The organism is Natronocalculus amylovorans, assembly GCF_023638035.1.
Lineage (GTDB): Archaea > Halobacteriota > Halobacteria > Halobacteriales > Haloferacaceae > Natronocalculus > Natronocalculus amylovorans.
This window is the reverse complement of the sequence record NZ_JAKRVX010000002.1, coordinates 167,023-278,849: the sequence shown is the minus strand read 5'-3', so window position 1 is coordinate 278,849 and position 111,827 is coordinate 167,023. Positions and strand designations below refer to the sequence as shown.

Genomic DNA, 111,827 nt, shown 5'->3' with positions numbered 1-111,827 from the left:
ACTCCCCAGAAAGCGCACTCATTATTGAGTGTACGGCTTCAAGATATCTACTGTTTTCGGGTTCGATACTGTATGTGAAAAGCTACCATCCAGTGAGACTGTCGTCGAATCCGTCGGCTCCGTAGGGTTTTGCTGCTCTCCGTGGACAGGTGTGTATGCGTGATGCACTCCGATCGATACATATGCGAGCAACGAGCTCGTTCACGCTTGTGGTGCTCGCAGCGCTTGTGGTTGGACTTGCAATCGCACCGTTCGCGACTGGTGGACTCTCTGGCAGCTCATCGGGAACCGTTGCGGTGATTCCAATCGAGGGAACGATCGACGGTGAGCGAACCGCTACTGTGACGCAGTCACTCGAAACAGCCCGCAATGACGACTCGATTGTCGCTGTCGTGCTTGTCGCAAATAGTGGTGGCGGCGGTGCCGCAGCGAGCGAGGAGCTCTACATGCAGGTTCAACGAACCGCAGACGAGATGCCGGTCGTTGCATCAGTTGATGCCGTTGCCGCCTCTGGGGCATACTATGCAATAGCACCGAGCGAAGAAATATATGTCAAACCAGCCTCCCAAGTTGGGAGTGTTGGTGTACTTGCAACGCTTCCACCACCGTTGGAACCAAACGAGGACATTTCGACAACCGGTCCAGCAAAGCTTTCCGGTGGAGAACAGCGCGCACTTGAACACGAACTTGAGACGCTTCGCGGTTCATTTGTGAATGCGACATTTGAGAGCAGAGGCGATCGCCTTGACATCTCTGAGGCTGAACTCTCATACGCTCGCACGTACGCAGGACATGATGCGATCGACCGTGGCTTGGCCGACACGATTGGCGATCGGCAGTCTGCAGTCGAACACGCAGCAACTAGCGCCGGAGTCGATCAGTACGATACGACGGTTATCCGTGGGAATGGGGCGGTTACCTTTGTCTCACAAGCCGCCTATGTGAGTGCAGATACGCCGCAGAAAGAGTCCATCTCGTTTACAACATTCATCGGTAACGAATCAAGCGGTCCGGTTGTACTCCTCATGCAACCAGAGCTTGTTACAACGAGTTCGATCGTCCACAACGAGACTGAGACAACTGAGACACCAATCGTGCCGGACGGTGATGATGATGCGTAACGAGCCCTCCATTCTTGGCTATGCGCTCATCTTTTGTTTCGTCGTGGCGGCTGTGTTAGGAGCAAGTATGCTCTTTGCAGGCGTGTTTGCACCCACACAGTCTCCCGCAGAGCCGTACGACGCAACCGCATTTGATGAGTCGGTTCGATCAGTCCCACTCGACGCAAGCGGTGACATCGATCCCGACGTCGACGCTGAAAACTCCGGGACCGTTCTCATTGACACTGCACATGGTAACCAGTTTGATCGTGAAGATATTCTTCCGCTTATTGAAGCACTCGAACAGCAGAACTACACAGTACGGTTTCATTCCGGTGGTGAGCTTGAAACGGCACTCGCAGCGGCAGACGCATATGTCGTTATTGGCCCACAACAGACCCACAGCGTAGACGAAGTTGCCACAGTCGAGTCGTTTGCTGATAGCGGCGGTCGCGTGATGTTGTTTGGTGAGCCCGATCGCGTACTGCTTGTTTCGGATGGATTCGGCGTTTCCTCGATACGAGAACGAACAACACTCTCCGGTCTAGGGGGTGCATTTGGGATGACGTTTGACCCACAGTTCGTCTATGATATGGAGAGAAACGATGGCGGATATAAACAGGTCATTGCAACACCGACCGACACAACCGATATTAGTAGTGAAGACGGTATTGTACTTTCGATCCCTGGCGAAGTCCGATCGGAGAGCGGAACGGTACTCCTTGAATCAAGCGAGACTGCAAGCCGTGCAGGAGCAGCCGAAAATCGGGTGCACAGTCTTGCGGTCGTTGATGGAAACGTACTCGCTGTTGGCGATAGCAGCTTCCTCGGTGTTACCCGGTACAATATCGGTGACACAAATGAGTTCATTGCGCTGCTTGTCGAGTTTGCCGTGAGCGGTGATCGAGAAACAACAGAGGCTGATGAGACAGGCGATACGGGAGATTCGGACGCTGGCGACGGTACAGAGGGTGAAGATGGGGCGGATAGTGAAGAGCCGGTTCCACCGGAAGAGCCTGATGATCCTGAAGATCCGGACGACCCAGAAGATCCCGATGACCCGGACGACCCAGAAGATCCCGATGATCCAGATGACCCGGACGCACCACCTGAAGAAGAGTAGCACACCTTTTTTGAACCTCTGAGAATGAACGCGGGGTTTTTGCGACACTAACCCGTAGCCGAGCGTATGTCAGACAACTCTGCGACGTTCGGCGAGTGGCCGCTAAAACGATTGATGACTGAAGTCTGTGGATCGGGACCAAAATCTGCAGAAGATCTCACTCGGGAACAGGCACAAGAAGCAATCCGCCGGATTTTCGCTGGCGAACCAGACGAGACAACACTCGGTGCATTCTGGCTTGCAAATCGTTGGAAACACAATAATCCCGAAGAGCTCGCGGCATACACTGACGTAATGTGTGAACACGTTGAGTATGCTGAGCCAAGCGTTGATCCTGTTGACTGTGGTGCAAACTATGATGGCAAGCTCCGATCGGCACTCCTCGGCGTTGGTGCCGGTGTTGTCGCTGCTGCTGCTGGTACCCCAGTTGTCACGCACTCTGGCGATCGCGTCCCAACACAGAAGGGATGTGCATACAAACACGTTCTTGACGAGCTTGGTGTTGCAACAGAGCTGACACCGCGTGACTCCGCTGCAATGGTTGATGAAACTGGCTTTGGGTTCTACTACCAGCCAGCATTCAATCCTGTCGTTGACGACCTCAACGAACGGCGAGATAAGATGGGCGTCCGGACGTTCTTCAACACCATTGAGACGATCGCCAACCCGGCAAACGCAAACGTTCACCTTGGCTCGTTCTACCACCTTGCGTTCGCGAAAAAGATGGTTGACACGTTCGATGCAAGCGAACATCACGACCTCGATCGCGTGATCATGTTCCAAGGAATGGAAGGCTACGACGATATCCGTCCGGGATACACCAAAGTTGCCGAGTGGACCAACGGGGAGTTCACCGACTACGAGATCGAAACCGCAAACTACGGTATGGACTTCGAAACCGAAGACTTGGGTGTCGATAAAGACGACGTGGAAGGACACTCTGCAAAGATCACGACGGAAGTGCTCGCTGGCGATCGAGATGACCAGTTTGCAGATGCAATCGCACTGAACGCTGCGTTCCGTATCTACGCACGCGAGGATGCTGCTGATCTCGAGCAAGGGCTCGAAATGGCCCGTGCTGCGATCGATGATGGCAGCGCTGAAGCCGTACTTGAAGAACTCCAGGCATTCTGACCGCGTAGCGACTCTTATTTTTAGGACTGCCTAAAAAACGACACATATAAGTGTTTTAGGACTCCCTAAACTAATAGGGCGTGGATGTCACGGATCTACCATGCTATCTTAAACCTCGAATAGCTTGTTTTTGAGCCTTCTAACGGGGTTCTAGAAAGATCAAACCGATAGTTATTTATTTTTAGGTTGGCCTAAAACAAAATAGATGATGAGAAACAGCGGACCACATCGACCGACACGTCGACGATCATTTCTTGCGACAACCGGGCTTGCTGTTGCTGGCATTGCTAGCCTCTCGGGCTGTCTTGGAGGTGACGGGAACGGTGCTGATGAAAATGGTAACGGTTCTGTAAGCGGAAGCACCGACTCCGCTCCAAGCACCGTTGCTGAGGCCGAGCCGCTTGGTGAGCCTGTCGATTCTACGGCAGTATCGTGGGATGATCTTGGTGATCTTGAGGGTGAGATTGTCGTCTACTGTGGCCGCACCCGCGACCAGATCGACCCTGTGTTTCGGGCGCTCGACGATCGCTACGACAGCCTCACCGTCACGGTCGACTACGACGACAACGACGTCCATGTCAACCAACTCCTCCAAGAAGGTGACGCCACACCAGCAGACCTGATGTACTCACAGGATCCGGGTGCACTTGGTGAGCTCGAACGTGGTGAGGTTGCCCAACAGCTTCCAGAAGATATTATTAACGCAGTCCAAGAGAGCTGGCGTGAGCCAAACGGCTACTGGACCGGTGTTACGGGGCGTGTCAGAGCAGTTCAGTACAACACTGAGCGGTGGGATGGAACTGTAGACGATCTCCCAACTGATATCATGGAATATGCATACGACGAACGATTCCAAAATATTATTTCTACCCGTCCAAACTCCGGAACGTTCCGGGCATTTATTCAGGCTATGGTCGAACTTGAAGGGGAGTCTGAAACTCGCGATTGGGTGAGTGCAATGGTTAATGATCAAAACGCACAGCTGTTCTCCGGCGGTACAAGCCAAGCGGAAGCGGTTAACAACGGTGCAGATGACGACCCAATTGTTGGTCTCGGAAATCAATACTACGCAGCACGGATTCTCAACGAGAATCCTGATGCGCCGATTAGCGCATCTTTCACCGAGAATGATGCTGGCTGTCTATTCAACGTTGCAGGGGTTGCTGCTACAAACGCGACCGATAATCCACAGCTCGTTGCAGAGTTCATCCGTCACTTAATCGCTGCAGAGGGCCAAGAGTTCATGATGGACGCAAACGGAGAATACCCCGTCGTGGACGGAATTGAGTACGTTGGAGACCTCCCCGCACTTGAAGATATTAACCCACCGGAGTTCGATTTAAGCAGCTTTGATATGGATATCGCTGCCGCAAACGATCTCCTCCGCGAAGAAGGAATGACAGTCTAAAATCGGATACCCAACACGTCGAACCTACGTCTGCCCATACCAAGCGATCGCAGCACTTCTTCGCATTCTTGGACGACGCATCCAAGAGGTTCAAAAGCCCTGAACACATACCAAAGACACATCTGCCGCTGTCTGCGCATCCATACAGGCAAAGAGTATGAAAGCAGTTACAACCTATCTCACTAATTCGTCGACCTTAACCCGAATCCGATTGCATCTGACTGGTCTCAGCCAGCCGATGTATTTGGTTGCACTGGCGAGTGCACTCGTTGCATTTCTTGTCGTCACCCCGATGATCTGGGTCGTTCGGGAAGCAACATCTGTTGAACTCTCACACGCACTCAGCCTTGTTGCGTCAGCCGAAACCGCGTGGATTACGATTAATAGCCTCACCCTGATGGTCTTTGTCACGCTACTTTCTATCCTTCTTGGTGTCCCCCTTGCGATGCTTACAACGCGGACTGATCTTCCGCATCCTCGACTGTGGACGATCGTTGCAGCGTTACCGCTTGTGATTCCAAGCTACATCGGAGCAATCGCGTTTGTAGCGGTCTTCGGTCCTGGTGGCGAACTGGATACACTCTTTGGGATTACCCTCCCACGCATTGTCGGCCTTCCCGGTGCAATTCTCATTATTACACTGTACACCTATCCGTACGTTTTCTTGACAACTCGTGCTGCACTCTTGTCGATCGACAGTTCGTTGATCGACGCGGCTCGAACACTCAACGCAGGTCGGATTGAAGCGTTTAGGCGGGTAACGCTGCCACAGATTCGTCCAGGGATCGCAGCCGGTGCACTGTTGGCTGCACTCTATGCAGTCTCTGATTTTGGAACGCCAGCATTCATGCAGGTTCGGGTATTCACGAGCACAATCTACTGGGAGTTTAGCGGATTTGCAGTCGAGTATGCTGCACTGCTTGCACTGCAGTTGGTCGCGATCGTTGCGGTCATTCTTGTTATTGAGGCCGGAATCGGCCGCGATGAGGATGCAAGCGGCGGCACAGATACCGTCAATACAGTCCGGCTTGGCCGGTGGAAGTGGCCTGCGATGGGGTTCATTTCGACACTTGGCTTTGTCACCCTTGCACTCCCAGTTGCGATCTTTGCAAGTTGGCTCGTCCGCAGTCAGGGTGACACTGTTCCGTCACTTGAATTCCAGCCGATGTTTGCACTCAACTCTGTTCGATTAGCGGTATTGGCCGCAATCGTTGCCTGTCTGTTTGCACTTCCGGTCGCATACTACTCTGGACGGACGAACTCGCTTATTTCGCGGATTCTCGAACGAACCACGTACATCGGATTTGCGGTTCCAGGCATTGTCATCGGTCTTGCGCTGGTCTTTTTGGGAACGCGAACGCTTCCGTCACTCTATCGACAAGGTGTCTGGTTGCTCGTCTTTGCGTACGTGATCCGATTCCTCCCGCAAGCAGTTGGGACCGTTCGATCGTCAGTCCTACAGGTTGATGACAGTGTGATCGAAGCATCCCGAACGCTCAACGCCGGACCGATCGAAACATTCCGCCGAGTGACAATGCCAATGATCGTTCCGGGTATGGTTGCTGGTGCAGTATTGGTCTTTCTCACAACAATGAAGGAACTCCCAATGACGCTTATGCTCCAGCCGGTTGGGATGGATACGCTTGTCAGTATCATTTGGGATGCCCAAGCAACGCTTCATTACCGGTATGCTGCAATCCCTGCGCTGCTGTTGATTCTTATTTCGGGGCTTACAATGATTGTAATGCTTCGTCAAGAAGGGTATACTGTGAGCTAATCGTTGTTTACGCAATCCGTTCGGCAACACCAATTAGTGTCGATCCACCCGTCACTGTTGCCTCTCTTGCGATCGAATACAAAATCCCATCTCGATCGGCGGTCACTGTCTGTAGCGCTTCATATGTTGTTGGATCATATACTGTGCCAAAGCTGTCGCCCTCGGAAACGTCCTGCCCAAGTGTGATATCTGTTCGTGGGACAAACAACCCTGCATCGGTCGCACGGACTCGACCAAGATGATTTCGGGCTCGAGTACCATCCCACTCAGGAACTGGCTGTTCACGCAGATCGTATGCTGCTAGTACGTTGAACATCCCGGTTACACCGGCATCGATCGCCGGCTCAACAAGCTGTTTGCTATGTGCAAGCTCCGGCGTGATTGACGGAATGCCCTCCCGTGTTGCGGCAACTCTGAACTTCCCGCCAAAGTTTCGCTCGGACCACTCGGTTGAGGCGCTATCACCAGCGGCCTCCGCAAGCAGGAGATCGGTCCCGAACGCTTCGGCTAACCGTTTAGATTCGTCATTGCCATCCATATATACCGTATGCGTAAGCATTGTTGGACTCCCAGTGTGCAGGTCAACGATCGCATCCGCGCTGCTTGCATAGCTCCAGAGGGTGGCTGCCATTCGTTCATGGAGTGAGCCATCTGCATCACCCGGCCAGCACCGATTCATATTATCGTTGACTGAATCCAGAATCTCAGGCGTCGTATACGAGACTCGATCGAACGTGAGCGGATCTGCAACTGGGACCGCAATGAGCGTCCCGTGTAGCTTGGTTTCGTTTGCAATGAGTTGCTCGTGAAGTCGACGAAGCACTTCAGTCCCGTTTACTTCGCGGCCATGCTGTGCGGCTTGGACATACAACGTTGGGCCATCGCTGTCTGGATCGCCATATGTGTGAACTGTTGTTTCGATCTTGACTCCTGATGGGAGGCGGGCAAGCGTGACCCGTTCTGCGGTATGCATATCTGAACCTCACCGGCAACCTGTATAGTTCGTTTGACTCCAATGAGGCGTAAACTGATACTGATTGCACGAAAACAGTACATCACCACCCATGGTTGCTCACGATTCACCAGATACGTTTGCACTCACACAAGCCGCACCGAGTGAACTCTCATACGGTCGTGAACTCCTCGACACCTGTGGTCTCCCAACAGCAGATGTCACTGCAGAGATGTTGTACATCGCAACCGTTGATGGAGTTCGCATTGGTGTTGGTGGGCTTGAACAGTCTGGATCAGTCGGGCTGCTTCGATCGATTGCGATCGACCCTGCGTATCAAGGCAATGGCTATGGAGTCGCTCTCTGTAGTGAAATCGAACAGGTTGCGATGGATGCAGGAATCACCCAGCTGTTTTTATTGACGACAACGGCAGCCCACTTTTTTCAACAGTCCGGATATACTCAGATTGACCGAGAAATGGCTCCACCGGTAATTCAGCAGACAACGCAGTTCAGCGAACTGTGTCCACAACAAGCAACGTGTTTGCGGAAACAACTATCTGCAGCTTCCGAGTGAGCACGTTATCGCTGCGGTTGTTTCGATCGGATATGCGGCCAAGATGGAAGATGTGAGCCACCAATCTCAATTACATGCAGCCGATGGAGTATCAAATAGACCGCTAACGCACCAAAGAATGTTGCAGGAGTAAACAGCAGGTGCCAGAGTATGACGACCACACTGTGTGTACTTACAGCCAGGATCGCATCCCCTACTTGTTCAAATACAAATAATACTGGCGGGTGAACGACATAGATTCCAACTGCGTATGCTCCCCACGATGGGAGCGGGGTGGATTCACCCAGTGACGGACGAGAGAGCAGGAATATGAACAGTGCAAGCGTCGAGACCGCGGTGAACAGTGTATACGTTGGTGAGTAGACGCCCGCACTGAACGTTTGACCCGGAAGCCAGTATCCCAATATAAACCGTTCAACTACATGCAGCAGTCCAAAGACGATCGTCACCGCCAGATACAGTGTGCTTCGATCTCGCGTAGGCTGCCACTCGCTTGTATACACATAGTAGCCCATTGTTGTGTAGAAGAATCCAAAGAAGAGCCCATCTCGGAACTGAAACGAGAGGTCAATAACCATCGTATAGCTTGCTGCAAGCAACCCAACAAGGTGGAGTCCGACCGACACAGGAAGCAGATACCGCTCTGTTTCCGTGACAACAAACACCGAAATCGCGGCAAGCGAAACAAAGAGCGCTGGGAGGAACCACAAAATCTCGGATACCGAGGTACCATAGTAGAGTAGTTCGATCGGTGAAACCGTACGCATAAGGTGCGCAGCTACCGCACGCGGAACCGACTCTCCTGCAGCATATGCTGACGTGACTGTTCCAGATACGAACACTGGAAGTGCAAGGACAATTCCTAAGAGGTACAACGAACCGATCGAACTGAACCGCCGCCGAAGATACGGCCAAACCGGACCATCGGCTGTCTTCATCGCAAAAAAGTATCCTGCCGTAATAAAGAAGAATGGGACCGCAAATCGGCCAACGGTTTCAAGCAGAAAGTTGAGCACGTTTCCATACCCTCCAACTCCTGCGAATGGGTTTGTGTGAATAACGACCACAAACAGCATTGCAATAATACGCATCGAGTCGATACTATAGACTCGGGTAGCCATTATCGAAATACAGTAGCAAAAATATATTACTGTTCTCAAATTGTATTCGGATCTGTACTTCTTATTTGATCATGATTCATCAGAAACATCCACTATACTACAAAACCCAGTATAATACGATATATTTGAATACGCTCTAACGTCGTATATTCACCACAACACGATCACCAACCGTTTCAAAAAGAGAATCCGTCTGCAATTACGTGTGCTTGCGATCGGATTCGATCGGCATCAACACGGATATGCTCACTATCCTCATACAACACCTCGCCGTCAACCATCGTAAACACAACATCATCGCCGTGCGCTGAAAACACAAGATGTGAGAGGACGTCATGTAGCGGGGTTGCGCGAGTGATGTCCGTTCGGAGACCGATAATGTCTGCTTTCCATCCCTCCCGGAGTGCACCAACCTGATCGAAGCCCGCTGCTTGGGCTCCATTTGTCGTTGCCATCTGTAAGATCGCTCCTGCTGGTGTCGTTGTTGGATCGAGCGTTTCGACCTTCTGTAACAGGCTTGCTTGCCGCATCTCGGTAAATGGATCGAGCGTATTGTTACACGGCGGGCCGTCGTTTCCGAGTGCAACGTTGATTCCTCGATCGAGATAATCGACGATCGGTGCAATGCCTGAGGCCAACTTCATATTCGAGGACGGACAGTACGTGACCGTCGTGTTCGTCTCTGCGAGGATCTCTCGCTCGCGATCGGTCGTGTGCACACAATGTGCTAATGTTACATCCGGGCCAGTGAGCCCAACCTCATCTAACCATTCGATATTCCGCATTCCGGTGTCAGCCTCAACAGCCGCGATTTCGTCCTTGTTTTCGCTTGCGTGCGTATGAATCGTCACGTTCTCATATGTATCTGCCAACGCTCGCGACCCACGGAGACACGCCTCCGTACAGCTAACCGCAAACCGAGGGGTGAGCGCATAGCCAATTCGACCATTTGCGGCCCCATTGTACTGTTTGATCAGCCGCTCGGAATCAGCCAACGCCTCCTCAGTTGGCTCCATGAGGCCCTCGGGTGAGTCCTTATCCATCATCACCTTTCCAAGTCGTCCACGAATGCCTGCGTCGATCGCTGCTTCAAACGCTGCGTCGGCGTGGTTTACGGAGAGGTGATCGATTGCCGTCGTTGTCCCTGATTCAACCAGTTCGAGATAGCCGAGCTCTGCGGCAACACGCATCTCATCCGCGTCCAGTGAGGCTTCCATCGGAAGGACGTACTCAAAAAGCCACTCGAGAAGTGCGTCATCATCTGCGATCCCTCGACCAAGCGACTGGACAGAGTGAATGTGACCGCCAACCAACCCCGGTGCAATCAGATCGAACGATCGTTCTTCATGGTCTGGATAGCGATCTGAAACCGTCTCATACGGGCCAACCGCTTCGATGTGGTCATCACTAACAACGACTGCACCGTGTTCATACACCGTTTCGGGGTCTGCGAGGACCGTACCTGCGAGAAGCATCCATCACCGTCAGATGCGGTCGGGGGCTAAGAGTGTACGGGTTCGATCGGCGCCGGTGACAGTTACAACCCAAGTGCCGCCACGATATCGTACCCGATCTCAAACCGTGAGATGAGTTTGTATCCAACATACACACCCACAATTCCCATGACCCCCGAAAATTCCGGTGGCGCTGGGATGGGAACATTGAAAAATGCAAACAGGCCCCCAGCGATTGCACCCGTGATAAGTGCGAGTATAGTCAGCGTAATATCCATACTATCGATATTTCAGAAGGACTGAAAACCACCACGATCGGCGTCGATCCCAGCAGGGTTTTCAGGGATGGACCCAATATCTGTGTATGAGCAATCCAACCGCAGTTATTCACACGAATCACGGCGACATTACCGTCGAACTCTTTGAAGAACGTGCCCCACGAACGGTTGATAATTTTGTCGGCCTCGCAACCGGTGCAAAAGACTGGGAAGACCCAGAAACCGGCGAAACGGTAAGCGGCGAACCGCTGTATGAGGATATTATTTTCCACCGCATCATTGATGACTTCATGATTCAAGGTGGTGACCCAACCGGAACCGGTCGTGGTGGGCCAGGCTACCAGTTCGATGACGAGTTCCACGACGACCTTCGCCATGACTCTGCAGGGGTTCTCTCGATGGCGAACGCAGGCCCGAACACCAACGGCTCACAGTTCTTTATCACGCTTGCTGCAACACCGCATCTTGATGGCCGCCACTCGGTGTTCGGGAAGGTAACTGATGGAATGGACGTTGTCGAAGCGATCGGCTCTGTCCCGACTGGACGAAACGACAAACCACGCGAGGACGTTGTTATCGAGTCGATCGACGTTAGCTGGGAATAAGTCAACACTCCATCAAATTCTCTTATTTTCACATTCGATAGCCGAAAGACCACTGAATGTAGTCCAATATAAGGGTTTTTACGAACGTTTATCAATTGCTATGTGGTATGGTGACATGTACCGATGTTTGAACGTTTTTCGAGCGGCTACTACCTGGGGGAAATGTACGTTGAGCCATATGACGGTGACTGTGCTGTCATCCAACGCAATGATCATGAATACGTCAACAAACAGCTCTATACATCCGGTGACGGCGTAGAGCGGATCGACGCACCACTCGTAATGAAACTGGAGGGCACGCATTTCCCGGTTCACGGTGACGACTCCGTCCCGACTGGAACGCTTGTCATCCCTGATTCGCTATCGATCGACACCCTCCCAACACGGCGTGAGGTGCTCCTTGCAGAGGGCGACCGTGCAATGGAACTACTCCGGTATTCGGGATGGCAATCGGCTCCGGGGACCTAATCCAATCGTTGATACCATACGTTTCAAGATGCTTCGGGTGTCCCATTTGGTATGCTTGATGAGCTGTTGGGTCGCGCGGAGCTCAAACGACAGATCGAGGAACTACAAGAGGAGAAACACCACCTCGAACGGCGTGTCGAGGCTGAAGAAGAGCGCCGATCGGATGCCGCAAGCGCACGCCAAGCGGCCGAAGAGCGGGTAAACCGACTAGAAGACCGGCTCACCTCCCTGCAAGACACCGTCGATCGACTGCAAGCACAATCGACGGAGACGAGCCAAACTGTCCGAAGCGAAACTGACCTTTCTGGGGAGGCACTTGAAAGATTTTGTGATCAGCTTCGATCGGTCCAAAGCGGGCCAGAAGGCGCACTTACTGTAACCGTCACCGATGAACGAGCGCTTCCTGAGTCTGTGACGGAGGCATTTGATGGGGTCACAGAACTCGTCCGTCGAGCAGCGCCTGGTATTGCGTATGCCGATGATTTTGGACTGATTCGGGCAGTTGTTCGGCCACCAATCCACCCTGAACAGATCGATCGGTGGGATTCGGAGTTTGTCGTTGATCGACGGTGGTTCGAACCAACTGGTTCGTTTGCATTTGGTGTCGTCAGATCGGATCTGTTTGCGCTTGGTGAGTATGATGAACGCACTCGCCAGACGTTTACTGGCTTTGAGAGCGATGTCAAATCCGACCATTCAAAAGGTGGGTACTCACAGGGTCGATTCGAGCGGATTCGTGATGAGCAGATTGCAGACCACCTCGATCGAGTTGAAGAAACGCTCCGTGATCGGAATGCTGAGAAGCTTATCCTTGTTGGTGAACAGACCGTTCTTGACGATCTGGATGTCGGTGCGGATGTTGTTCAGACAACTGACGCTCGCGGAAAGCCGAAAGATGCCCTTGAACAGGCATTCCACGACTTTTGGACTGCCCGAGTGTACGTGTTATAGGCAGCTATGTCCTAGTGTTGCTGTCAAGAGTTGCTGCTTGCCGATTCGTATCGTTTGCTAGATCGAATTTAGTTCTCATACATGATAATTAAAGGACATAAATGATCACGTTATAATATCGTCAATTCGCAAACAAACTACATGGCAACCGTTGACCGGGCGAACGGAGCAGAAACCTACAAAGAACTACTCGAATTTCAAAAGCCTGATAACCAGAAAACAAAAGAAGAACTCCTGCGCGAGCGCGATGAGTGGAAGCATGCATTTAATCAACTGATCGAAACATTTCCGGAACCAATCTTTGCCGTAGACAACGAACGGAAACTCCGGTACTTCAACAGCGAAGCCGAAAACGCCTATGGGCGCTCGAAAGACGAAGCGATCGGGACGGAAGGGTACAAATTCTTTGGAACAGAGGGTGAATCCGAGATTCTTGCCGAAACTGTTGCCCGAACCGAGCAAACAGTTTGGGAAAAGGAGTTCCGGAAGGTTCCAACACCGGAGGGACACCTGTGGAACCGATCGATGGCAGTCCCGATCGAAACGCTTGACGGGGCCGTTATTGGTGCCGTAGAACTAACTCCAATTGTTACCGACATCGTTGAAGCTCGAAACAAGATGGCAAAAGCACAGGAACAGGTTACAGAGAATGTCATGGAGAATGTTGATACGCTTCGAGCGAACGCTGAGTCGGTGGCAGACTCCTCTTCGGCAGGGGCAACGATTGCGGTTGAACAACATGATAAAGCAACAGCGGTAAAAAACGAAGTTTCGGATCTGAGTGCAAGTATTGAGGAAGTTGCAGCAACGGCACATCAAGTGACCGAAAGTAGCGACCACGCCCAAGAACTTGCGGTTGACGGACAAACAGAAGCTGCAGAGGCGATCGATCGGATGACGTCCGTGACAAATGCGTCGTCACAGATGGCTGAAGATGTTGATGAACTCCGCGCACAACTTGATGAGATCGATGATATTGTTGAGGTCATCCATGATATTGCAGACCAGACGAATATGCTTGCACTGAACGCATCGATCGAGGCTGCACGAGCCGATGAGGCTGGTGCAGGGTTCGCTGTTGTTGCAGATGAGGTGAAATCTCTCGCAGAAGAGTCTCAAAAAAATGCGACAGAGATTGAGAAATCTGTCCAACAGATCATCGCTACAGCAACCGAAACGATCGAGAGCATCGATGAGACAAATAACCAACTCGTCGATGCAACAGGGCGAACCGAGCAGGTAATGGAGAATCTTTCGGCTATCACTGATGCGGTCAAGCAAACTGCACAGGGAACGAAAGAAGTCTCACACGTGACCGATGACCAAGCAGCGAATGCCGAAGAAATTGCAACGCTAATTGATGAGCTAGCAGTACATGCAAACTCGCTCGCGGATGAAGTAAAAACCATCAAGCAGGCAAACCAAGGGCAGGTTGAGTTGGTTACTGACATCGAACAGAGCGTTGCCGAGTTGGCTGCCCTGATCGCAGATTTGGATCTCTAACCGACTTTGCAGTACGATCTGTTTCAGTCGAGTTGTTCAGTTGTTTGTTCGCGCCCACTCCCAACCAAGAGCACCGAAATTCGCTCATTGAGCTCCGTGAGCCGATCGGTAAGTCGCCAACGCCCAAACCGAGAGCGATCCGTGAGCACCGATCGATCGAGCACAAACAGATCAATCGCTTCTGATTCAAGATACTGTGGAACTACGTCCTCTGGCTCCCCCCGAAGCACTGCTGCATCAATGCGAACATCATGTAGTGATCGGAGCGCATTTGCTTCCTCAATAAGTTGTGATTCTGCGTCGTCGATCGCTGTGATTGTTCCGGGTCCAAAGTATCGATTCCCATCTGCAGGATCAATAACCGCAATAAGAGACAGTGTTGCACCTGTACTTGCAGCGATCGCTGCTGCTTGTTTCGTTACCGGGCCAACCGTATGATCATCATCAACCAGTACGAGAATCCGGTCCGGAGTGCCATCAGTCGCAGTCATGTTAACGGGCCACGGTTACTGGTACTGATGCGCGCCGAACGACGGTCTCTGCCACGCTTCCTAACAACAACCGTTTTGCACCATCTCTGCCGCGGCTTCCCATCACGATTGCGTCAATCTCGGCTTCCGGATCGTCAGCATAGTCGACGATTGCTCTTGCGGCACTTCCGTTTTCAATAGCTGTTTCAACGGTTCGGTCTGGTTCAATCTGTTCGCGTACCGTCTCAAATAATTTGTTGGCGTCTTCGCGTTGAGCCGCTACAGTCTCTTCAGTGTGCATGATTATTGCATCTGGGTGTGGAGCGCCATCACTTGGTGACAGTACGTGTAATAACACAAACTCTGCGTCCGGATAGAGGGTTTCGGCGTAAGAGAGTGCGGACGTTGACTGCTCAGAGCCATCGATCGGAACGAGAATACGCTGTGACATAGCTCATACTTCCATGTCCTCAGTGTAAAAACAGGGGGGAGCCCAGGGGAGATGTATACCGGCGTTCCATGCAACCTCCCACCGATTTATAGGGTCGCAAGTCATTCCACCGAGTATGACTACGACCGCTGGTTCGACTCGTCGTATTGCGATTCTCGCACATGAAAAATTCCCAGACCGTGCAAAAACTGCACTTGGCGTCATCCGCTACGGCGGTGACGAGATTGTGGCGGTTCTTGACCGTGACAACGCGGGCTCATCTGTGACGGATCATGTTTCTGACGTGCGGGATGCTCCGATCGTTGATTCCTTTGCAGCGATCGACAACGATGTTGATGCACTGCTTATCGGAATTGCACCGATCGGCGGCGGATTCGATGAAAGCTGGCGAGACGACGTTGAAACTGCAATCAGAGCCGGCTGTGACATTATTGCTGGACTTCACTACTTCCTCAATGAAGACGAGGAACTCGTTTCGCTTGCTGAAGAACACGGGGTTGAGCTTGTTGACGTCCGAAAGCCAAAAGATGACCTCACCGTCAGCCAAGGGATTGCGGATCAGGTTGACGCACACGTTGCGCTCACCGTCGGTACCGACTGCTCTGTCGGGAAGATGACCGTTGCACTGGAAGTGGTTGAGGCCGCAAAAGAAGCCGGTATTGATGCTGCACTTATTCCAACCGGACAGACGGGAATTATGATTGAGGGGTGGGGAAACCCGATCGATCGTGTGGTCTCTGATTTCACCGCTGGCGCTGTTGAAGAGATGATCCTTGACGTTGGTGATGAGTACGATCTCCTTGTCGTCGAAGGGCAGGGGACAATCATTCATCCGGCATACTCTGCTGTCACCTGTGGTATTCTGCATGGATCGATGGCTGAGTCGCTCATCCTCTGTCACGTCGCCGGCCGAGAAGCAATCCATGGATATGAGGATGTTTCGATCCCATCAATCGACACCTACGTTGAGCTCTATGAATCGCTCGCAGCACCGGTGTTTGACACCGAAATTGTCGCAGGTGCACTCAACACGCGAAAGCTAGATGATGATGGAGCACAGCAAGCGGTTGACACGTACGCAGACGAGCTTGGACTTCCTGCAACCGACCCAGTTCGATTTGACGCGGCAACCATTGTGGAGGGACTCGACCTATGAGTCTCTCTACGTCGTTTGAGCGAATCTCGCTCCCGCTTGAAAATCCGTTTACGATCGCTCGCGGCACCCAAACCCATGCAGAGAACGTTGTCGTCAACATCACTGACGAGGGGGGAATGACCGGAGTTGGGGCAGCCGCCCCCGCTGGACACTACGGTGAAACAGTTGAGACGGTTGAAGCCGTTCTCCCTCGGCTGCTTTCGGTTGTCGAGCGGATTGACGACCCACACGCACTCGAAGCCATTGAGCGTGAACTCAAACATGCAGTGAACGACAACCCCGCGGCACGCTGTGCGATTTCGATCGCCCTGCACGACCTTGCTGCGAAGCGACTTGGGGTCCCACTCTACAAACTGTGGGGACTGGATGCAAGCCAAACCCCAAAAACCTCCTTTACGATCGGGCTTGATGAAACTGATGTTGTCCGAGAGAAGACCGCAGACGCTGTGAAGGCGGGCTACGACGTATTAAAGATCAAACTTGGAACCGATAGAGACGAAGAGCTCATCTCCGCAGTTCGCGATGAAGCTCCTGATGCAACGATCCGAGTTGATGCAAACGAGGCATGGACCCCCCGTGAAACGGTGCAGATGAGCCATGTCCTCGCAGAGTATGGTGTTGAGTTTATTGAACAGCCAGTTCCAGCAGAGAATCCATCTGGTCTCAAATTTGCATATGAACGATCGGTGTTGCCGATCGCTGCTGATGAATCCTGCATCACGCTTGAAGATATTCCACAGATTGCAGACAAAGCCGATATTGCAAATCTAAAACTCATGAAGTGCGGGGGGTTATACGAGGCACAGCGAATGATTCACACCGCTCACGCACATGGGATGGAAGTCATGCTCGGCTGTATGGTTGAATCAAACGCTGCGATCGCTGCTGGCTGTCATCTTGCACCGCTTTTGGACTACGCCGACCTCGACGGGGCGTTGTTGCTTGCAGATGATCCATATGACGGGGTGCCACTACCAAATGGTGAGATTGATCTAACAGGCATCGATCGGCCAGGAATCGGCGCAGTGCAGCCGTAGCTGAGACTAGCTGTTTCACGTTTCGTTTGTGCGAGTTCTAAGAATAAACGGCCCCATTGCAAGCGTTCGCTTTGCGACGGTCGTGATCCGGAACATATGCGAAAGCAAGAGGACGAATGGGAGAATTACGATCGCAACGGCAATTGCAATAACGAGAACCAACGCGTCAACACCTAATAGCGTCCCAGTCACACGTTCCGGATTGAGAAACAACCCAATCCAGATCCCTGTGACAAGTGATGGGAGTGCAACGTACATGATTGATCGCGAGAGGTTGATTAACTCCCACTGAAAATACAACGTTTTAAAATGTTCTCTTGCCGGTGCAAACAGCGTTAACACCGAAAGCAGATCTTCAAACAGTTCCGCCTCTGTATCGTCAAGCGCGGGTTCATGTGTTGCGTGGAGCTCTCGGCCACGATGAAGATACGAAGAGTACGCAAAATTCAGCGCTGCAGAGATCATATCGAACGTCCCAAATTCCGTTCCTGAAAGCGATGTTGCGATCGAGTCCGTATCCGAAACTAACGTGTGAAGGTATGATTCGAGTTCGTCTGTTTCGCCTGTGCTGTTGGCAAGTGACTCTGCAAGCGCTGTTGCTTTTGTGTTGATCTCTATAACAATCACCTGCATGAACGAGCTTGGCTCTGCGGGGCTCACTGCTTGTGGGAGATATGACTCAACAGTTTGTTGGAACGAAATCGAGGCATCCATCCGCTCTTTTTGATCACCCACGGCACCGAGCTCCTGTGAGAGTACGAGTTGTCCAATACTGACAATCAGCGTCACCGCCGTGATTGTTGTCGTGACAAATCCGACAAACAACTCACCAATGAGCGGATCTTCTGTGACTACCTCACGAAACATCTCCGGAACGGCAACACCTGCAGCAACGACACCAAGAGCAACACTCCCCGTCAGAACGGTTGTCAACTGCCAGCGATCGGCTTCCATAAGCACCCACAGCCGAATCCGACTGCTCGTGCCCCGCTCCTGCATTGTGGATCCGCTTGTGGCATCCATGCCACAGCTACACTGTCAGAAGATAAACAGCTACGGAGCCATCAGATAGAACAACTCTCGTCGGTGTTGATAGATGGACTGTTATTTGTCTTCTTGGAGCTCTTCGAGCTCTGCTTCGATCTCCGCATCATCGACCGCAACATCAAGATCCTCAAGCTCCTCGTCAAGTTCATCGCTGTCTGAACCACCATCTGCATCAACAGCCGTACTCTCGGTTTCGGCCGCTGGCTCCGTCTCTTCAACAGGCGCTGATTTCCCCATCTCCGCTTTCAACGTATCAAGCTCTGCATCTACTTCGCCGCCCTGACGGAGCTCATCAAGCTCTCGATCGAGATCGTCTTTATCGGACATTGCATTCTCTAACGCGCCGGTTTCTTGGAGCTCATCCATGGCTGCCGACCGCGCCTCCATCTCGTCGGTTCGCTCTTCAGCGCGCTCAATCGCACGACTGACGTCTTCCATCTCGTCGCCAACACCAGTCATTGCTTCCGACACACGAGTTGATGCTTCTGCAGCCTCGTATCGGGCTTTCATCGTCTCTTTCTTTGTGCGGAACTCTTCGATTTGGTTCTGCAGCTCGTTTTTCTTTTCAACCAGATTATCTTGGGTAGTTTGGAGATTTGCAATCTGTCCTTCGAGCTCTTCGATCTGCTGCATCTTCGATTTCTTCTTTTCGAGTGCCCTGCGTGCGAGATCATCGCGGTCCTGCTGGACCGCTTCACGCGCCTGCTCGTTGTGTTTTTCAACGTTCTCTTCGAGCCGGCGTTTTTGGATTTCGAGCCGTTTTTTTTGTGTTGTTAGATCTGCAATTCCCTGTTTGACATCCTGTAGTTCATCTCGCATCTGTTCATACGAGTAATCAAGCGTCTCTGTCGGGTCCTCTGCCCGATTAAGAATCGCGTTGATTTTTGACCGAATAACGTAGGAGGTGCGCGAAAGGATTCCCATACATCATAATGGAACACGCTGGGCTTAAAACCTGATACACTCTCTCCGTAGATATGGGAAAACGTATCACGCTCCCTGGCGTTCGGGACACGCCTGCATCACTTGATCGGGCTGTAAACACCGCACACACTGTTGTCATTGCGTGTCCACCACATCCACAACACCGTGGTCATCGTGGTGATACTCGTCTTGTTACGATCAGCGACCAGCTAACCGATCGGGGGGTTGACTGTCTCCGGTTCGACTACGGCCCATGGGACGACGGGTACGGTGAGTGTACTGACGCTGACAACGCAGTTTCGTGGGCAACCGATCGCTACGATCGGGTTGCGCTTGCTGGGTTCAGTTTCGGTGGGGCTGTTGGGCTCATTACCGCTGCGGGTCGAGGTGATGTTACGGCGGTGAGTGCGCTTGCTCCAACGGCCCAACTCAACCCCGATGCAGATGCCGTGGCTGCACTCTCACATCTTGTATGTCCCGCACAGATTGTGTATGCAACGAGAGATACAACGGCAGATTGGGAGCCACTCGTCGATCGGGCTCGGGAACTACAGACAACAGATATGGATATTTCACTAACCGAATTTGCAGCGGATCACTTTTTCATTGGCCGAGAGACACAAGTTGCAGAACCGATCGCATCGTTTCTTGCAGCTAAACTCAAACACTAGTCGTCCGCTTGGACCTTGCTAAACGGCCCCGGCGGCAACCGAAGTTCCTCGAGATCAGGAAGCGCTTTGATATTGAAAACGACTTTCATATCCGTCTCTGTTGGCTGTCCAAGACAGGAGAGCCGAATACCGCGATCGATCATCTCATCCGGGAGGATATGATCGACTGGCTGGAGGATGTCTCCTTCAATCACTGCGACAGCACAGTTTGCACAGGCACCGCCACGACAGGCATACGGCCAGGTAAATCCGTAGCGCTCGGCAGCCTCCAAAAGCGATTCACCCGGTTGGACAATCAACTCTCCAAAATCCTCTCGATCAAGCGCTGCATCCTCAGCCTCCGAAAATAACTCTTCATCCGTTAGTTCCCAGCCATGATCGTCGAATGTCTCAAAATTAAGATACTGAACGGTGAACGTTTTTGGGACATCCGGTTCAGGGGTTTCTACAGTTTCTTGTTCGTGTTGAATATCCTGTGTTCTGTGTGCCGTTCCTGCCTTGATATCTTCATACGCAGCTTTGACAAGTTGGAACTCCTCCATTGTCCCGCCATGGTCGGGGTGTGCCTCTTTTACTCGATGTTTGTACGCTGCTTTGATCTCCCCGTCAGTTGCATCTGCAGCGACTCCTAACACATCGTAGGGAGAATCCATGTCCCACATTAGGCTGATTCGAGCAAAAGGATTGGGTTTGTGTTAGTTATATCCACGCCACCTCCGACCACATTCTTTACATTTAAAAAATCGGGTTGGTGGCTCATCCGCAGAGGCCGTCTGTTTAATCGTATACCATGCTTCGCCATGACCACAGTTGTCGCAAATGACGTCCTTTGCTGTCGGCTTTCCTTCGAACGCAGCGCCTTCTTCGGTTTCAATGAGTTCATCGTCGCTTTGTTTCTCTGTTGAAATGAACTGTGCTGCACGCTCCTCGTCCCGATCGTTTTCAGCACCACAGTCATCGTTCGTACAAACCATTGTGCCACCGTTCGAAACCATTATTGAACCACAAGCATCGCAAAACTGCATACAGCCCACTACGTTGTCCTATTTGTTAGATTCGTTGCTCTGTGAGTCGATTTTGGCTTACTTATCTTTGCGTGTGGCCACGATCGGACAGTTTAGGACTCGAAACTCCGTTTGTCCAATGACTTCGATGATCTCTGATCCGTCGTATTCACAGACCGCCTCTGGTGGCGCTGAGAAATGTTCGCATTGTTGACAATATCTGGTCTTTGTGACGATGACGGAGTCATCAACAGGTGCAGTTTCATCGGTTATGGATGCTACGTCCTTAGCTGTCTGGACCGGTGTTGTTCCTGTTTGCAAATCATCGAACGGGTCTACACTTTGTTCGCCACTATCGGCGTCTGTGTCCGAAAAAATCTCCTCCCATAGGGCCGCTTCATCAACGCTTGTAACGTCCACCGTGTCAAATAACTCATCGCTACCTTGGTCACGTCCTTTTTGTCGCGAATCGATCCGAGATGCTAGCTCACCGAGTGGGCCCTCCCGATCGTTGTTATTCGACACTGCTTCGCCTGGTTTTGGGTCTCCCTCTTTATTTTGCGACCGGTCCCGATCGGACGGTGTGTTGTCAGTCATTAGTTGCCTCCGTGTTTCGTCGCTGGCTCACTCACTGTCTTTTCGTCTCCATGTGCAGACTCTTGTATTGGCTCGTTCTCAGTAGACGGCTCGTCCTCTAGCACCGATGTTGGCGTGTCATCTCTTGCTAAACGATCAATTTCGCCGGTTGCTGCACTGCGGTCATCAACTATTGCAGCAATTTCGCCTTCCAGCGCTGGCTGTGTTTCCGTTTGTAATGTTGCACGCCCGACGAACCGCCAGCCAGGCTCGATCCCACTGAACCGAGATTCGCAGTGCGGGCACCTTGGAAGCGATAACAGTGCAATAACTACCGGCTCACCACACTCCTGGCAATTTCCTGTTTCAATACGTTTTTGATTTGCTTCTTGTTTGAAATCGTCTGTGAGCTGTTTGATTGCATACTGTCGCTCGATCATCTCAGTCCGACTCCGAAGTGAAATCACTGCCCGTGCAAGAATGCTCGTTTTGTCCGCGAGGTCAACTGTTGTTTGATCAAGCGCTTCCAAAACCGTCCGATAGTTCGCAAATCCGCTTGTCACGGTTTCGTCGAGACTCTGCATCTCTTGTTCAAGCGTCTCTTGTTCTATTCCAAGCGTTGAGACTGTCTCTTCGACTGCATCAACCGCTTCGCTGAGTTCCTGTATCTCCGTTTTGAGTTCAGGATGCTCATGCGATTTTTTTGCCTTCGCTTTTGCCTCTTTGAGGACGTCAACGATGCGTCTTTGCAGGTCTTCAATATCTGAGCTGAGCTGCGTCTCCAGTGACTCAATCTCTGATCGGAGCTCATCGGAGGGTGCAGTGGACGCAGTTTCAATTGAGTCAACCCGGTCCGAAAGTGCCGAAACTTCAGCAGCCAGCGACTCCGTCGGATCTCCTTCTTCAAGGAGCCGATACGCCATCACTGCCCGCGAAAGTATCTCTGTTGGTGACCGCTCACTGTCAGCGGCTCGTTGCTCGATCCACTGATGAAGCTCCCCCGGAAGCGCGCCCGTTCGCTCCTTTTCACCTGCCATCTACTGATAGATAAAGGAGGCGACACTTAAGCTTTGACCGCTTTTTAGTATCACCGAATCTTTCGGATGTCGCTGATGTCGAACCCGCCGTCGTGAACTTCTGTCTCAAACTGCACGATATCTTCTGATTCAAGACGCGATAATACCCCTCGAAACTCTCGAACCACCATTACACGAGCTCGCTTTGATCCACCACTTTCCCACGAAAATACAAATGTTCCACCAGCAGCATCCATCAGCTGTCCAAGCTGTGTCTCTGTCAGCGTATCCGTATTTACAAGGACGAGAATCAGCCCGCCCCAACTGTATGCAGCCCGTTTAAGCCCTCGCATGAGCATTGCGATGTCGCTCCACTCGATATCGTCATTGATGGCACCAATCAGGTCTGTCACCGAATCAAGCAGCATTAGGTTTCCACTGGCGTGTTCAGAGAGGTAATCTCCAAGCGAACCAAAGACGGAGTCCCGACGTTCGTCTTTACCAAGATCGGTAATTGATGTTGCTTGGCCGACATACCACTCACGCGGGATCGCACTCGCTTGGAAATATTCTGCGGAAAAGTCTCGATACACAATATTCTGCCCGACTGCATCAATAATCTCTTCAGCTAGTGTATATTCTAACTCACGCTCGATCGCATCTCGATGTGACGTGATTGAGAGATAGTGAATTTCTTCTGGGAAGACTGTATTCTCTCCCACCTCATCATAATACAATTTAAAAAGCTCCTCATCTGCCTGGGCTAATGCGTTCATTACGGCGCTTGTGTGAAGAAATTCGCGTGCACCAGCACCGGACTCCCCGGCGAGGAGAACAACATTCCCAACTGGTGCTCCTCCACCAAGCGTCGAATCCAGCCGCGAAATGCCGAACGGCATATACTGCATAGTGTATCAATTTAGATGCGTTTGCTTAGCCGTTGCCCTCCTACAGAGTCACAACGTCTCGATCGTTGCACCGCTATTCCGTCCGGAGACAACTAGCACATCACCAGCAACGCCAGCGTCCGCGAGCGCACGTTGACCTGCTTTTTTTGCCGCAGCTACCTGTCCCTGATCGGTCACACCGTACACCGCAGGGCCCCACGACGATTGGCCCGCTCCGTAAATCGATGGCTTGCTGCTGAGAGACTCAACGATCGATCCAACCGGTGGCCGATAGACACCGCCCTGTTCATCTGCATACCATGCACCGTTGAGCCGGCCAAGCTCTGCGATCGCATTGCCAAACTCTTCAACCCGTCCACCGGCAACTGCCGGCAGTATCTGACGCACGATAAGACCGGAAATTCGGTCTGCAAGCTGTGGATCTGCACGCTCTATCACCGCTCGCATACTTTCATCCTCTTCGCCTCCATTTCGACCGCCCGGTACATCGGGAAATACAAGTACAAATCGCCAAGAGTCTGGTATCTGATGCTGAGCAATTACTGGCGGAACTGTCCACTCTCCGTCTGCTGGCCGATCGGTTGTAAACCGGGTTGTCGGATGTCCACCATCAAGAACGAATCCTCCATTTTCAAACGCTGCAACACCAACACCCGATCGACCACCGCGACCAAGTGTAGGTGCATACGATCGCACATCGACTGTCTGCTCGTATGTCTGTAGTGTTGCAACAAGCACTGTGAGTGCAAGCTGTGTACCGCTTCCTAGACCGGTGTGTCGTGGGAGTTGTGCATCAAGTGTTAGTTCCACACCCGGAAGCGAGAAGTCCTCACAGACCTGCGTCGCGTACTGGTGGATGATCTCATTATCACACCGAACCATCTCTGCTTGCGAGGCGGTGACTATTGTTTTTGGCCCATCAATTGCGATTCCAATTGCGCCGTAGAGACGCGAGTGCGAGAGGCTCAAATTTCCGAATCCAAAATGGAGCCGACCGGGCGCGGAGACGCGAATCATGGGTACTATTTTGTTACTGACTGTATGCTATTTTCGACGGCGGCAACCAGCCAGGATGTGCTATCACTTCCGATAACTGGGATCGAACAATTATATGTTCTGGATGGTAGTTCCCCGTATGTCAGAGGCACCAGACGTTGCGATCGATGCAGCTATTCGACAGTCGGTTAACGGAGATTCGTTGTTGGACTCTCTTGGTGTAGATGAAGGGATTATTGCGGATCGGAAGGCGTACACGGAGTTTACAAGTGCGGATGCCGAGCGTCTCGCTGCATTGGAACCGACATTTGACCGTGTTGCTGATGATCTTGTTGACGAATTTTACGATCGGATTACAGAAACAGCCGCCGCAAACCGGATTCTTGACCGGTCAACACAATCAATTGACGCACTCAAATCAGGTCAAAAACGATATCTTCGGGAACTAGCTGTGGGTGAGTATGAAAAGCCATATTTTGCAAAGCGGGCACGCGTTGGAAAGCTTCATGACCTACTCGGTGTTGGCCCTGATCTATATTTAGGCCAATACTCAGTCTACTACGAGGGGTTGCTCACTGCAATCGGTGAGGATGCAATCGAAACACACAGTAGTAGCGACGATACCGACAGCGATGCGGTCTCGGCTGCAGTTGAAGAGGTTGTTGAGCACACGTGCTCACTTCTCAAACTTCTTTCACTGGATCAGGGAATTGCGATGGATACATACATCAACTCGTATGCAGAGCAGATCGAGGCTGAGACTGAGGCTCAAAAAGCGCTTGCCAAAGAGGTTGCGGAGACAATCCAACAACCAGTCCGTGAACTGTCAGACTCCACAGAGACGCTTGCCTCACAGTCAACATCGCTAAGTGAACAAGCGAGTGAGCAAGCAGCCGATATGAACACGGTTTCGAGCGAAATAGCAAACCTCTCTGCAACTGTCGAAGAGATCGCTGCAACAACAAACGAGGTTGCCGAAACAAGTACAAAAGCTGCAACGCTTGCAGATGATGGACAGACTGCGGCCTCTGACGCAGTCACAGTTATGAACCAAATTGGGAAGACAACTGGCTCGGTTGCAGATGAGGTTGTGCAACTGCAGCAGCGAATTTCAGAGATCGATGAGGTCGTTGAAATAATCAACGACATTGCCGAGCAGACAAACCTGCTCGCGCTTAATGCGTCGATTGAGGCCGCGCGGGCAGGCGAGGCGGGCGCTGGATTTGCAGTGGTTGCTGATGAAGTCAAATCGCTTGCTGGGGAATCAAAAGAACAAGCCGCACAGATTGAAACAATGGTCGATGATATCCGGGAAGATAGCGTCGAGACTGTCGAAAGCTTGGATGAGACGACGGAACAGGTTGCAAACGGAGTTGAACAAGTCGAACAGGCACTCGATCGGCTGGATGAGATAACCGCTGCAGTGAGCGATGCGTCTCAAGGGGTTCAAGAAGTCGCTAATGCAACTGATGATCAGGCTGCAACCACCGAGTCTGTCGCAAGCGTGGTTGAAGAGAGTGCAGACACGGCCACCGAAATTGCGGCTGATGCAGCGGACTTAGCGGGCGCCAACCGTGCTCAGGCAGCCCAGGTCGAGGAGATCGAACGAGCTAGCACACAGCTCATTGCAGAGCAACAGAACGAAGAAACAGTCGTCAATAGCGTTATTTCACTCGGTGCTACCCCATCGGAGTCACTGAAAAACGAAATGTCGAACGGGACACAGTAGTAATTAGTTCTGATTCCACGGCGCATCGTCGAAATCAACGATTCGGCGCTCTTCAGCTAGCTCACTAATTGTTTCACGATCATCGGTATCCAATTCGATCGATTGCGCCTCGAAGTTTTCCCGGATATGTTCCTCGCCAGTTGCTTTTGGAATCGGTGCGACCTGTTCTTGAGCCAACAACCATGCAAGCGATACCTGTGCTGGGGTGGCGTTATGTTTGGTTGCAATCTCACCGAGTGCTGGTATCTCTGTAACTTGGTTGCGGGCGATCGGACAGTACGCAACCAGCCAGTGATCATCTTCGCGAGCGTATTCGCACAGCGCTTCTTGTTGGAGTAACGGATGCATTTCGACCTGATGCGCAAATAGGGGATATTCGAGTCGATCAATCGCTGCATCCAACTGATCCGGACGGAAGTTAGAGAGGCCAACGTGCTCAACAAGTCCACGATCGACGAGTTCGTTCAGCGCAGGTATTGTCTCATCCGGCTCATACGTGTTGATCGGCCAGTGGACATACATGAGATCGATCGTCTCGAGGCCGAGCTTTTCGGCACTCTCTTCCGTTGTCTCAATTACATCGTCATAGCCGAGGTTTTCCGTCGCGAGTTTGCTCGCAACAAACAGGTCGTCTCGATCGACATTGGACGCCGCAATACCCTCACCAACCGCACGCTCGTTGTTGTACCCTTGCGCAGAGTCGATGTGACGGTATCCAACGTCGATCGCTGTTGTGACGCTTTCAACACATTGGTCGTGGTCGTCGTTCAGATAGGTTCCGAGTCCGAATCGGTGAAATGTCATAGCGAATACTTTTGCCTCCGGACTGGTTAACTCTGTGATTGCAGCGACTGCAGCCGGCTGTTGTATCAGATGTCGACCATTACCGTTTATTTGTCGTCCGATCGAACAAATTGGTATGGACTCCCTCCTTATTTATGGTGCGTATGGCTACACTGGCGAACTCATTGCTCGCGAAGCGGTCGATCGCGGCCATGAGCCGATCCTTGCAGGCCGTGATGCAACCAGTGTTCACCAGCTCGGTGCTGAACTTGATCTCCGTAGTCGATCGTTCGATCTCTCCGACCAAGACACAATCAGAGAGTATCTGGATGGTGTTGACACTATTCTCAACTGTGCAGGGCCGTTCGAAGAAACGGCAGACCCACTGATTGAGGCGGCGATCGAAACACAAACACACTATCTCGATATTACGGGTGAGATTCCGGTATTCGAGCGTGCGGCCAGACAGCATGAAGCCGCAGAAACAGCGGGCGTAACGATCATGCCAGGTGTTGGCTTTGATGTGGTCCCAACGGACTGTCTCTCGGCGCATCTTCACGACCGGCTTCCATCTGCGACACATCTCTCACTTGCCATCTCTGCAACTGGTGGCATCTCACCAGGAACGACAAAAACCGCACTTCGTGGCTTAGGTGACGGAGGGGCGATTAGAGAGGACGGACAGCTTCGGGCCGTTCCTGGTGGCGATCGGACACGGACAGTCGATTTTGGCTGGGGATCACAGACCGTTACTGCGTTCCCGTGGGGTGACATCTCAACCGCATATCACACTACAAAAATCCCCAATATCCACGTCTATATGGCGCTTCCAAAGCCAGCACGGCTCGCGATGCGTGCCGGAAATACGCTTGGACCACTGCTTTCGGCTGGCCCCGTACAATCACTGCTTGAAGCAGTTGTTGATCGGACTGTCTCTGGGCCAACTGCCGAAGAACGTGCTGCGGCAGCTGTTACTATTTGGGGTGAAGCGTGGAGCGAAGAGACGAACGAAACGGCTCATTCGCTGCTTTCGACACCGGACCCATATGATGTGACGGTTGCTGCGGCACTTGCGATCGCAGCGCGCACAGTTGCTGGAGAAGCCCCAACAGGCTATCAAACACCGGCAGGGGCGTTTGGTGCTGACTTTGTGCTGGAAATTGATGGCGTCTCACGGCGCGACCTCTGAGCAGCCGAATATGTTACTCAACTGACTGCGGAACTTACACATACAACAGACGGCTTCGAAACCGTTTTGACGAATCCTTGCGCACACTCAGTATGCCGACGGAACCCAATACGGGATACGACCCATCACTAGGTCGGAAATTCGTTTTTGTAACAGGAGGTGTCATGTCCGGGTTAGGCAAGGGTATTACCGCCGCCAGCACTGGCCGACTTCTTGCAAACGCGGGATTCGACGTAACCGCGGTCAAGGTTGATCCGTATCTCAACGTTGACGCTGGAACAATGAACCCATACGAACACGGAGAGGTGTATGTCCTGAAAGATGGTGGCGAAGTCGATCTTGACCTTGGAAACTACGAGCGCTTCCTTGGCATTGATATGACGTCTGATCACAACGTCACAACCGGAAAAACGTACCAGAGCGTGATTGAAGCAGAGCGCGCTGGTGATTATCTCGGGAAGACGGTACAGATTATCCCACACGTCACAGACGATATCAAACGCCGTATTCGTGAAGCTGCGGAGGGCACTGACGTTTGTATCGTTGAGATCGGTGGTACGGTCGGCGACATTGAGTCGATGCCGTTCCTCGAAGCACTACGACAGTTCGCAAGCGAAGAGGAGCCAGAGGACATTCTATTTACTCACGTCACATTGGTTCCGTACTCGAAAAACGGCGAACAAAAAACGAAGCCAACCCAACACTCGGTCAAAGAGCTTCGATCGATCGGTCTGCAACCGGATATCCTTGTTGGCCGATCGGAAGACAAACTCGATCCGGAGACAAAGACCAAAATTGCACGTTTCTGTGATGTGCCGACGAATGCAGTCTTCTCAAATCCGGATGTTCCCGACATCTACCATGTCCCGTTGATGGTCGAAGAAGAAGGGTTGGATGAGTACGTGATGGAGCGGTTAGGAATTGTGGATGAGGCACTCCCGAAGGGTGATCGGTCACAGCGCTGGCGCGAGCTTGTCACCCGCGATCGACACGGGTCGGTTGATATTGCACTTGTTGGAAAGTATGCCCTTGAAGATGCGTACATGTCGATCCATGAAGCGCTCAAACATGCAGGCATTGAGCGTGAAGTCGATGTGAACGTCTTGTGGGTTGACTCCGATGAGATGCGAGATCAGCATACCGAACGGCTCCAAGAAGCAGACGGTATTGTTGTTCCTGGCGGATTTGGTTCACGAGGTACAGAAGGAAAAATTGAGGCGATCAAATATGCCCGAAAGAACGACATTCCGTTCCTCGGTCTCTGCCTTGGGTTCCAGATGGCAGTTATCGAACACGCACGGAATGTCCTCGGATGGGATGATGCACACTCCGCAGAGCTTGAGCCGGAAACGCCGTATCCTGTTATTGATCTCCTTCCGGAGCAGCACGAACTTGACGATATGGGAGGGACAATGCGGCTTGGTGCTCATAAAACAGATATCAAACCGGAGACGCTCGCAGCGTCAGTCTATGAGAGTAACTCCTGTATCGAGCGACACCGCCATCGATACGAGGTAAATCCGGAATATATCGAGCAACTGCAGGCAGATGGCCTTACATTCTCCGGTACTGCTGGCCGTCGAATGGAGATTCTCGAACGCGAGAACCATCCGTTCTTCTTCGGCACACAGTTCCATCCGGAGTTCCGATCGCGTCCAGATCGGGCCAGCCCACCGTTTGTCGGGCTTATTGATGCAGTGCTTGCACAACCTGGCGTAGAAGCCGGCAGCGATGCCGAACCAGCAGACGACTCCGAACCAGTTCAGATCTAACTATGGTAAACGTAGACGAATTCATTGACGAAGCGACCGCAGAGATCAAAAATCAGATTGGTGACAATGAGGCAATCATCGCACTCTCCGGCGGTGTTGATTCATCCGTTGCTGCAACACTTGCATACGAAGCAGTCGGTGAACAGCTCACACCAGTGTATGTCGACACCGGATTGATGCGAAAAGGCGAGACAGAACAAATCAAAGAAACATTTGCTTTCATGGAAAGCCTCCGCGTGGTTGACGCAAGCGATCGGTTCTTTGATGCGCTCTCCGGTGTCATCGACCCTGAAGAGAAGCGTGCCGTCATCGGTGAAGGGTTTATTCGCGAATTTGAGCGTGAGGCAAAAGAGACCGGTGCAAACTACCTCGTTCAGGGAACGATCTATCCTGACCGAATCGAGAGCGAAGGCGGAATCAAATCCCACCACAATGTTGGTGGACTCCCGGATATTGTTGATTTTGATGGCATTGTTGAGCCAGTTCGCGATCTATACAAAGATGAAGTCCGAGAGGTTGCTCGCGCGCTTGGTCTCGAAGAGATCATCTCCGAGCGCATGCCATTCCCAGGGCCAGGCCTTGCAGTTCGTGTGCTTGGCGAAGTCACACCTGAGAAGGTTGAGGTGGCACGGGAGGCATGTCACGTTGTTGAGGACGAACTCGAAGAACACGACCCATGGCAGGCATTTGCTGCGGTGATTGGGAAAGGAACCGGTGTCAAAGGTGACAACCGAGTTCACGGCTGGATTGTCTCGGTTCGATCGGTTGAGTCACGAGATGGGATGACTGCACGGGCACAGGAGTTACCGTGGGATGTGCTCCAGCGCATTCAGAGCCGAATTACCGGAACCAATCAGAACGTTGCCCGAGTCGTGTATGACGTGACACATAAACCGCCGGCAACCATTGAGTACGAATAATGTCAGATACTCCAACCGCGATCGTTGCTGGACCGGATCTATACGATCTCGGTGATGCCCTCAAGGCCGAAGGTGTGGCCGTCTCTCGTATCACAGATATCGTCTCGACGGAGACGCTTGAAAACGCAGGTATTGCAGAGGCCGCACTCTTGGTGTTTACCGACACTGCGGAAGCAACCGGTATTCCGGTTGCAAAAGAGAACTACCCAGACGTTCGAGTTGTCGTCTATGCGGATGAGTCGCTTCCGGAATTCGTAAAAGGACAAGCCGATCTTGCGGTAGATCCCGCACTCCTTGATGCGTCAATTGTTGCTGAAGAGCTTGTTGGCTCACTCTAGCGCGTCGCACGCCGTTGTTCAGTAACAGGAACAATTATCTACTCTTGTGGCGGTGTGTTGTCATGGATTCTACAGCATGGAGTGTTCCGCGAGGCAACAAACAACAGTGGATCGAAACCCGTGGTGGTCGATCGGTTACAGTCACAGAACACCCCGTCCGTGGGGAGACGGTTGAATTTCTCAATGAACCGGACGACCCCGAAACTGGAACCTTGACACTCAAGTTCCATCTTGAACCGGGGCACACGGTTGCGGAACACTGCCATCCTGAACAGGTAGAGACATTCACGATCAACACCGGTGAACTTCGAGTGACGATCGACGGCAAAGAGCATACTGCTGGCGCAGGCGATCACGAGAAGATTCCAAAAGGCGTTCCACACAAATATACCGTAATTAGTGATGAACCAGTCACCCTCTCGGTGACGATGACGCCGGCACTCAAATTTAAGGACTTTGTCGTGGCTGAACATGCACTGGCGCGTGAATCATATCCAAAAGACGGGCTTAATATTCCATACTTTTCAGTTGTCACCGATGCATACGGCCCTGCAATTGCCGCACCGAAAGAGAACGCAGTGACTCGTGTGATGGGTGCGATATTGCCGACGATCGCACGAATCAAAGGGCTCAAGATTCCAGATGAGCCGCTCCCTGTACGAGGGGATGACTCACAGGAGCAGACCGCAGACGCAGCGACGGGTGACGCGCGATAGCGATCGGGCGACGCTCGTGCTATTTTATTCCACGTAGTGCCCGTCAGTGCGGTAGCCACCATTTAATCCGGGTTAATTATCGTTAAAACGTGGTTTAGAGGAGTGAATTCGGGTGTAGCATCTTGCCGATTAATAGGGGGTGCTCGCATTGGCTGAGCCACGATGAAACTGAATCGACAATCACTGATTGCTGTTGGGTTGGCAGTTGTGCTTCTTCTGGCTGCCCCTGCACTTGCAGGAACGGCACTTGCAGAGACAGAGACAGAAGCGGACACTGACACTGACATTGGGAACGAATCGACCACTGGTGGGTTGTCGATCGACGCAGCCTACGATAATGGAACAGTGACGCTCACCGTGAGCGAGAACGAGAGCGTTGTCTCCGGCGCAAACGTGAGTGTGAACAACGCTTCAGTCGGTGAGACAGACGAGGATGGTATGATTGAGTTTGCTGTTGCTGCGGATGAGTCCTTCAATGTAACAGTGACGACAGACGACCAAACTGCATCGACAACATACACCATCAACGGTGAGGAAGTTGTTGACGATACAGACGCTGATTCCGATGCTGGAAACGTAAACGAATCTGATGCAGATGCAGGGAATGAAACAGACACTCCAAATCAATCAGAGCGGGCAGGGCCACCATCAGAGATGCCATCACAGGTCCCAGATCATGTGAGCGAAATCCACTCGCTAATTAATCAGTTCCTTGGTGGATCGATCGACCAGCTTGGGCCGGCAGTCAGTGATGCAGCTGGAAATAACGGCAACGGACCCGCTGAAAATGCGTCCGCGAACGGCCAGTCTCACGCAGATGAGTCAGACGAGAACGCAACCAACGAGTCTACAACAAATAACAGTTCAGATACAACAGATACCGACACAGATCGTGATGACAATGAAGAGCGCAACACTGACACCGATCGAACCGAACGAAACGGCAATACAAGCGATCGGCCAGGGAATGCCCCAGCACACTCGAACGCTGGCGGCCGGTAACCACGTGTATATGACGCGATAACAGTATCTGAAATCGATCGACAATACCACCACTGGTCTGGGTGAAGGTATCCAAGGTGCTGTGACAGATTGTATGCACAGCAGGGGTGCGGTACCGATCGGGCAGAGCGGGTATTATAATCGATCAGTCGCATATGTTGAGTATGGTACTCGATCGATTCGACGATACTGTATCCGAACTTAACCCCGCTGACGGGGAGATTCAAACGGGAGAAGTCGTTGTGCGAGACGATGTGCTTGTCAAGTTGTTTGCGCTTGGACCGGGTGCGGAACTCGATCCACACGAACACGGAGACAGCACAAACGTCTTTCATATTCTCTCTGGAACCGTGACGGTTCTCCAAGGAAAGGGGGATGACGCAGTTTCAGAGATGGTCGATGCACCTGGTATTGTACTCCACGATCGGGGTGTAATCCACGGTGCACGAAACGATTCAGACGACGTTGTCTATTTCACAGCAAGTCTGTGTCCACTCCCGTAAACGTGAATTCAACCGGGTGAGAGGCACCCACATTCGCGTTTGCTGTTCCGTTATCCGGTATTTTTCATTCCTGCTGCGATTCCGTTCACTGTGAGTCGGAGCGTTCGTTCTTCGGCTTCTGTTCTGTGTGTCTGATCGAGCAGGTGTGTCTGTAAGATATTGAGCGGATCAACGTACGGATTTCGACGATCGAGGCTCTCTTGGAGCCACTGTCGCTTCAATAGCTCATCTCTGCCGGTGATCGTCTGCAGGTGTTCGACGGTTCGCTCATACTCGTCGGTGAGTTCTGGGAAGAACTTCTCTCGGAGCTCCTCATCTGCGAGATTTGCATACTCTTGTGCGATTTCCAACTCAGTTCGGGCAACCGCTTGCGTTGCGTTATCGAGTGTTGTCCGGAAGAAGTCCCAGCTGCCATACATTTCTTGCAGCGTCTCGATGTCACCACCGTCTGTGATATATGCGTCAATTCCAGCGGCGATCGAGTACCATCCCGGAATGATACAGCGAGATTGTGTCCATGAGAACACCCATGGAATCGCACGGAGGTCCTCAACCGTTCGTTCACCTGACCGGGATGCTGGTCGGGAGCCAAGATTGAGATCCTCGATGACTGTAATTGGAGTCGCCTGTTCGAAGTAGCGGACGAACCCTTTGCTATTCAGTAGGTCTCGGTATGCTTGTCTGGCTGCAGTCGCCATTGTATTCATTGCATCGGACCATTCCGTTGGCACCTCTTCGATCGGTTCTTCGAGTGCCTGCTGGCGGGCCCGAACCTGTGCATCAAGCATCTGTTCGAGATTCCGTTCTGCAATCCGTGGGCTGCCATACTTTTCGGCGATCGACTCACCCTGTTCGGTGAATTTGATCTGCCCGGTTACAGTCTCGTTTGGGAGGGCGATCATCGCTTCATTCATTGGGCCACCACCACGGGAGATCGAGCCACCACGGCCGTGGAACAGCCGCATTGTCACATCGTGCTCGTCCGTAATCGATGCGAGCCGTTTTTGATTTTTATAGAGGTCCCAGTTCGCCGCAAGGAAGCCATTCTCCTTGTTTGAGTCTGAGTACCCCAACATGATCTCTTGGGTGTATCCACGGGCGTCGAGTGCCTTCGCGTACGCCTCATTTTCGAAGAGGGTCCCCATGATTCGCTCTGCTCCATTGAGTGCATACTCCGTCTCAAGCAGTGGGACAACGTCGAGGCCACAGTGATCAGGGAGCGAAACAACACCAACCTGATCAGCCAAGAATAGCACCTCAAGCACGTGGCTCGGCTCATCAGTCATTGAAATACAGTAGGTGTCAATCGCTTCGACACCATACTCTTTTTGCCACTCACCAAGCGCAACAAATCTGTTCAAGATCCGTTCGGCTGTGTCGCCAATGTCGCCTGGATCTTCAGGATCAATGAGCGGCTCATCCTGCAAAATCGCCTCTGTGAGCAACTCAGTTCGCTCTTTTTCATCCATCGCTTGGTAATCAATTCCTTCGGTTTCGAGCGCATCAGCGATCGCTTTTGTGTGGTTCTTTCGATGGTCTCGAAGGTCCAAGCTTGCGAGCGAGAACCCGAACGTGTTCACTTGGCGTCGGAGCGGCTCGACAAACGCTTCTGCCACATCTTCGCCACCGTACGTTTTGAGGCTCTCATTAATCACTGTCAGATCCTCGATTAGTCCCGAAACATCCTGATAGCCATTCGGTCGAACATCGCCAACTCGATCGAGACGTTCTCGCATCAGCCGAAGCTTCTGTCGGTATGGTTCATCCGGATATCGCTCCGTTGCCTCTTCGACAATCCGCGGGAAGTGTTCTTCATCTGCACGGAATGACGACTTGAATGCCTCTGTTGTTGGATAGCGATCGCCATCCTGACTCAAGACTGCTGATAGCCGCTTCAGCGTGTCACGGTAGCGGGTGATAACAATTTCACGTTGACGACTCAGTGTGTCGTCCGTAACATCAACGGTTACATATGGATTGCCATCACGGTCGGAACCGGCCCACGATCGAAATTCGAACAGTTTTGGAAGTTCGATGTCCTCGTACTCCGCCGAAACAGTTGATTCAAACTCGCTGTACACCTCCCCAACGACGTCAAACAATGTGTTCTCCAGATACCACTGCACATTTCGTGCCTCATCTTGCGGCTCCGGGGGCCGATTTCTAACCTGCCGTGTCCCCCACAGGCTGTTTACTTCTGCGTCGATCTGTTTCCAGACACGCTCTGCTTCTCGATCGGTGAGGTTGCGTTCATCAAGCGTTTCTAAGTGGCCTGCGATCGATCGGAGTTTTGCTTTGACGGTTGCACGTCGAGCTTCCGTTGGGTGCGCAGTGAATGTTGGCTCAATAAGAATATCATTAAGAATAGATTGAACCAGCTCGTCGTCAGCGCCAGCCTCAGAAAGCGTCTTTACTGTCTGATCAAGGCTGTCTGTGAGCGTTTGCTGCTGGGAGTCTTCCCGGACTGCTCGCACGCGCTCGCGCTCCTCTGCGAGATTGATGAGTTCAAAATAGGTCGCAAAGGCACGCGCGACAACGCTTTCTTCTTCGGGTGGCAGTCGCTCAAAGACCGAGTGAAGTCGTTTTCTGGAATCTGTTTCCCCGTTTCTGTAGGCGATCGATGCCTGTCGCAGCGTCTCTACCGTCTCAAACGAGTCAGATGAGGTCTGCTCGGACAGCACGTCTCCGACTAATGCACCAAGTTCACGAACGTCTTGGCGGACGCTTCGATTGTGGAGTGACATACTGTGTGATATGCTCACCCACTCCTAAAAGCACCCTACATGCTCCGGAAAATTGCCTCACAACTGAGTAAAACAGTAATGAATAATTGTCTGTTTCTGTATTAACCACGTACTTCGTCATGCTTTTTACCGGCCGGTACAAGGTTCTCATATGAGCGCAGACGACAAATATCCAGAAGAGTCCGGGCGACGGCGTTTCGTCAAAGGCGTTGTTGGTGGTGCAACGCTTGCTGGACTCGGTGTTGCTGGAACCGTGAGTGTGCAGTCGCTCACCTCCGCATCAGGGATCGGTGGCGGTCCTGTCGAGGCAATGACGATCGATCGGACCGGTGGTCCTGCACCGTACGGGATGCCACAAGTCCCCATTGAGATCGATGACGAAGGGTATATCCGCGGTGTCTGGCCTGAGGTTGACACTGAAGAGGTCCAAGGTGTTGAGGTTGAGATTGCCCGAGAAGAGCTTGGTGGACTCCAGTACTCACAAGAGTGGTTCCAGTACTGTGGACACCAGTCGTACGAAGGACTTGACCCAAATTTTGACTCGGACAACTACTTCAAATCTGATTCCGCACCGGGATACGACTGGCAAGCAGATGTCAAAGACGAGGGCGATCGGTTCCATATTGATGATTTCGACGATTACGAAGAGTGGGGCAACGACGTTGGAAATTCCGGTGTTGGAAAACCAGCAACTGCAACATGGAGGTCTGAAGATACCGACAACGTCATCCCAGTAGTGATTATTCGATCGAGCCGGATGGAAGAGGCGGCCCAAGAAAGCGAGTGGCTTGATGCGAGTACCGACGAAGGTGTGTTTGCTTTCGTCAACAAGTGTACGCACTTCTGCTGTGTGCCAGGATACAAACGAACTGGTGAATCCGCACGGTACAATGCAGAAGACCGAGTCTACTGTCAGTGCCACCAGTCGGTGTACGATCCGTTCAACATCGTCAGTACACTCTACATTGCCCTGCCACGACCACAGGACTAACGCACCACAGCACGATCGCCCCCACTATTTTTCTTGATCCCGCTCTGAAAGAAAGTATGAGCGATGACTCTGCATTCACGTCTGAGCGCGAAACCGCGATCGAACTTCTTGAAGATGACTCGATCTCTGCGTTCTATCTTGGTGTTATTCGGGACAGCGAGGAAATTGACACGACATTTGCCCAAACGGCAGATTCACCGGAAGACGAAGGGTTACAGGCACTATCGCTGTTAGCAACACACGTCCGTATCGTCGCAAATCAGGCCGGTGTCGATCCATCAACGGTTGCTGGAGATGCTGCAACGCTTGCCGGTCGACTCGAAGACCTCTCTCCAGAGGGAATGCGATCAACTGAAGAAAGCGAACCAGATGAGTCGTAGGGCCGACCCTTATGGCTCGTAACCGCTGAACGAGTCTGTGAGTGTTTCGATCGTTTCAAGCAACTCAGTAAGGTGGCCGACACTTGCTTTTTGGAGACGATCGGGATTCACAAAGATTCGAACCGGCTGCGTCCCGAGCGAAACAAATGAAAGCCCTAGCCGATCTGCAGTTTCTTTGAGGCCAAGACTAACATCTGCACGACCAGCATGGACTCGCCTTGCTGGACTTTCAAACGCTTTGAGTCCGAATTCGAATCCGGAGATTGCAGAAACGACCTCGTGGCGATCAACCCCGGCTGCGTCCGCATACTCTCCAATGGCGCTCGAAAAGCTTGTTCGAAGCCCGGAGTTCGTTTCTCGGTTCACAAACTGGAGTTCCTCTTCAACTAGCGATTCGATCCCAGTAACAGCGTCAGGATTCCCTGCCGGAACAACGAATCCCCACTCACGGCTCCACCCACCAATATCGATCGCATCGACCTCCGCTTGTTGTGGTCCCGCGACAACGGCAATGTCTGGGACGCCGTTGCGAAGGCGTCTGATACCTTCTCTGCTTCCAAGCGGGAGATATCGTGGGTTTGTAAGCGCATCAAGCAGTTGATTGAGCAGTGGGTCATCCTCACCGACACCGAGCAGTGGCGGCGCTCGCACGTTTGGTGAAAACAGTTCTACAGTTACCTGCTCGCCGCGATCGAGATAGCTCGTGTCTGCGTCAACCGTTACAATCCCATCAGCTTCAACAAGGCTTGTCGTTGCGCCCGATCCTTTATCAACCGGATACACGAGCGTATCACGGTCGCTATTTTCTACCAGTCCAACCGGCATGAGACGTGTCCGTCCCTCGCTGTAGCGTTCCACCGTTGCCATCTGTCCGCTTGTCGTCGCCGTGACTGGCTCTGGAATGCCTGCTGCGTCACGAATGGCAGGTGCAACAAACGTCGTAAAAATCGTTAACGCCGAAACTGGGTAGCCTGGAAGCCCAACGTACGCTGACTCGCCGCCATCAGATTGTCCCATCCGCCCAACAAGCATCGGCTTTCCTGGTTTGACCGAAACACCGTGAAGCAACAGCTCACCTCGGTCCTCGATGACACGGTAGATCACATCAACCGCGCTCGCGGATGTTGAACCGGAGGAGAGGACAAGGTCACACTCATCCGCTGCGGTTCTAAGTAGCCGCTCCATCTCATCATAGTCATCGCCTGCGTGGGGGTAGAGGACCGGGTTTCCGCCGGCTTCTCGGACCCCCGCAGCGATCGTATCGCTGTTTACATCATATATCTGCCCACGACTACTGTCAAGTTCTTGGCCTGGACGAACCAACTCATCGCCAGTCGACACAATTCCAACTCGTGGCTTTGCTCGAACGGGAATTGATTTGTATCCAAGTGCTGCGAGCAGGCCAATCTCACGTGGGGTAAGCACGGTTCCGGGGCCGATCGCACGAGCACCGGCTGCAATGTCTGCACCTGCAGCCATCACACTGTCACCTGGCGCGACACTCGTTCGAATCTCAATCTCCGTTGTCTCACCAGCTGTTTGCTCGTCTGTTCGTTCGACAATCACCACTGCATCTGCACCCGGCGGCATCACCGCACCGGTGGAGATCTCTGCACACGTGCCCGGTACTACCTCTACAGACGGGGTTGTCCCTGCATGCACTGCATCAATCTGCTCGAGCACAACCGGATCCGCTTCGTCAGCACCGAACGTATCCCGTGCATTAACTGCGTATCCATCCATTGAAGCACGATCGAATCCCGGTACATCCAGGGTTGCATCAATGCGTTCTGCCAAGATTCGACCATCTGCGTTCGAGAGTGTAATCTCTTCAGTGCCAGGGTCTAACTCAAGCGTCTCGATCGTTTCATGTGCCACTTCGGGTGAAACAAGGTCTTTGAATTCCCGTCGGTCACTCATGGTAGCGCCTCCCAGTTTTCAACTGCAACCGTTTCTCCTGCTCCGTATCCCTCTCTGTCTTCCGGAACCACAACCCAGCCGTCTGCAAGTGCAACACTTGAGAGGACGCCTGAGCCGCTTGCGCGGGTTGGTGTTGCTGCCAGTCCGTCGTCTGTTTGTTCGGTCCTGACGCGAGCAAATGTCCGTGTACCAGGTTCACTGGGAATCTTTCGTGAGAGCGTCGCGGCTGCGGTTGGAGTGGGTTCTATCGGAAGATTACCGACATGTTTGAGCACTGGTCGAAGGAACTGCATTGCATTGATAATACAGGCGACTGGATACCCCGGCAGCATGATCACCGGTGTCTCCTCAACGATACCAAGTGCAACCGGATGTCCCGGTTTGAGTGCAACACCGTGGACAAGTACCTCACCAAGTTTGGAGACAACCTCAGGGATAAGATCTCGTTCCCCAACTGAAGAGCCGCCTGTCGTGACAATCACATCTTTGGTGAGGTCACGTTGAACCGCAGCACGAAGCGCATTCTCATCATCTGTGACAATGTCTCTGTATGTTGCGTCACCGCCCCACCGCTGGACAAGCTGTGAGACTGTCAATCCGTTTGTTTCGATGACCTCTCCGGGCTGCGGGTTTGCCTCAACTAACTCCTCACCGGTCGGAATAACACCGACTGTGGGTCGATCGTACACATCGACTTCAAATACGCCAACGGATTTCAGCAGTCCAACATCAGATGGCCGGAGCCGGTGTCCAGGGTCATATAATGGCTGGCCTTCAGTCACATCTTCACCGATTTCTCCGACATTTTCGCGCTCTGCAACGCCATCAAAGACCTCTATCTCCGCACCAACTGTCTCAACGTGTTCGATCATCACAACCGCATCTGCACCAGTTGGCAGTTCACTTCCAGTGTGAACGCGGACCGCCTCATTTGGGCCGACAGCGTCGGCGGATTCTCTGAGAATGTTTGGCGATCGGGTGGATGCGCCAAATGTATCCTGTGCACGAACAGCGTATCCATCCATTGCAGCGCGATCGTAGCTTGGAACCGGACTTGGAGCCGTAATGGTCGCTGCGATGGAACGTCCATCTGCCGATCGAAGGGAGATTGGTTCTGTCCGGGTATGTGGTGAAACTGCAGCGAGGAGTTTCTCGCGCGCGGCCTGCACCCGAGTCCGTGATTTAAACCCCGACTCACGTCTGTCGGTTTCAGTCATATGTTGTACGTTCACATCCGTACGTATAAGATTCTGGTTGGTGCGAATAACTTACAGAACCGTTTTGTGTGAACAAATAGCATGACCGCGGGCTTTTTCGACCCGGCGACCCTATGCAGTGATATGTCTGTACTGCGCGATGCACTCCGCGACCTGCCGGATGCGGTATTCGCGGACCTGTTGGAGTCTGACGATGAGTACCGTATTGTGATTGACGTTCCCGGCGTCACTGCTGATACGGCAGATCTTATTGCAGAAAGCGGCCGGCTTCGGGTCGATGCCCGGCGTGAAAAATCGGTTCCACCGGAGTTTCACTACGTTCGTGAGGACCGACCACTGTTTTTAGATGCAGAACTCCCACTGCCACGCGACGCAGATGGGGAGAACGCATCTGCGACAATGGACCGCGGTGTACTCGAAATTTCAGTTCCAAAACGGGTCGATGAAGACGGGCAACCAATTCCGATCGACGACGCCTAACGGTGGGTGGTGACGCTGGTCAATCTCCGCGCCTACTGGCGCTTTTTCGTCGTCTTCTACGGGTTCTTCCCGCTCATATTTGCCTATCTCCGCGACCGTCGAAAATATCTCATCGTTGGTGGGAAACGGCGTGTTACCCCAGAGATGCAGACTCACAGAGCAGAGATCCTGCTCGACACGCTCTTGACGCTTGGACCGACGTTCATCAAGTTAGGGCAGCTGCTCTCGACACGTCCCGATATCCTTCCCAGACAGTATATTGAGGTGCTTTCAAGCCTCCAAGATGACGTGCCACCCGCCCCGTGGGAGGAATCAAAACAGGTGCTTGAGGAGGATTTGGGCCCGATTAGTGAGACGTTTGACTCATTCGAGCAGGACCCAATTAGCGGTGCAAGCCTCGGACAGGTATACCTTGCAGAGTTTGAGGGTGAGCGAGTCGCAGTGAAAATCCGACGCCCAGGAATTGAAGATCTTGTTGAAGCCGATCTGAAAGTGCTTCGCTGGTCCATTCCACTTCTCGTTCGGTTTATCGGTGAAGGACAGGCATTTTCGCTGGATAGCCTTGCAGATGAGTTTGCAAAGACCATCCGAGAAGAGATGGACTACGCCCGTGAACGACGCATCCTCAATCAGATCCAATCCAATTTTGAAGACAATAGCCGGATGCGAATCCCAACGCCAAGGGAGGATGCCTCAAGTGCTCGTGTGCTCACGATGGAGTACCTACCGGGAACTAAAATCAACGATATTGAGACACTGGATGCAAAGGGAATCGATCGGACCGAGCTTGCAACAGAGCTCCAGCGAATCTATCTCCAGATGATGATTCAAGACGGCGTCTTCCATGCGGACCCACATCCGGGGAACCTTGCGATTGATGAAGACGGTCGGATCATCTTTTACGACTTCGGAATGAGTGGGACGGTTACCCCGTTTATTCAGGATAAAATTGTCGAGTTTTACATTGCGGTTGCAAATCAAGACATCGGTGGAATCTTAGATACGCTCGTTGAGATGGGAACACTGAGTCCCGAGGCAGATCGCGAAGTGATGGCAAACGTGCTTGAGCTTGCGATCGCAGATGCCCGCGGTGAGGATATCGAACAGTACCGTGTAAATCAGATTATTGAGCAGGTTGAGTCAACGATCTATGAGTTCCCACTTCGACTCCCGCGTAACCTTGCACTTGTGCTTCGCGTTGCGACGGTTGTTGAGGGCGTCTGTGTGACGCTTGACCCTGATTTCGACTTTATTTCAGTTGCCACAGACTATCTCACGGAGCAAGGCTACCGTGAAGATACCGCAAAACGATTCGCAAAAGAGGCCGGAGAGCAGGTCCAACGGACAACACAGGCACTGTTTACTGTGCCACCAAAGCTTGATCGTGTCTTAGATACCGTTGAGCGAGATAACCTAACTGTTAATGTCCAAATCGACGACGCAAACCACGTCCTGGATAAACTGGCAAAACGGATTGCATACTCAATCTTGGTCGCTGTCGGGCTATTGTCTGCATCAATTATTTATGCATTTACCGGTGAGTGGCGCATTTCCGTTGCAATCTTAGGGTTAACGGTGCCAATGGTGTTTTTCCTCTGGCAATCGTTCCGCGAGCCACGAGGCCTTCGTGCACGTCCACAGTTCACGCGACAGAGTATGCGAGAGCGGCGTGAAAATGAGCCATAGATTCGGCTGCTCCAGTACTACTGCTACTCTTCAGTATCTTCTTGTGCCCATCGGGGGTCATCTTCTCGGACGGTTCCCCCAACAACAAGCGCTGCGCCGATGATGACGAGGTTTTTAATGATGTACTGTCCCTCAACGGTGAGTCCGTATGGGAACGTCGTGAAGACGACATCGGGAAGCAGGAGTATCGGCAAGAACGTCCCCGGCATCTGGAAGAACAACAATAGGATGCCAACCCGGATTAATGGCCGATAGAGCAGACAGAGCCCAATAAGGACCTCCCAGACGCCAAGTACCGGTACAAAAAGCTCAGGTGGAACAACATACACGGTTGCAGCCACAAGCTCTGCGGCTGGACTCCCCCCGATCACTTTGAGACCACCAAACCAGATGAAGACGATACCAAGCGCGACGCGGAGGGTCGGAATTCCCCACCGAGTCATCTCCTCTGTAATCCGCCGATCGATCGCATCAAATCGTTCGCGGGCTTCCGTGAATCCACCACTGGTTGAAGCCGTTGTATCTGACTCCCGTTCGGTGGTCTCTGATGTAGACATAACTGTTCACTCTATTATACGCGCTCAAGAGTGAAAGTACCCCGGAGAATGCAGCTAAATGGTAATCGCCGAAAGAGTCATATCAGTCGTTTCAGGCGCTCATACTGCATATTTTGCCATTATAGTTGGTCATTGTTCACCATAGAGAATAAATTAACACGACAGTTGTGACTGCACGTTTTTAGCGTAGCTAGACGCGACACTCAGAGCGTATCAATCCCTTTATACCGTCGCCAACGGAATTCGGAAGTATGCCAAGAGAGCAGAAACAAGTTCGCGAACTGTCAGAAGGAAGCTATGTAATGATGGATGACTCTCCATGTAAAATCAACCATTACAGCACGGCAAAACCGGGGAAACACGGCAGCGCAAAAGCACGTGTTGAGGGGAAAGGCGTCTTCGATAGTAAAAAGCGAAGCCTGAGCCAGCCCGTCGATGCAAAGGTCTGGGTCCCAATTATTGAGCGAAAACAGGGACAGGTTGTTTCCGTTACCGGCGACGATGCACAGGTCATGGACCTTGCGACGTACGAAACGTTTACCATGCGCGTTCCAGACGACCAGGACTTCGCAAACGGTGACGAAATCGAGTTCCTCGAGTACGAAGGACAGCGAAAGGTTGTGTAGATGTTCCCCGGTGCGACCGCCGATCGCGACGCTGCCTCTTACGTAATCGTCGGCGCACCGTTGGACATCTCGACCTCATTCCAACCCGGAACGCGATTCGGACCCGATCGGGTCCGTCGCTTCTCGGAGACGTACGACGATTACGACCATACGACGGATTCATTTTTTTCCGAACTAGCTGTTCACGACGCTGGTGATATCCATGCATGGTCTGCTGCCCGCGAATATCTTGATCATCTTGCGAGCGAGCTCAGGGCCGCTGTCTGGGATGGGTCAATTCCAGTGACGATCGGTGGCGAACACACCGTCACTGCTGCCGGTGTCGAGGCCGTCGAGCCGGACGTGTTCGTCTGTCTCGATGCACATCTTGACCTTCGAAGCAACTACGATGGAAACGAGTGGAGCCATGCCTGTGTTACTCGACACGTGTTAGATACCGCCGAGGAAGCGATTATTCTTGGTGCTCGAACCGGTTCACCGGAGGAGTGGGATCGGGCAGCACAAGATGATGTGACAGTCGTTCCGCCGGAAGACGTTGCGTCGTGGCTTTCTGATCCACCTGCATTCGACGATCGATCAGTCTACCTTTCGGTTGATATTGATGGCGCAGATCCAGGATTTGCACCAGGGACTGGAACGATGGAGCCCTTCGGGATGACACCACGGGAGATGCGAGACCTCGTCCGCACCGTTGCACCATTCTGCGATGGGTTTGACGTTGTTGAAGTGAACGATCGAGATGATGGGCAAACTGCAGCGTTGGCCGGCAAACTTCTCCGGGAGTTCATCTATCAACACGCCGATCGAGCCGATCTGTAAGCTCCGAAGCGAGCAATTCGTAATCAGATGGTGGAGCCCCAATCTGAGTTACAAACAAGAAGGGTGGTACCGTAGAGAAGTTACGGTGTTGGTGCTGCCTTCTGTAACGCCGTCTCTGCAATATTGCCACCGTAATCTGCACTGCGAGAAACCGAATCAACAATTAATCCAAGAATCTGTGCACGAGCAGGATCTAAGTCACGGAGCAGTTCGTCAATCGCTCGGGCGTGAGCATCGATCTCTTGGACGGCTTCTCTGGCTTCGTTTGCGAGTTTCGTTGCTTCGCTACTGTCTTCGGTAAACAGCGCATCCATCCCTTTGTCGATGACGTCGACAGCGTCTATATGAAGCTCATCAAGCGCATCGATGACGTTTTTTGGAACCTCGCGCTCGATATTCTTTGTCAGGTGGGCAATCTTTGTTGCGTGGTCACCGACCCGTTCGAGCTGGCGTGCACTTGAGTGATAGTCGAAACAGATCTCTCGTGGCAGTCCCAACTCTTCGGCTGCTTTCGGCGTCCGGAGCGTCGATCGAAAAATACGAGAGACAACCATCCACAGTCGATCAACATCCTCGTCACGTTGAATGACATCATCTGCAAGGTCTTTATCAAGCGTCGAAAGTGCAGTGAGTGCATCATCGAGCATTGAAAGCGAAATGAGACGCATTCGGGTGACTGCATTGTGTATCGAAAGCTCTGATGAGTCCAAGAGGTCGCGGATAACGATTCGATCGGTTGTCTCCTCAAGCACCTCAAGCCCAACCAAACTTTGTGTTGATTCGCGGATCGTCCGCCGTTGATCAGTCGTAATACGTGCCCCTTCAAGCGCGATGATATCGAATCCGCTTACATACATTGTCATCACGGCACGTGTGAGCTCATCTCCGTGGAGATCACTGATATCGAGTGTCCCTTCTGTTCGCTCGTTTTCAGTCTTCGGTGTTAAAAATAGCGCGTCACTCTCCGGATAGAACTCAACAACGCTCCCGGCACTCACACCATTCTCTGTTGCCCAACTTTTTGGTATTGAGACTGTATATGTCGAGCCGCCAGTCACTTGGACTTTCCGCGTCTCCATAGTCGACAGTGGACGCAGCTAATAAATAAATCTATCCAAGTATGTAGATGCAGTCAAATTACTATAGTTATTTTTACAGGCGTTATAGGTCTTGTACTGCTGATATAGGGTATTTTTAATCAATATACACACATAACGTAACGTTATCATACATAGTGCTATATAGATATTATAGCAGGGTATTTATCCAACGTAGGATTATTAGTATATTGATGGATATAGAGCAATCCCGAGATGACAATAGCTCTAGTCGTTCACGGCGACAGTTCCTCTTGGCTGCAGGGGGATCGCTTACGGCGGGATTAGCTGGGTGTCTTGTTCGAGGCGATGAAACAGATCTTGAGGGCGAAATACGGGTTGATGGAAGCAATACTGTTCTCCCACATGCTGCTGCACTTGCAGAGGAGTTCCAGTGGCGGAACAATCGCGTCCGGATTCCTGTTCGAGGGTCCGGGACTGGTGCTGGATTTCAACGATTTGCGTCCGGAGAGACCCACATTCAGAACGCGAGCCGCGAAATAACAGACGATGAGCAAGCCCTTTGTGAGCAGAACGGTGTCGAGTTCATTGAACTTGAGGCTGTATTAGATGGGATTGCAATCTGGGTTCATCCCGATAATGATTGGTGTGACTGTCTCACTGTCGAACAGCTACAGGCAATTTGGGAGCCCAACTCTGAGGTCGAAACGTGGCACGATGTTGACGACGAGTGGCCGGACGAGGAGATTCGGCTGTATGGTCGTGATTCTGCTTCAGGTACATTTGACTACTTTACAGAAGCAATAAATGGTTCATACGGTGCCATTCGATCGGACTACTCGGGAACACCAGACACAAACGTCATCGTTCGTGGTGTTCGCGGAAACGAGTATGCGATGGGGTTCGGTGGGGCAGGCTACTACTACGAAAACGAAGACGAACTCAAGCTTGTTGGTATTGATGATGGTGACGGCTGTATTGAACCAACCCGTGAGACGATTGAGTCTGGTGAATACACGCCCCTGAGCCGCCCAATGTTTGCATACGTAAACACGAATGAACTCGAACGAACGGAGTTCCGCGAGTACCTTCGCTTCTTTTTTGCCGAAGTTGACGACCGAGCCGATCGGTCAGTCGTTGAGGACGGCGAGGAGCTCACATGGACACAGTGGGCAGCACGCAGGGTTGGCTTCTACGCAATCCCGGATCTAACTGTTGATGAGAGTAGAGAATCACTTGAGGACACAATTTCGAGAATTCAATGAGCAGTATTGACCTAACCAGTGAAACGAACTCGACGTCTCATCGGACCAGTGTGGCCGTTCGATGGGTATTCTTTGGCTGCGCATTTATTACCGTACTAACAACACTGGGGATCATCGCAGTGCTTGTCAACGGCGCAGTCAACTTCTTTTTTGGCGCATCTGTTATTGATCGACTCACTGGCGACGCCTGGTTCCAACAGGTGACGTTCACTGAATTCTTTACTGGAACAGAGTGGTCACCGATAATTGGTGATCGAAGCTATGGTGTATTACCACTGCTTTGGGGGACAATGATGATCGTCGTTGGCTCTGCGATCGTTGCACTTCCAGTGGGCACCGCAACTGCAATCTATCTCTCCGAATATGCGGATCCACGGGTTCGTCGAACCATCAAGCCAACCCTTGAGGTGCTTGCAGGAATCCCGACGATTGTGTATGGATTCTTTGCGATCTCGTTTATTACACCAATCTTACAACGGTTCTTCCCTGAAACGGGGACATTCAATGCAGCTGCAGGCGCGATCGTCGTCGGGATTATGATTATTCCGATGGTCTCATCGCTTTCGGAGGATGCAATGAGTGCCGTCCCGGACCATCTTCGGAACGCAGCGTATGGGCTTGGTGCGACAAAGTACGAGGTCTCAACACAGGTTGTTGTCCCAGCAGCAGTGTCGGGTATTACAGCCGCGTTTATTCTCGCGATTTCGCGGGCGATCGGCGAGACAATGGCGGTCACATTGGCCGCAGGGATGCAGCCAAACATCACAATGAACCCATTTGCGGAGATTCAGACGATGACCGCGTACATGGTTCAGATCGGAACTGGTGATGTCTCGGTTGGCTCGATCGGCTATCAGAGCCTCTTCGCAGTTGGGATTACGCTATTTGCAATGACACTCGCAATGAACCTACTGAGTTTGTGGGTTAGAGAACGATATCAGGAGGAGTACAGATGAGCAGCGATACAGCCGGTGGCTCCCCGTTTGAGAACGTTGGGGATGATGTCGATCGGAAACGGACAATCGGAAAGATCTTTGTTGCAATCTGTTTTGCATCAACCCTTGTTGGTATTGTTGCGCTTGTCGCACTGATTGCAGATGTACTGTATGAATCGTGGGGCTGGCTCTCACTTGACTTCCTCACATATCCACCATCCCGATTTGCAGAGAACTACCTCCCAACCGGGCGTGGTGCGGGAATCTATCCAGCACTTATTGGTTCGATCCTGCTCATTGCATTGACTGCAGTCTTTACTATGTTCCTCGGTGTCGGTGCGGCGATCTATTTAGAAGAGTATGCACCTGAGACAAAGCTGACCGCATTTATTGAGGCAAACATCGCAAACCTCGCTGGTGTTCCATCGATCGTGTATGGACTGCTGGGGCTTGCAATGTTTGTTCGAGCATTTCAGTTAGGAACAAGCCTCATTGCTGCAGCACTGACGCTGACACTACTGATTTTACCGATCGTTATCGTCTCCAGTCAAGAAGCGTTGCGAGCAGTTCCTGATTCACAACGGCAGGCTGCATACGGGCTTGGTGCGAACAAATGGGAAGTCACACGAGATGTTGTCCTTCCACGGGCAATGCCCGGTATTATGACTGGTACAATCTTGTCACTATCACGTGCGATCGGTGAAACGGCTCCAATCATCATGGTCGGTGCCGCAACCTCGATGTTCGTCCCACCAGTCAAAACTACTGCTGGAGTACCGTATCCTGATCTCTTCGGGCCGTTTGCAGCAATGCCCATGCAGATTTTCGATTGGGCACGACTCCCCCAAGCCGAGTTCCAGCATATCGCCGCGGCAGGGATTGTCGTGTTGCTCTCTGTGCTCCTGTTTATGAATGCAACGGCGATCTACATCCGAAATCGGTACGAGACGCGGTAGTTTCGCTTTTTTGTCCGTCGACAGTACATTACAAACATCGCAAAAAATTTGGTATTTGTTCTAGATTATATATTATATAGATGTGATTTTTGTTTCTGAACACTCTCCTTGGGATATATATTTATAGATACAGCTCAGCAAATGTCGGTTATTTCTGCTCTGTAGTGATACCTCAACAATGTCTTTGTTGACACTGTAATTACCTGCTGCAATATCTCCATAGAAACGGTGAGCGATCTGCCTCTTCAATGTACTGCCAACATACCGTCTCTACGTCGCTTCTGTTTGTACGCCATGAGCTTTGTTTCTCTTGGTCTGTAGAGTGCTCAATAGACTCTATATCTCTATTGTTTGCTACCAAGCGCTACAGGAGCCTGTATATACCTATTAGCAGTGTTCTTATGCGATATCGCGTTTTGTGTAACTGATGAGAAACCGCTCATCGGATACAACCGATCGCACAGTAAACAGACGTCAATTCCTTGCTGGTGCGGGCACAGTTGGTGCTATTGCCATTGCAGGATGTACCGGTGGTGGTGACGGTGATGGCCTTGCTGGAACAATCGATGCATCAGGGTCCAACACAGTGGCACCGATTACTTCTTGGACTGGTGAGAATTTCCAAAACGAGTTCCAAGATGTTCTCGTTGATGTCGATCCACAAGGAACTGGTGCTGGATTCCAAGAGTTCTGTCGTGCAAACTCCGCGGTTCAGAGTGCAAGCCGTGAAATCACTGACGAAGAGATTGCGCTATGTGAGGAGGAGGGTGTTGATTACGACTTCCTTGAAGTCGGTCTTGACGGGCTCTCAGTCGTTAAAAACTCGGAGAATGACTGGGTAGACAATATTACGCTTGAAGAGCTGCAAATGATTTGGGAGTTCGAATCAGATATCGAACTCTGGAGCGACGTTCGTGATGAGTGGCCGGACGAGGAGATGCAACTGCACGCCCGTGACAGTGCTTCTGGTACGTTCGACTACTTCACTGAGTATATTAATGGTGAGATGGGGAATATCCGAGACGATTACTCCGCAACCAGCCAAACAAACGAAATTATGGGCGCAGTAGCCGACAATCAGTATGCGTTCGGTTGGGGCGGTCTTGGTTATCTCCGCGAAATTGAGGATGACCAGCCAATTGAGGCAGTACCTGTCGAGAGCGATGTTGACGGTGATTTCTACCTCCCAGAAGAAGATAATATCGAGGAGGGTCTCTACTCACCGCTTGCCCGACCATTGTTTGCATACTTCAACCTTGCAAGCCTTGAAGAAGAACCGGATCTGATCGGTTCTTTCGCACAGTTCTATATCAACAATGCACAGGAGTTTGCTCGTGATGAGGGGTTCTATGCGGCACCGGACGAGGTTACACAAGAGAACCAGGATAAACTCGACAGTTGGCTCGAGCAGGTCGGCTTCGATCGTGATGATCTGAGCGTTCAGCCTGAATAATCACGAGTTGTTACAATGAGTACTGAAACCGACCAAGGACCAGGGATTACAAGCGGCACCGGAGCTAAGGCTGACCAGAAGGCCAATCGTAGAGCTCGGCGTGTCCTGTTTGGATGTGCCGCAATCACGGTCCTCACAACACTTTCGATCTTTTTTGTACTGATTGATAACGCCGCAAGCTACTTTTTTGGCGCCAGAATAACCGAAGTGCTTGTTGGTGGCAGTTTTGAACAAACAATAACATTTACTGAATTCTTCACCGGCACACGATGGGCCCCTGATCACTCAACGCCTGCACACGGAATCTTACCGATCGCATTTGGAACGATCGCAATCACAGTTGGTGCCGCATTTGTTTCAATCCCGATTGGAACAGCAACAGCACTCTATCTCTCCGAATATTCCTCAAAATCCGTGCGAAGCAAATTGAAACCAACGCTTGAGGTCCTTGCAGGAATCCCGACGATTGTCTACGGGTACTTTGCAATCTCATTCATAAATCCGGTCATGTTGGGTCCAATTGCGGAGTCGCTGTTTGGGATTAGTATCGGACGGTACAGTATGCTCTCGGGAATGATTGTTGTTGGGATTATGACGATCCCGATGGTCTCATCAATCAGTGAAGATGCGATGCAGGCTGTTCCCGATGATCTACGAAACGGTGCCTACGCACTCGGCGCAACAAAATTTGATGTGTCATTGAACGTTGTAATACCAGCTGCGGTGTCTGGTATTTTTGCATCGTATATTCTCGCAGTTTCGCGTGCGATCGGTGAGACAATGGCAGTAACACTTGCGGCAGGATTTAACGCAAACATCACAGCAAACCCGTTCAGCGAAATTATGACAATGACTGCGTATATGGTTTCGATGGCTCGTGGTACATCAGCTGTTGGAACTGTTGAGTATCAGAGCCTCTTCGCTGTCGGACTGGTGCTGTTTTTGATGACACTGGTGATGAATCTGATGAACGATTGGTTTAAACGCCGTTTCCAGGAGGAGTACCGATGAGCACCGATACTGACGAAGGGTTGTTCGGCGATATCGACCTTGGATGGGAGCATACAAAAAATAAGCTCTTCCTTGGGCTCATCTTCGCTGCATCGATGTTTGGTGTGGTCATGCTTGCACTCTTGTTGCTCGACGTTGCTCACACATTCTACGTTGGACTCACCGAGTTCAATATTAGTCTTGTCCAGTTCTTTACCGTTGATGGCTCTCGCCGGCCAGAGCTTGCAGGATTCCGTGGTGCAATTATCGCATCCGTGATGTTGATGCTTTTCACTGCAATACTTGCGTTCTTTATTGGTCTTGGAACGGCAGTGTATCTTGAAGAATACGCACCAGATACCCGCATCACGCGACTTCTCGAAGCAAACCTTGCAAACCTTGCAGGCGTTCCGTCAATCGTCTACGGTCTCTTGGCACTTGCGGCACTTGTCAACGGAATTGGGACTGGTCCGATCCTGATTGCAGGATCGGTTGCGCTTGCCTTGCTGGTGATGCCAATTATTATTGTCTCCTCACAGGAAGCGCTTCGAGCAGTTCCAGATAGTGTCCGAAACGGATCGTACGCAACTGGCGCAACGAAGTGGCAGACAATCAAAGAGGTTGTACTTCCGGCCGCAATGCCGGGGATACTTACTGGAACGATTCTCGCACTTGCCCGTGCGATCGGCGAAACGGCACCGTTGCTTATGGTTGGTGCACTGTTCACCAATCGAATGCCGTTTGGCCCATTGGATCGATTCAGCGGCATGCCGACTCAGATCTATGGGTGGGCAGCAGAGCCAAGCCAGCACTTTATCCATCTTGCAGGGGTTGGGATTGTCGTGCTCTTGTCGATACTGCTGACGATGAATGGGGTTGCGATCTATCTGCGAAATAAATACGAAACGGAGGTCTAAACACATGTCTACACAACAGGAAGACTCACTGATTACCACTGACGTATCGATCACAGACACCGGCCGTACTGATCAGCCAGACACCACCGTTGTTGAGGCTCAAAATCTCGATGTGTTCTACGGATCAGATCAGGCGATCGACAACGTCTCGATGGAGATTCCAGAACATAAAGTAACCGCGATGATCGGCCCATCGGGTTGTGGAAAATCAACATTCTTGCGCTGTATCAACCGAATGAACGACCAGATTGATGTCTGCCGTGTCGAGGGTGACATCACGTTCCATGGCAAAAATGTCTACGATAATGATGTTGACCCGGTTGCCCTCCGTCGAAAGATCGGAATGGTGTTTCAGAAGCCAAACCCATTCCCGAAGTCGATCTACGATAATGTAGCGTATGGGCTCCGTGTTCAAGGCCGCGAGAAAGAGGTTGATCTCGACGCAGAAGTCGAACGTGCGCTTCGTGGTGCAGCACTCTGGGATGAAGTAAACGACAAACTCGACAGCTCAGGGCTTGATCTCTCCGGTGGACAACAACAACGGCTCTGCATTGCTCGTGCAATCGCTCCCGATCCAGAAGTCATCCTGATGGACGAGCCAACATCCGCGCTTGACCCGATCGCAGCCGCAAAGATCGAAGATCTTATCGATGATCTTGCAGACGAGTACACCGTTATTATTGTCACACACAACATGCAGCAGGCTGCCCGAATCTCGGATAAAACTGCAGTCTTTCTCACAGGCGGAGAACTCGTTGAATTTGGTGAAACACAAAGAATCTTTGAAGATCCAGAACACAAGCAGGTTGAAGATTATATTACGGGTAAATTTGGATAGTCTGTTGTACAACTTGAACGGGCTAACTCCGCAACAGGTATCTGCTTGAACCATATATATGCTGTTACGAAATGACTTCTGCCGATGATTCTGGAACGGCCGACCCTGTCGGGAGCACTGAGTCGGTTGTTGATACATCGTCTGGGTTGTCCGATCGAGCCACAACACGTAGCGATACCATTGTTGAAGCAAAGGGCGTTGATGTGTTCTATGGTGAGGATCAGGCATTGCAGGATATCTCAATGGAGATACCTGAAAAACAAGTTACTGCGATGATTGGCCCATCAGGCTGTGGAAAATCGACGTTCCTCCGCTGCATTAATCGGATGAATGATCAGATTGATGTTTGCCGTGTTGACGGGGAAATCGAGTTTCGTGGGAAAAACATTTATGATGACGATGTTGATCCGGTTGTCCTTCGCCGTCGGATCGGGATGGTGTTTCAACAACCAAATCCATTCCCAAAATCGATCTATGATAACGTTGCCTATGGATTAAAGATCCAAGGAAAAACGGAGGATATGGATCAGAAGGTCGAGAATGCGCTCAAGGGCGCTGCACTCTGGGATGAGGTCAAAGACAAACTTCATACGTCAGGTCTTGACCTCTCCGGTGGCCAACAGCAGCGACTCTGTATCGCTCGTGCGATCGCCGTTGACCCACAGGTAATCCTCATGGACGAGCCCGCATCTGCGCTTGACCCGATTGCGACTGCCCAGATCGAGGACCTGATCGAGGAACTCTCTCGAGACTTTACGGTGGTTATCGTCACGCACAATATGCAGCAAGCGGCACGAATTTCGGATAAAACAGCCGTGTTCCTTACTGGTGGAGAGCTAGTTGAGTTCGACGATACAAACAGGATCTTCGAAAATCCACAGAGTCAACGTGTCGAAGATTATATCACCGGTAAATTCGGATAGTTTTGTATATATCTCCTAAGTGTCTATATAGATCACAGACACACTCTGAGGACAACCCTTTTGCGTCATCCGAATTGAGGTAGGATATGCCACGAAACGAATATCAAACCAAGCTTGAAGATCTTCGCGGTGACGTTCTCTATATGAGTGAGGTCGTTGCGGAACGGCTTCGAATGGGTCTGGATGCACTAGCACAGAAAGATGCCCAGCTTGCTGAGGAGGTCATAACTGGTGACGGAGAAATCAACGAGATGTACCTCGAACTTGAAAAGGACTGTATCAACTTGATTGCACTCCAACAACCAGTTGCCGGTGATCTTCGATTTATTGCAGCATCGTTCAAGATAATTACTGATTTAGAACGGATTGCGGATCTTGCGACAAATCTCGGGCAGTATGCAAAAAACGCTCAGCGTGATGTGTTTCCAGATGTTGACATCCAGCGACTCGGAGACGTAACGCTTGAGATGCTCGATCGGGCCATGACTGCATACTCCGGCGATCGACCACAGATGTGTTATGAGGTCGCTGAAAAAGATGACGAACTTGACGAACTCTGTGAAATCGCAAGCGAAATTGTGGTCCGTGATCTGATCGAAGGGGAGCGCTCAAATAACGATGAGGACATCCCGATCCTTATGAAAGATGTCTCGCGACTACTTCTTACTATCCGTGACCTCGAACGTGTTGGCGATCATGCGGTCAATATCGCAGCACGGACGCTGTACATGATCGAGAACAACGACGAACTGATCTACTAAGTCGGTACCGCTCGGAAACGTTCTTTCTCTTTGGCTCCCTCATACCCGATATGGACGTTGCACTGCTGACGATCGGGGATGAGTTGCTGTCTGGTGACACCGAAAATACCAATGCAAGTTGGCTTGCACGACAGCTCACAGCGCGTGGTGCAACGGTTCAACGTATTTTGGTTGTCCCCGATGAACAACAACTCATTGCGGATACAATCCGTGAGTGGAGTTCGACCTTTGATGCCGTGATCACAACTGGTGGGCTTGGTGGAACCCACGACGACATCACAATGGAGGCCGTTGCTGGTGCGTTTGGACAATCAGTCGACGTCAATGATGCTGCGCGTGAGGATGTGCTCGAAACGATGGCTCAATATCGAGCCGACCATCCAGAGCTCGTAGAGACATACGACCTTCGGGTTGATCCGGATGCACAGGCGTCGATTCCGGCCGGTGCAGAACCGCTTCTCAATGAAGTCGGGCTCTCACCAGGATGTATCCTCGAAACAGTGTTTGTCCTTCCGGGAATTCCAGATGAAATGCGCGCGATGTTTGATCAGATTGCAGACCAGTTTGGTGGTGATCGGATCACAGAAACGCTCTATACACCAGTTCCTGAAGGAGCAATGGGTGAGACGTTTGCTGAACTCCACGAACGGTTTGAGATTGTTGCTGGAAGCTACCCTGCGCGACGCCCTGCCCCGAATCGAATTAAATTGGTTGGGACCGACAAGCAAACTGTTGTTGATGCAACAGCGTGGCTCGCCGATCGGATTGAAACGGTCGCTGAGCCGCCACAGACGGACGATGTAGAGGTCAAATAAACGGTAGCTATCTACTCATCTGGCCCGCACGCGGGATCATTCCCTCTGAATAAATTAGCATCTGAGTTCTCAAGGTTGCATGCACCATCTTCGTTATCGCTGAGATCATTGTCCGTAATTCGATTATCTTCGCAGAAGTCAAGCTCGATGCCGTATGCACCATTGTCTGTGAACTCGTTGCCACTAATCGTGGATGTGATAACAGAGTCACAGAAGAGCCCAGATTGTTCACTCCCTGTTACCTTGTTGTCAATAACATAACAACGCGATGAATCTGCAAGAGAGACCCCATTTCTATCAGGGACATCTGTGATTTCATTATTTATTAACACCGTTCCAATAGAATCAAACTCAACAACCAATTTTGACTCGCGAAGCGTACAGTTTCTGACAACGTTGTCGGTAGCATCGTCAATCCCAATTCCTTCTGTGCAGTTAGTTACAGTACACCCATCAACCACACCATCATCTGCCGCTTCGAAATATGTAACTCCGAACAAAAAGTTCTCTATGTTACAGTTTCGAACACGGACATTAGTTGAATCTAAGACAAAGATACCTGCACCGCTACCGCCACCTCGTAGTGTATTGTCCCGCCCATCGACTGTCACATTATCCGATTTCACAAATATACAGGCCTCACCTCGTTGCAGGTCTGTTTCGATGTCCTCGGTAATCACGTACGCACCGGGCTCTGTGATCACTGTTGGTGAGTCAATCTCTGTTGGATCTGTGTCTTCAGACTCAACCCCATCAGTAAATTTATCAAGTTCTTCGCGACGCTCATCAGCACGCTTCTCATCATCTTTCTTTTTGTCTTTCTCGTCACATGCACTTGCTGTTCCGGATGCAATCGCAAGTCCTCCAATTGCAGCTGTTGCCGAGAGGTACTTTCGCCGTGTCGACCGGTAGGAGTGATCCATTTCTTCCATTACAGCAACTGAGTCGTATTCTGTATATTTTGTAACGCAATTTAAAAACATGAACCGCTCATATAATTTCAAAATTTGATGAAGTTACTCGTTATTCACCGGCAATAAATATACATGTGTGACTATCAGTGGATATTGAGGGTTTACTTGCCTGCTTTTGGTACACAACCTACAATCTCCGTACCGAAATCATACTCCGATTTCATATAAAGAGCCAACACCGGTCGAAGTGTAATTCCGATGCGACGCTACTGGAACCCGATACGTCCGTCGCGCTGTTCGCGGAATCGATCGCTGCCGCCACCTTTGAACTGCTGTTCGATATCCTCGTAGTAGGACATAATATCCTCGTTGATCGTTGGACGCACCGACTCCATTGCCTTTCGGAAGTGTCGCATCTCGACTTCCTCGGCATCGTCGGTCTCTCTCAGCGCCTCAATTGCGGCTTCACGAGCGATCGACTCAAGATCGGAGCCGACGTAGCCATCGGTTATCTCCGCGATCTCTCGAAGGCTCACATCCGCTGCAAGCGGTGTGTTTCCGGTGTGGATTCGGAGAATCTGCTCTCTGCCTTCCTCGTCGGGTTGGCCGATCATGACAAGTCGATCGAACCGACCCGATCGGATCAGTGCTGGGTCGATCATGTCTGGACGGTTTGTCGCACCGATGACCATCACATTGCCCATCTCTTCGAGCCCATCAAGCTCAGTCAGAAGCTGGTTCACAACGCGCTCTGACACATTGTTGCCCATCTCTTGGCCACGAGCGGGTGCAAGGCTGTCCAGCTCATCAAAGAAGATGATTGTTGGACTCACTTGCCGTGCCTTTCGGAACGTCTGTCGGATTGCCTTCTCGGATTCTCCGACCCATTTCGAAAGCAGTTGTGGACCACGAACGGAAATGAAGTTCGCATTTGTCTCGCTTGCAACCGCTTTTGCCATGAGCGTCTTTCCGGTCCCTGGCGGGCCGTAGAGGAGCACACCTTTCGGTGCGTCAATACCCATCCGATCGAATTTTTCGGGATTTGTCAGCGGCCACTCGACGCTTTCTTTGACTTTTTGTTTCGGATCCGTGAGACCGCCAACGTCGTCCCATGTGATTTTTGGGAGTTCGACAAGCACCTCTCGCATTGCGGATGGCTCGACTTCTGAAAGCGCACCGGTGAAGTCCTGCCGCTTGACAATCATCCGATCAATGAGGCTTGGTGGGATATCCTCCTCATCAAGGTCGATCTCTGGGAGATATCGGCGAAGTGCCTTCATGGCCGCTTCTTTGGTCAAACTCTCGATGTCTGCACCAACGAAGCCATGTGTCTCATCTGCGAGGTGATCGAGCGACACATCATCCGAAAGCGGCATACCTCGGGTGTGGATCTGGAGCACTTCCTTTCGTCCAACTTCGTCGGGAACACCGATCTCAATCTCACGATCGAATCGACCCGGACGACGCAGTGCTGGATCAACCGAATCCACTCGGTTTGTTGCTGCAATGACGATCACTTGACCACGGGCCTCGAGGCCGTCCATCATTGTGAGCAGTTGGGCGACAACACGCCGCTCAACTTCACCAGTCACATCTTCGCGTTTTGGGGCGATCGAATCCAATTCATCGATAAAGATGATCGCTGGTGACTCGTCTTTCGCATCTTCGAAGATCTCTCGGAGCTGTTGCTCTGATTCACCGTAGTATTTTGAGATGATCTCCGGGCCAGCAATAGAGAAGAAACTTGCAGAGGTCTCGTTGGCGACTGCTTTTGCGAGCAGTGTTTTTCCGGTTCCAGGCGGTCCGTGAAGCAACACACCTTGCGGCGGCTCAATGCCGAGCTTTTTGAAGATCTGCGGATGCTTCATCGGCAGCTCAACCATCTCACGAACGCGTTGGATCTCGTTTTCGAGGCCACCGATATCTTCGTAGGTTATGCCACCACCTGTTTTTTCGAATCCACTGATTGGTTCCTCACGGAGTTCGACATCCGTATCCTCAGTGATCAGACAAACCCCTTCGGGCTCAGTTTCCACTGCAATCAACGGAATTGCCTGTCCTGGCGATCGCATAAACGGATGATTTGTCGAACTCATCACCGGGACGATGTCGCGTTGGACGACAGGCCGTTTGAGGATCTGTCGTTTCACCATACCGGCTGCATCAGAGCCGAACTGGACGCTTGCCTCCTCCGGTGGAGCAAGCACAAGCCGCTCGGCTTTTTCCGCCTCTGCCTTCCGAATTGTCACTCGTTCGCCAATTCCAACGTCTGCATTCTGTCGAGTGAATCCGTCAATTCGGACGGTATCTGTATTCCAATCCTGTCTATCTGCACGCCAAACCTTGGCAGCAGTGAGTTCTGCACCTTCAATCTCAATAATATCCCCTGGAGAGAGCTTTAGATGCAGCAGTGTGTCGGGGTCTAAACGGGCGATTCCACGCCCCGAATCGTTCGGGTACGCCTTCGCCACTTCAAGTTGCACTTCGTTCATTGTTGGCTCGTAGCGGGTACAGAAAACTCCGTCTGGTTTGGAGATAAGTCCTTTGTTCGCCTAAATTGATATGTTTGCGTCTGTATGAGAGCCTGCATTGTCACCATGTGACATGGTACGGTGACGATGGTACTAATGGTTGACGGAAATACGAGTACTTGAGACAAAAACAACGCAGGGCATGCGTTGTGCTGACTGGGCAGTGTGTAACCGCAACTGAGACATGGGCGGCGTTATTTATTGCAGTAGGAGGGCCGCCAGTGGGGATCAACTATCTCAATTACGGCTGCGTTAGTAACAAGAGAGACAAACATAATAAAGTCATCTTGCGTCGTCACGACATGGTCTGTCTTTTTGACACGGGCTGTCACTATACCTCATTATTTATCGGCGTGGTGATTTTCTCGCTGTCGTTTTTATACTCCGCAAAGACATCTTCCGCCCACTCTCGGACAACCGGTGTGTTTGATTCTATTAATGCCCGCAGAGAGTTATTGTGATCGTACGCTCCGATAGCAACCATATTTTCTGTTATCAACAATCCAAATGAGAGCGGTAAGTCACAGACATACACTTCAACCCTCCCTGTGTCGAGTACTTCTTGGAACTGTTCAGTATCTGCGTTTCGGATTGCATCGAATACCGAATGGGGGAGCACAGTCTCAGCAGTAATCTCCTCATCGGTAATCCGCTCGTAGTAGGAATCATTGTAAAATGGTGAATTAATCGGTGCAATCGTCTTAATTTCGTCAGCTAGATCGATTAGCGAAAGTGTCCGCTCCAGTGGCTGGTACGGCGAGTGTGGCTGTTGGACGGTCACTGTTGCATCTTCAAATTCGATCGGATCAAGCGAACACACTGCGTCTGGGAACCACTCAAAAAACGTCTGCAGCTCAAGGAGTGTCTCTGTTTGTTGTAAAAACGTATCCAGCCGTGTCGCAAATGCACTTCCAGTGCTGGTGACGGCGTACTCGTGCCCACATCTGTTTACCCACCCCTCTTCAATAAGTCCATCAACTGCTCGTCGAACGGTTCGCCCCGACGCGGATATCTCTAGCTCGAGCGTCTCTAGGTCTTTCGCTCCATCGTTGAGCGATAGTAACACCTGCACTCTGGACGTTGATCGTGTTATATACTCGACTGTGCTTACCGCGTTCTCCATACGAACCCGACTGTCGTTCGCGCGAGCACGAACATAAGTGTATCACTCTGTGATTCGGATTCGAGATGTAGACTATTTTACGATCCGCCGGCTACTGTCGATTATGAACACACTGGTATTTGATGGCCGGAGCGGTGCAAGCGGTGATATGCTTCTTGCAGCGCTCATTGCAGTGGGGGCTGACCGATCGGCTCTCTCACCGATCGAAGACGCACTTAATCTCTCGTTCTCGGTGGACACCACCGTAAAAAATGGAATTGATTCAACGACGGTCTCTGTGCTTCTCGACGGAGAATCCCACGACACGGACAGTCCAACTAGCCACACCAACAGCCACGAACCGCATGATGAGCACGACCATAGTCATGATCACAGCCATAGCCATGATCATTCTCATGTTGGCCACGCGCACGAGCAGGCACATCCCAGCGACGAAACGGACCCTGGGCATACTCATACACATACGCATGGCGATAATACGCCTGCAGAGGGCCACGGTCCACATCGAAGCTATACAGAAGTCATCAGTATCGTTGAGTCGATGGACCTCCCGAAACCAGTCATCAACAATGCAAAAGGTGCATTCAGGCGGTTAGGCGAGGCAGAAGCAAAAATTCACGGCGAGTCGCTCGATTCAATACACTTCCATGAAGTTGGCGCAGACGATGCGATCGCAGACATCACTGGAACGATGGCCCTCCTCTTTGAACTGAATCCAGACCGCGTCGTCACAACACCGATCGCTGTTGGTGGCGGTGACATTGAAATGAGCCATGGAATCTATCCGATTCCAGCACCGGCTGTCGCGGAGATTGCGACCGATGCAGCGTGGTCGATCCAAGGGGGGCCGATCGAGGCTGAACTGTGTACACCAACTGCAGCCGCAATCCTTGCGGAGATCGCAGATGGTGTCGACTATTTCCCAACACTCAACACGACACACAGTGGCTACGGCGCGGGGAAAAAAACGTTTCCGCACCACCCAAACGTCCTCCGGGCAACGGTCGGGACAAGTGGTGATCGACTCCCACGAGAACGGATCTCTGTCTTGGAAACCAATCTTGATGACGCGACTCCGGAGACCCTTGGGGGGCTACAACAGACGCTCAAAAAGGTAGGAGCACGGGATGTTTCGATCGTCCCGGTGACAATGAAAAAATCTCGTCCAGGGCACCTGGTGAAAGTTATTGTTCGACCTGAAGATGCAGAACGGGTTGCATATACTCTTGCCACAGAAACGGGGACGCTCGGCATTCGAGAGCATGGTGCAGGCCATCGGTGGACGGCACACCGATCATTTGAGACCGTTTCGCTCGAACACGACGGCGAAACGTACGAAGTCGCAGTGAAAGTCGCGACAACGGGGTCCGGAGCACAGTACGATGTGAGCACAGAGTACGACGATGCAGCAGCGATGGCCGAAGCGACTGACATTCCGATTCGAGAAATTATGCGACGGGCCGAGTCAGTTGTCCACGATCGCTCTTGAAGCAGTGAGTAGCGTTTCACGACCCTCTTTGATTTTCGTGTTCGGATAGCGCCTCCTCGATCGTCAACGCTCCGACTGCAACGTCATGTGCAAGCGATGCAGAGATTGTCCGATCGCCACCGGACCGAACTCTGGACTCATTTTGGATTCGCTGGAGTTCGCCTGCGGTCGGCTCGATGACTCTGGTTGTAATCTGTTCCCCCTCAATCTGTGCAATATTTGTCGCTGCAAGAATGTCACCTGCTCCCCGCGCTCCAGCCCCAAGGTATGGTGTGGTTCCTGTTTCGTCGACAAGTTCGATCGTCACATCAGTTAACTCGTTGATAATTCGTGCTCCGTGTAGCCGTGCACCATCACCAATACGAACGAGTGGATTCTCCGTATCCGCAACTTCACGAGCAATTACCGATACCGCTTCGGTCACCGGAACCTGAAACGCTGCAACGACGGTGTCTCCTGACATGACAACGATCCCTGGCCGTGGCCCTGGATCAACGCCGACGATGAGCCGATCGTCTCCGGTACGAAGGATCGTGAGTACGTCCTCGATCGCAGGCCGAATGTCATCCGGATCAGCGTACACCTGCTCAATATCGGTTTGGCCGTTGATATCGATCGGGTCAGTCTCTGCAGTGAGCACTACCGTGGTCCCCTTTGGAAGCGTCTCACCTGGTGTTACGGTCGTGAAACTGACACCTCTATCTCGGAGCGCATTCACCGCTTCGTGATAGAGCCGAAAATCATTCGTTGCGACGACAATCACTACCCGCTTGTAGTCACTCAACCGAAAAAACGCTGCGGTCCCGGCGTACTCAAGCGTAATCGGGGTGCTTTTGCAAGCGCCATAATAACTATTCTCCATGAATGCACCAGTCTCGACCGGGTGTGCAGCCCTTGATGAGCTACTGGGTGGGGGATTTGAACGTGGGACCGTCTCACAGATTTATGGACAGCCTGCAGCGGGGAAAACAAATCTTGCACTCTCTGCTGCAGTCTCTGTCGCGGCTGCGGGCAATCGCGCACTCTACATTGATACAGAAGGGCTATCTGCTGATCGATTTCAACAGTTGATTGAGGGACAAACTGATGAACCAGTTGAGGAGGTTGCGTCTCGGCTTATTATTTCGGAAGCACTCTCGTTTGATGAGCAAGCAGAAGCCGTTCGTGATGCCGAAGAGTTTGTTGAGTCGATCGAACTCATTATACTCGATAGTGCAACCGGATTCTATCGGCTTCAACGAACGGATGATAAAACTGGTGGTGAAGCACTCAGATCGGTCGCCCGACAGATCACTCACTTGCTCTCGTTAGCCAGAAAACATGATATCGCCGTTGTGATTACGAATCAGGTGTTCTCTGACCCTGACAGTGACAGTGACCGAGCACGTGCACTTGGTGGCCATACGCTTGAACACTGGACCGGCGTTGTTCTTCGACTCGATCGCTTTCGTGGGGGCAACAGACGTGCAACACTAGAAAAACACAGAGCAAAGGCAGCTGGTGACTCAGTGACGTTCCAAATCACCGACACTGGGTTGACTGCAACTGATATCGGATAGTCGTGTTACAATTCGCCAAGCTTACGGAGTAGTTGCCCGCGGTACTTTTCATCCGCATTGATGCCTTTCATCTCTAGAACGTTTCGCTCAAGTTTATCAAGTGCAACGTGGAATGCGTGGTCTGCACCGTACCCCTCACCGGAGCCTGCAACCTGGCCATGGCTTGTTCGAAGACGGATCTGACACTGAATCAACGGTGTTCCACGGAGTTTCTCTTTATGTTCGTGGAATCGGACATGTGCGTGGTGTACATCCATCTGCTTGTACTTGTCCACAACCTGGGTGATCGAATCTGTGATCTCTCCTCGGCTGATTGTATCAATCAGATCCACATTCGTGATCTGGACGTCCATCTGTGACTCTTCAGTGAAGGTCAATGCCCTCATGATGTCCGTTTTTGTCATAACACCGAGAACCGTCTCAGCGTCATCCGGCGTCACAATGAGGCCTGCAATATCGTTTTCCAGCATTCGCTTGACTGCATCTTTCACTGACTCACTTGGTGTGGTCGTCAAGACTGGGCTTGTTGTGAGATTGTAGACTGGCAGATCAAGCATTCGATCGATGTCACCGCTCCGATCGCCTTTCTCTTGTCGATTTTGATCACGAACGACAAAATCAACAATATCGTGTGTTGTTAATACACCAGTTAATTTTCCATTACCATCCGTCACTGGGAGCCTCGAAACACCGTGTTCACGGAGGCGGTTGATTGCTTGCCCGATTCGAGATTGATCAGTAATCGTGAGTGGGTCTCCAGAGTAGACCTGTTCGACATCCAAAACATCCAGATTGTCAAGCACAGCGTTGAGAATTGCATCAGTAGTAATGATACCGACAAGTTTCTCACCAGCGTAGACAGGGGCAATTCGGACATCTCCTTCTGTGAGGAGCCGCGCAACCTCTCGGATGTTTTCACGCTCGTCAATCCGTGGTGCAGACTTCATCAAGACACTTGCCTTGGTGTCGTGTTCAATGCGTGATTTGACAAGTTCGGACTCACCGATCACACCTGCATATTCACCGTCTTCCATAACGATGATACCTTTCGGATTCTTCGACTCAAACAGAGAGCGGACTTTGCCGAGACGCTCGTCAGCGTCTACTTCGACGAACTCCTGCACAACAATATCGGTTATATCCATAGTCCAATGATAACATACTACATCCTACATCTTGAACCTTGTCTCTATTTTCGGTCGGGCCGCCCGATAACTTTTTGACGATAATTCACCAACTACTACGGCTGAATTTCAAACAGAACGCTAACGTGCTTACCTCAGGCATTTCTCCGCTCACGCTCTAGTCGCTGACACCCATAGACAAGCGAATCCGGAAGCACGACTGCGTTTTGCTGCAGCAAGTTCATCACTATCTCTACCTGAGTAAAATTCGGTCCTCTCCACGCACGGTCTTTTTCCTCATCCCATTCAACAAATCCGTGTCGGGCAAGTAGTGGGAGATGTTGATGGTAGAGTTCAATAGTAAGCGTCTCTGCATCCGGGCCAATTGTTGGTGACATCGCTGCGAGTGGAAGCGATACACTGGCATCGCGGTCTGCATCGCTTAGTGATGCTACAAGCTGTCGACGAGGCTCTTCTGACAGTGCGGTGAAAACAGTATCCCACTGCTCAACAAGGTTTTTTGGAGTCTGTAACCGCCTCGGTTGCATGGTGTCAACCGCTTAGGATAATCTATTAAAAAAACTATGTGTCATTTTATTACCGTTGGTTGGCTGTCTTTTGACAGTAACCACTTTGAGAAAACGTATACAATACGATACACAATGGCTTCGCTTCGACGACCAATCTCTGAAAAATCTGCGGAATACTATCTCTCAAATGCACCAAGTTTGGTCGTCCTGCTGCTGCTTAATGCAATGGCGTTTCTCGTTGGTATCCTCTACTATGTTGAAACAATGCCCTCGGTTCCGACGTTTCTGTGGCCGCTGTATGCAGATTCTCCAACCGCGATTGCACTTGCCACACTGTCGCTTGCGACACTCCTTCCAAACCTCAACAATCGACTCCGCGATGCGCCTATCAACCTCCCGTTAGCGTACCTGCACACGTTTGCATTTGTCTGGTTGGTAAAGTATGGGCTCTGGACGTTCGTCGCGCTCAATCGCCGCGTTGATTTGTATATTGGGTTTGATATTGCCTCGCTGTACGCGTATTGGTTTATTCTATTCACGCATCTGCTCTTTGTTGTCCTCGCGTTTGTGATTCCACACTATGGGAAGACAACACGTGGTGCACTCATCACATCGCTTGGGCTGTTACTCGTGAACGACATTTTCGACTATGGATTTGGCTATCATCCACCGATTCGGTATGAACCGGGTCTATTCCTTGCGACAGCAACTGTTTCGCTCTCGATCGGCTCGGTGCTGCTTGCCAGTTGGATGTTCGATCGGCTTGAGCAGCCATCAAAAATATAACAGTTTCGTGGTAGACAAGGTTTTCAAGTCCAAAGACTTACCTCCGGTTAATGGACTCTGCGGTACTGTTAGATCTCCTTGGCAATGAGAACCGCCGGCGGATTCTCCGGCTGTTGTCACACAAACCGTGTTACGTAACCGAGATCAGCGAGTACCTCGGTGTCAGTCCCAAAGCCGTTATTGACCACCTCAGAAAGCTTGAAGAGGCAGGCCTAATCGAGAGCCACACTGATGATCAGCGTCGAAAATACTTCCATATCTCTCGAAGCCTGCGACTTGAGGTCAATGTGTCGCCCTATGGCTTTGGTGCCAAAAGTGCGTATCCTGCCAGCTCATCGCTGGATATGTCCGGGCGATGTCCACATCTTTCGATTGACACAACGCCAAACGGAAACTCAGATTCGCTCTCGGAGTTAGCCAACGAGTTCAGCGAGCTCCAATCGCTTGAGAACGAACTGTCATTAGCACAGCGATGGGTACATGGGCGAATAACCGACCTTCTCGATCGACTCAACGACCAACTCGGCACAAACTCCGATAGTCGGTTCTATGCAGAGGTTCTTGCAGCGATCGACGGCACTGACGGTCGAACGGATGCAATAACACAACAAGTGAATGCACCCGCACACGTTGTGGAGGGTGCGTTGACTCGACTCAAAGAATTAGGTGTTATTACTGACAGAGCAAACAGATGGGAGATTCGATGATACGACGTTATTTTGTCAGCGTATAGTGACGCGATCGTGATTCGTTGCTCAGCAACTCTGTCAGAATCCGATTGACGCGAGCTGGTGCTGGCACATGATCAAGCGTGATATCCTCCGTGCTTGTTCCAGCAGTGTAGATTCGTACGTTGCCGTAGTTGAGCGATCGCTCAATAACTGACTGGTTGTATGCCGTGTTCTGCACCCGATCGAGCCGGACCTGTGTCACATCTCGTGAAATCAATCCGTGTTTGACGTATATCTCCTCATCAGTGATCACATACAACAGCCGAAGCCAATTCAAATAGACACCAAGTGCGATCGACACGCCAACAGCGGAGATCAAAAGCGGCGCAAATCCGAATACATCGGGTGCAATTGATTCAACAGCAACGGGTCTGAACCACCACGTAATAAATATTCCCGCCGCTGCAAGGAGTATTCCACCGGCAATGACGGGTGCAATTGTGTATCGAGATGGACGGCCGCTCCACTTGACCTGCTCACCGTCTGTGAGATGGAGCCAGTCGGCATCTTCGACGTTCTCCCATGGATTTGGGAGGCTCAGAGACATACCGAAAGAGAGGGACGTTCAGTACGTAGTTAGTTTTCAGATACAGTGAACAGTCAGTTTTTCGAGGGAATTTCATCGGTCAATCCTGATCGAAGGTCGCGCCCGAAGTAGTGTCCAACAACTGCCGTGAGCCCACCGATAGCAGCTCCAAGCGCAGAAAACCCGATACCGTACTGCTGCAGGAAGTCTAATCCAACGGGTAAGACGCCAACGGAGAGCAGTCCGATCGCAAACGAGAGTGCAACCACACCTGCACCAGCCACACCAGTCTCAACGTATCGAGTGGTGTTTGTAACGGTTCCAAGCAAAAACGCAGCCAAAAAGACACCGCCGATTCGACCCAGTGCTCCAACAATCGGAATCATCCCGCCAAGAACGGCACCGGTTCCGATCAGTAACACAGACGCAAGCAGAAATTTCACCGAGAACCACGATCCGTCCATTCCAACGCGTGAGGACGTGCTTTGCTCCGTTGCGGTGTCTGCCTGCAAATCAGAGCCGATATCCGAAAGCGAATGAGGTGCAGTGCGCTCTTGGCTCTCGTCGGTAGTAGAGCGAGTATCTGAGCGTTGCATATCCTTCGTTGGAGACCAATGCTCTTGGCTGTTGTGCCACCCGGATCGAAAGGTTGGTTTCAAGTCTGCTGGCCGGAAACGGTAGCGTATGCAACCAGGCGATCGTATTCGCGTTACCCATGCGGATGTCACAAATGAAGGCGTACTGATGCCATCATCTGACAGCGACCATCTTGTGCTCAAAATCGACGGCGGATACAATATTGGTATCAGCCGTGAGGATGCAGATATTGACATTCTTGAGTCGGATGTATACGCGGTCGGTGAATCCGGCGATGGTAGCGATGATAGTGAAGTCTCTGAGATCACATTTGACGACGACCTCCCCACAATTTCGCTCATTTCAACCGGTGGAACAATTGCATCCACCGTTGACTACCGAACCGGTGCCGTAACCGCACAGTTTGATGCCGAAGATGTTCTTCGTGCGGTTCCAGAGCTAGCAGGCCGAGCCAACTATCGCGGCCGCGTCGTCGCAAATATCCTTTCGGAGAACATGGACCCCTCGATCTGGCAAGCGCTTGCAACAGCGGCGTACGAGGAGATCGAAGCCGGCGCAGATGGTGTTGTCGTCATGCACGGTACTGATACAATGCAGTACTCTGCGGCTGCGCTCTCATTCATGCTGGAGACGCCCGTTCCGATCGTCTTTACAGGCAGTCAGCGATCGGCCGATCGGCCATCCTCGGACAATGTAATGAATGCAATCTGTGCCGTCGAGGCCGCGAAATCGGACTGTGCGGAGGTGCTTGTCTGTATGCACGGCAGCGAGAATGACGACTACTGCGCATTACATCGTGGGACACGCGTCAGAAAGAACCACACCTCACGGCGAGATGCGTTTGAAACGATCGGGAACAAACCGCTCGGGACCGTGACTTACGAGACCGCCGCAAAAGCAGGTTCTCAGGGTGACGTTGCAACCGAGGGTATCGAGTTTGCTCGATCATATACGAAACGCGACGATGCAACGCTCACACTGAACAATGAGCTTGAGTCTGCTGTCGAGCTGGTTAAGTTCACGCCAGGGATGGACCCTGCTGCATGGGACTATCTTGATGGAAAAGCAGGCGTTGTAATAGAGGGAACGGGTCTGGGCCATGTTCATACGGATCTCATTCCACGCATTGAAGCGCTCATTACCGACGGCACAACCGTCGTCATGACAAGTCAGTGTTTGGAGGGTCGTGTCTGCGATCGTGTCTATGACACTGGCCGCGACTTGCTCGATGCAGGTGTTGTTGAAGCGGGTGACACGCTCCCGGGAACTGCCAAAGTCAAACTCATGTGGGCGCTCGCAAATCTCGATGGCGATAGTGTACGCGACCAATCTGCGATCGCAGCTGCAATGGGTGAGAGTCTCGCCGGTGAGATCACCGAGGAGTCACAACCGTGGCGATGACCGCATCAGAACCGACAATTACCGTTCGACAGGCCAAAGCGTCCGATGAGGATGCTGTTGTTGGCTTTACCACAGATACGTGGAGCGATCGGGAGGGTAATGATTATATTCCACGTGTGTTCTCCGAATGGATCGAAACCGACGGCGAGACACAGCGCACATTTGTCCTCGACGTGAACGATGGCGAAGACATTGCAGGAATCTGTCAAGCAGTGCTGCTTTCGGAGTACGAAGGCTGGGCACAGGGGCTTCGTGTCAACCCAACATACCGCGGAAGAGGCGTCTCAAAACAGCTCTCGAATGCGATGTTCAACTGGTGCCGAAGCCAGGGTGCAACTGTTGTCCGTGCAATGGTGTTTTCGTGGAACGTTGCAGGGTTAGGACAGTCCCGATCGGTCGGGTTTGAGCCGACGACAGAGTTCAGGTTCACACATCCCGAACCGAATGCCGACTCGGAACCCAAACTGACTGTTAAGCCGGACGCGACTGCTGCATGGTCGTTCTGGCAGGAGTCTGCAACCCGTGATGCGCTTCGAGGGATCGCCTTGGACGAGGTGGAGTCTTGGTCGTTGTCTGCACTCACGCGCGCGCAGCTTGTAGCAGCGGCTGATGAGGATCGGCTCTTGACAGTGTTTGATGGAAAGACAGTCGGGTTCACTTACCGAACCCGAACATTTGAGCAACAGACCAACAGCGACAGCGACAGCAACAGCAACAGTGGCAGTGACAGCGACACCGAAACATGGACCGAGTACGCCGTTGCAGCGTGGGAGAGCGAGTCTGCTGCTGAAGCAGTGTACCGTGCAATCGAAGCAGATGCAGCCTCGATCGGTGCCGATCGGACTCGGGTGTTGATACCTGAAAGCGCCCGATGGGTTGGCGATACTGCTGCGGCACGTGTCCCGATCGCAGATGAGCCTGATTTTGTGGTGTCTGCGAATCTCACCGACCCAACGATTGGCACACGATAACGCCTGTTGTCGCGGATCGCTACCCTCTTTTGAATTGGGTGAGAGAGTCAGATAACGAATGGAATTGGGTACTGTACTGGTGAGCGACCTGGCTGAGCTACTTGTCGTATCGACACCACTGCTTATTGATACGCTCCGGACATGGGCATACTTTATCGCGGTGTATGGAATCACGATCGCTGCATCGGTGTGGGTGTATCGAGATGCCCGCGAACGCGGGAAATCGCTTGGTTATGCCGCACTCTGGGGTATTTTCGGTGTTATTATTCCAGCAATCACACATATTGTGTATCTCTACACTCGAATGAAACAGGAAGGGTCGCTTACCGGCACTGCGGACAACAGCTGAGGATGTATTAGTTCGGATCGGTATCGACGTCAGTTGGAAGCACAACAACCGGGATATTTGCTTCTGCAACAAGTGTACTTCGGATACCTCCTGAGAGGAGATCGATCCACTTGTTCCCGCCACGGGATGTAAAAACGATCGCGCTTGCATCATATTCGTCTCCAGCCTCAATAATCGCCTCTGCAACATCAGTTCCATACAGCTGTTTTGTTTCTACGGTGAGCCCATCTTCGGTCGCCAACGAGCCAACGTGTTCGAATATCTCTTCACCCAACTCCCGCATACGCCCTAGTGGCGCTTTGTCAATTCCACCACCGGACTTTTGAATCACGTTGACAAAGAGTGGCACCGAATCAGCGGGCAACCGTGGCCGTAACCGTTCATACGTGAGTTTTGCATCTTCCGGGTTTGCTACTGGGACGATCGGTCGCGAAAGGAGTGTATCTGCCATTGTACTCGACTTTGTGTGCCACCCTCAAAGATGATTCCCTCTCTACATCAAATTGCAACAACCCACGCAGTGAAGGTGTCGTCATATCCGTACACTCGTTGGAATGCCGCATCCATGAACGAGGCAAGGCGGTTTGCATCCGATCGCGCTGAGATTCGAGCATGTGTTCCCTCCGCTTCGTCTGGGCTGTCAAGCGACTCAATTCGAAACTCAGGAAACTCGGACACCAGCGATTTGAGTCGATCGAGCTCTGCATCGGTACAGTCCATAGCGAACGTTTTTTCAGTGAACTGAATCCATGGAATGAGCTCCTCATCTGCGTCTGACGGTAATTCGCCCGGCTCAACCGTTAGAAATGGACTGTTCCGCTTTCGGTGTGCCGTGATTGCATCTGCAAACAGCTTCCGCCGTTCGGTTGGGGTCGCGGCATCAAAACGGGTCATGGTGTTGTATTCGGCGTGGTTTGCTCAAATTCATTGGGGTTTGGGTTTGTTCTCAAAAGAGCAGTCGAACTGCGACAAGAGAAATCGCGGACACACAGAGCAGATAGACGAGCACAAGTAGAATCGGTGTTGCACCGGCCGCTCGCATTGTCCGCGCCTGAATCGATGTTCCAAGTCCAACGAATGCGAGAATAAACAGCCAATCAGTGACGGTTCCAAGCGAATCGATCGAAGCGGGTGATAGCACACCCACATTTGCAATCACAGCTACGAGTATGAACCCGACCAGGAACTTCGGGAAATCGCTCCACAACCGCGCAACTGATGGATCGTTCGCGCTGACTGTTGTATCAGCATACTTTCGTGCGTATATTGCTGAGTAGCCGATCGCAACGACGCCAAGCAGTGAGTTCCGAGCGAGTTTTGTGATTGTTGCCCACTGTCCTGCTTCGGGTGAGTGTGCAAAGCCTGCTGCAGCGACTGGGCCGGTGCTGAACATACTCAGCCCCGCCCAGATACCGAACTCAATACTTGAGAGCCCGAGTGCGCTTCCAGCGATCGGAAACGCAACGAGTGTGAGTGCATCAAAAAGCAGCACCGTCGCGGCTGCGAGCGCAAGGTAGCTGTCTTTTGCGCCGATTACCCGCCCAATCGCAGCGACTGCTGAGACACCACAGATGCTTGAGCCAGCGGCTAACAGTGACGGAAGATGTCCGGAGAGCCGAAAAACAACGCGACCCAGTAGCTCAACGAGCATGACTCCAAATGCAACCGTGGCACAGACAAGTAGTGCAAGCCGAGGCCCCGCAGCAAGCAGCTCTGAAACTGCAATACTGGCACCTAACAGAACAATCCCTGTTTCAAGAAAGAGTCGGCGAAGATCAACCCCCGGCGCTGCCCACTGCGGAACACCGATCGTATTCCCAACAACCACGCCAACCGCGACAGCAACAACAAGGGGGTTGAGCAGCGGACTCACTGACGCAGTTGCATATGCGACAGCAGCACCGGCAACAAGTGTCAGAAACCCCGGAAAATATCTCCGCAGATACTCGACAGCGCCCATTCAGATCAGCTGTATAACAAACTGGAGGCCAACGATCACCAGCCCCAAAATCACCGCTTGCCATCCACGATCAAGATCCATTATCTGCTGAAATCTGCTCCAAAGGAGGTGTCGAAGCGGTGATTCAGTTGGTGGTGAAGACACGTGTCGATCGGCCATTCTCTGTGTACGCTTTTGAGAGACGTATGTTTACACCTGTCGCTTCTTGCTGTAACATCTGCCGATATCTCTGTGGCATTCTGTCACATGTGACTGTTGAAACTCTCCGGCGAATCCCATCCGTTTCTTCAAACATTTAAGCATCGCCATGGTGGGTACAGATATGGAACCGCGGATTTTACTGCTCGGCGCACCGGGAGCTGGAAAAGGAACACAGAGCAAACGACTTGCGGATGCATACGATATTGAGCACGTCACAACCGGTGATGCGCTCCGTGCAAACAAGGATATGGAGACTGAGTATGGCACGCCGCGAGAGTATATGGACGCTGGTGAACTGGTCCCGGATGGACTCGTTAACGAAATCGTTAATGAAGCTCTCTCGTCTGCGGATGGATACGTGCTTGATGGGTATCCGCGGAATCTCTCACAGGCAGAGTATCTCACCGAGATTACGGAACTTGACGCAGTTATCTATCTGAACGTGGGTGAGGATGAGCTCGTTCGCCGACTGACCGGTCGCCGGATGGATCCTGAGACGGGAGATATCTACCACACCGAATTCAATATGCCAGACGACGATGAGATTCGAGAGCGTCTCGTCCAGCGTGACGATGACACCGAAGATGTGGTCCGAGAGCGTCTCCGTGTCTACGAAGATAACACCGCACCCGTCATTGAACACTACCGTGAGGAAGGATCGTTGGTCGAAGTCGACGGTGAGGCTGATCCAGATACTGTCTTCGATCGAATCGCAGCAATTGTCGAATAATACGTTTCACAGTTCGTTTTTATCGCTGTCTGGTGAGCGCAGAGTAAAAGGTTCTTAACGGCTGGTTGCCAACCACGTGGTAATGAGTAGAATCGAGTCGAAAGTCCGAACGCTCGCTCGCGAGAGCAAAGAGATGCGTTCGGCCATTGAAACCGTCCTTGAACGAGCAGAGGGCGGAGATGTGAAATGGGTGGATGTCCGCGACGACATCACAAGCGGTCAGTGGGGCCGACTCATCGAAAAGGAGATTCTCGTTGATGGTGACGAGGGATTCCGAATCGAAGATATAACGGGTGTCCAAGCAGGGCTTGAAGCTGAATCGGATTATGAGTATGAAGAGATTGAGACAACCTCATGGACAAAATGGGACAAAGGCGCTGGTCTCTTTACACTGCTTTTGTTCATCGGCTACGCGTTTAGCTCCGTCCGTGACGTAATCGGCACCTCTGTTGACCTTGTGATTGGACCGATCGACGCAGTGTTACCGTTCTATGCGGTGATTATGGTCCTTGCACTTGCAACCGGTCTGTACTCCTCACTGCTCCGTGTTGGGCTAATGGATATGGAGAAGATGGGCGAGTACCAAGCACGGATGAAAGATATGTCGAGTCGACGCAAGGAAGCCAGAAAGTCCGGCGACGATGAGGAGATGGACCGACTCCAAGAGCAACAGATGGAGATGATGGGCGACCAGATCGGCATGATGAAAGAACAGTTCCGGCCGATGGTCTGGATTATGTTCCTTACAATCCCTGCGTTCCTGTGGCTCTACTGGAGAGTATGGGACGGCCAAGGTGCAGAGCTTGGAACGCTTGTCGTCCCATTTGCTGGCGAGGTCACGTGGACGACCGGGATTATTGGCCCGATCCAGATGTGGATTGTGTGGTACTTCCTCTGCTCAATGGCGTTCACACAGATTATCCAGAAAGGGCTTAATATTAGCATGAGTCCAACGGCCTCATAATCGGTCTCACCCTTCGCTACTATCAACCACACCACCGCTGAAGGATAACCTCTTTTAGGGACACCCGCGGAGAGTACATATGTTACTGACTGTCTCCGGACCGCCGGGCAGTGGGAAAAGCACCACTGCAGCGGCGCTTGCGGACTCATTTAATCTCGAGCACATCTCTGGTGGCGATATTTTTCGAGAGATGGCTGCAGAGAACGACATGACGCCAGTTGAGTTTAACGAGCACGCAGAAAGCGACGAGTCGATCGATCCTGAACTCGATCGACGGCTTCGCCAGATTGCGATCGAACGTGACGACGTACTTTTAGAATCGCGGCTTGCAGGCTGGCTTGCAGGTGACTACGCTGATATTAAAATCTGGCTTGATGCACCATTGCAGATTCGCGCTGAGCGAATCGCAGATCGGGAGGGAAAACCAGTAGACGTTGCAGCAGCGGAGACGAACCGCCGTGAGCAAAGCGAGGGAAAACGATATCAAGCGTACTACAATATCAACATTGGTGATCTGACGATCTACGATATCGCATACAACACTGCGCGCTGGAGCCCAGAAGGGGTCTTAGGGATGCTTACAACGGCAATCGACTCGTACGATCCGGACAGCGACGAAGGAAAAGCAACGGTTTCGGGCGTCTCATACGATTTCTAATATGTCATTTCGCCCTGCCCCCGCTGATCGGTCGATCGAAGAACTCCTCTCGTTTGGCGTTGTCAATCTGGATAAGCCGCCGGGACCATCCGCACACCAAGTTACTGGATGGGCACGAGATGCAATCGCCGACGGCTGCACGGAACTCGGGGTCGAACCGATTGAAGCTGCTGCACATGCAGGGACCCTCGATCCAAAAGTAACTGGCTGCTTGCCGATACTGCTTGCTGACGCAACGCGAATGGCACAGGTGTTTCTTGAGGGCTCAAAAGAGTACGTTGCTGTGCTTGAACTACATGGGCCCGCACCAGCAACAATTGAGCAGACGATTGCGGAGTTTGAAGCGCCACTGTACCAGAAGCCACCACGCAAAAGCGCCGTCTCGCGGCGGCTCCGGGTCCGTGAAATATATGACTTAGCTGTCCTCGATATCCGCGACAGACAGGTGCTGCTCCGTGTCCGTTGTGAAAGTGGAACATACATTCGAAAGCTCTGTCATGACCTTGGGCTTGCATTAGGGACTGGCGGGCATATGGGCCACCTTCGACGAACTGCAACCGACCCGTTCGATGATACAGATCTTGTCTCAATGTATGAGCTGGTTGATGCGCTTGCATTCGCAGCAGACGGGGATGAGGAGCCGCTTCGATCGATCGTCTCCCCAGCTGAGCGCGCACTGTCGGGGCTTCCATCGGTAACGATCGCACCATCTGCCGCAGAGCAGGTTGCTCACGGTGCGCCGGTGTATGCACCCGGTGTAATCAGTGTAGAGGGTGATCCAAGCCAGCGACAGCTTGTTGCGTGCTACCTACCAAACGGAACTGCGATCTGTTTAGGACGATTTGTTGGCGACCCGGATGCAGCATCTGGCACCGTCGTCAATCTTGAGCGTGTGCTTGTTTAGTACTCTTTTGTTAGAGCGATCGAAACACTCGAATTGTGTCGCGGGAAGTCGGTTTCCGAATAAGTTGTGCAGCGCCAAGTTCGCTAAAGACGTGTTTCCAATTGCGATGGTAGAGCGGGAACGAGTCATCAACATAGCTCACTGGCGTCTCTTTGCGACCTCGATTTGGGCTGTTCCCCTCGTTTTCAGCAGTAATCAATAGATCATCAGTGATACGAAGACACTCCTCGAAGACCCATTCATCATCAGGATGTATATGTTGGAGCGTTTCAACCGAAAAGACGATATCAAACCTGCCAGTCTCGAACTCTCCAATTAGCTCTTCGATCGCGCCAGTGTGAAACGTGCCGGTAGATGCAAGTTCGGGATACGTCTCTTCCATAACAGTAAATGAGGACTCATTAATGTCGATTCCAGTGAGATTGGAAAACCCATGTGCGCGTATGTGTGCAAGATGGCGTCCAGAGCCGCAGCCGATTTCAAGAATCTCCGCAGCTTCAGATCCATAGTGAGACACTACGTCGACAAGAGTCTCACTGACAATATTTGGGCCCTCCTCCGCATAATACGCTGGTGAATACTTCCCCGATCTGGTCGCCCAGTCGTTGCGAACCTCATCCGGCTCCATACAGATCATCATGTGGGTGGCTCGTTTATATTGTCCGACTTTTGGTACTCGTGGCACAATTCCTGTCCTAGAAATAGGATAATGTTGCCCGTTAATCGCTGGGCAAACTGTCGATGCGACACACAAAACATCGAATGACAAGGTTTCATATTTTAATCGATTTGTTTTGTTTTGAGCGGTTGCAATTCTTACCGGTATATCGGCTAATCACCGATATTTACGGGATAGAGGCCTTGAAACGCCAGTTATTTCAAAGTGTAACACGATCCTTTGTGTATGGTAGATCACACAACTCGCCGCCGATTCTTACAGTCCGGTGCTGTCGTTACTGGCATTGCACTGGCAGGATGCGCTGGTGAGGATGGCAATGGAGATGGAAACGGAAATGGCGCGGATCCAACAGACGAACCAACGGATGAGCCAACAGATGAGCCCGAAGAAACGGAGGACGCCCCAGCAAGCTACGACGCATCGTATGAGGTCTGGGCGCTAGACCAGGGAACAGATATCATCTACACGTACGAGCCAACTGAAGACCGAGAGTTTGAGATCACGGATGAGATTGTTCTTGACGATCTTGATGACATCATTGAGGCCTCCGACTACGTCCCTCACATGATTGACTTCACAGCAGATTATGAGTATGCTGCTGTGGCCTGTACCGGCGGTGCACAGACGCTCGTCTTCCGAACCGCAGACCACGAGCTTGTCGCTGCACTCGATACTGGCGCTGGGTCACATTTTGCTGGCTTCACGCCGGATGATCAGTATATTCATGTGGACGTCATCGGCGAAGGTTCGATCAAGCGTATCGATGCTAATCTCGAAGACGAAGCGTTTGAAATCACAGAGACGATCGAACTAATCGAAGCAGACGCAGTGCAGGACCACGAGGACGAGTTCGAGAGTGCAAATCCAATCTGTCACGACTACACAGGCGAGTATTCATACCACACCCTTGGCCCATCAGTTGACGGTGCAGGCCTTGTTGTGTTTGATTGGGAAGGCTTCGAGATTGAGAAGGTCTACTCAAAAGAACAGCTCCGAACCAACTGTGGAACAATGGCGCATCCAAACGGCGACAAGTTCTATCTCACTGCTGGTGCACCATCGAACCACGAGCCAACAGGCGGTGTTGGTGAGTACTATATCCTCGATACTGAAGATCACCGCCCATACGATCCGGATGGAAATGTTGTTGATTCGGACGACTTTGAAACGGAATCCGTTTCCCGCGACTCCGATGGCTATGATGCACACGGCTTCTGGTTCACCCCGGATAATGACGAGCTGTGGGTGCTCAATCGTGAGACTGATAACGGCCTTGTTCTTGATCCAGAGACCGATGAAGTCATTGACACGATCGACGACTACGGTCCAGCACCCGACATTATTTGGGGTTCACCTGATGGTGAGTACATGTTCGTCACACTCCGTGGCCCACAGCCACAGTCCGGCGATCCGCACGCCGCAGAAGGGGAGATCCCAGGCTTCTCCGTCATGAATGTTGAGACACGCGAACAAGAACAAGTCATCGCACCTGATGCCGAAAACGAAGATTCTGACTTCCATGGCATCGGCGTCCGACCGTTATAACGTACTCCGGAGAATTACTGCACGGATTTTAATTTCTACACTTTTTATCTTCTTTGCTGATAACTGTGTTCCATGTCAGAGGATGGTGAGCAACAGAAGAACTTCCAGGCTCCAGATAACCCTGATGTTTCGGATCTGTTAACCAAGCTAGATACGCTCAAAGAAACGGTCGATAGCCCAACTGAAAAACGGAAAGTTGAACAAACGATCGCCCTCGTCGAGCGAATGCCTGGGAGTAAAGCATTCACCAAGCGGATTAGTAAATATACAACTCGCGATGTTGCACAGTCGTTTGTTGGCTCAGTCGTATTTGCACTGCCATTACTCGTTGAAGACGGTGTGTTCGAAATCGCAGCATGGTTTGTGAATTTCACACTGTTCAGCGTCCCGATCTTTTTATTTTTAAATATACTCTTTATTTTGATGATGGCGGCAGGACTGCTGTACTACGCTGACTTTCGAGATGTCCAGATTACGAAACCAATCTTTGGCTTTATCCCTCGGAGATATCTTGGTGTGTTATTGGTATCATTTTGTACCGCAACGGCGATGTTGCTTATGTGGGGCCGACTTGCTGCAGATGACCCCTCTCAGGCCGAACAGTTCGCCCGTATCACAGTTATTTGGGCTGCTGCCGCGCTCGGTGCAGCACTTGGTGATATTATTCCCGGAGAATCAGGTGGGACGGATATTAACGATATTTTATAATAACACGGCGAAATGAGGTGCTCTTAGATACGGGTACCTACTATCAACTATTGATTTGGCTTCGTTCCGATCGTTTTCTGCTGGCTTTGTTCCTCAACCACGGTCTCGATCGAATCTTCCACATCTCGTGCAAGCTGCTTCACGGCCTCTTTAACATCCTCCGCAGTCTGTTCTTGTCTGTTTGTCGTTTCAGCGATGTCATCAGCGGCCTGTGAAATCTGTTCTGCCCGACCTGCAGCCGTTTCAATCATATTTGCAACTTCTTCTGTGCCTGCCGCTTGCTCGTCTGTCGCCTCGGCGACCTCTTTGATTCCGCTTGAGACCTCCACAATCGACTCTGCAATTCGATCCATGTTTTCCATCGACTGTTCAACCTCGTGTGTTCCTGCCGCAACCTCTTCAGTGACATCATCGATGCTCTCTGCAGTCTCTTCGCCAAGCGTTGTAATCTCTTGGACGATCGATTCGATCTCACCTGCTTGCGTCCGTGACTGTTCGGCGAGTGATTTTACTTCCTGAGCAACGACTGCAAATCCGTCTCCTGCATCGCCACTTCTGGCTGCCTCGATTGAGGCGTTGAGTGCCAAAATGTTTGTCTCGCTTGCGATATTGTCTATCACCTCAACGATATCTTCAATCTCTTCAATAGCCACCAACAGCGTCTGTGCATTCTCTTCAACTCGATCGGCCGCAGTATCTATTTTTTTCATCCGAGACAGCACTTGGTCTGCGGACGACCGTGACTCCGATGCAGTCTCTTCTACTGCTTCGCTGTGATTATCAACCTCAACGGCCGTGCTTGCAATCTCTTCGATCGTGGCACTGAGATCCGACACCACATCCGAAATCTCGTTTGTATTCGTTACCTGTTCATCAGTGAGTATCGCAATCGCTTCGCTGTTATCTGCAACCGTTTCACTCGATTGCTCAAGCGATCGAGCAGCGTCTAATACGGTCTCTGATATTTGCCATTGCAACGCTTCAAGTTCGTTCTGTTGCTCAATAATCGAGGTAACCTCGCTGGCAACTTCGAATCCACCGACTATCGAACCATCAGGACCATATAATGGAACTGCAACATCGCGAGTATGCCATTTTGCTCCAGCATCACTGACGCCGCTTTTGATCTCCGCCTCTCGGATTGCGGTCTCAGTTTTGATGGCACGTTCAATAGTTGAGCCGCCCTCGTCTTCCACACCGACCACTTCGTTAACATTCCGTCCAACTGCGGCCCCTTCTTCAACGCCTGTAATTCGTGTACACGCCTCATTCCAGTGTGTTATTGCACCAGTTTTTGTCACCGCAAACGTAGGTTCTGGAAACAAAGTAACAAGATTTTCAAACAGTCCTTTCCAGAAATCTCGCTCGTAGACTAGTTGTGATTCACGATCGGGAAACTCCGATTTCGGCGGCGCTAACTGGTCACTCATATTACCTTCTGAGTAGTCGGTGCACTTCTACTTACGCCGCTGATTATCGATTTTGATTGCAGCCGTGCAGAAAACAACCAAATCGTTATGTGTAATCCGGTGTTGTAGTTTCGATATGGAGCAGTACATAATCAACGAAGACCATAAGCTATCACCGGCAGTTGTTATTGCAACCGGGCTGCTCATCAGTGGCTTTGTCATCGGATTTATTTACCAACTTATCCTACTCGTTTTATAATGCCTGCAGCGTTACTTCGCGAACTCATCGCTCGAAATGATGCCCACCACGAACAGCTCTCTGCGCACTGTTTTGACGAGCTGCGATCAGCGCAGCATCCGGAAGTTGTCTCGGTGTGTTGTTCGGACTCACGAGTCTCTCAAGAAGGGATGTGGAATGTCACAGACCCAGGGTGGGTCTTTACACCGAGTAATATTGGAAACCAAGCCTGGGAGCGGTATGAGGGTGAGCTTGTTGTTTCAGGTGGGGTCGCATATCCGGTCCATCATACCGGCACGCGAACGATCGCCATTGTCGGCCATACCGGTTGTGGTGCTGTAACCGCGGCCTATCACGCAGTGACAGCCGGCGAACTTCCTGCTGATCCGGGTATTCGTGGAAACATTGAGACACTCATGCCCGCAGTTGAGCGTGGAATCGAACAGGGACTTACGACCAACTGCGATGATGAAAGCGCAATCAATCGGCTTGTTGAGTGGAACGTCCACGAGCAGGTGCAGTTCCTCCGTGAGGTAGACTCATTGCCACCCGATGTTGATGTGTACGGATTTGTGTATGACTTCCATCGGGCCTACGGTGATGCAGATGGACGCGTCTATTTAGTAAACGCAAATGGGGCACGTGGGACAGACGCGCTTGAAGAACTGGTTGACGACGATCAACACAGTCACGTTGGGACGCTGTTGCCGTAGCTACCGTTGTTACGTCGATCGACGGCTATACAGCAAGAGAAGTAACATTGCTGTTGCGATCGCAGTTGCGATCGGAACCGGTATTTCACTATCTGTTTGATCGGTCTCTTCAGTACGTTCGCCTTCATTTCCAGCTTCATCACGCTGTTGTGTGTCTGGATCGTGTTCTTCAGCTCCGTCACTATCGGTGGACGTGGTTGATTCATCAGCCGGTGTTCCCTCACCGCCACCGTCAATAATGAGCTGTCCGTTTTGTGAAACGATCGGTTGGGGCCACTGGTCTGTCAGTTGAGCCTCACTAGTACCTGCTTCCAACGAAACCGTGCTCGGTGGGGCATCGTCAGCGATCTCAATAGTTAGTGTTGCAATTGTGTCTGCGCCTGTTGTTCCATCCTCATGTGGGCGAATCTCTTGTGTCAACTCCGCAATACCCGCGGAATCATCGATTTCTGTCTCCGTTCTAATCTCTGCATCACCGTCTTGATACTGCGGTGCACTCTCCAGCCATGGTCCTCGATCGATATCTGTTACTGTCACATACTGAGAGGCATACGCTACCTGCATATCAATTTTATAAACACCAGCACCGGGATGACCATCGCTCTGTAGCGTCACATCAACCTCAATTGTCTGGCCGGGTTCGACGGTAGATTCTCGTGGCTCAAACTGGATCACGGCATACTGATCGCCAGCGGTTGCGGGTGCAGCAAAGAAAGCGACTCCAGCACTCCCAAACACAATGATCAGTGCAAGGAGACCAATATAGAATGCTCGTCGTCTTTGCGTATTCATTCTGAAACACCATCGATTGTCACCGTCACTGGATCCATCTCAATGAATGCGGTCTCATATCCTTGATGTCTGGAGACTCCAGGTGGTGATGGGAACGAAACGGTCACCTCATCACCATCGTGGAGTTCCTCAACTTCGATCGCATAATGATAGCCGAGTTCGTGGTCGATTGTGTCCTGCAGTTCTTCGGAAATAACGGTCTCTCCGTCACGCTCGACCGTAACATCAATCGTCATCATGGGGAGCATTCCCCGATTATATGGCGTTCGTGGTGAGACGGCGAGGTAGTACTCGTCTCCATCAACAAACCGCGAGCCACGGTCCAGTACCGTTGTTGCAAACACTGCATCTCCACTCTGTGCCGTCTCTTGGATTACCCCCGGTAAGTCTTCCACCGGCGGGAGCTCTGTCACGTTCCGATCGCGCTCAAACGTCCCGAATCGATCGTCGTGTGTTTCATGACCGTGTTCGTGGTCGTCAGCTCCGTGCTCATGGCCATGATCATCATGACTCTGTTCATCATCATGGTCGTGTTCATGATTTTCATGACCCATGTGCATATGCATTGTTGGTGCAAGCGCCCCTGGCTCTCCCCAGTGCTCTTCATCAAGGTACTCAATACCGCCAACAACCTCTTCACGGAACTCCTGATCGAACGTAAAGGTGAACGTACCTTCACCTGCCTCTTGGAACCGATCAGCGAACTCGCCTGTTGTTCGTGCGCCGATCGAACCCACTCGAACGGAGATCTCATACGTTCCGTCATCGCCAAGCGGGACATTATCACCGATGTGAAATCCCATCTCTTGGGAAATCATCGGCCATGGTGAGTGCGGTGACCCAGATTCACCCGCTGGACCAACGGTCAGTTCGAGCCCCGTCTCTGCAGGGAGTATCATCCCTGTTTCTGGATCTCGAACTGCCACCATGAGGTGAACATCGTCTTCTGGGCTTGGCTCGGCAGGAACGGCCTCTGTCCCCGTCACATTCCAGAAGAGGTGCGGATACGTGATCATTGGGATGATCTCAAACTCTCCGGCAGAGACCGGGTCGAGATGCCGCATCGACTCAACATGTGTTGGGACGTACACTGCATCAGGTGGATCCTCTACCTGTGGGAGTGGAGGTGCACCCGACTCACCGACGTTACCATCATCAGTGTCGGCTGTGTCCTCGGTTTCGTCAGGGTCCCCTGCTGGTTCCGCTTCAGTTTCATCCCCAGTGCAGCCTGCAAGCATAATCGATCCACTTGCAACGGCTAGTTGGAGTGCTCTTCGTCGTGTTAGTTGGTCAGACTGTTGTGTGTTCATGTTTCATTCGCCTCTGGGTTTGCGGTTGGAAATGAGCGATGCGGTCGCGGTGGAATAAGAAAGTTCCCTCGATTACGCACAAAAATGTACTGCATGATTCCGTTGTTCACTCGCGGTCCAATTCCGGATTCGTCTGCGATGTCTGTTCCAGTCATTGCCGCTCTCGTTTTACCAAAGTCCGAGATCGATCGCTGCAGTGAGACAAAGTGCAACCCTGCATGATCGTCATCCGTTGTATCAAAATCACGTCGTAAAATTACTGGACGGCCATCTTCACGTGCCCGAGCGGTCTTCTGTGCATGACCGACGACGCCATCATCTCGGGCTTGTTTGAGAAGGTCACTGATATCTTCAGTCGTGAGTCCTGAATCAGTGGTGAGCTTTTCTCCAACATCTCCAACTCGCTCTTCTGCTGCGTGGCGAGGAGAAAACATCTTTGCGACCCGCTGGAAATGATTCTCCTGGTTCCACCACGCATTAAGTTGGAGCTGCAGCTTCGAAATATGCTGTGTCGTCCCACCAGCAAATGGGCCCGCTTCTATTGTCACTCGGTCTTCTGTCGCTTGGGTCCGCTCAAATCCCGATCGGAAGCCCATAAATAACGGTGCGTCCTCCGGCACCGGATTCCCGCTTGGAATTCCTTCTACATCTTGATTTTCTGCAGGAAGCCCAGCCCCAACAAATCCGGTTCGTCGATCGCTCTCGGCTTCGTCAAAGAGGTCAGAAATCGCGGTTATCTCACGCCCGTTTACCGTCTCTTGTGAGCCAAATAGCGCCTCTTCAGCTGCTAAGAGTGCATCTGGCCGATCGCTTGCAAAATGAACCACCAACTCATAGGTATCGAACGTTGGTGACTCCAGATCGGTGAGTGCGGTCGGTTCTGGAAATTCGACTGACTCTGGGAGCGCTGGCTGCTCGTCAAACTGAGTAAAGTACCTCGGTGAGTAGCCGACCGTAAATAATAATCCGTCACTGCTCCATGCAAATGCTGATTCGAGATCGGTAAGTGCCGTCTCAAACTGCTCCCTTGCACTATCTAACGCAACGGAATCCGCAATCGATAGATATCGCAACACATGGTGTGCCGGTGGTTCGTAGTTGCCATGCGCATCTTGGGAGAGATACCCATTCCACGCATGCTGTCGATCGGGAAGCGAGTCTCGATCACCAGTTGGGACGCGTTGCGTATCGGTCTCACCGTCCGGTTGTGGCTCCGTGGTGGTGAGTTCACCGACACACGCAGTAAGCCCAACAGATCCACCGACAGCCACTGCCGTTTTGAGATATGTACGACGTGAGACTGATTCACGATCCGGGAGCGTCATTCGTTCTGTATTGTATAAATCGCCATTCACGGGTATGAACTCGTTGGTGCTGTGCAGAATCTGCCGTTGCCTACGACAGATTCGATTAATAAACCACGTCTAGGTATGTCACTCGCTATTGCTGAGTTGACTCCCTCGATATGAACCACAGATCATGACGTAGTCACTACTGTGAGCCCGGCTCGAAATCAAGCGCGACTGAGTTGATGCAGAACCGCTTCCCGGTTGGTTCCGGTCCATCATTGAATACGTGACCCAAGTGACTATCACATTCTGCACAGCGAATCTCCGTTCGTCTCATCCCGTGACTTGTATCCAACGTCTCTGTAACCGCATCTGACTCTGCCGCATAGAAACTCGGCCACCCACAGCCGGAGTGATACTTTGTTTCGGATTCAAATAACACATTGTCACAGCCCTTGCATGTGTATACTCCCTCATCATCTCGATCGACGTACTCGCCGCTAAATCGTGGTTCTGTTCCGCTTTCTCGCAAGATATGGTACTCTTCATCGCTTAGCTTTTCACGCCACTCTGCATCGGTGTTCGGAATTTCGCTTTCCTGCTCGCGATCGGTTTCACTCATACGTTCTATTCGTCCTGCCCGTGGAAAGACGTTTCTGCGATTATTCTGCAAACAGCTCTCTTTCTGCCTCAATGGATTCGATCGCTGCAACATCCTCCGGATCAAGCTCTAAGCTTTTGGCTTCGATGTTTGCTCGCAGGTGGGTCTTACTGGTGGCTTTTGGAATGACCACCACGTTCTCTTTTTCAGTCAGCCATGCGATGCTCACTGCGGCAGGAGTACTCTCGTGTTTCTCTGCAATCTCGACCAGTGTTGGGAGTTCAAACACTGCGCCTCCAGCAAGCGGAGAGTACCCAACAACGGTGTAGTTGTGCTCACGTGCATGGTCGATGAGTGCTGGCTGATAGAACAGTGGGTGCAGCTCGGTTTGGTGTGCACTGATCGGGCTTGACAACACGTTGTGTGCCGTCTCTATCTCTTCGATCGTGAAATTACTGAGACCGACATTCGAAACAAGTCCTTCGTCAACAAGCTGTTCAAATGCAGGCAATGTCGTTTCTGGATCATATGTGTCGATCGGGCGGTGAACATACAACAGATCGATCGTCTCCACGCCGAGTTTAGCTGCGCTCTCTGTTGTCGTGTTGAACACCTGCTCAGGTGGGAGGCTATCAGCCCATACTTTTGTTGCAATCGTAAGCTCATTGCGAGCGGTGGGGCTCTGTTCGACTGCAGCCCCAACAACCTCTTCATTGTCGTATATCTGTGCGGTATCAAGATGTCTATAACCAAGCTCAATCGCGGTTTTGATGGCAGTCACACCCGTCGGTCCGTCAAGACCCATTGTTCCAAGCCCAACCGGCGGCAGTTGACGCATATCAAACAGCAAACGGCCAAGAACAAAGAAGTTAGGCCATTGAAACTCCTCGGCGGCAGATATCAACGACGTCGTGAAGATCATTCACAATATAGGTTGGCTCTGGCGTCGGATTGTGGTGGTGGCGATGTGGACGACGGATAAATGCAGAGTCGATTCCAGCGTTCGCTGCTGCACGCATGTCTGAATCGTTATCACCGACAAACAGTGCCGTATCCGCTTCAAGCTCGTTCACTGCACGCTCAAGATAGAATGGGGCCGGCTTCTTTCGCTCAAGACTCACAATTTCAGGCTCCCGACCATATGCAAGCGAGAACGACTGATAAAACGAGAACCGATCGACCAGATAATCAACTGTTGCCTGCTGGTTGGAGCTAATAATCCCAAGCGGCATACCAAGCCTCGAAAGCGCGTTGACGTCGTTGTATGGGGTTTTTCGGCCGGCATCGATCTCGTCGTACTGTCTCTGTGCTGTGATTTCATCTCGTGTTTCCCACAGAGTATCCGGGTCAACATCATATCGATCCGAGAGTGTCTGCACCGTCTCTGGTGAGACACCAATGACGATCGATTCAACATCATCGGGATCTGGATTCTCAATACCAAGCGTCATAAATGTCGTCCACGCAGCCTCCTGGAGAGCTTCGTATGCGGTCCGGGAGACGAGGACGCCGTCATTGTCAAAAAGGACCGCGTCATACATATCTCACAGTTGTGGGCGTATGACTGAAAAACGTTTGCTCAGTAGATGCATCGGCACGAGCGTTTTACCCTCTGCCGACCCTATTTGGTAGTGAAACCATGTCAGAAGAGACCGACAATGTTCAGCTGTGTATTATTGGAGCAGGCGTTGCGGGTGTCGGCATTGCAGATGCACTCTCCGAATCTGCAATTGATGTTACGTTTATCGAAAAAAGTCGAGGGGTTGGCGGCCGTGCCGCAACGCGCCGAAAAAACGGTTGTCGGTACGAACATGGCGCAAACTATATTAAAAACGATCCAGCGGGGAACACAAAACAGCTCATTGAATCCCTTGGTGAGGGTGGGTTGGTCGACATTGATGAGCCTATTTGGACGTTCGACGCAGACGGTGATATTCAAGAAAGCGATCGGCAGGAAGATCACAAATGGACATGGAAGCAAGGGATTACACAGTTTTCAAAACGGATCCTTGCTCGTACCCACGCAACTGTCGAACAACCAGTTCGTGCACAGTCGCTCAATCAAGCCAATGGCCGATGGACAGTTACAGATACAGATGATGCGGAATATGGTCCGTTCGATGCAGTCGTCTTTACACCACCTGCGCCGCAGACGGCGACACTGCTTGCAGAGACAACCGTTGGTGGCGAAGAAGACGATCGCCTCGTAGCTGCACACTCCGCAGTCGAAGGCGTCTCTTATCGATCGGTTCGAACATTCATCCTCCACTATCCGTTTGCGATTGACAGAGACTACTACGCGATTGTTAATCGGGACAAAGCGCATTCGATCGGGTGGCTTGCCCGAGAGTCGTGTAAAGATGACCATGTCCCCGAAGGCGAGGAGCTACTCGTCGTACAGATGGGAAATGATTGGTCAGAAGCACACTACGATGAGCCGCGCGAAGAGCTTGCACCAGTGGTAGCGGAGATGGTTGCAAAGCTGCTGGATGATGACGCACTCACAGAGCCGGATTGGGTCGATGAGCAAGGATGGCGGTATGCACAGCCAGAAGATTCGGTCACAATGGATGCGATCGAGCCGCTTACAGAGATTGGCCTCTATGCTGCGGGTGATTGGGTCGTTGGCCATGGACGCGCGCACAAGGCATACTGGAATGGGGTTGAGCTTGGTGAACAGCTCTCGGCCACGCTCTGAACATTTCGCCTGCACCCATCAGTTCAGCCCATCCCTACCGATCCAACCGGTATACCACTGAGTTGATTTGAGAGAATAATGCAACAGAGTACTGTTTATTGTTCCATCTATACGCTAGAGGAATTATGTGGTGTCTGTTCACACACAGATACGAGGAACGTACTTATATTGCCCCATTTCTTACCATACATTGTGTCTTCGACGACTGTTCGAATTGACCCACATGTTCATTCAGATGGTTCATACGATGGACATGAACCGGTGGAGTTAATTCTCGAACACGCTGCCGATATTGGCCTTGATGCCGTTGTAATCACCGATCACGATGTCATTGATGAGTCGATTCGCGCGGCGAAGTTGGCTGACGACTACGGATTAATTGGTATCCCTGGCGTCGAGGTCTCGACGCAAAGAGGACATCTGCTGGCGATCGGCGTTGATGAGATGCCACCCCATCGTGCACCATTTGATGAAACAGTCGCATGGATCCGCGACCATGGTGGTGTTGCGATCGTCCCACACCCATTTCAACGCACTCGCCACGGTGTTAGAAAAAAGTACATTGATGACTGCGATGCCGTTGAGGTATTTAATGCGTGGCTCTTTACGGGCTACAAAAACCGTCGCGCACGCCGCTTTGCACAGCAACATGGGTATCCGCAGATTGCTGCGAGCGATGCTCACAAACTGGAGTACGTTGGTCGTGCATTTTCCGAGATTGAAATCGAGGACGTTCCAAAAGACGAACTAACAGCCGAAGATGTGCTTGCCGCAATTCGCGATGGGTCAACGTCAGTTAACGGCCGACGTGCCCCAATTCCGATGGCTGGGAAACACTACGCGATCGCCGCTGCACGAAAAAGCGGCTATTATACCAAAGTTGGTGCACTCAAAGCTGGCTCAACAGCAAAGTTTGCAGCACTAAAAAGCGGATACCTGGCAAAATCGGGAATTGTACGAAGTATTCGCGGTCTTAACAGCCTCTTTTCATCGTCCAAATAAACAGACGATTTGAGTGCGCCGACAGTGTAGACAGGATACTGTCCAAACGCGTGGTCAGTCGTGCATCGCTGTGTCGTTAGTCTGCTGTGACTGGGGTGCCTTTGTTAACAAGCCCAAGCACATCATCAAAGAAGCCAAGCGAGTCGTGCGGTCCCGGATTTGCTTCGGGGTGGTACTGGCGGGTGATGATCCGGAGGTCATCGCTCGCTAGGCCTTCTGCAGTGTCATCGTTGACGTTCACCTGTGTAACATCCAAGTCACCTGGGTCTGAGACGGTATATCCGTGGTTTTGCGTTGTCATGATGACCTGTCCTGTTTGGACATCTTTCACCGGCTGGTTGACACCGCGGTGTCCAAATGCCATCTTTTCGGTCTCTCCATTAAATGCTCGTGCAACAATCTGTTGTCCGAGACAGATGCCTGCGATCGGCAACTCGCCAGTGAATGTCTCAACAAGCGACTGTGCGTTTGGGAAGTTTACAGGGTCACCAGGACCGTTCGAAATGAACAGTACATCTGGATCGACAGTTTGAACATCTGCTTCGCTTGCATCGTATGGGAGGACGTGTACATCTGCGCCACGCTCATTGAGCGACGAGATGATAGAGCCTTTTGCACCACAGTCGATCAGTGCAACGCTGTACTCACCACCACCCTCGTACAGTGTGTGCTCGACGGTGGTCACGCGTTTGCCAATGTCGATGTGGTCGCTCATCGATTTACACTCCGCAAGTTCGGCCTTCGCCGCTTCCGGGGTCGCGTCCTCTCCAGCTGCGATTCCACACTTCATTGCGCCGCGCTCGCGGATCGATGTAACCAGTTCACGTGTATCTAGATGGTCGATTGCTGGGACACCAGCTTCACTCAACCATGCGGCAACGTCATCTGTGAATTCACGTGCAACGGCTGCTCGTGGGTGGACTCGGTCGGACTCAAATCGCTCTTCTCGAACTCCGTAGTTACCAATGAGTGGGTACGAGAAGGTAAGGACCTGTTCTTCGTACGATGGGTCTGTGAGGCTCTCTTCATATCCGGTGTAGGCCGTTGTAAACACCAGTTCTCCACGGGTCCGCCCTGGTGCGCGACAGCGAGCTTCGATTACGCTACCGTCTTCCAGCGCGATGTAGGCGTCCGACATTACGAGTTACGTATGGTTCGTCGATAATAAGTGCGTCGTTCGAAGCTCAATTACGAAATTCGTAATCGGTAAGTGGTGGGAGGTTTCATAGGTCAGTATGGACGACCTCGATCGGCAGATTCTCAATATCCTCCGTCGGGATGCCCGGACGCCGTACACAGAGATTGCCTCACGGGTTGGGACCTCCGAAGGAACTGTGCGCAACCGTGTCGATCGGTTGACGAACGAGGGAGTGATCGAGCGATTCACCGTCACCACACAGACAGGGAACGTAAAAGCGATGATTGAGATCTCTGTTGAGATGAACGTCAATACGAGCGAGGTTGGCGATCGCATGGCCGAGTGGGAGGAGGTCGATTTTGTCTGGCAGGTCTCCGGAGAGGAGGACATCGTCCTCGTGGTTGACTGCGTTGACACACGCGCGGTGAACGAACTTATTACACAAGCTCGCGAAATGGATGAAGTAAAACGAACAAAGACACGGCTCATCCTAGATGAACGGCTCGGCTAAATGCCTCATTTTTCCCGCCGTCGATCGAACCCTTATTTACCCCACTGACCGTTTGCATTGCTATGAGCGAAGACGAAACCGCTACCGAAAGCGGTGAACTCCATAAAAATGCCCGCCAAGATGTGATCGCTGTCGATCCTGACGATAACGAGCAGGGCCTTGTCAACCGATTGGATGCACATACGGGGGATGGAATCCGACATCGTGCGTTCACCTGCCTTGTTTTCGACCATGAGGATCGAATTCTGCTCGCACAGCGAGCCCCAAACAAACGCCTCTGGGACACTCACTGGGATGGAACCGTTGCATCACACCCAGTTGAGGGGCAGACGCAGAAAGAGGCAACTGAGCAGCGGCTCGAAGAAGAGCTTGGCATTACGCCTGATCAGTACAACGACCTCCGTGTGACTGATAAATTCGAATACAAACGCTACTACCCGAACGAAGGCGTTGAGTGGGAAGTCTGTGCAGTGTTGAAAGTTACGCTTGACGACATCTCACTTGATCCGGTTGAAGAAGAGATTGGTGGCATGCTATGGGTCGATTACGAACATCTCAATACTAACCCACGACTGTACCGTCAGCTTCGTCTCTGCCCATGGTTCGAGATTGCAATGCGCCGAGATTTTGAGTAGTTCGAGCCGCTTACTCTCCACCAGTTAATGGCCCACCGTTGAGAAATGTACACAGCTCGTTGCTGACTCGGACTGGTTCTTCATGTAGTACCCAATGGGTTGCTGTGTCAAGCATAACGAGCTGTCCATCCTCACAGAGATCGACACTCTCCCATGCCATCGACTTTTTGAGGAATGTATCCTCTGCACCCCAAATCACAAGTGTCGGGACAGCAACGATCGGGTCATTCACTGATGGACGATAGCGGACGATCGCACGGTACCAGTTGATCATCGCTTCAAATGCACCCGGCTGTGACCACGCGTTCCGGTAGTATTCGAGATCGGTTTGCGTAAACGTCCCCGGCTGGCTGCTTTTTTTGAGTGCGCGTGTTGGACCGCGCCAGTTGTTGAGTCGAGATAGCGTCTCGGGAATTTTTGGGAGTTGGAATCCAAGGAAGTACCAGCTTTTCATTCGTTGCTCCCAGCTGTTTTGGAGTGTTCGCTGCATTACTGTTGGGTGTGGGACATTGACAATACAGAGATTCGAGAGACGATCTGGATGATGTAGTGCAGCCCACCATGCAACTGCTGCGCCCCAATCGTGGCCGGCGATCGACGCCATCTCTCGATCGTATGCGTCAATCAATCCAATCACATCTTGGGTAAGTTCATCGATGTGGTATGACGCGATTCCTGGTGGTTTATCACTCAGGTTATATCCACGTTGATCAGGGACGATCACTCGATAGCCATCGTTCGCGAGTGCTCGAATCTGGTTGTGCCACCCATACCAAAACTCCGGGAATCCGTGGAGCAAAATCACAAGTGGCCCATCTTCAGGCCCGGCTTGCACGGTGTGAAGTTCGATTCCATTTGTCTCAACAAACACGGACTCACCAGGGACATCCGTCGGAATCGACTGTGGCTGTGAGGGAAGTGACATAGTATCTGATAGCCGTCGAACATGCAAATAGCTGCCTCTCGAATAGCACGACTCCTACGTGGCAGCGGTCATCGACCAGACTGCGATCACACCAAGAAGTACAGCGGGAATCAGTGGAAGTACAAGAAATGTTGCAAAGAACGTCCAACCGAGCTGTGTGGGTGCTGCGGGAAATAGATAGATCACACCGGGAATGACAAGAAAACAGATCACAACCGCTGCAACGAGTACCCATCCTTGGGCACCGAATCCGCTGGGTTCGGGTTCGGTGAACGGGTCTTCATCGGATTGTTCGTTGTCTATCGACCCTGGCCGATGTGTGTATGTCTCACCGTCTGTCTCGTCAGTACTCACTATCCGGTATTACCACTACTTTACCAAAGCCCTCACGGTTTTCAAGAAGCGCATGGGCGTCTGCGGCTTCGCTCATTGGAAGCGTCTCTCTGATTCGTGGCGTGAACGTCCCATCCCACACCAACTCAAGCACCTCATCTGCTTGTCCGGGTGTCGCCATCGTCGATCCGATCACTGAGAGCTGATTCCAAAAGATTCGATTCAGCCCTGCCCCTGGATGTGGCCCAGTTGTTGCTCCACAGGTGACAATCCGGCCGCCCTTTGCCAGCGATTTCAAGGAATCAGGGTATGTTGCCTCACCGATATGGTCAACGACCATATCCACACCGCGCCGTCCAGTGCGGTCGCTGATCTCGCTCGCAAAGTCAGTGCGCTCGTAGTTGATTACGTGATCCGCCCCACATGCCTTCGCATACTCAAGTTTCTCGTCAGTTGAAGCCGTTGCATATACCTCTGCGCCCGCATGAGCAGCAATCTGTACTGCTGCGTGGCCCACACCACCGGATGCACCAAGCACAAGCACTGATTCACCTGCGTTGAGGCTGCCCCGATCGATCAGCATTCGCCACGCAGTCTGAAAGACAAGCGATGCAGAACCTGCGATCTCCCAGTCAACATGGTCCGGCACCGAAACCAGGTTTGCTTCCGGCACTGTCGCATACTCTGCATGAACGCCACGCTGATGCTCACCGATAATCCCATACCGGATACAGAGTGTGGGGTCTCCGTCTCGACAGAACTCACACCGTCCACATGAGACGCCAGCACTGACTGCAACCCGATCGCCGACATCGAACCGATCGACATCGGGACCAACATCGGTCACAATGCCTGCTGCGTCACTCCCTGGAATGTGTGGCATCTCCAACTCAACACCGGGAAGTCCACGTCGGGTCCAGATATCCAAGTGGTTCAGTGCGCCTGCTTTGATATCGACAACCACCTCATTTCGGCCCGGATCCGGATCCGAAAACTCCCCATACTCGATCACATCTCGATCGCCATGCTCCGAAAATTGGACGGCTTTCATACATTATCAATCATTATGCAAGCGTCAAAACTGTATGGCAAGCGGTCACCCAATCCGTGGCTTTTCTACACTGGTTGTATATATCTCTTATATGACCGACTCGCCAGATACACATGCACACAAAGAGGGAACGGATCCCGAGCATACCCACGACCATGGTCATGACCATGACCACCATCACCACGATGTCGAACATGTCTCGGCCGCGCTTGTCACGATCTCTTCCTCGCGAAGTTTTGAGGAGGACGCTGCAGGAGATACGATCTCTGAACTGTTAACGGATGGAGAACATACGATTGTGACGCGCGAGCTTATCAACGATGATTTCGATGGAATTCAATCAGCAATACACAATCTTGACGCTCGTGAGGACGTTGATGTAATCATTACAACTGGCGGCACTGGTGTCACTCCCGACGATGTAACAGTTGAAGCCGTATCACACTTCTTTGAAAAAAAACTTCCCGGCTTCGGCGAACGCTTCCGGGCAAAATCGGTTGAGGAAATTGGGACGCGAGTCATCGGCACACGTGCAACCGCAGGCGTCACACAAACTGGAACAATCATTTTTGTGCTCCCCGGCAGCACAAACGCCGTTCGGTTGGGTGTTGAATCGCTTATCCTTCCGGAAGTCAGCCATCTGGTCGGACTTGCAAGTCGGGAGTAGCCCTCAATTGACTGCAACGGTTGTCAGTTCGCGGTCTTTTAAACGTTCGGCGGACAATCGCATGGTATGAGCAAGCAACAGCCACGAGACGATACCGATCGTTTCGCGGGCAAAAAGGATGCAGACCTCCAAAGTAAAGATGTGACAGAAGGTGCAGAACGTGCACCACATCGCGCAATGTTCCGTGCGATGGGATTCGATGATGATGATCTCTCCTCGCCGCTTGTTGGCGTGCCAAACCCCGCAGCAGACATCACGCCATGTAACGTTCATCTGGATGATGTTGCACAGGCTGCAATTGATGGCGTTGATGCAGCGGGCGGGATGCCGATCGAATTCGGAACGATCACCATCTCGGATGCAATTTCGATGGGAACGGAGGGAATGAAGGCCTCACTCATCTCGCGAGAGCTCATTGCGGACTCCGTTGAGTTGGTTTCGTTCGGCGAGCGTATGGATGGGCTTGTGACCGTCGCGGGCTGTGACAAGAATCTCCCGGGGATGATGATGGCTGCAATCCGGACAGACCTTCCGTCAGTGTTCCTGTACGGTGGTTCAATCATGCCGGGCCAACACGGTGGCCGTGACGTGACGATCGTCCAGGTGTTCGAAGGTGTTGGTGCGTACGCACAGGGGGAGATGTCCGGCGACGAACTTGATGAACTTGAGCGGCACGCATGCCCTGGTGCAGGCTCCTGTGGTGGAATGTTCACCGCAAATACGATGGCCTCAATTTCGGAAGCGCTTGGACTTGCACCGCTTGGGAGTGCCTCTGCACCAGCGGAAGATCGCGCTCGGTACGAGATTGCAGCACAGGCTGGCAAGCTAGTCCTTGACTGCATTGAGAACGATCGCCGTCCGTCCACAATTCTCTCGCGAAAATCATTCGAAAACGCAATCGCGGTCCAGACCGCGATCGGTGGCTCAACAAACGGCGTGTTGCATCTGCTTGCACTTGCTGCAGAGGCAGGCGTTGAGCTCGATATTGAGGACTTTGATGAAATCTCAAAACGAACGCCAAAGATTGCCGATATGCAACCCGGTGGTGCACGTGTCATGAATGATCTTCACGAGCTGGGTGGTGTTCCTGTTGTGATTCGCCGACTCCTTGAAGCGGGCTTAATTCACGGTGATGCAATGACCGTCACAGGTCGGACGATCGAAGAAGAACTCGAGACGCTCGGTCTGCCGGACGACGACGAGATTGAAGCCGACTTCCTCTACACTGTTGAGGAGCCAAAACAGAAAGAGGGTGCAATCAAGATTCTTAAAGGCAACCTCGCTCCGGACGGAGCTGTACTCAAAGTCACTGGCGATGACGCATTCCATCACGAAGGGCCTGCCCGTATCTTCGAAAATGAGGAGGATGCAATGGCATACGTTCAGCGCGGAGATGTCGAATCAGGTGACGTGATCGTTATTCGGAATGAGGGGCCAAAAGGCGGCCCCGGAATGCGTGAGATGCTTGGTGTCACTGCTGCGGTGGTTGGTGCAGGCCACGAAGACGATGTTGCGCTGCTCACTGACGGTCGGTTCTCCGGTGGTACCCGTGGACCAATGATCGGCCACGTTGCTCCAGAGGCAGCCGCTGGTGGTCCGATCGGCTTGCTTGAAGATGGTGATATAGTAACGGTTGACATTCCGAACCGCGAGCTTTCAGTTGGGTTAGATGACGCGGCGTTGCAAGCACGTAAAGAAGCATGGGAACCACCAGAACCGCCGTACACTGGTGGTGTACTTGCAAAGTATGCCCGTGACTTTGGATCCGCTGCAGCAGGTGCTATCACGAATCCAGGATTGAAAAACGAGTAAACGGAACTGAAGACCACTGAGTGGTAGCTACGTTTTTGTATCCGTGGCTGCTGTGCACTGACAATGAGTATTGTTGTCGAGTTTACGGTCCCCGCGAACGCATGCGCTCTTGGTCGTTCTCTTGGTGAGGACCCGTCGCTATCGTTAGAACTCGATCGGATTATTCCTACAGAAACGACTGTGATGCCGTTCTTTTGGCTGTGGGGCTCGGATTGTCAGTCATTTGCAAACGCTGCAGCAGGAGAGCCGTCGATCGAAGAGCTGTCTATTATTGATGAAGTAGATGATGGAGCGCTCTTTCGAGCGGTGTGGAACGAGGATGCGATCGGAACGCTCCGGACAATCGCCGAGACGGAAGGTGTTCTTCTCGATGCTCGGGCGAATAATGCTCAGTGGACATTTGAAGTTCGGTTCACTGATGCGGATCAAACAAGCCAATTTAGAAGCCTCTGTCAAGAGCGTGGTGTCCCCCTAACGGTCACGCGTGTCACAACATCACCAGGCCGAACACCAGCAAACGAGTATGGACTCACACCAGAGCAATCCGAAGCGCTGACAGCCGCGTACCGGCTTGGATACTTTAGTGAACCCCGAAAAGCGACGCTAGAGGAGCTTGCAGACGAATTAGGTATCTCTTCACGAGCGGTTGCTGGTCGGCTTCGGCGTGGACAAGCAACGCTCCTTGAGAGAACTGGACTCACTGGTATTACTGCAGACACATAAGGCGTGTAAAAGCGTGTGTGAGAAGTATACTGTACGTTGGGGCCCAATCCAATCATACAGACTGCCCGGTGAGGCCAAGTGATACGATCCCCACTTGTGCCCTGGTAACCGCGTACCACTTGGCTCAACTATACGTACACCGTATGTATGCTTTTGATTACTGGTTCATACGTGAACGTATTTATATAGCCTTCTTTGGCTTCGGCTGACAATGGTTGTCCCAAGCAGTTTTACGGCTTGGGATAGTTACTTATATTGTGAGCGAAGAAATCGGGCGTCGGAATCTCCGGATGCCCAATGGCGATGAGCTGTTTGCGGTGGTAACTGAGCATAACGGAGGAAACCACGTACGCGTACGGTGTGAGGATGGACAGAACCGAATGGGACGAATCCCTGGCCGAATGAAATACCGAACATGGATTAACGAGGGCGACATCGTCCTTGTTGAGCCGTGGTCTTGGCAGGATGAAAAAGCGAATATTGAATGGCGCTACACTGATCAAGATGCAGATCAGCTCCGCCGCGAAGGACACATCGACTAATAATCGACTTGTTACGGTCAAAAATAACTAACACAGCTTCAGTGAACACTGTTTGAGTGACTACCTAACAAGGTACACAGAGAGATTCATTATGTCTCAGATGCAACCATGTAGTAGATGCTTCTTTTTGTATTAACTGGGGTTATTACAGTTGTTGTCCTCTTTTTACTTTGTCTGCTCTCAGTCATTTGTCTTGATCGCAAAGCAGTAGCGCAGCTCACGAACGAGCCGGCGCTCATTGTCTCTCGGCTCCGATCGATCGCACCGTATGCAGGCCTGCTTGGAATCGTACTGGTCGCTAACAAAGGCTTGCAAAACGTAATCTATGACCTCTCAATGGAGATTGGATTTGAGGCAACGGAGACAATCTATGCCGTTGAGGGATCATTTGTCGCATTCGTCCAGGCGGGTTTCCCGGAGGGTATGAACTACTACTTTTCATTCATGTACGTATTCGGATATGTCGTGCTGCTTGTCTTCCCCGCAATCGCTTACTTTGTCAGTGACTCACTGGAACATCTCAAAATCCTCCTCACAGCCTATGGGCTCAACTACGCAGGTGGGATCGTTTGTTATACACTCGTCGTTGCATACGGGCCACGGAATCATATCCCTGAGCAGGTAAGCCAACCGCTTTTAGATCTGTACCCTGATGTTACCACGGTCACCTCGCAGGTCAATCGGAATACAAACGTGTTCCCGTCGCTTCACACCTCACTTTCTGTGACGGTGTTTGCGATCGCACTGATGACCCGCGAAACGTTTCCCCGGTGGTTCACCATTGCAACAATCATGTCTACAAGTATCGTGCTCTCTACGATGGCACTTGGAATTCACTGGCTGGTTGATGTTGTTGCAGGAATTGGGTTGGCAGCGGTAAGCGTTGCTCTCGGAACGATCATCGTCGAGCGATCATGATTTGTCTGCTGCGCTCAAAGGATGTGCGATCGAACTGCAGCCACCGTCTGTGGCCACTCCTCTTCGGCTTGCATCCGATTATTCCACTCCTCGATCGTTTCGATCGAAAAATCCGCAGCGGTGTAGCGCGCTCCATCAACAGTCACGGTTTCATGGATCCCATCGCAGTTTGCACATTTGAGTGATGAGAGAATGAAGTAGCGCTCGACGCGCTCTCGGACCTCTGTAGAGACTGTTGGTGCCGCACGATCACCTTGGCAGTGATAACAGCACGTTGATCCGCTGCCAAGTGGCTTTCCACAATTAAGACACGTTGTCATCAGTGGCAGTCGCTCCGTGATTGGATATAAATACACGTACCCGTGAGCAGCTGCTCACGAGTGTAGTGTCTGAAAAACAAATCCGCTATGTCACGTTTGTGACTGTGCGAGAGATGTAGTTATTATACGCGAGTAACGTTTTTCGCGCGAGGGCCTTTTGGGGCCTGTTCGATATCAAATTCAATCTCAGTTCCTTCCGTAAGGTCCTCGCCGCCAACATCTTCCATGTGGAAGAAGACATCGTCGTCAGCATCGTCCGTCGAAATGAAACCGTAGCCGCCTGTGTCGTTGAAGAAATCAACTTTACCGTTTGCCATTACAACTAAAGACAACTCAGTCACACGGATAAGGGTTGGCATTCGTACTTTTGAACTCAATTCTTCCAGACAAATGTCCTGTATATTTTTATTTATACGCATATCGTCCACTACCAACCAGTTTTACCGGACTGTTTTCAGCGATTGCAGCATCCGGGCCCAATCTTTGCCAGAATATACAATTATCTGTTATTGGTCCTATAACCGAGGCTGGTTTTTACGCTCGGGCAGGTCACCAACCTCGTCAGGGCTAGACCCGCTTCACGATCGAATACACTCAGATATTCTACCTAGGCTGAAAGAACGCTATGTAGAACAATGCAGATTGTTATCTTATAACGCGGCGATGTATGGTGTGCGATGGTAGAGAAAACATCACTTGAGGGAGCAGTCTCGATCGTCACCGGTGGCGGTGGAGATATTGGTCATGGCATTGCATCGGAGCTTGCGGCGGCAGGCAGCGATATCGTCATTGCCGACGTCGACGTCTTAGACACAGCGTACAATCAGCAGTCATCAACTGAGATCGGTGGTGCGGCACATGCACAAGAGGTTGTTGAAGCCGTTGAAGCGCACGATCGCCGCGCCCATGTCATCGAGTGTGACGTGACCAAAGCTGATCAGGTGCAAGCAATGGTTGATGAGGTAGTTTCGGAGTTTGGCAAGATAGACGTGCTCGTCAACAATGCAGGAATTATAACGGTCACGCCGACTGTGGAGATGGACGAACAAGAATGGGATTCAGTGATGGACGTCAACGTGAAGGGCCCGTTTTTGGTCTCACGTGCTGCAATTCCACACCTACAGGAGGCAGAGGGGACGATCATAAATACGGCGTCGATCGCCGGTCATATCGGTGCTGGCGGACTTGCACACTACTGTGCGTCGAAGCATGCTGTGCTCGGCTTCACTAAATCCTTAGCACTCGAGCTTGCTCCTGAGGTGACGGTGAATGCGATCTGTCCCGGAATCGTGAACACACCGATGTGGGAAGACGTACTCACTCCGGAGCTTGGTGAGTCGTTCGACGAGACGATCGCTCGTGCGATTCCAATGGGACGTGATCAGAAACCCGAAGATATGGGCCGACTTGCAGTCTTCTTTGCGGAAAATCGGAATGTTACTGGCGAATCCGTTGTTGTTGATGGCGGTATTTTGCAGAATGTAATATAGAGGCCGTTATTTCAGCAGTATCGGATCACTATTTTCAATGACGTAAAAATATGGGCACCGGTGTGATCTGCATTTTTCGCAGCTGCTGATACTCATGCAACAGACATCGGCATGAATTCGGACTTGATTGTGACCTCATTGCCGATGATATCCATCAGCGGGGATGTGGATTCGACACGCTCACGAAGTGCAGTGAGCTCCGACTCACTAGCATCTGCATCGATGTATGTTCGGCATGTGAGTTCATCGTACCCCGGACGGACTGAATCGCTGAGCCCGAGGAAGCCACGAAGATCGACATCCCCGTCCATCTCAAATCGCAGGTCGTTCAGCTCAATACCCATTGCTGCGGCGTTTGCGGCGTAGCCTACCGTTAGGCACGAACCAAGCGCCGCTAAGAGCAGTTCAACAGCATTCGGTGCGGTGCGCTCTCCAAGTATCTGTTCTGGCTCGTCTCCTTCAATCTGGAATGTTTGTGTGTGTACAGTCTCTCCAGCTTGATCGAACTGGTCGATCTCAGTGACACATTTCAGTGCTCCGTTCCACTCCGTCTCTCCATAAAATCGGAAGCGGCCAACGTTTGGGTCTGTCTGGATTGCGTCGATCGCTTGCTCTAGTTGATCGACATCGACTCCATTTGTTACGGACATTGTTTCTCACCACGCTCTCTGGGATTCTATCTCCACAAGCACCGCTATGGATGAACCCCGTAAATGACTCTGAGTTGTGTTAACATATTGCTATCTGATGAAAACCAGTCACCATGTGAGAGAAGTGCACCGACTGAGATATTGCACTGGGTGAAATGGCTCTCTTGGTGTGTCCCATATATGAGGTTGCAGCGGCGGACTTCTCAGACTGCGTGATCAATCAAAAGTGGGACTGCATCCCGTTTGTGCTGTCCGTATGTTGATTTGGCCCACCTACGAACAGTCGGGCTGGATGTATCCACCAAGATACGAATCGCTCCGCTCTGTGGTTCATATCCACAGATCGCAACCCGCTCATCAAAAACTGCAATTCCATATGGTGGTTGTTCTCTTACGGTGTAGATCGCTAAATTCCCGCTTTCGATCGCAGTTTGGCAATGATTTGCATATGCTTGTTGAATATGTTGTGTCACGTCTAGTGGGTCTATTATTTCAACAGCGGTACCGTCCAAGATCTGTGCTTGAAACTCATCTCGACACGGAGCCAAGAGTGCAAGATCAACACCGAGGAACCGAAGTGTTTGTGTCTCCTTAAGTAGGGAAACAAATCGGGATATTGGTCGATATGGTTCGACGATCTCTGCGACCGTAACCACTGCATCAACAAACTCCTCTATCTCCAACTCGGTTTCTTCGATCGGTAGCTGCTTACAGATAGTTCGTAGCTTCTGTTCAATTTGAATATCTCCAATGACGTCGTCTATACACGTAGCTACGAACGCCCCAAGCGGCGTTGTGTCATACGCTCGCCGTTTGCGTTTGATCCACTGACGATTCTCGAATGCTCGAAGCGTTCGTCCGATCGTTGAGTTTGACACATCTGTGGTTCCAATCAGCTCTGTACGAGTCTGCGGTGACTCCGAAAGCGCACACAACACCGCAACTCGGTGAGGTGCGCGAGTGAGAAACGCAATATCTTCAATGGCATCTGTACGTGTTATACCGAGTGTTTGAGCCTGTTGTTGTAGATTGAGTCTGACGTTCGTAACTGAATTGTTCATACACTATATACGCTATGTGAACAAATAGCATTCCGATCCTCCGTTTTTCTGAATTATTTTCGGCTTCATAGGCTCAAAACGATGGCTCTGGGACCGTTCCTGTCCCATCCGTCCCACACTGGTGTTGGTAGATCAGCCGGGAGGATCGGTCGCGTGCGGTATGGTCATCGATCGTCTCTCGGGCGATCGTTTCGCCAATCTGATAGAGTTCGGTCGTGGTCAGCTCTGCTTGCTCATCAGTATCCCACGTTTCACAAAGCGTTTCAGCAAGTCGCTCCGGGGCAGCGGGTGGGTCCGCTCCTGCAACGTTCGACATGTAAAACCGCTCCCGATACGTGTCATACTGTTTTTGTAGCTGTTCATGTGGGCGATCGTAGCTGAGCTCACGATCGTTGTAGAGGTCGTGTGTTGAGCCGTCAGCTGAGACCGCTGCAAACACGTAGTAGTAGTCTGTTGTCCGTGGATTTGGCGCAAAAATACTCCACTCCGTTTGTTCGCCAATAAACATCGATCCTGCGGTTTCGATTTCGCTACCAGGACCATCATATCCAACATCGGCACCCGCCAGTGCGACTGCGAGCACCGCAGCGACAATCATAATCGCGGCCACATACTTGCGTACGGCCAAATATATTTCCTGCGTGCCGCTTGTCTCACCCCACGGTCGAAGTCGAAAGGTTGGAAGTGCCTCACACAGCGTTCTACCAAATCGGTTGAGTGAATGTAGAACGGTTTGTGAGAGTTGGTGTTTGCGTTTCTTTCTTACCCGATCGAGATCATCCCAAAACGATGCATCATAAAAGAGTACCAATCCAGCGATCGCTACAAATGCAAACGCACCAATTCGGACGGTCACGGCAAATGAGAGATGGCCAGCAACGAATGCTGAGACAAGCAGCGTTCGAGCACGGCCGCGAATGAGCAGCAAGAGCCATGCGCTCAACAGAAGATAGTACCAGAGCAGTCCGCCCGCTTCAAGCAGCCATGGAACCGATCGAAGCGGCTCTGCGAGCAGAAACGTCATATCATCTAATCCAAACACCAGCACTGCGGCATCACCGCTCGTCCACAGTGTGGATGTCGACTTATGAATTCCATTCACAACGTACATCGTCACCATCTGTCCGAGAATCAAAACCGGCGCGATACCAGTGATTGTCTCTTTTGGCGATCGGGGCCGGTGAACGGCATCAACTGACCACCGCTCACCAAGTGGGAGGAACAGTGCCCACAGTAACAGCCATGCAAAGAGCACATCCGCATAGCTGAGCACCAGCGAATTCCGTAAATCGAGCGAGACAACAAACACGAACGCCACAACCGTCACTAGACGTGTCCGGTAACCAACTATGAGAAGCATGCCAACGATTGCATGCACCACGAATAGCAGTGCAGTGAGTGTTGGATCCGTCGTGAGAAAGTACACTGAGAGTTCGATCGGTGCCGCCTCACGGGCCACCGACTGTGGTACGACACCGCTTTCGGTATAAAAGTGTGTGAAGTTCCGGGCTCGAAGACAAATATCAACAACGATGAGCACTCCTGCAATGATCCGAAACGCAGCCAGCGATCGTGTGTCGATCGATAGACATCCCCGAAGGTATGTTATGAGCCCAAGCAAACGCGGTCGATATGGTGGACTCATTTGCTAACACCTACTGGTCTGATGGTATATTTTTTCTCATCCACCGCTCACAGCTGATTTATACTGGCTAGCTTAGCAGTGATCGCAACTCAATCTATCCGGCGTGAAAGGGGTACCATACCGAGAACACTTGTTATGCTGAGTCCCCATTAGACAGCATGAGTTCACAGAGTGACGATCTGTATGATCGTGCTGTCGCTATGCTTGCCAATCGACACTATGAACATGCAGGTGATGCACTTGCTCGAGGTGGATGGCTGCTACTCGCCAACCCACGCTTTGACAATAGTCCATTTGATGATGATGAGAAAGGGTGGGTTGGAAAGGGAATCGAACGGCTTGTGACGAGCGCGATCTGCTATCGTGTTGCCGGCCGTTCCGATCGCGCAGCCCACAGGGGGACTGAAGCAAGTGCTGTTGCGGCGGACTTTCAGACTGTGTGTACGCGCCCGGTTCAACAAGCATGCTTGCAAGAGATGCGTGCAGACGCGATCGTTGCTGCTGGTCTAGATGGTGCAGCCAAACTGTATCGAGACGCAGCGAGCGCATATCAAACAGCGGGCGCGTCGATCGATGACCCGCAGTATTGGAGTACAACGCCGTTGTTTGGGGCGGCTGCAGCACCACTCCAACAGGTCGCGCGTAGCACAGCAAACGGAGAAGTTGCGGTTTCGTGGCAAGCCCTTCACGGACCTGACCCAGGGGACCCCGGACAGTTTCTGGCACATCGAGCAACATTCAAACGGCAGCGGTTTGCGACGCTTCTTGAGACCGTTGTTGCGGAGGGATATCTTGCGGCCCCACGTGGGACGACAGCGTACAATAGTGAGACGTATCGTTGTCCGTCCTGTCAATCAAAAGATGTGAACTGGGTTGGTGACAGTACCCTCTGTATGCGATGTTCCACACCGCTTGACCGAATATAATAGTTGTCGAAGCGGAGGCGGGCGGAACAGGTTTTTCGCCGCGTGGTCCCGACAGTATGTAATGAGCAGCCTTCCTGAGGAACTAGCCGGTGTATCGACCGTTGATTGCACTGATATGCACGTGCTAATCACCGGCTCAACGAGCGGGATCGGCCGATCGGCAGCGTTGGCACTCGGACGACTTGGTGCAGATGTGATTGTTCATGGTCGAGATTCGAACGCGGGCGTGGAGGTTGTGGACAAACTGTCCGAAGAAGGCTCGGATGCGATGTTCGTTGAAGCGGATTTTGCGAGCGTTGCTGCGGTCACGGAGCTTGCGACAACCGTTCGTGAGGAAACTGACGGGCTCGATCTGTTGATTAACAATGCTGGTGGATTATTCAGAAGCAACGCAGTCACTGATGCTGGTATCGAGTACACGTTTCACGTCAACCACCTGTCGCCATACTTGTTGACAGCCGAACTCCTCAATCATCTCACTGATGATGCTCGAATTGTGACGACTGCCTCCGGTGCACATCGAGGGGCATCGTTGCAGCTCGATCGAATTCAGGGCGATCACCGGCTATCAGGGATGCGTGCATATAGTCACTCAAAACTCGCAAATATTCTGTTTTCCTCGGAGCTCGCGCGGCGACTTGCTGTCGGGAATCATAATATCACCGCAAATAGTATTCATCCGGGGGCGATTCCGGGCACCGGATTCTCTCGATTCCTCCCCAAACCGCTTCCAGCGCTCGTTGAGCGTCTTGATACCGTTCCAGGCGTAACCGCTGTTGCCGATGGAGCTGCAGAGCTCCTATTTGTTGGTGTGTCCCCCCGTACTGCAGAGATCTCCGGTCGCTATTTTGCAGGCCAAAGACCACGTTCACCATCTGACGCTGCGATGGATCATGATGCTGCAAAGCGGCTCTGGAGTAAAAGCGCTGCACTCCTTGAGATCCCCGAACCATTAGCACCGCCCACAAGTACCAATGACTGAACATAATCGGGCGAACGGTAGGGGTATCCAACCGACAGTTCATACATGATATATGACTCACGATCGAATCCACGCAAAAGAGCCAACTCATCATCGTGATCGGTGGTCGGTTGGGACGATCAGCGCGATTACGGAACGAGACGGACACTGTGTCGTCACTGTTACTGATGAGCGTGAGGAGCAAGTCGAATTAGTCGTTACACTTGCGGTTCGTGACCTGTTTATCAGCCGGCTTGAGATCGGCAAAACTGAATCGCCGATCGGAGAGCACGTCTGGTACCGGAAACACGGTGGCAACGCTCATTTGTGAGCGATCGTCTCCCAGATCAACCAACTACCGTTCTGTGCGGCTATTCGAGTTGGTGGTAATCTAGCTCATATCCCTCGTTGATCGCGTCTTGAACAGGTTTGCTTGGTGTTCCGACCGGTTCTGTATGGCTAATCATCCCACCAACATCGGCTCGCTCAAAGTAGATGTTGCGCTGCCACTCGGTATCCACGTCCGGATAGTCCGTCCGGTAGTGCGCACCTCGTGATTCGGTTCGCTCACGCGCCCCACGCAACACCGCCTCCGCTGCCGTTAACATGAAGCCGATGTCGATCGCAAATTCGAACGAATCGCTTGTGACTGGACCGACAGCGAGATCGTCTGTCTTCCGTCGGAGGGCACGTAGCTTTGCAAGCCCGGCTTTTATAGACTCCTCGTCGCGGAGGATCCCAGCATGTTCCCACATCAGGTTCTGCAGGTCGATGCACACGTCTGCAACTGCATGGCTGCCGTCGCGATCGGCCAGCATCGCGAGGCCGCGGAACTGTGGCTCTGCGGTCTCTTTGATGAGCCGTGTTGGGATGTGACCAGGACCGCCACCCCGCTCTGCAATGTGTTTTCCTGCGACCACACCGAAGGCAACCGTCTCTGCAAGCGAGTTTCCACCAAGCCGATTTGCACCGTGGACGCCGGCCATGGTCTCGCCGATGGCAAACAGCCCCTCAACGCGCGTCTCACCGTACTCATTGACGCTGACGCCACCCATACCGTAGTGTGCTGTTGGCGCAACCTCGATCGGTTCTGCTGCCATATCAACGCCAAGCTCATCGAAGCGAGCATACATTCGTGGCAGCCGTTCACGAATGAACGATTCGGATTTGTGTGAGATGTCGAGATAGACACCACCATTGTCGGTCCCTCTCCCTTCTGCGACCTCTTGTGCGATCGCCCGGGCAACAACATCACGGGCATCAAGTTCCATCTGAGTTGGCGAATACCGCTCCATGAACCGTTCGCCGTCCGCGTTATATAGCCGTCCACCTTCACCTCGGACCGCCTCGGTAACGAGACGACCACTCCACGGCTCCCACTCGGAGTCACCTTCGTCAACAGCCATCCCAGTTGGATGAAACTGAACGAACTCCATATCCATCAGTTCAGCACCAGCATCATATGCCAGTGCAGGACCGTCACCATTGTTTTCGTCATCTCTGGATGTATGGCGATTGTATATTGCTGCGTACCCACCGGCAGCGAGGACAACCACCCCGGCATTGAAGAGTATGAAGTCGCCTGAATCCATATCGAATCCGACTGCTCCGTACACACGGTCTCCGTCTGAGAGCAGTTTTGTAATCATCACGTCCTCCTGATACGGGATTGAAAGCTCCTGTGCACGATCGACTAGCGCGTTCAACAATGACTCTCCCGTATGGTCACCCGCGAACGCGGTTCGCCGAAATGACTGTGCGCCAAAGAATCGTTGGTCGATCTTCCCATCGTCCGTTCGAGAAAACTCCATACCCCACTCATCGAGCTCGCGAAGCCGATCGGGCATCTGTGCTGTGACTGTCTCGACCAGTTGTGGATCGTTGAGGAAATGGCCTTCATTGAGCGTGTCTGCAGCGTGAATTGCCCACGAATCCTCTGGATCTTGGGTCCCGAGTGCGCCATTAATTCCACCACGGGCCCATGTCGTGTGTGCATCGCCGTGGCTACGTTTTCCAAGCACGAGTACGTCCTCAACACCACACTCGGCGAGTTCGATCGCTGTACGAGCGCCTGCGGCACCAGCCCCGATAAGTAGCACTGAAACATCAACAGTTTCATACTCGGGAACATCGGCTCCAGCATCGCTGACCTCGTCTGGATCACTCATAGTTGTAATAAGGAGACGTGTACGTATGGGGCTTTCGCGCATGCGCGCGAGTGAAACCAAGCCGGTTCCATGCGACTAATAATCACCAAGCACACCAAGGCGTCGGGCACGTCGTGTCGCAAGATGAAAAACTGCGTATCCAACAGCGAGATATCCAACTGCAACAATAACGAGGAGTCCAAGATCTGTGATACTGAACTCCCACAGTCGAACACCGTCAACCATCGCTCGCTGGAGCATCGCGCTCCCGTGTGCGAGTGGAAGTATTCGCATCCACGGCAGTGCAAACACTGGTGCGGAGACTAATACCACAAACCCAAACTGGAGCAGATTCAACCAGTTTCCGATCTGTTTGTACAGCACGGTGACGCCTCCGGCTGCAAAGCCAAGACCGAGAACGGACGTAATTGCGAGCCCAGCAACGACAACCACGGTGATCGGATCGAGGTTGAGCCTTGTCCCGGTAAGTACGAGCATGACTGCAAGAACGATCGCACTCGTCAGAAACGTCCGAATCACCTTTGCAACACCTTTCAGCAATGCGACCGGTGCAAAGCCAAACGGTGTGGTAATGTGACGCTCAAGCGTTCCCCACTGCACCTCGCTGCTGATGTCGTTTGACACTGCAGAGTACGCACCAACAGACAGCGTCCATAGAAAGTAGCCTACAATGATTCCCTCGATCGAATCCGTCAACGCCTGTCCCGCCAGCAGCTGTCCCCCATAGAACAAGATACCAAAAAAGAACAGTGCGATAACGATTCCACCGATCGCATTTGCAGGATATCGAATGAAAATTAGATACTCACGATACAGTACTGCCTTGGCAAGATGATAGTAGGTTGCGGGACGGGGATCAGTAGCAGCTGAGTGTGGCACTGCGGTACCGTCTTGACTCACTCTGCTCGCCCCGAAGTCGCTGTCTGTTCGGACTCCATACCTGTCAGATTGACAAATACCTCTTCAAGTTGTGGTTGGACCGTTCTGATATCGTCGATCGTCACAGCTTCGTTCCGGAGCACATCCAGTACATCGTACAGTCTCTCACCAGCGTGAGTGATTTCAATCGTTGTCCGCCCAGCTGCTGTTTCCCCAACAACGGTGACGGAAAACCGATCGATGAGCGTTTCAACAAGGCGGTCATCGATATCTGCGCTTGTGATCTGAACTGTGTCACGAGTCGCATCTGACAACAACTCGTTCACGCTGTCGTCAGCAACGATCCGTCCGTTGGCCATCATCACCACGCGGTCACAGACTCGTTCAATAACGTCCATGTTGTGGCTGCTCAGGACGATCGTCCGGCCATCCTCATGTGCGAGCCGACGCAGTTCCTGTTGGAGCGTCCGCGAACTCTCAACATCGAGCCCGAGTGTTGGCTCGTCAAGAAAGACGAGACTGGCCCCGCCTGCGAGTACACTCGCAAGCGAGACTTTCTGTTTCATCCCCCGAGAGAGATCACGAACGGGTGTATCCGCCTTGTCCGTGAGTTCAAGACGATCGAGTAGTCGGTCGTGTTGCTGTGTTACAGAATTGGGATCGATACCGTGGATAGTCGCAAAGTATCGCAGGTTCTCCCGTACGGTGAGCCGCCAATAGTCGTTTCGGGCCCCTTCAAGCATCGCATCGACATCGCGGTAGGCCGATCGGCGCGTTCCATCAACTCTGTTTCCGAACACCGAAACCGATCCAGAGTCAGGAATAATAATGCCGAGTGCGCACTTGATGAGTGTCGTCTTTCCAGCGCCGTTCGGGCCGAGTAACCCAACGATCGATCCTGGTTCGATGGTCAGATTGACATCGTCCACTGCGACGATCGCATCATCTCCGGTTCCGAACCGCTTGGAGAGGTTCGTGAGTTTGAGGGCGGGAACGGCGGTCTCAATGGCTTCGTTGTGATTGCTATCCGTTGCGATCGAGCCATGCTGAGCGATCGCAGTGTCCTGTTGCATCAGTATACATATGGGCTCCCTGCTGATATATTCGCGTCTGTGCGTTGTCATTGATACTCACGACCAGAGATTGAGCCAGAAGAGATGTGAGTCGTGGTCCTGTCAAACCCCGATCGGTCTACAGATCCTTACTCGCGATCGGCGGTCGAAGCAGGAAGCCAACGCCACCAGCGGCCAACGCGAGGACGCCGCCCACCACGAACGTGGCCTCCCAGCCGATGAGTACGACTAACCAGCCAACGACACCGCCGCCGAAGACACCGCCCCACATTTTGCCTGAGTACACCAGCGAGTAGTTCGCCGAGGAGTGTTTGCTTCCGTAGTAGTCGCCGACCAAACTCGGGAACAGCGAGAACTGCGAACTCCAAAAGAAAACCGCGATCGCGACCGCAACGATGTATCCAATACCGCTTTCGAGACTCCCGAAGGCAACGACAGCAAGAGTCCCAACCCCACATAACAGGAACGAGATAGCCGTAATTAACTCGCGGTCATACCGATCAGACAGCCCACCGACAACGAGTCGACCGGCTGCAGAGCCGACTGGAAGAACCGTCGCAGCGATTGTTGCCGTCGCAGCGGTCAGTCCAACCGCTTCGGCGTACAGAATCGTCCGAGCGGTGATCATCAGACCGGCTGCGCTCACTGCAAAGAACATAAAGTACATCACCCAAAACTGCCAGGTTCGAACCATCTCGCGCCAGGTGTAGTGCCGACGGCCTCCGTCAGCAACAGCCGTGGAGCTCTCTGTTTCTGTCTCACTTGAGTCAGACTCAGCGACCCAGTTATGAGGTGGGTCTTTGAGCACCACTGTCCCGACCATGATACCGACACCGATGAGCACCCCCATGCTCCAGAGACCAGTTGTAATCGCATCGCCGGCGATCATATACCGAATAAAAGGAACGAATGCTGCGCTGCCGGCGGCAAACGCCATCGTCCCAATACCGGTCGTCAACCCACGTTTGTCAGGGAACCATTTGACGGCGGTATTGACCGCGACGGTATACACCATTCCGACACCAGCCGCACCCAACCCATAGAAGAGATACACCTGCCAGAGCTCCGTTGCGAAGGCTAACCCGACGTAGCCACCGCCCGCAAGCACCCCTGCGATGACCGTAACGACGCGCGGCCCGTGGCGATCGCGCCACCACCCGGCGGGAAACTGTACGAGCGCCATAATAACGACGTACGCGGTAAAGACGAACCCCAACGCCGACAGCGAGGCATCGAGTTCAACCGCGAGCGGGCCTTCAAGAGACGACCAGACGTACTGGTAAGGGCTCACCAGCGCCATCATCACTGCGGCGGCAACGATCTGCCACCATCGTGAGTAGCCCAAGATGCCGCGTGCAACGTCGTCGATGTCGTTCGGATAGACGCTACTCATTGTCACTGAGAGACTGATTGTCGACTGCCTGATTCATATACTGGGTGATTGCGGTGGTCTCTGTTGTATATTCCGTTTCTTCGTTCGTAGCTGTGTGCGGCATTGTTGGTATGGGGTCTCCGCCTTCGATCGTGCCGTTGCAGTGGACGTGAATTACCGTCGCATGGCCGATTTATTGTTGAATTGTTGGACAATCGCCACTAGTTAATCCGACTCTTGAAAGGCCGAAATTTAATTACGAGTGCTATTCGGGTCGTTCGTTTATGAAGGCTAAGCGACGAGTTAGCCCTCAAGCTCGGCGTCATCAGACGTACCTGCGGCTGCCGCCACCGAGGTGGGCCTTGATGATCCTTGCCTACGTGGCCGTTATTGGCGTCTCGATAGGCCTCATTATTTGTGGAGTGTGCCGATATCTGGGCTCAAGTCACCGCAGGTGATCCCGAGTTGGAGACACCAACCCGACCAGAACGTATCAGTCTGGGCCAGACACAACTTATGTTCTTGCTCGTGGTATTGCAACAATATGTTGGCCCCCCGAACACACAACGGCCAAGAGTCAGGAGAACGATTATAGATGTGTACGCGACTGGTTTATATCGGACCCGAGAACTTCGTACTTACTGGGCGGTCAATGGATTGGCACAGTGAGATTGGAACTAACATCTGGGTATTCCCACGCGGGATGGAGCGAACTGGCGAAGTCGGTCCGGCTTCGATCGAGTGGACCGCCGAGTACGGTAGCGTTGTTGCCTCCGCGTATGACATCGCGACGACCGACGGAATGAACGAAAAGGGGCTTGTTGCGAACGTCCTATGGCTCACCGAATCCGATTATCCCGAGTGGGACGGCGACAGGCCTGGGTTGTCAATCTCGCTGTGGGCACAGTACGTGCTCGACAATTTCGGGACGGTCACCGACGCAGTCGAACACCATCGGAACGAGGACCTCGTCGTTGTTTCCGACGAAATACCCGACGAGGATCG

120 protein-coding genes (2 of these 120 only partly in view) are annotated in these 111,827 nt (G+C 52.0%); 66 read left to right on the top strand and 54 right to left on the bottom strand.

Annotation, left to right across the window (positions count from 1 at the left end; translation table 11 throughout):
* On the bottom strand, positions 1 to 22 hold the 5' end (the start) of the coding sequence (gene ahbB, locus AArcSt2_RS05780; protein ID WP_250583399.1) for a siroheme decarboxylase subunit beta. 1,037 nt of this gene lie to the left of the window's left edge; 22 of the gene's 1,059 nt are visible here — the first part of the coding sequence; its start codon is at positions 20 to 22; its stop codon lies off the left edge, out of view.
* 133 nt (positions 23 to 155) lie between these two features.
* Here ahbB and AArcSt2_RS05775 point away from each other — a divergent pair, with 133 nt between their 5' ends.
* The 5 genes from AArcSt2_RS05775 to AArcSt2_RS05755 all read left to right on the top strand — a co-directional run bounded on the left by AArcSt2_RS05775 (position 156) and on the right by AArcSt2_RS05755 (position 6,542).
* Positions 156 to 1,121 (top strand): S49 family peptidase, encoded by a 966-nt coding sequence (locus AArcSt2_RS05775; protein WP_250583398.1) that lies wholly within the window; start codon positions 156 to 158, stop codon positions 1,119 to 1,121.
* Positions 1,114 to 2,223: a hypothetical protein gene (locus AArcSt2_RS05770; protein ID WP_174651939.1), complete on the top strand. Its 1,110-nt coding sequence runs from the start codon at positions 1,114 to 1,116 to the stop codon at positions 2,221 to 2,223. The genes AArcSt2_RS05775 and AArcSt2_RS05770 overlap by 8 nt, the downstream gene beginning before the upstream one ends.
* Positions 2,224 to 2,289: 66 nt before the next feature.
* Positions 2,290 to 3,357, top strand: coding sequence for an anthranilate phosphoribosyltransferase (locus tag AArcSt2_RS05765; RefSeq protein WP_174651938.1), 1,068 nt, complete (start codon positions 2,290 to 2,292; stop codon positions 3,355 to 3,357).
* A 205-nt stretch (positions 3,358 to 3,562) separates the two neighbouring features.
* On the top strand, positions 3,563 to 4,765 hold the full coding sequence (locus tag AArcSt2_RS05760; protein WP_174651937.1) for an ABC transporter substrate-binding protein: 1,203 nt from the start codon (positions 3,563 to 3,565) through the stop codon (positions 4,763 to 4,765).
* Positions 4,766 to 4,922: 157 nt separating this feature from the next.
* Entirely contained in the window at positions 4,923 to 6,542 is a 1,620-nt protein-coding gene (locus AArcSt2_RS05755; protein WP_425493648.1) for an ABC transporter permease, read from the top strand.
* Between the two features lie 7 nt (positions 6,543 to 6,549).
* Here AArcSt2_RS05755 and AArcSt2_RS05750 read toward each other — a convergent pair whose 3' ends face one another.
* Complete coding sequence (locus tag AArcSt2_RS05750) at positions 6,550 to 7,515, bottom strand: succinylglutamate desuccinylase/aspartoacylase family protein (RefSeq protein ID WP_174651935.1); 966 nt, start codon at positions 7,513 to 7,515, stop codon at positions 6,550 to 6,552.
* 91 nt (positions 7,516 to 7,606) lie between these two features.
* On the opposite strand from AArcSt2_RS05750, the gene arsN2 reads away from it, so the two are divergent.
* Positions 7,607 to 8,071 carry an arsenic resistance N-acetyltransferase ArsN2 gene (arsN2, locus tag AArcSt2_RS05745; protein ID WP_250583397.1) on the top strand — a complete coding sequence of 155 codons (465 nt, stop codon included), beginning with the start codon at positions 7,607 to 7,609 and terminating at the stop codon, positions 8,069 to 8,071.
* Positions 8,072 to 8,076: 5 nt separating this feature from the next.
* Here the strand turns inward: arsN2 and AArcSt2_RS05740 are convergent, their stop codons facing one another.
* From AArcSt2_RS05740 to AArcSt2_RS05730, 3 genes are all read right to left on the bottom strand, one after another.
* On the bottom strand, positions 8,077 to 9,192 hold the full coding sequence (locus tag AArcSt2_RS05740) for an acyltransferase (protein ID WP_250583396.1): 1,116 nt from the start codon (positions 9,190 to 9,192) through the stop codon (positions 8,077 to 8,079).
* A gap of 176 nt (positions 9,193 to 9,368) precedes the next feature.
* Positions 9,369 to 10,667, bottom strand: a complete 1,299-nt coding sequence (locus AArcSt2_RS05735; RefSeq protein ID WP_250583395.1) for a 5'-deoxyadenosine deaminase — start codon at positions 10,665 to 10,667, stop codon at positions 9,369 to 9,371.
* Positions 10,668 to 10,729: 62 nt separating this feature from the next.
* On the bottom strand, positions 10,730 to 10,924 hold the full coding sequence (locus tag AArcSt2_RS05730; protein ID WP_174651931.1) for a XapX domain-containing protein: 195 nt from the start codon (positions 10,922 to 10,924) through the stop codon (positions 10,730 to 10,732).
* A gap of 86 nt (positions 10,925 to 11,010) precedes the next feature.
* Between AArcSt2_RS05730 and AArcSt2_RS05725 the strand changes: the two genes are divergently transcribed.
* The 4 genes from AArcSt2_RS05725 (at position 11,011) to AArcSt2_RS05710 (ending at position 14,451) form a co-directional block, all read left to right on the top strand.
* A complete protein-coding gene (locus AArcSt2_RS05725; protein WP_174651930.1) occupies positions 11,011 to 11,529 on the top strand; it encodes a peptidylprolyl isomerase in 519 nt (172 codons plus the stop codon).
* A gap of 123 nt (positions 11,530 to 11,652) precedes the next feature.
* Positions 11,653 to 11,997 (top strand): DUF5802 family protein, encoded by a 345-nt coding sequence (locus tag AArcSt2_RS05720; RefSeq protein ID WP_250583394.1) that lies wholly within the window; start codon positions 11,653 to 11,655, stop codon positions 11,995 to 11,997.
* A 51-nt stretch (positions 11,998 to 12,048) separates the two neighbouring features.
* Complete coding sequence (locus AArcSt2_RS05715) at positions 12,049 to 12,948, top strand: Vms1/Ankzf1 family peptidyl-tRNA hydrolase (protein ID WP_250583393.1); 900 nt, start codon at positions 12,049 to 12,051, stop codon at positions 12,946 to 12,948.
* A 141-nt stretch (positions 12,949 to 13,089) separates the two neighbouring features.
* Positions 13,090 to 14,451, top strand: coding sequence for a methyl-accepting chemotaxis protein (locus AArcSt2_RS05710; RefSeq protein WP_250583392.1), 1,362 nt, complete (start codon positions 13,090 to 13,092; stop codon positions 14,449 to 14,451).
* 23 nt (positions 14,452 to 14,474) lie between these two features.
* Here the strand turns inward: AArcSt2_RS05710 and AArcSt2_RS05705 are convergent, their stop codons facing one another.
* Both AArcSt2_RS05705 and AArcSt2_RS05700 read right to left on the bottom strand, forming a co-directional pair.
* Complete coding sequence (locus AArcSt2_RS05705) at positions 14,475 to 14,942, bottom strand: universal stress protein (protein ID WP_250583391.1); 468 nt, start codon at positions 14,940 to 14,942, stop codon at positions 14,475 to 14,477.
* A gap of 1 nt (position 14,943) precedes the next feature.
* Complete coding sequence (locus AArcSt2_RS05700; RefSeq protein WP_250583390.1) at positions 14,944 to 15,372, bottom strand: universal stress protein; 429 nt, start codon at positions 15,370 to 15,372, stop codon at positions 14,944 to 14,946.
* 115 nt (positions 15,373 to 15,487) lie between these two features.
* On the opposite strand from AArcSt2_RS05700, the gene AArcSt2_RS05695 reads away from it, so the two are divergent.
* A complete protein-coding gene (locus AArcSt2_RS05695; RefSeq protein ID WP_250583389.1) occupies positions 15,488 to 16,528 on the top strand; it encodes an N-acetyltransferase DgcN family protein in 1,041 nt (346 codons plus the stop codon).
* Positions 16,525 to 17,565, top strand: coding sequence for a dipeptide epimerase (locus AArcSt2_RS05690; protein WP_250583388.1), 1,041 nt, complete (start codon positions 16,525 to 16,527; stop codon positions 17,563 to 17,565). The genes AArcSt2_RS05695 and AArcSt2_RS05690 overlap by 4 nt, the downstream gene beginning before the upstream one ends.
* 15 nt (positions 17,566 to 17,580) lie before the next feature.
* Here the strand turns inward: AArcSt2_RS05690 and AArcSt2_RS05685 are convergent, their stop codons facing one another.
* Both AArcSt2_RS05685 and AArcSt2_RS05680 read right to left on the bottom strand, forming a co-directional pair.
* Positions 17,581 to 18,588, bottom strand: coding sequence for a DUF7972 family membrane protein (locus AArcSt2_RS05685; RefSeq protein ID WP_250583387.1), 1,008 nt, complete (start codon positions 18,586 to 18,588; stop codon positions 17,581 to 17,583).
* 81 nt (positions 18,589 to 18,669) lie between these two features.
* Complete coding sequence (locus AArcSt2_RS05680; protein ID WP_250583386.1) at positions 18,670 to 19,536, bottom strand: PspA/IM30 family protein; 867 nt, start codon at positions 19,534 to 19,536, stop codon at positions 18,670 to 18,672.
* 53 nt (positions 19,537 to 19,589) lie between these two features.
* Between AArcSt2_RS05680 and AArcSt2_RS05675 the strand changes: the two genes are divergently transcribed.
* Positions 19,590 to 20,207, top strand: coding sequence for a dienelactone hydrolase family protein (locus AArcSt2_RS05675; RefSeq protein WP_250583385.1), 618 nt, complete (start codon positions 19,590 to 19,592; stop codon positions 20,205 to 20,207).
* Here AArcSt2_RS05675 and fer read toward each other — a convergent pair.
* The 6 genes from fer to AArcSt2_RS05645 are packed head-to-tail and all read right to left on the bottom strand — an operon-like array spanning position 20,204 to position 24,728.
* Positions 20,204 to 20,860 (bottom strand): ferredoxin Fer, encoded by a 657-nt coding sequence (gene fer / locus AArcSt2_RS05670; RefSeq protein WP_250583384.1) that lies wholly within the window; start codon positions 20,858 to 20,860, stop codon positions 20,204 to 20,206. The genes AArcSt2_RS05675 and fer overlap by 4 nt on opposite strands.
* 42 nt (positions 20,861 to 20,902) lie before the next feature.
* Entirely contained in the window at positions 20,903 to 21,232 is a 330-nt protein-coding gene (locus tag AArcSt2_RS05665) for a transcription factor S (RefSeq protein ID WP_174654446.1), read from the bottom strand.
* 57 nt (positions 21,233 to 21,289) lie between these two features.
* Complete coding sequence (locus AArcSt2_RS05660; protein ID WP_174654445.1) at positions 21,290 to 21,808, bottom strand: DUF8135 domain-containing protein; 519 nt, start codon at positions 21,806 to 21,808, stop codon at positions 21,290 to 21,292.
* Entirely contained in the window at positions 21,808 to 22,824 is a 1,017-nt protein-coding gene (locus AArcSt2_RS05655; RefSeq protein ID WP_250583383.1) for a hypothetical protein, read from the bottom strand. Before AArcSt2_RS05655 ends, AArcSt2_RS05660 begins: the two co-directional genes overlap by 1 nt.
* A gap of 50 nt (positions 22,825 to 22,874) precedes the next feature.
* Positions 22,875 to 23,711 (bottom strand): RAD55 family ATPase, encoded by an 837-nt coding sequence (locus AArcSt2_RS05650; RefSeq protein WP_250583382.1) that lies wholly within the window; start codon positions 23,709 to 23,711, stop codon positions 22,875 to 22,877.
* A gap of 48 nt (positions 23,712 to 23,759) precedes the next feature.
* A complete protein-coding gene (locus AArcSt2_RS05645; RefSeq protein ID WP_250583381.1) occupies positions 23,760 to 24,728 on the bottom strand; it encodes a beta-ribofuranosylaminobenzene 5'-phosphate synthase family protein in 969 nt (322 codons plus the stop codon).
* A gap of 118 nt (positions 24,729 to 24,846) precedes the next feature.
* On the opposite strand from AArcSt2_RS05645, the gene AArcSt2_RS05640 reads away from it, so the two are divergent.
* Positions 24,847 to 26,436, top strand: coding sequence for a globin-coupled sensor protein (locus tag AArcSt2_RS05640; RefSeq protein ID WP_250583380.1), 1,590 nt, complete (start codon positions 24,847 to 24,849; stop codon positions 26,434 to 26,436).
* Between the two features lie 3 nt (positions 26,437 to 26,439).
* On the opposite strand, the gene AArcSt2_RS05635 is transcribed toward AArcSt2_RS05640, so the two are convergent.
* On the bottom strand, positions 26,440 to 27,240 hold the full coding sequence (locus AArcSt2_RS05635) for an aldo/keto reductase (RefSeq protein ID WP_250583379.1): 801 nt from the start codon (positions 27,238 to 27,240) through the stop codon (positions 26,440 to 26,442).
* Between the two features lie 115 nt (positions 27,241 to 27,355).
* Between AArcSt2_RS05635 and AArcSt2_RS05630 the strand changes: the two genes are divergently transcribed.
* The 7 genes from AArcSt2_RS05630 to AArcSt2_RS05600 all read left to right on the top strand — a co-directional run bounded on the left by AArcSt2_RS05630 (position 27,356) and on the right by AArcSt2_RS05600 (position 33,659).
* Positions 27,356 to 28,408 (top strand): saccharopine dehydrogenase family protein, encoded by a 1,053-nt coding sequence (locus tag AArcSt2_RS05630; RefSeq protein WP_250583378.1) that lies wholly within the window; start codon positions 27,356 to 27,358, stop codon positions 28,406 to 28,408.
* Positions 28,409 to 28,500: 92 nt separating this feature from the next.
* Positions 28,501 to 30,180: a CTP synthase gene (gene pyrG / locus AArcSt2_RS05625; protein ID WP_250583377.1), complete on the top strand. Its 1,680-nt coding sequence runs from the start codon at positions 28,501 to 28,503 to the stop codon at positions 30,178 to 30,180.
* Positions 30,181 to 30,182: 2 nt separating this feature from the next.
* Positions 30,183 to 31,100 carry a glutamine-hydrolyzing GMP synthase gene (guaA, locus tag AArcSt2_RS05620; protein WP_250583376.1) on the top strand — a complete coding sequence of 306 codons (918 nt, stop codon included), beginning with the start codon at positions 30,183 to 30,185 and terminating at the stop codon, positions 31,098 to 31,100.
* Positions 31,100 to 31,438: a DUF7126 family protein gene (locus tag AArcSt2_RS05615; protein ID WP_174654427.1), complete on the top strand. Its 339-nt coding sequence runs from the start codon at positions 31,100 to 31,102 to the stop codon at positions 31,436 to 31,438. The genes guaA and AArcSt2_RS05615 overlap by 1 nt, the downstream gene beginning before the upstream one ends.
* Before the next feature lie 62 nt (positions 31,439 to 31,500).
* Positions 31,501 to 32,154 (top strand): cupin domain-containing protein, encoded by a 654-nt coding sequence (locus AArcSt2_RS05610; protein ID WP_250583375.1) that lies wholly within the window; start codon positions 31,501 to 31,503, stop codon positions 32,152 to 32,154.
* A 162-nt stretch (positions 32,155 to 32,316) separates the two neighbouring features.
* On the top strand, positions 32,317 to 33,156 hold the full coding sequence (locus tag AArcSt2_RS05605) for a cadherin-like beta sandwich domain-containing protein (RefSeq protein WP_250583374.1): 840 nt from the start codon (positions 32,317 to 32,319) through the stop codon (positions 33,154 to 33,156).
* 164 nt (positions 33,157 to 33,320) lie between these two features.
* Positions 33,321 to 33,659 carry a cupin domain-containing protein gene (locus AArcSt2_RS05600; protein WP_174654423.1) on the top strand — a complete coding sequence of 113 codons (339 nt, stop codon included), beginning with the start codon at positions 33,321 to 33,323 and terminating at the stop codon, positions 33,657 to 33,659.
* A gap of 50 nt (positions 33,660 to 33,709) precedes the next feature.
* Here AArcSt2_RS05600 and ppc read toward each other — a convergent pair whose 3' ends face one another.
* Complete coding sequence (gene ppc, locus AArcSt2_RS05595) at positions 33,710 to 36,403, bottom strand: phosphoenolpyruvate carboxylase (RefSeq protein WP_250583373.1); 2,694 nt, start codon at positions 36,401 to 36,403, stop codon at positions 33,710 to 33,712.
* A 151-nt stretch (positions 36,404 to 36,554) separates the two neighbouring features.
* Between ppc and AArcSt2_RS05590 the strand changes: the two genes are divergently transcribed.
* Both AArcSt2_RS05590 and AArcSt2_RS05585 read left to right on the top strand, forming a co-directional pair.
* Complete coding sequence (locus tag AArcSt2_RS05590) at positions 36,555 to 37,394, top strand: QcrA and Rieske domain-containing protein (RefSeq protein ID WP_174654420.1); 840 nt, start codon at positions 36,555 to 36,557, stop codon at positions 37,392 to 37,394.
* Between the two features lie 56 nt (positions 37,395 to 37,450).
* Positions 37,451 to 37,774 carry a DUF8113 family protein gene (locus AArcSt2_RS05585; protein ID WP_174654418.1) on the top strand — a complete coding sequence of 108 codons (324 nt, stop codon included), beginning with the start codon at positions 37,451 to 37,453 and terminating at the stop codon, positions 37,772 to 37,774.
* Positions 37,775 to 37,783: 9 nt separating this feature from the next.
* Here AArcSt2_RS05585 and AArcSt2_RS05580 read toward each other — a convergent pair whose 3' ends face one another.
* Together AArcSt2_RS05580 and AArcSt2_RS05575 are read right to left on the bottom strand one after the other, a co-directional pair.
* Complete coding sequence (locus tag AArcSt2_RS05580; RefSeq protein WP_250583372.1) at positions 37,784 to 39,694, bottom strand: molybdopterin biosynthesis protein; 1,911 nt, start codon at positions 39,692 to 39,694, stop codon at positions 37,784 to 37,786.
* On the bottom strand, positions 39,691 to 40,911 hold the full coding sequence (locus AArcSt2_RS05575; RefSeq protein WP_250583371.1) for a molybdopterin molybdotransferase MoeA: 1,221 nt from the start codon (positions 40,909 to 40,911) through the stop codon (positions 39,691 to 39,693). Before AArcSt2_RS05575 ends, AArcSt2_RS05580 begins: the two co-directional genes overlap by 4 nt.
* 123 nt (positions 40,912 to 41,034) lie before the next feature.
* On the opposite strand from AArcSt2_RS05575, the gene AArcSt2_RS05570 reads away from it, so the two are divergent.
* Positions 41,035 to 41,391 (top strand): Hsp20/alpha crystallin family protein, encoded by a 357-nt coding sequence (locus AArcSt2_RS05570; protein ID WP_174654414.1) that lies wholly within the window; start codon positions 41,035 to 41,037, stop codon positions 41,389 to 41,391.
* A 6-nt stretch (positions 41,392 to 41,397) separates the two neighbouring features.
* Positions 41,398 to 43,077 (top strand): ABC1 kinase family protein, encoded by a 1,680-nt coding sequence (locus AArcSt2_RS05565; protein WP_174654412.1) that lies wholly within the window; start codon positions 41,398 to 41,400, stop codon positions 43,075 to 43,077.
* 23 nt (positions 43,078 to 43,100) lie between these two features.
* On the opposite strand, the gene AArcSt2_RS05560 is transcribed toward AArcSt2_RS05565, so the two are convergent.
* Entirely contained in the window at positions 43,101 to 43,634 is a 534-nt protein-coding gene (locus AArcSt2_RS05560; RefSeq protein WP_250583370.1) for a DoxX family protein, read from the bottom strand.
* Positions 43,635 to 43,885: 251 nt separating this feature from the next.
* Here AArcSt2_RS05560 and AArcSt2_RS05555 point away from each other — a divergent pair, with 251 nt between their 5' ends.
* Both AArcSt2_RS05555 and speB read left to right on the top strand, forming a co-directional pair.
* On the top strand, positions 43,886 to 44,260 hold the full coding sequence (locus AArcSt2_RS05555) for a translation initiation factor IF-5A (RefSeq protein WP_174654409.1): 375 nt from the start codon (positions 43,886 to 43,888) through the stop codon (positions 44,258 to 44,260).
* Positions 44,261 to 45,079 (top strand): agmatinase, encoded by an 819-nt coding sequence (gene speB / locus AArcSt2_RS05550; protein WP_174654408.1) that lies wholly within the window; start codon positions 44,261 to 44,263, stop codon positions 45,077 to 45,079.
* Positions 45,080 to 45,159: 80 nt separating this feature from the next.
* Here speB and AArcSt2_RS05545 read toward each other — a convergent pair whose 3' ends face one another.
* Positions 45,160 to 46,158 (bottom strand): phosphate signaling complex PhoU family protein, encoded by a 999-nt coding sequence (locus AArcSt2_RS05545; RefSeq protein WP_174654407.1) that lies wholly within the window; start codon positions 46,156 to 46,158, stop codon positions 45,160 to 45,162.
* Positions 46,159 to 46,370: 212 nt separating this feature from the next.
* On the opposite strand from AArcSt2_RS05545, the gene AArcSt2_RS05540 reads away from it, so the two are divergent.
* From AArcSt2_RS05540 to AArcSt2_RS05495, 10 genes are all read left to right on the top strand, one after another.
* On the top strand, positions 46,371 to 47,402 hold the full coding sequence (locus tag AArcSt2_RS05540) for a PstS family phosphate ABC transporter substrate-binding protein (RefSeq protein WP_174654405.1): 1,032 nt from the start codon (positions 46,371 to 46,373) through the stop codon (positions 47,400 to 47,402).
* Complete coding sequence (gene pstC / locus AArcSt2_RS05535; RefSeq protein WP_250583369.1) at positions 47,399 to 48,358, top strand: phosphate ABC transporter permease subunit PstC; 960 nt, start codon at positions 47,399 to 47,401, stop codon at positions 48,356 to 48,358. The genes AArcSt2_RS05540 and pstC (AArcSt2_RS05535) overlap by 4 nt, the downstream gene beginning before the upstream one ends.
* Entirely contained in the window at positions 48,355 to 49,293 is a 939-nt protein-coding gene (pstA, locus tag AArcSt2_RS05530; protein ID WP_250583368.1) for a phosphate ABC transporter permease PstA, read from the top strand. Before pstC (AArcSt2_RS05535) ends, pstA (AArcSt2_RS05530) begins: the two co-directional genes overlap by 4 nt.
* A gap of 427 nt (positions 49,294 to 49,720) precedes the next feature.
* A complete protein-coding gene (locus AArcSt2_RS05525) occupies positions 49,721 to 50,746 on the top strand; it encodes a PstS family phosphate ABC transporter substrate-binding protein (RefSeq protein WP_250583367.1) in 1,026 nt (341 codons plus the stop codon).
* Between the two features lie 15 nt (positions 50,747 to 50,761).
* Positions 50,762 to 51,757: a phosphate ABC transporter permease subunit PstC gene (gene pstC, locus AArcSt2_RS05520; protein WP_174654399.1), complete on the top strand. Its 996-nt coding sequence runs from the start codon at positions 50,762 to 50,764 to the stop codon at positions 51,755 to 51,757.
* Positions 51,754 to 52,653: a phosphate ABC transporter permease PstA gene (pstA, locus tag AArcSt2_RS05515; RefSeq protein WP_250583366.1), complete on the top strand. Its 900-nt coding sequence runs from the start codon at positions 51,754 to 51,756 to the stop codon at positions 52,651 to 52,653. Before pstC (AArcSt2_RS05520) ends, pstA (AArcSt2_RS05515) begins: the two co-directional genes overlap by 4 nt.
* A 4-nt stretch (positions 52,654 to 52,657) precedes the next feature.
* Positions 52,658 to 53,491: a phosphate ABC transporter ATP-binding protein PstB gene (gene pstB, locus AArcSt2_RS05510; protein WP_174654396.1), complete on the top strand. Its 834-nt coding sequence runs from the start codon at positions 52,658 to 52,660 to the stop codon at positions 53,489 to 53,491.
* Positions 53,492 to 53,562: 71 nt separating this feature from the next.
* Positions 53,563 to 54,414, top strand: a complete 852-nt coding sequence (gene pstB, locus AArcSt2_RS05505) for a phosphate ABC transporter ATP-binding protein PstB (protein ID WP_174654395.1) — start codon at positions 53,563 to 53,565, stop codon at positions 54,412 to 54,414.
* 86 nt (positions 54,415 to 54,500) lie between these two features.
* Complete coding sequence (phoU, locus tag AArcSt2_RS05500) at positions 54,501 to 55,175, top strand: phosphate signaling complex protein PhoU (protein WP_174654393.1); 675 nt, start codon at positions 54,501 to 54,503, stop codon at positions 55,173 to 55,175.
* A 50-nt stretch (positions 55,176 to 55,225) separates the two neighbouring features.
* Positions 55,226 to 55,990, top strand: a complete 765-nt coding sequence (locus AArcSt2_RS05495; protein WP_174654392.1) for a competence/damage-inducible protein A — start codon at positions 55,226 to 55,228, stop codon at positions 55,988 to 55,990.
* An 11-nt stretch (positions 55,991 to 56,001) separates the two neighbouring features.
* Here AArcSt2_RS05495 and AArcSt2_RS05490 read toward each other — a convergent pair whose 3' ends face one another.
* From AArcSt2_RS05490 to AArcSt2_RS05480, 3 genes are all read right to left on the bottom strand, one after another.
* Positions 56,002 to 56,922: a right-handed parallel beta-helix repeat-containing protein gene (locus tag AArcSt2_RS05490; RefSeq protein WP_250583365.1), complete on the bottom strand. Its 921-nt coding sequence runs from the start codon at positions 56,920 to 56,922 to the stop codon at positions 56,002 to 56,004.
* A 248-nt stretch (positions 56,923 to 57,170) separates the two neighbouring features.
* Positions 57,171 to 59,396: a CDC48 family AAA ATPase gene (locus AArcSt2_RS05485; protein WP_250583364.1), complete on the bottom strand. Its 2,226-nt coding sequence runs from the start codon at positions 59,394 to 59,396 to the stop codon at positions 57,171 to 57,173.
* Between the two features lie 370 nt (positions 59,397 to 59,766).
* Positions 59,767 to 60,558 carry a helix-turn-helix transcriptional regulator gene (locus tag AArcSt2_RS05480; RefSeq protein WP_484549542.1) on the bottom strand — a complete coding sequence of 264 codons (792 nt, stop codon included), beginning with the start codon at positions 60,556 to 60,558 and terminating at the stop codon, positions 59,767 to 59,769.
* A gap of 103 nt (positions 60,559 to 60,661) precedes the next feature.
* Between AArcSt2_RS05480 and larC the strand changes: the two genes are divergently transcribed.
* A complete protein-coding gene (gene larC, locus AArcSt2_RS05475; RefSeq protein ID WP_250583362.1) occupies positions 60,662 to 62,047 on the top strand; it encodes a nickel pincer cofactor biosynthesis protein LarC in 1,386 nt (461 codons plus the stop codon).
* Positions 62,048 to 62,063: 16 nt separating this feature from the next.
* On the opposite strand, the gene AArcSt2_RS05470 is transcribed toward larC, so the two are convergent.
* Positions 62,064 to 62,810 carry a hypothetical protein gene (locus AArcSt2_RS05470; protein ID WP_250583361.1) on the bottom strand — a complete coding sequence of 249 codons (747 nt, stop codon included), beginning with the start codon at positions 62,808 to 62,810 and terminating at the stop codon, positions 62,064 to 62,066.
* Positions 62,811 to 62,907: 97 nt separating this feature from the next.
* Here AArcSt2_RS05470 and radB point away from each other — a divergent pair, with 97 nt between their 5' ends.
* Positions 62,908 to 63,606, top strand: coding sequence for a DNA repair and recombination protein RadB (radB, locus tag AArcSt2_RS05465; RefSeq protein ID WP_250583360.1), 699 nt, complete (start codon positions 62,908 to 62,910; stop codon positions 63,604 to 63,606).
* A 5-nt stretch (positions 63,607 to 63,611) separates the two neighbouring features.
* Here the strand turns inward: radB and AArcSt2_RS05460 are convergent, their stop codons facing one another.
* Both AArcSt2_RS05460 and AArcSt2_RS05455 read right to left on the bottom strand, forming a co-directional pair.
* A complete protein-coding gene (locus AArcSt2_RS05460; RefSeq protein ID WP_250583359.1) occupies positions 63,612 to 64,751 on the bottom strand; it encodes a CBS domain-containing protein in 1,140 nt (379 codons plus the stop codon).
* Positions 64,752 to 64,885: 134 nt separating this feature from the next.
* Positions 64,886 to 65,278 carry a DUF7344 domain-containing protein gene (locus tag AArcSt2_RS05455; RefSeq protein ID WP_250583358.1) on the bottom strand — a complete coding sequence of 131 codons (393 nt, stop codon included), beginning with the start codon at positions 65,276 to 65,278 and terminating at the stop codon, positions 64,886 to 64,888.
* A 114-nt stretch (positions 65,279 to 65,392) separates the two neighbouring features.
* Here AArcSt2_RS05455 and AArcSt2_RS05450 point away from each other — a divergent pair, with 114 nt between their 5' ends.
* Positions 65,393 to 66,046 (top strand): DUF1405 domain-containing protein, encoded by a 654-nt coding sequence (locus AArcSt2_RS05450; RefSeq protein ID WP_174654376.1) that lies wholly within the window; start codon positions 65,393 to 65,395, stop codon positions 66,044 to 66,046.
* A 50-nt stretch (positions 66,047 to 66,096) separates the two neighbouring features.
* Positions 66,097 to 66,753, top strand: a complete 657-nt coding sequence (locus tag AArcSt2_RS05445; protein WP_174654375.1) for an ArsR/SmtB family transcription factor — start codon at positions 66,097 to 66,099, stop codon at positions 66,751 to 66,753.
* 7 nt (positions 66,754 to 66,760) lie between these two features.
* On the opposite strand, the gene AArcSt2_RS05440 is transcribed toward AArcSt2_RS05445, so the two are convergent.
* Complete coding sequence (locus AArcSt2_RS05440; RefSeq protein ID WP_250583357.1) at positions 66,761 to 67,324, bottom strand: PH domain-containing protein; 564 nt, start codon at positions 67,322 to 67,324, stop codon at positions 66,761 to 66,763.
* A gap of 53 nt (positions 67,325 to 67,377) precedes the next feature.
* Positions 67,378 to 67,899, bottom strand: a complete 522-nt coding sequence (locus tag AArcSt2_RS05435; protein ID WP_174654372.1) for a hypothetical protein — start codon at positions 67,897 to 67,899, stop codon at positions 67,378 to 67,380.
* A gap of 88 nt (positions 67,900 to 67,987) precedes the next feature.
* Between AArcSt2_RS05435 and gatD the strand changes: the two genes are divergently transcribed.
* The 3 genes from gatD to AArcSt2_RS05420 are packed head-to-tail and all read left to right on the top strand — an operon-like array spanning position 67,988 to position 70,621.
* Entirely contained in the window at positions 67,988 to 69,301 is a 1,314-nt protein-coding gene (gene gatD / locus AArcSt2_RS05430; RefSeq protein WP_250583356.1) for a Glu-tRNA(Gln) amidotransferase subunit GatD, read from the top strand.
* Positions 69,298 to 70,272 (top strand): GNAT family N-acetyltransferase, encoded by a 975-nt coding sequence (locus AArcSt2_RS05425; protein WP_250583355.1) that lies wholly within the window; start codon positions 69,298 to 69,300, stop codon positions 70,270 to 70,272. Before gatD ends, AArcSt2_RS05425 begins: the two co-directional genes overlap by 4 nt.
* Positions 70,273 to 70,330: 58 nt before the next feature.
* Positions 70,331 to 70,621 carry a hypothetical protein gene (locus tag AArcSt2_RS05420; protein WP_174654369.1) on the top strand — a complete coding sequence of 97 codons (291 nt, stop codon included), beginning with the start codon at positions 70,331 to 70,333 and terminating at the stop codon, positions 70,619 to 70,621.
* A 7-nt stretch (positions 70,622 to 70,628) separates the two neighbouring features.
* On the opposite strand, the gene AArcSt2_RS05415 is transcribed toward AArcSt2_RS05420, so the two are convergent.
* The 4 genes from AArcSt2_RS05415 to AArcSt2_RS05400 are packed head-to-tail and all read right to left on the bottom strand — an operon-like array spanning position 70,629 to position 72,740.
* A complete protein-coding gene (locus tag AArcSt2_RS05415) occupies positions 70,629 to 71,072 on the bottom strand; it encodes a universal stress protein (RefSeq protein WP_250583354.1) in 444 nt (147 codons plus the stop codon).
* 47 nt (positions 71,073 to 71,119) lie between these two features.
* The gene (locus AArcSt2_RS05410) at positions 71,120 to 71,515 is read right to left on the bottom strand and encodes a DUF7975 family protein (RefSeq protein WP_250583353.1); all 396 of its coding nucleotides are present in this window, start codon (positions 71,513 to 71,515) and stop codon (positions 71,120 to 71,122) included.
* 52 nt (positions 71,516 to 71,567) lie between these two features.
* Positions 71,568 to 72,581 carry a YeiH family protein gene (locus AArcSt2_RS05405; RefSeq protein ID WP_250583352.1) on the bottom strand — a complete coding sequence of 338 codons (1,014 nt, stop codon included), beginning with the start codon at positions 72,579 to 72,581 and terminating at the stop codon, positions 71,568 to 71,570.
* Positions 72,582 to 72,740 (bottom strand): hypothetical protein, encoded by a 159-nt coding sequence (locus AArcSt2_RS05400; RefSeq protein ID WP_174654365.1) that lies wholly within the window; start codon positions 72,738 to 72,740, stop codon positions 72,582 to 72,584. It lies immediately after the preceding gene.
* 163 nt (positions 72,741 to 72,903) lie between these two features.
* On the opposite strand from AArcSt2_RS05400, the gene AArcSt2_RS05395 reads away from it, so the two are divergent.
* From AArcSt2_RS05395 to AArcSt2_RS05380, 4 genes are all read left to right on the top strand, one after another.
* Entirely contained in the window at positions 72,904 to 73,512 is a 609-nt protein-coding gene (locus AArcSt2_RS05395) for an adenylate kinase (protein ID WP_250583351.1), read from the top strand.
* An 82-nt stretch (positions 73,513 to 73,594) separates the two neighbouring features.
* Positions 73,595 to 74,476: a DUF106 domain-containing protein gene (locus AArcSt2_RS05390; RefSeq protein WP_250583350.1), complete on the top strand. Its 882-nt coding sequence runs from the start codon at positions 73,595 to 73,597 to the stop codon at positions 74,474 to 74,476.
* 79 nt (positions 74,477 to 74,555) lie between these two features.
* Positions 74,556 to 75,134: a (d)CMP kinase gene (gene cmk / locus AArcSt2_RS05385; protein WP_174654361.1), complete on the top strand. Its 579-nt coding sequence runs from the start codon at positions 74,556 to 74,558 to the stop codon at positions 75,132 to 75,134.
* 1 nt (position 75,135) lies between these two features.
* Positions 75,136 to 76,038, top strand: a complete 903-nt coding sequence (locus tag AArcSt2_RS05380; protein WP_250583349.1) for an RNA-guided pseudouridylation complex pseudouridine synthase subunit Cbf5 — start codon at positions 75,136 to 75,138, stop codon at positions 76,036 to 76,038.
* A gap of 10 nt (positions 76,039 to 76,048) precedes the next feature.
* Here AArcSt2_RS05380 and AArcSt2_RS05375 read toward each other — a convergent pair whose 3' ends face one another.
* Positions 76,049 to 76,666: a class I SAM-dependent methyltransferase gene (locus tag AArcSt2_RS05375; protein WP_250583348.1), complete on the bottom strand. Its 618-nt coding sequence runs from the start codon at positions 76,664 to 76,666 to the stop codon at positions 76,049 to 76,051.
* 276 nt (positions 76,667 to 76,942) lie between these two features.
* Between AArcSt2_RS05375 and AArcSt2_RS05370 the strand changes: the two genes are divergently transcribed.
* Together AArcSt2_RS05370 and AArcSt2_RS05365 are read left to right on the top strand one after the other, a co-directional pair.
* Complete coding sequence (locus tag AArcSt2_RS05370; RefSeq protein ID WP_250583347.1) at positions 76,943 to 78,262, top strand: YncE family protein; 1,320 nt, start codon at positions 76,943 to 76,945, stop codon at positions 78,260 to 78,262.
* 72 nt (positions 78,263 to 78,334) lie between these two features.
* Positions 78,335 to 78,970 carry a DUF2391 family protein gene (locus AArcSt2_RS05365; RefSeq protein WP_250583346.1) on the top strand — a complete coding sequence of 212 codons (636 nt, stop codon included), beginning with the start codon at positions 78,335 to 78,337 and terminating at the stop codon, positions 78,968 to 78,970.
* A 47-nt stretch (positions 78,971 to 79,017) separates the two neighbouring features.
* Here AArcSt2_RS05365 and AArcSt2_RS05360 read toward each other — a convergent pair whose 3' ends face one another.
* Positions 79,018 to 80,400 carry a methyl-accepting chemotaxis protein gene (locus AArcSt2_RS05360; RefSeq protein ID WP_250583345.1) on the bottom strand — a complete coding sequence of 461 codons (1,383 nt, stop codon included), beginning with the start codon at positions 80,398 to 80,400 and terminating at the stop codon, positions 79,018 to 79,020.
* 115 nt (positions 80,401 to 80,515) lie between these two features.
* Here AArcSt2_RS05360 and AArcSt2_RS16690 point away from each other — a divergent pair, with 115 nt between their 5' ends.
* A complete protein-coding gene (locus tag AArcSt2_RS16690; RefSeq protein ID WP_302928363.1) occupies positions 80,516 to 80,638 on the top strand; it encodes a hypothetical protein in 123 nt (40 codons plus the stop codon).
* A complete protein-coding gene (locus AArcSt2_RS05355) occupies positions 80,638 to 81,330 on the top strand; it encodes a carbonic anhydrase (protein WP_250583344.1) in 693 nt (230 codons plus the stop codon). Before AArcSt2_RS16690 ends, AArcSt2_RS05355 begins: the two co-directional genes overlap by 1 nt.
* Positions 81,331 to 81,339: 9 nt before the next feature.
* On the opposite strand, the gene AArcSt2_RS05350 is transcribed toward AArcSt2_RS05355, so the two are convergent.
* The 6 genes from AArcSt2_RS05350 to AArcSt2_RS05325 form a co-directional block, all read right to left on the bottom strand.
* A complete protein-coding gene (locus tag AArcSt2_RS05350) occupies positions 81,340 to 82,122 on the bottom strand; it encodes a cohesin domain-containing protein (RefSeq protein ID WP_250583343.1) in 783 nt (260 codons plus the stop codon).
* The gene (locus AArcSt2_RS16685; protein ID WP_302928361.1) at positions 82,119 to 83,432 is read right to left on the bottom strand and encodes a DUF7350 domain-containing protein; all 1,314 of its coding nucleotides are present in this window, start codon (positions 83,430 to 83,432) and stop codon (positions 82,119 to 82,121) included. The genes AArcSt2_RS05350 and AArcSt2_RS16685 overlap by 4 nt, the downstream gene beginning before the upstream one ends.
* Positions 83,429 to 84,757 carry a DUF7405 family protein gene (locus tag AArcSt2_RS05340; protein WP_174654641.1) on the bottom strand — a complete coding sequence of 443 codons (1,329 nt, stop codon included), beginning with the start codon at positions 84,755 to 84,757 and terminating at the stop codon, positions 83,429 to 83,431. The genes AArcSt2_RS16685 and AArcSt2_RS05340 overlap by 4 nt, the downstream gene beginning before the upstream one ends.
* 166 nt (positions 84,758 to 84,923) lie before the next feature.
* Positions 84,924 to 85,343 carry a peptide-methionine (R)-S-oxide reductase MsrB gene (gene msrB, locus AArcSt2_RS05335; RefSeq protein ID WP_174654346.1) on the bottom strand — a complete coding sequence of 140 codons (420 nt, stop codon included), beginning with the start codon at positions 85,341 to 85,343 and terminating at the stop codon, positions 84,924 to 84,926.
* Between the two features lie 40 nt (positions 85,344 to 85,383).
* Positions 85,384 to 86,160 (bottom strand): aldo/keto reductase, encoded by a 777-nt coding sequence (locus tag AArcSt2_RS05330; protein ID WP_250583342.1) that lies wholly within the window; start codon positions 86,158 to 86,160, stop codon positions 85,384 to 85,386.
* Between the two features lie 31 nt (positions 86,161 to 86,191).
* Positions 86,192 to 86,863 (bottom strand): HAD family hydrolase, encoded by a 672-nt coding sequence (locus AArcSt2_RS05325; RefSeq protein ID WP_250583341.1) that lies wholly within the window; start codon positions 86,861 to 86,863, stop codon positions 86,192 to 86,194.
* A 98-nt stretch (positions 86,864 to 86,961) separates the two neighbouring features.
* On the opposite strand from AArcSt2_RS05325, the gene AArcSt2_RS05320 reads away from it, so the two are divergent.
* Both AArcSt2_RS05320 and AArcSt2_RS05315 read left to right on the top strand, forming a co-directional pair.
* Complete coding sequence (locus tag AArcSt2_RS05320) at positions 86,962 to 88,020, top strand: NAD(P)/FAD-dependent oxidoreductase (protein WP_250583340.1); 1,059 nt, start codon at positions 86,962 to 86,964, stop codon at positions 88,018 to 88,020.
* A 192-nt stretch (positions 88,021 to 88,212) separates the two neighbouring features.
* Complete coding sequence (locus tag AArcSt2_RS05315; RefSeq protein ID WP_174654342.1) at positions 88,213 to 89,022, top strand: CehA/McbA family metallohydrolase; 810 nt, start codon at positions 88,213 to 88,215, stop codon at positions 89,020 to 89,022.
* Positions 89,023 to 89,098: 76 nt separating this feature from the next.
* On the opposite strand, the gene carA is transcribed toward AArcSt2_RS05315, so the two are convergent.
* The gene (gene carA, locus AArcSt2_RS05310; RefSeq protein WP_250583339.1) at positions 89,099 to 90,160 is read right to left on the bottom strand and encodes a glutamine-hydrolyzing carbamoyl-phosphate synthase small subunit; all 1,062 of its coding nucleotides are present in this window, start codon (positions 90,158 to 90,160) and stop codon (positions 89,099 to 89,101) included.
* Between the two features lie 97 nt (positions 90,161 to 90,257).
* Between carA and AArcSt2_RS05305 the strand changes: the two genes are divergently transcribed.
* Together AArcSt2_RS05305 and AArcSt2_RS05300 are read left to right on the top strand one after the other, a co-directional pair.
* On the top strand, positions 90,258 to 90,671 hold the full coding sequence (locus AArcSt2_RS05305) for an Lrp/AsnC family transcriptional regulator (RefSeq protein ID WP_174654340.1): 414 nt from the start codon (positions 90,258 to 90,260) through the stop codon (positions 90,669 to 90,671).
* A 62-nt stretch (positions 90,672 to 90,733) separates the two neighbouring features.
* Positions 90,734 to 91,306, top strand: coding sequence for an NUDIX hydrolase (locus tag AArcSt2_RS05300; RefSeq protein WP_174654339.1), 573 nt, complete (start codon positions 90,734 to 90,736; stop codon positions 91,304 to 91,306).
* A gap of 10 nt (positions 91,307 to 91,316) precedes the next feature.
* Here AArcSt2_RS05300 and AArcSt2_RS05295 read toward each other — a convergent pair whose 3' ends face one another.
* The 3 genes from AArcSt2_RS05295 to AArcSt2_RS05285 are packed head-to-tail and all read right to left on the bottom strand — an operon-like array spanning position 91,317 to position 93,615.
* The gene (locus AArcSt2_RS05295; protein ID WP_250583338.1) at positions 91,317 to 92,231 is read right to left on the bottom strand and encodes an alpha/beta fold hydrolase; all 915 of its coding nucleotides are present in this window, start codon (positions 92,229 to 92,231) and stop codon (positions 91,317 to 91,319) included.
* A gap of 54 nt (positions 92,232 to 92,285) precedes the next feature.
* Positions 92,286 to 92,585: a DUF7977 family protein gene (locus AArcSt2_RS05290; RefSeq protein ID WP_250583337.1), complete on the bottom strand. Its 300-nt coding sequence runs from the start codon at positions 92,583 to 92,585 to the stop codon at positions 92,286 to 92,288.
* Positions 92,575 to 93,615, bottom strand: a complete 1,041-nt coding sequence (locus AArcSt2_RS05285) for a zinc-binding dehydrogenase (protein ID WP_250583336.1) — start codon at positions 93,613 to 93,615, stop codon at positions 92,575 to 92,577. Before AArcSt2_RS05285 ends, AArcSt2_RS05290 begins: the two co-directional genes overlap by 11 nt.
* 91 nt (positions 93,616 to 93,706) lie before the next feature.
* Between AArcSt2_RS05285 and AArcSt2_RS05280 the strand changes: the two genes are divergently transcribed.
* The 5 genes from AArcSt2_RS05280 (at position 93,707) to AArcSt2_RS05260 (ending at position 98,277) form a co-directional block, all read left to right on the top strand.
* Entirely contained in the window at positions 93,707 to 94,282 is a 576-nt protein-coding gene (locus tag AArcSt2_RS05280) for a MogA/MoaB family molybdenum cofactor biosynthesis protein (RefSeq protein ID WP_250583335.1), read from the top strand.
* A gap of 66 nt (positions 94,283 to 94,348) precedes the next feature.
* Positions 94,349 to 96,094, top strand: coding sequence for a dihydroxy-acid dehydratase (gene ilvD, locus AArcSt2_RS05275; RefSeq protein WP_250583334.1), 1,746 nt, complete (start codon positions 94,349 to 94,351; stop codon positions 96,092 to 96,094).
* Positions 96,095 to 96,157: 63 nt separating this feature from the next.
* Positions 96,158 to 96,817, top strand: coding sequence for a helix-turn-helix domain-containing protein (locus tag AArcSt2_RS05270; RefSeq protein WP_174654333.1), 660 nt, complete (start codon positions 96,158 to 96,160; stop codon positions 96,815 to 96,817).
* Positions 96,818 to 97,074: 257 nt separating this feature from the next.
* Positions 97,075 to 97,359, top strand: coding sequence for a translation initiation factor eIF-1A (gene eif1A / locus AArcSt2_RS05265; protein ID WP_174654332.1), 285 nt, complete (start codon positions 97,075 to 97,077; stop codon positions 97,357 to 97,359).
* Positions 97,360 to 97,476: 117 nt separating this feature from the next.
* Positions 97,477 to 98,277, top strand: a complete 801-nt coding sequence (locus AArcSt2_RS05260; protein ID WP_250583333.1) for a phosphatase PAP2 family protein — start codon at positions 97,477 to 97,479, stop codon at positions 98,275 to 98,277.
* A 14-nt stretch (positions 98,278 to 98,291) separates the two neighbouring features.
* Here the strand turns inward: AArcSt2_RS05260 and AArcSt2_RS05255 are convergent, their stop codons facing one another.
* The gene (locus AArcSt2_RS05255) at positions 98,292 to 98,597 is read right to left on the bottom strand and encodes a hypothetical protein (protein WP_250583332.1); all 306 of its coding nucleotides are present in this window, start codon (positions 98,595 to 98,597) and stop codon (positions 98,292 to 98,294) included.
* Positions 98,598 to 98,719: 122 nt separating this feature from the next.
* On the bottom strand, positions 98,720 to 98,914 hold the full coding sequence (locus tag AArcSt2_RS05250) for a cold-shock protein (protein ID WP_174654329.1): 195 nt from the start codon (positions 98,912 to 98,914) through the stop codon (positions 98,720 to 98,722).
* A gap of 360 nt (positions 98,915 to 99,274) precedes the next feature.
* On the opposite strand from AArcSt2_RS05250, the gene AArcSt2_RS05245 reads away from it, so the two are divergent.
* Entirely contained in the window at positions 99,275 to 100,087 is an 813-nt protein-coding gene (locus tag AArcSt2_RS05245) for an SDR family NAD(P)-dependent oxidoreductase (RefSeq protein WP_250583331.1), read from the top strand.
* 92 nt (positions 100,088 to 100,179) lie between these two features.
* On the opposite strand, the gene AArcSt2_RS05240 is transcribed toward AArcSt2_RS05245, so the two are convergent.
* From AArcSt2_RS05240 to AArcSt2_RS05230, 3 genes are all read right to left on the bottom strand, one after another.
* Positions 100,180 to 100,737, bottom strand: coding sequence for an OsmC family protein (locus AArcSt2_RS05240; RefSeq protein ID WP_250583330.1), 558 nt, complete (start codon positions 100,735 to 100,737; stop codon positions 100,180 to 100,182).
* Between the two features lie 203 nt (positions 100,738 to 100,940).
* A complete protein-coding gene (locus AArcSt2_RS05235; protein ID WP_250583329.1) occupies positions 100,941 to 101,798 on the bottom strand; it encodes a helix-turn-helix transcriptional regulator in 858 nt (285 codons plus the stop codon).
* Between the two features lie 73 nt (positions 101,799 to 101,871).
* A complete protein-coding gene (locus AArcSt2_RS05230; RefSeq protein ID WP_250583328.1) occupies positions 101,872 to 103,443 on the bottom strand; it encodes an HTTM domain-containing protein in 1,572 nt (523 codons plus the stop codon).
* 158 nt (positions 103,444 to 103,601) lie between these two features.
* Here AArcSt2_RS05230 and AArcSt2_RS05225 point away from each other — a divergent pair, with 158 nt between their 5' ends.
* The 3 genes from AArcSt2_RS05225 to AArcSt2_RS05215 all read left to right on the top strand — a co-directional run bounded on the left by AArcSt2_RS05225 (position 103,602) and on the right by AArcSt2_RS05215 (position 105,661).
* Positions 103,602 to 104,369, top strand: coding sequence for a hypothetical protein (locus tag AArcSt2_RS05225; protein WP_250583327.1), 768 nt, complete (start codon positions 103,602 to 103,604; stop codon positions 104,367 to 104,369).
* A 61-nt stretch (positions 104,370 to 104,430) separates the two neighbouring features.
* Positions 104,431 to 105,351 carry an SDR family NAD(P)-dependent oxidoreductase gene (locus AArcSt2_RS05220; protein WP_250583326.1) on the top strand — a complete coding sequence of 307 codons (921 nt, stop codon included), beginning with the start codon at positions 104,431 to 104,433 and terminating at the stop codon, positions 105,349 to 105,351.
* 52 nt (positions 105,352 to 105,403) lie between these two features.
* Positions 105,404 to 105,661, top strand: coding sequence for a DUF7861 family protein (locus tag AArcSt2_RS05215; RefSeq protein ID WP_174654323.1), 258 nt, complete (start codon positions 105,404 to 105,406; stop codon positions 105,659 to 105,661).
* 40 nt (positions 105,662 to 105,701) lie between these two features.
* Here the strand turns inward: AArcSt2_RS05215 and AArcSt2_RS05210 are convergent, their stop codons facing one another.
* The 4 genes from AArcSt2_RS05210 to AArcSt2_RS05195 form a co-directional block, all read right to left on the bottom strand.
* Positions 105,702 to 107,498 (bottom strand): L-aspartate oxidase, encoded by a 1,797-nt coding sequence (locus AArcSt2_RS05210; RefSeq protein WP_250583325.1) that lies wholly within the window; start codon positions 107,496 to 107,498, stop codon positions 105,702 to 105,704.
* 75 nt (positions 107,499 to 107,573) lie between these two features.
* Positions 107,574 to 108,398 carry an ABC transporter permease gene (locus AArcSt2_RS05205; protein WP_250583324.1) on the bottom strand — a complete coding sequence of 275 codons (825 nt, stop codon included), beginning with the start codon at positions 108,396 to 108,398 and terminating at the stop codon, positions 107,574 to 107,576.
* Positions 108,395 to 109,450 (bottom strand): ABC transporter ATP-binding protein, encoded by a 1,056-nt coding sequence (locus tag AArcSt2_RS05200; protein WP_250583323.1) that lies wholly within the window; start codon positions 109,448 to 109,450, stop codon positions 108,395 to 108,397. Before AArcSt2_RS05200 ends, AArcSt2_RS05205 begins: the two co-directional genes overlap by 4 nt.
* Positions 109,451 to 109,568: 118 nt before the next feature.
* Entirely contained in the window at positions 109,569 to 110,843 is a 1,275-nt protein-coding gene (locus AArcSt2_RS05195; protein WP_250583771.1) for an OFA family MFS transporter, read from the bottom strand.
* Between the two features lie 574 nt (positions 110,844 to 111,417).
* Here AArcSt2_RS05195 and AArcSt2_RS05190 point away from each other — a divergent pair.
* Positions 111,418 to 111,827, top strand: partial view of a linear amide C-N hydrolase gene (locus AArcSt2_RS05190; protein WP_174654320.1) — the 5' end (the start) only. The gene runs 592 nt beyond the window's last position; 410 of the gene's 1,002 nt are visible here — the first part of the coding sequence; its start codon is at positions 111,418 to 111,420; its stop codon lies beyond the right edge, outside the window.

Bases quoted from the DNA above. Each gene is read 5' to 3' on its own strand.
- AArcSt2_RS05775 (WP_250583398.1), top strand. From the start codon at position 156: ATGCGTGATGCACTCCGATCGATACATATGCGAGCAACGAGCTCGTTC.
- AArcSt2_RS05770 (WP_174651939.1), top strand. From the start codon at position 1,114: ATGCGTAACGAGCCCTCCATTCTTGGCTATGCGCTCATCTTTTGTTTC.
- AArcSt2_RS05765 (WP_174651938.1), top strand. From the start codon at position 2,290: ATGTCAGACAACTCTGCGACGTTCGGCGAGTGGCCGCTAAAACGATTG.
- AArcSt2_RS05760 (WP_174651937.1), top strand. From the start codon at position 3,563: ATGATGAGAAACAGCGGACCACATCGACCGACACGTCGACGATCATTT.
- AArcSt2_RS05755 (WP_425493648.1), top strand. From the start codon at position 4,923: ATGAAAGCAGTTACAACCTATCTCACTAATTCGTCGACCTTAACCCGA.
- AArcSt2_RS05750 (WP_174651935.1), bottom strand. From the start codon at position 7,515: ATGCATACCGCAGAACGGGTCACGCTTGCCCGCCTCCCATCAGGAGTC.
- arsN2 (WP_250583397.1), top strand. From the start codon at position 7,607: ATGGTTGCTCACGATTCACCAGATACGTTTGCACTCACACAAGCCGCA.
- AArcSt2_RS05740 (WP_250583396.1), bottom strand. From the start codon at position 9,192: ATGGCTACCCGAGTCTATAGTATCGACTCGATGCGTATTATTGCAATG.
- AArcSt2_RS05735 (WP_250583395.1), bottom strand. From the start codon at position 10,667: ATGCTTCTCGCAGGTACGGTCCTCGCAGACCCCGAAACGGTGTATGAA.
- AArcSt2_RS05730 (WP_174651931.1), bottom strand. From the start codon at position 10,924: ATGGATATTACGCTGACTATACTCGCACTTATCACGGGTGCAATCGCT.
- AArcSt2_RS05725 (WP_174651930.1), top strand. From the start codon at position 11,011: ATGAGCAATCCAACCGCAGTTATTCACACGAATCACGGCGACATTACC.
- AArcSt2_RS05720 (WP_250583394.1), top strand. From the start codon at position 11,653: ATGTTTGAACGTTTTTCGAGCGGCTACTACCTGGGGGAAATGTACGTT.
- AArcSt2_RS05715 (WP_250583393.1), top strand. From the start codon at position 12,049: ATGCTTGATGAGCTGTTGGGTCGCGCGGAGCTCAAACGACAGATCGAG.
- AArcSt2_RS05710 (WP_250583392.1), top strand. From the start codon at position 13,090: ATGGCAACCGTTGACCGGGCGAACGGAGCAGAAACCTACAAAGAACTA.
- AArcSt2_RS05705 (WP_250583391.1), bottom strand. From the start codon at position 14,942: ATGACTGCGACTGATGGCACTCCGGACCGGATTCTCGTACTGGTTGAT.
- AArcSt2_RS05700 (WP_250583390.1), bottom strand. From the start codon at position 15,372: ATGTCACAGCGTATTCTCGTTCCGATCGATGGCTCTGAGCAGTCAACG.
- AArcSt2_RS05695 (WP_250583389.1), top strand. From the start codon at position 15,488: ATGACTACGACCGCTGGTTCGACTCGTCGTATTGCGATTCTCGCACAT.
- AArcSt2_RS05690 (WP_250583388.1), top strand. From the start codon at position 16,525: ATGAGTCTCTCTACGTCGTTTGAGCGAATCTCGCTCCCGCTTGAAAAT.
- AArcSt2_RS05685 (WP_250583387.1), bottom strand. From the start codon at position 18,588: ATGGATGCCACAAGCGGATCCACAATGCAGGAGCGGGGCACGAGCAGT.
- AArcSt2_RS05680 (WP_250583386.1), bottom strand. From the start codon at position 19,536: ATGGGAATCCTTTCGCGCACCTCCTACGTTATTCGGTCAAAAATCAAC.
- AArcSt2_RS05675 (WP_250583385.1), top strand. From the start codon at position 19,590: ATGGGAAAACGTATCACGCTCCCTGGCGTTCGGGACACGCCTGCATCA.
- fer (WP_250583384.1), bottom strand. From the start codon at position 20,860: ATGGATTCTCCCTACGATGTGTTAGGAGTCGCTGCAGATGCAACTGAC.
- AArcSt2_RS05665 (WP_174654446.1), bottom strand. From the start codon at position 21,232: ATGCAGTTTTGCGATGCTTGTGGTTCAATAATGGTTTCGAACGGTGGC.
- AArcSt2_RS05660 (WP_174654445.1), bottom strand. From the start codon at position 21,808: ATGACTGACAACACACCGTCCGATCGGGACCGGTCGCAAAATAAAGAG.
- AArcSt2_RS05655 (WP_250583383.1), bottom strand. From the start codon at position 22,824: ATGGCAGGTGAAAAGGAGCGAACGGGCGCGCTTCCGGGGGAGCTTCAT.
- AArcSt2_RS05650 (WP_250583382.1), bottom strand. From the start codon at position 23,711: ATGCAGTATATGCCGTTCGGCATTTCGCGGCTGGATTCGACGCTTGGT.
- AArcSt2_RS05645 (WP_250583381.1), bottom strand. From the start codon at position 24,728: ATGATTCGCGTCTCCGCGCCCGGTCGGCTCCATTTTGGATTCGGAAAT.
- AArcSt2_RS05640 (WP_250583380.1), top strand. From the start codon at position 24,847: ATGTCAGAGGCACCAGACGTTGCGATCGATGCAGCTATTCGACAGTCG.
- AArcSt2_RS05635 (WP_250583379.1), bottom strand. From the start codon at position 27,240: ATGACATTTCACCGATTCGGACTCGGAACCTATCTGAACGACGACCAC.
- AArcSt2_RS05630 (WP_250583378.1), top strand. From the start codon at position 27,356: ATGGACTCCCTCCTTATTTATGGTGCGTATGGCTACACTGGCGAACTC.
- pyrG (WP_250583377.1), top strand. From the start codon at position 28,501: ATGCCGACGGAACCCAATACGGGATACGACCCATCACTAGGTCGGAAA.
- guaA (WP_250583376.1), top strand. From the start codon at position 30,183: ATGGTAAACGTAGACGAATTCATTGACGAAGCGACCGCAGAGATCAAA.
- AArcSt2_RS05615 (WP_174654427.1), top strand. From the start codon at position 31,100: ATGTCAGATACTCCAACCGCGATCGTTGCTGGACCGGATCTATACGAT.
- AArcSt2_RS05610 (WP_250583375.1), top strand. From the start codon at position 31,501: ATGGATTCTACAGCATGGAGTGTTCCGCGAGGCAACAAACAACAGTGG.
- AArcSt2_RS05605 (WP_250583374.1), top strand. From the start codon at position 32,317: ATGAAACTGAATCGACAATCACTGATTGCTGTTGGGTTGGCAGTTGTG.
- AArcSt2_RS05600 (WP_174654423.1), top strand. From the start codon at position 33,321: ATGGTACTCGATCGATTCGACGATACTGTATCCGAACTTAACCCCGCT.
- ppc (WP_250583373.1), bottom strand. From the start codon at position 36,403: ATGTCACTCCACAATCGAAGCGTCCGCCAAGACGTTCGTGAACTTGGT.
- AArcSt2_RS05590 (WP_174654420.1), top strand. From the start codon at position 36,555: ATGAGCGCAGACGACAAATATCCAGAAGAGTCCGGGCGACGGCGTTTC.
- AArcSt2_RS05585 (WP_174654418.1), top strand. From the start codon at position 37,451: ATGAGCGATGACTCTGCATTCACGTCTGAGCGCGAAACCGCGATCGAA.
- AArcSt2_RS05580 (WP_250583372.1), bottom strand. From the start codon at position 39,694: ATGAGTGACCGACGGGAATTCAAAGACCTTGTTTCACCCGAAGTGGCA.
- AArcSt2_RS05575 (WP_250583371.1), bottom strand. From the start codon at position 40,911: ATGACTGAAACCGACAGACGTGAGTCGGGGTTTAAATCACGGACTCGG.
- AArcSt2_RS05570 (WP_174654414.1), top strand. From the start codon at position 41,035: ATGTCTGTACTGCGCGATGCACTCCGCGACCTGCCGGATGCGGTATTC.
- AArcSt2_RS05560 (WP_250583370.1), bottom strand. From the start codon at position 43,634: ATGTCTACATCAGAGACCACCGAACGGGAGTCAGATACAACGGCTTCA.
- AArcSt2_RS05555 (WP_174654409.1), top strand. From the start codon at position 43,886: ATGCCAAGAGAGCAGAAACAAGTTCGCGAACTGTCAGAAGGAAGCTAT.
- speB (WP_174654408.1), top strand. From the start codon at position 44,261: ATGTTCCCCGGTGCGACCGCCGATCGCGACGCTGCCTCTTACGTAATC.
- AArcSt2_RS05545 (WP_174654407.1), bottom strand. From the start codon at position 46,158: ATGGAGACGCGGAAAGTCCAAGTGACTGGCGGCTCGACATATACAGTC.
- AArcSt2_RS05540 (WP_174654405.1), top strand. From the start codon at position 46,371: ATGGATATAGAGCAATCCCGAGATGACAATAGCTCTAGTCGTTCACGG.
- pstC (WP_250583369.1), top strand. From the start codon at position 47,399: ATGAGCAGTATTGACCTAACCAGTGAAACGAACTCGACGTCTCATCGG.
- pstA (WP_250583368.1), top strand. From the start codon at position 48,355: ATGAGCAGCGATACAGCCGGTGGCTCCCCGTTTGAGAACGTTGGGGAT.
- AArcSt2_RS05525 (WP_250583367.1), top strand. From the start codon at position 49,721: ATGAGAAACCGCTCATCGGATACAACCGATCGCACAGTAAACAGACGT.
- pstC (WP_174654399.1), top strand. From the start codon at position 50,762: ATGAGTACTGAAACCGACCAAGGACCAGGGATTACAAGCGGCACCGGA.
- pstA (WP_250583366.1), top strand. From the start codon at position 51,754: ATGAGCACCGATACTGACGAAGGGTTGTTCGGCGATATCGACCTTGGA.
- pstB (WP_174654396.1), top strand. From the start codon at position 52,658: ATGTCTACACAACAGGAAGACTCACTGATTACCACTGACGTATCGATC.
- pstB (WP_174654395.1), top strand. From the start codon at position 53,563: ATGACTTCTGCCGATGATTCTGGAACGGCCGACCCTGTCGGGAGCACT.
- phoU (WP_174654393.1), top strand. From the start codon at position 54,501: ATGCCACGAAACGAATATCAAACCAAGCTTGAAGATCTTCGCGGTGAC.
- AArcSt2_RS05495 (WP_174654392.1), top strand. From the start codon at position 55,226: ATGGACGTTGCACTGCTGACGATCGGGGATGAGTTGCTGTCTGGTGAC.
- AArcSt2_RS05490 (WP_250583365.1), bottom strand. From the start codon at position 56,922: ATGGAAGAAATGGATCACTCCTACCGGTCGACACGGCGAAAGTACCTC.
- AArcSt2_RS05485 (WP_250583364.1), bottom strand. From the start codon at position 59,396: ATGAACGAAGTGCAACTTGAAGTGGCGAAGGCGTACCCGAACGATTCG.
- AArcSt2_RS05480 (WP_484549542.1), bottom strand. From the start codon at position 60,558: ATGGAGAACGCGGTAAGCACAGTCGAGTATATAACACGATCAACGTCC.
- larC (WP_250583362.1), top strand. From the start codon at position 60,662: ATGAACACACTGGTATTTGATGGCCGGAGCGGTGCAAGCGGTGATATG.
- radB (WP_250583360.1), top strand. From the start codon at position 62,908: ATGAATGCACCAGTCTCGACCGGGTGTGCAGCCCTTGATGAGCTACTG.
- AArcSt2_RS05460 (WP_250583359.1), bottom strand. From the start codon at position 64,751: ATGGATATAACCGATATTGTTGTGCAGGAGTTCGTCGAAGTAGACGCT.
- AArcSt2_RS05455 (WP_250583358.1), bottom strand. From the start codon at position 65,278: ATGCAACCGAGGCGGTTACAGACTCCAAAAAACCTTGTTGAGCAGTGG.
- AArcSt2_RS05450 (WP_174654376.1), top strand. From the start codon at position 65,393: ATGGCTTCGCTTCGACGACCAATCTCTGAAAAATCTGCGGAATACTAT.
- AArcSt2_RS05445 (WP_174654375.1), top strand. From the start codon at position 66,097: ATGGACTCTGCGGTACTGTTAGATCTCCTTGGCAATGAGAACCGCCGG.
- AArcSt2_RS05440 (WP_250583357.1), bottom strand. From the start codon at position 67,324: ATGTCTCTGAGCCTCCCAAATCCATGGGAGAACGTCGAAGATGCCGAC.
- AArcSt2_RS05435 (WP_174654372.1), bottom strand. From the start codon at position 67,899: ATGCAACGCTCAGATACTCGCTCTACTACCGACGAGAGCCAAGAGCGC.
- gatD (WP_250583356.1), top strand. From the start codon at position 67,988: ATGCAACCAGGCGATCGTATTCGCGTTACCCATGCGGATGTCACAAAT.
- AArcSt2_RS05425 (WP_250583355.1), top strand. From the start codon at position 69,298: ATGACCGCATCAGAACCGACAATTACCGTTCGACAGGCCAAAGCGTCC.
- AArcSt2_RS05420 (WP_174654369.1), top strand. From the start codon at position 70,331: ATGGAATTGGGTACTGTACTGGTGAGCGACCTGGCTGAGCTACTTGTC.
- AArcSt2_RS05415 (WP_250583354.1), bottom strand. From the start codon at position 71,072: ATGGCAGATACACTCCTTTCGCGACCGATCGTCCCAGTAGCAAACCCG.
- AArcSt2_RS05410 (WP_250583353.1), bottom strand. From the start codon at position 71,515: ATGACCCGTTTTGATGCCGCGACCCCAACCGAACGGCGGAAGCTGTTT.
- AArcSt2_RS05405 (WP_250583352.1), bottom strand. From the start codon at position 72,581: ATGGGCGCTGTCGAGTATCTGCGGAGATATTTTCCGGGGTTTCTGACA.
- AArcSt2_RS05400 (WP_174654365.1), bottom strand. From the start codon at position 72,740: ATGGCCGATCGACACGTGTCTTCACCACCAACTGAATCACCGCTTCGA.
- AArcSt2_RS05395 (WP_250583351.1), top strand. From the start codon at position 72,904: ATGGAACCGCGGATTTTACTGCTCGGCGCACCGGGAGCTGGAAAAGGA.
- AArcSt2_RS05390 (WP_250583350.1), top strand. From the start codon at position 73,595: ATGAGTAGAATCGAGTCGAAAGTCCGAACGCTCGCTCGCGAGAGCAAA.
- cmk (WP_174654361.1), top strand. From the start codon at position 74,556: ATGTTACTGACTGTCTCCGGACCGCCGGGCAGTGGGAAAAGCACCACT.
- AArcSt2_RS05380 (WP_250583349.1), top strand. From the start codon at position 75,136: ATGTCATTTCGCCCTGCCCCCGCTGATCGGTCGATCGAAGAACTCCTC.
- AArcSt2_RS05375 (WP_250583348.1), bottom strand. From the start codon at position 76,666: ATGGAGCCGGATGAGGTTCGCAACGACTGGGCGACCAGATCGGGGAAG.
- AArcSt2_RS05370 (WP_250583347.1), top strand. From the start codon at position 76,943: ATGGTAGATCACACAACTCGCCGCCGATTCTTACAGTCCGGTGCTGTC.
- AArcSt2_RS05365 (WP_250583346.1), top strand. From the start codon at position 78,335: ATGTCAGAGGATGGTGAGCAACAGAAGAACTTCCAGGCTCCAGATAAC.
- AArcSt2_RS05360 (WP_250583345.1), bottom strand. From the start codon at position 80,400: ATGAGTGACCAGTTAGCGCCGCCGAAATCGGAGTTTCCCGATCGTGAA.
- AArcSt2_RS16690 (WP_302928363.1), top strand. From the start codon at position 80,516: ATGGAGCAGTACATAATCAACGAAGACCATAAGCTATCACCGGCAGTT.
- AArcSt2_RS05355 (WP_250583344.1), top strand. From the start codon at position 80,638: ATGCCTGCAGCGTTACTTCGCGAACTCATCGCTCGAAATGATGCCCAC.
- AArcSt2_RS05350 (WP_250583343.1), bottom strand. From the start codon at position 82,122: ATGAATACGCAAAGACGACGAGCATTCTATATTGGTCTCCTTGCACTG.
- AArcSt2_RS16685 (WP_302928361.1), bottom strand. From the start codon at position 83,432: ATGAACACACAACAGTCTGACCAACTAACACGACGAAGAGCACTCCAA.
- AArcSt2_RS05340 (WP_174654641.1), bottom strand. From the start codon at position 84,757: ATGACGCTCCCGGATCGTGAATCAGTCTCACGTCGTACATATCTCAAA.
- msrB (WP_174654346.1), bottom strand. From the start codon at position 85,343: ATGAGTGAAACCGATCGCGAGCAGGAAAGCGAAATTCCGAACACCGAT.
- AArcSt2_RS05330 (WP_250583342.1), bottom strand. From the start codon at position 86,160: ATGCGTCAACTGCCGCCGGTTGGGCTTGGAACAATGGGTCTTGACGGA.
- AArcSt2_RS05325 (WP_250583341.1), bottom strand. From the start codon at position 86,863: ATGTATGACGCGGTCCTTTTTGACAATGACGGCGTCCTCGTCTCCCGG.
- AArcSt2_RS05320 (WP_250583340.1), top strand. From the start codon at position 86,962: ATGTCAGAAGAGACCGACAATGTTCAGCTGTGTATTATTGGAGCAGGC.
- carA (WP_250583339.1), bottom strand. From the start codon at position 90,160: ATGTCGGACGCCTACATCGCGCTGGAAGACGGTAGCGTAATCGAAGCT.
- AArcSt2_RS05305 (WP_174654340.1), top strand. From the start codon at position 90,258: ATGGACGACCTCGATCGGCAGATTCTCAATATCCTCCGTCGGGATGCC.
- AArcSt2_RS05300 (WP_174654339.1), top strand. From the start codon at position 90,734: ATGAGCGAAGACGAAACCGCTACCGAAAGCGGTGAACTCCATAAAAAT.
- AArcSt2_RS05295 (WP_250583338.1), bottom strand. From the start codon at position 92,231: ATGTCACTTCCCTCACAGCCACAGTCGATTCCGACGGATGTCCCTGGT.
- AArcSt2_RS05285 (WP_250583336.1), bottom strand. From the start codon at position 93,615: ATGAAAGCCGTCCAATTTTCGGAGCATGGCGATCGAGATGTGATCGAG.
- AArcSt2_RS05280 (WP_250583335.1), top strand. From the start codon at position 93,707: ATGACCGACTCGCCAGATACACATGCACACAAAGAGGGAACGGATCCC.
- ilvD (WP_250583334.1), top strand. From the start codon at position 94,349: ATGAGCAAGCAACAGCCACGAGACGATACCGATCGTTTCGCGGGCAAA.
- AArcSt2_RS05270 (WP_174654333.1), top strand. From the start codon at position 96,158: ATGAGTATTGTTGTCGAGTTTACGGTCCCCGCGAACGCATGCGCTCTT.
- AArcSt2_RS05260 (WP_250583333.1), top strand. From the start codon at position 97,477: ATGCTTCTTTTTGTATTAACTGGGGTTATTACAGTTGTTGTCCTCTTT.
- AArcSt2_RS05255 (WP_250583332.1), bottom strand. From the start codon at position 98,597: ATGACAACGTGTCTTAATTGTGGAAAGCCACTTGGCAGCGGATCAACG.
- AArcSt2_RS05250 (WP_174654329.1), bottom strand. From the start codon at position 98,914: ATGGCAAACGGTAAAGTTGATTTCTTCAACGACACAGGCGGCTACGGT.
- AArcSt2_RS05245 (WP_250583331.1), top strand. From the start codon at position 99,275: ATGGTAGAGAAAACATCACTTGAGGGAGCAGTCTCGATCGTCACCGGT.
- AArcSt2_RS05240 (WP_250583330.1), bottom strand. From the start codon at position 100,737: ATGTCCGTAACAAATGGAGTCGATGTCGATCAACTAGAGCAAGCGATC.
- AArcSt2_RS05235 (WP_250583329.1), bottom strand. From the start codon at position 101,798: ATGAACAATTCAGTTACGAACGTCAGACTCAATCTACAACAACAGGCT.
- AArcSt2_RS05230 (WP_250583328.1), bottom strand. From the start codon at position 103,443: ATGAGTCCACCATATCGACCGCGTTTGCTTGGGCTCATAACATACCTT.
- AArcSt2_RS05225 (WP_250583327.1), top strand. From the start codon at position 103,602: ATGAGTTCACAGAGTGACGATCTGTATGATCGTGCTGTCGCTATGCTT.
- AArcSt2_RS05220 (WP_250583326.1), top strand. From the start codon at position 104,431: ATGAGCAGCCTTCCTGAGGAACTAGCCGGTGTATCGACCGTTGATTGC.
- AArcSt2_RS05215 (WP_174654323.1), top strand. From the start codon at position 105,404: ATGACTCACGATCGAATCCACGCAAAAGAGCCAACTCATCATCGTGAT.
- AArcSt2_RS05210 (WP_250583325.1), bottom strand. From the start codon at position 107,498: ATGAGTGATCCAGACGAGGTCAGCGATGCTGGAGCCGATGTTCCCGAG.
- AArcSt2_RS05200 (WP_250583323.1), bottom strand. From the start codon at position 109,450: ATGCAACAGGACACTGCGATCGCTCAGCATGGCTCGATCGCAACGGAT.
- AArcSt2_RS05195 (WP_250583771.1), bottom strand. From the start codon at position 110,843: ATGAGTAGCGTCTATCCGAACGACATCGACGACGTTGCACGCGGCATC.